106 protein-coding genes and 2 pseudogenes (1 of these 108 only partly in view) are annotated in these 112,554 nt (G+C 71.8%); 55 read left to right on the top strand and 53 right to left on the bottom strand.

The window, feature by feature from the left end; translation table 11 throughout:
* The 3 genes in view from AB0J66_RS18140 to AB0J66_RS18130 are tightly spaced (at most 18 nt apart) and all read right to left on the bottom strand, a layout consistent with a single transcriptional unit that may run on beyond the window.
* Positions 1-1,355: the 5' portion of a CHAT domain-containing protein gene (locus AB0J66_RS18140; protein ID WP_364661505.1), read on the bottom strand. 409 nt of this gene lie to the left of the window's left edge; only the first 1,355 of its 1,764 coding nucleotides appear in the window; the start codon lies at positions 1,353-1,355; the stop codon falls past the left edge of the window.
* A gap of 13 nt (positions 1,356-1,368) precedes the next feature.
* Positions 1,369-2,211 carry an adhesin gene (locus AB0J66_RS18135; RefSeq protein ID WP_364661502.1) on the bottom strand — a complete coding sequence of 281 codons (843 nt, stop codon included), beginning with the start codon at positions 2,209-2,211 and terminating at the stop codon, positions 1,369-1,371.
* An 18-nt stretch (positions 2,212-2,229) separates the two neighbouring features.
* Positions 2,230-3,270, bottom strand: a complete 1,041-nt coding sequence (locus AB0J66_RS18130) for a hypothetical protein (RefSeq protein WP_364661500.1) — start codon at positions 3,268-3,270, stop codon at positions 2,230-2,232.
* Between the two features lie 288 nt (positions 3,271-3,558).
* Here AB0J66_RS18130 and AB0J66_RS18125 point away from each other — a divergent pair, with 288 nt between their 5' ends.
* Positions 3,559-3,897 carry a hypothetical protein gene (locus AB0J66_RS18125; RefSeq protein WP_364661497.1) on the top strand — a complete coding sequence of 113 codons (339 nt, stop codon included), beginning with the start codon at positions 3,559-3,561 and terminating at the stop codon, positions 3,895-3,897.
* 1 nt (position 3,898) lies between these two features.
* Here AB0J66_RS18125 and AB0J66_RS18120 read toward each other — a convergent pair whose 3' ends face one another.
* The 3 genes from AB0J66_RS18120 to AB0J66_RS18110 all read right to left on the bottom strand — a co-directional run bounded on the left by AB0J66_RS18120 (position 3,899) and on the right by AB0J66_RS18110 (position 7,133).
* Complete coding sequence (locus AB0J66_RS18120) at positions 3,899-5,689, bottom strand: hypothetical protein (protein ID WP_364661494.1); 1,791 nt, start codon at positions 5,687-5,689, stop codon at positions 3,899-3,901.
* Positions 5,690-5,864: 175 nt separating this feature from the next.
* Positions 5,865-6,023 carry a hypothetical protein gene (locus AB0J66_RS18115; protein ID WP_364661492.1) on the bottom strand — a complete coding sequence of 53 codons (159 nt, stop codon included), beginning with the start codon at positions 6,021-6,023 and terminating at the stop codon, positions 5,865-5,867.
* A 186-nt stretch (positions 6,024-6,209) separates the two neighbouring features.
* Positions 6,210-7,133 carry an acyltransferase domain-containing protein gene (locus tag AB0J66_RS18110; RefSeq protein ID WP_364661489.1) on the bottom strand — a complete coding sequence of 308 codons (924 nt, stop codon included), beginning with the start codon at positions 7,131-7,133 and terminating at the stop codon, positions 6,210-6,212.
* A 24-nt stretch (positions 7,134-7,157) separates the two neighbouring features.
* Between AB0J66_RS18110 and AB0J66_RS18105 the strand changes: the two genes are divergently transcribed.
* Positions 7,158-8,066 carry a TIGR03619 family F420-dependent LLM class oxidoreductase gene (locus AB0J66_RS18105; protein ID WP_364661486.1) on the top strand — a complete coding sequence of 303 codons (909 nt, stop codon included), beginning with the start codon at positions 7,158-7,160 and terminating at the stop codon, positions 8,064-8,066.
* Between the two features lie 4 nt (positions 8,067-8,070).
* Here the strand turns inward: AB0J66_RS18105 and AB0J66_RS18100 are convergent, their stop codons facing one another.
* Both AB0J66_RS18100 and AB0J66_RS18095 read right to left on the bottom strand, forming a co-directional pair.
* Entirely contained in the window at positions 8,071-8,931 is an 861-nt protein-coding gene (locus AB0J66_RS18100; RefSeq protein WP_364661483.1) for an alpha/beta fold hydrolase, read from the bottom strand.
* Between the two features lie 218 nt (positions 8,932-9,149).
* Entirely contained in the window at positions 9,150-9,308 is a 159-nt protein-coding gene (locus tag AB0J66_RS18095) for a hypothetical protein (RefSeq protein WP_364661481.1), read from the bottom strand.
* Positions 9,309-9,412: 104 nt separating this feature from the next.
* Here AB0J66_RS18095 and AB0J66_RS18090 point away from each other — a divergent pair, with 104 nt between their 5' ends.
* The 3 genes from AB0J66_RS18090 to AB0J66_RS18080 all read left to right on the top strand — a co-directional run bounded on the left by AB0J66_RS18090 (position 9,413) and on the right by AB0J66_RS18080 (position 12,103).
* A complete protein-coding gene (locus AB0J66_RS18090) occupies positions 9,413-10,402 on the top strand; it encodes a LacI family DNA-binding transcriptional regulator (protein ID WP_364661478.1) in 990 nt (329 codons plus the stop codon).
* Positions 10,403-10,513: 111 nt separating this feature from the next.
* Positions 10,514-10,861 carry a YciI family protein gene (locus AB0J66_RS18085; RefSeq protein WP_364661476.1) on the top strand — a complete coding sequence of 116 codons (348 nt, stop codon included), beginning with the start codon at positions 10,514-10,516 and terminating at the stop codon, positions 10,859-10,861.
* A 3-nt stretch (positions 10,862-10,864) separates the two neighbouring features.
* A complete protein-coding gene (locus AB0J66_RS18080; RefSeq protein ID WP_364661473.1) occupies positions 10,865-12,103 on the top strand; it encodes an RNA polymerase sigma factor in 1,239 nt (412 codons plus the stop codon).
* An 8-nt stretch (positions 12,104-12,111) separates the two neighbouring features.
* On the opposite strand, the gene AB0J66_RS18075 is transcribed toward AB0J66_RS18080, so the two are convergent.
* Together AB0J66_RS18075 and AB0J66_RS18070 are read right to left on the bottom strand one after the other, a co-directional pair.
* Entirely contained in the window at positions 12,112-12,516 is a 405-nt protein-coding gene (locus AB0J66_RS18075; RefSeq protein WP_364661470.1) for a hypothetical protein, read from the bottom strand.
* Positions 12,517-12,866: 350 nt separating this feature from the next.
* Positions 12,867-13,727, bottom strand: coding sequence for a BadF/BadG/BcrA/BcrD ATPase family protein (locus AB0J66_RS18070; protein WP_364661468.1), 861 nt, complete (start codon positions 13,725-13,727; stop codon positions 12,867-12,869).
* A gap of 86 nt (positions 13,728-13,813) precedes the next feature.
* Between AB0J66_RS18070 and AB0J66_RS18065 the strand changes: the two genes are divergently transcribed.
* From AB0J66_RS18065 to AB0J66_RS18030, 8 genes are all read left to right on the top strand, one after another.
* On the top strand, positions 13,814-14,728 hold the full coding sequence (locus AB0J66_RS18065) for a MurR/RpiR family transcriptional regulator (RefSeq protein ID WP_364661466.1): 915 nt from the start codon (positions 13,814-13,816) through the stop codon (positions 14,726-14,728).
* A gap of 37 nt (positions 14,729-14,765) precedes the next feature.
* Entirely contained in the window at positions 14,766-16,088 is a 1,323-nt protein-coding gene (locus tag AB0J66_RS18060; RefSeq protein WP_364661463.1) for an extracellular solute-binding protein, read from the top strand.
* Positions 16,085-17,044 carry a sugar ABC transporter permease gene (locus AB0J66_RS18055; RefSeq protein ID WP_364661460.1) on the top strand — a complete coding sequence of 320 codons (960 nt, stop codon included), beginning with the start codon at positions 16,085-16,087 and terminating at the stop codon, positions 17,042-17,044. Before AB0J66_RS18060 ends, AB0J66_RS18055 begins: the two co-directional genes overlap by 4 nt.
* Positions 17,041-17,853 (top strand): carbohydrate ABC transporter permease, encoded by an 813-nt coding sequence (locus AB0J66_RS18050; protein WP_364661458.1) that lies wholly within the window; start codon positions 17,041-17,043, stop codon positions 17,851-17,853. Before AB0J66_RS18055 ends, AB0J66_RS18050 begins: the two co-directional genes overlap by 4 nt.
* Positions 17,854-17,856: 3 nt before the next feature.
* Positions 17,857-19,464 carry a beta-N-acetylhexosaminidase gene (locus AB0J66_RS18045; RefSeq protein WP_364661455.1) on the top strand — a complete coding sequence of 536 codons (1,608 nt, stop codon included), beginning with the start codon at positions 17,857-17,859 and terminating at the stop codon, positions 19,462-19,464.
* A 9-nt stretch (positions 19,465-19,473) separates the two neighbouring features.
* On the top strand, positions 19,474-20,658 hold the full coding sequence (locus AB0J66_RS18040; RefSeq protein WP_364661453.1) for a hypothetical protein: 1,185 nt from the start codon (positions 19,474-19,476) through the stop codon (positions 20,656-20,658).
* A gap of 167 nt (positions 20,659-20,825) precedes the next feature.
* The gene (locus AB0J66_RS18035) at positions 20,826-21,785 is read left to right on the top strand and encodes a nitronate monooxygenase (protein ID WP_364661451.1); all 960 of its coding nucleotides are present in this window, start codon (positions 20,826-20,828) and stop codon (positions 21,783-21,785) included.
* 223 nt (positions 21,786-22,008) lie between these two features.
* Positions 22,009-24,864 carry a tetratricopeptide repeat protein gene (locus AB0J66_RS18030; RefSeq protein WP_364661449.1) on the top strand — a complete coding sequence of 952 codons (2,856 nt, stop codon included), beginning with the start codon at positions 22,009-22,011 and terminating at the stop codon, positions 24,862-24,864.
* Here the strand turns inward: AB0J66_RS18030 and AB0J66_RS18025 are convergent.
* Positions 24,861-25,334, bottom strand: coding sequence for a hypothetical protein (locus AB0J66_RS18025; protein WP_364661447.1), 474 nt, complete (start codon positions 25,332-25,334; stop codon positions 24,861-24,863). The two genes, AB0J66_RS18030 and AB0J66_RS18025, sit on opposite strands and share 4 nt — an antisense overlap.
* Before the next feature lie 129 nt (positions 25,335-25,463).
* Here AB0J66_RS18025 and AB0J66_RS18020 point away from each other — a divergent pair, with 129 nt between their 5' ends.
* The 5 genes from AB0J66_RS18020 to AB0J66_RS18000 all read left to right on the top strand — a co-directional run bounded on the left by AB0J66_RS18020 (position 25,464) and on the right by AB0J66_RS18000 (position 31,863).
* The gene (locus tag AB0J66_RS18020; RefSeq protein ID WP_364661444.1) at positions 25,464-28,778 is read left to right on the top strand and encodes a TIR domain-containing protein; all 3,315 of its coding nucleotides are present in this window, start codon (positions 25,464-25,466) and stop codon (positions 28,776-28,778) included.
* Between the two features lie 95 nt (positions 28,779-28,873).
* Entirely contained in the window at positions 28,874-29,662 is a 789-nt protein-coding gene (locus tag AB0J66_RS18015) for an RNA polymerase sigma factor SigF (protein ID WP_364661441.1), read from the top strand.
* A 56-nt stretch (positions 29,663-29,718) separates the two neighbouring features.
* Complete coding sequence (locus AB0J66_RS18010; protein ID WP_364661439.1) at positions 29,719-30,837, top strand: endonuclease; 1,119 nt, start codon at positions 29,719-29,721, stop codon at positions 30,835-30,837.
* 165 nt (positions 30,838-31,002) lie between these two features.
* A complete protein-coding gene (locus AB0J66_RS18005; RefSeq protein ID WP_364661437.1) occupies positions 31,003-31,566 on the top strand; it encodes an STAS domain-containing protein in 564 nt (187 codons plus the stop codon).
* A 63-nt stretch (positions 31,567-31,629) separates the two neighbouring features.
* Positions 31,630-31,863, top strand: coding sequence for a sigma factor-like helix-turn-helix DNA-binding protein (locus AB0J66_RS18000; protein WP_364661435.1), 234 nt, complete (start codon positions 31,630-31,632; stop codon positions 31,861-31,863).
* On the opposite strand, the gene AB0J66_RS17995 is transcribed toward AB0J66_RS18000, so the two are convergent.
* From AB0J66_RS17995 to AB0J66_RS17955, 9 genes are all read right to left on the bottom strand, one after another.
* Complete coding sequence (locus AB0J66_RS17995) at positions 31,828-32,640, bottom strand: SAM-dependent methyltransferase (protein ID WP_364661433.1); 813 nt, start codon at positions 32,638-32,640, stop codon at positions 31,828-31,830. The two genes, AB0J66_RS18000 and AB0J66_RS17995, sit on opposite strands and share 36 nt — an antisense overlap.
* Before the next feature lie 17 nt (positions 32,641-32,657).
* Positions 32,658-33,527, bottom strand: a complete 870-nt coding sequence (locus AB0J66_RS17990; RefSeq protein WP_364661430.1) for a hypothetical protein — start codon at positions 33,525-33,527, stop codon at positions 32,658-32,660.
* Between the two features lie 380 nt (positions 33,528-33,907).
* Positions 33,908-34,504: a MarR family winged helix-turn-helix transcriptional regulator gene (locus tag AB0J66_RS17985; RefSeq protein WP_364661427.1), complete on the bottom strand. Its 597-nt coding sequence runs from the start codon at positions 34,502-34,504 to the stop codon at positions 33,908-33,910.
* Between the two features lie 21 nt (positions 34,505-34,525).
* Positions 34,526-35,074 carry a carboxymuconolactone decarboxylase family protein gene (locus AB0J66_RS17980; protein ID WP_364661424.1) on the bottom strand — a complete coding sequence of 183 codons (549 nt, stop codon included), beginning with the start codon at positions 35,072-35,074 and terminating at the stop codon, positions 34,526-34,528.
* Between the two features lie 86 nt (positions 35,075-35,160).
* Positions 35,161-35,583 (bottom strand): hypothetical protein, encoded by a 423-nt coding sequence (locus tag AB0J66_RS17975; protein ID WP_364661421.1) that lies wholly within the window; start codon positions 35,581-35,583, stop codon positions 35,161-35,163.
* A gap of 31 nt (positions 35,584-35,614) precedes the next feature.
* Entirely contained in the window at positions 35,615-36,505 is an 891-nt protein-coding gene (locus AB0J66_RS17970; RefSeq protein WP_364661418.1) for a UbiA prenyltransferase family protein, read from the bottom strand.
* 44 nt (positions 36,506-36,549) lie between these two features.
* Positions 36,550-37,245, bottom strand: a complete 696-nt coding sequence (locus tag AB0J66_RS17965) for a response regulator transcription factor (protein ID WP_364661416.1) — start codon at positions 37,243-37,245, stop codon at positions 36,550-36,552.
* Positions 37,242-38,336, bottom strand: coding sequence for a histidine kinase (locus tag AB0J66_RS17960; RefSeq protein WP_364661414.1), 1,095 nt, complete (start codon positions 38,334-38,336; stop codon positions 37,242-37,244). The genes AB0J66_RS17965 and AB0J66_RS17960 overlap by 4 nt, the downstream gene beginning before the upstream one ends.
* Complete coding sequence (locus AB0J66_RS17955; RefSeq protein WP_364661411.1) at positions 38,333-38,875, bottom strand: hypothetical protein; 543 nt, start codon at positions 38,873-38,875, stop codon at positions 38,333-38,335. Before AB0J66_RS17955 ends, AB0J66_RS17960 begins: the two co-directional genes overlap by 4 nt.
* A gap of 189 nt (positions 38,876-39,064) precedes the next feature.
* On the opposite strand from AB0J66_RS17955, the gene AB0J66_RS17950 reads away from it, so the two are divergent.
* Positions 39,065-40,000 carry a hypothetical protein gene (locus AB0J66_RS17950; RefSeq protein WP_364661408.1) on the top strand — a complete coding sequence of 312 codons (936 nt, stop codon included), beginning with the start codon at positions 39,065-39,067 and terminating at the stop codon, positions 39,998-40,000.
* A gap of 46 nt (positions 40,001-40,046) precedes the next feature.
* On the opposite strand, the gene AB0J66_RS17945 is transcribed toward AB0J66_RS17950, so the two are convergent.
* Together AB0J66_RS17945 and AB0J66_RS17940 are read right to left on the bottom strand one after the other, a co-directional pair.
* Positions 40,047-41,111 carry a magnesium and cobalt transport protein CorA gene (locus AB0J66_RS17945; RefSeq protein WP_364661406.1) on the bottom strand — a complete coding sequence of 355 codons (1,065 nt, stop codon included), beginning with the start codon at positions 41,109-41,111 and terminating at the stop codon, positions 40,047-40,049.
* Positions 41,112-41,120: 9 nt separating this feature from the next.
* Positions 41,121-41,969 (bottom strand): helix-turn-helix transcriptional regulator, encoded by an 849-nt coding sequence (locus AB0J66_RS17940; protein ID WP_364661403.1) that lies wholly within the window; start codon positions 41,967-41,969, stop codon positions 41,121-41,123.
* Positions 41,970-42,055: 86 nt separating this feature from the next.
* Here AB0J66_RS17940 and AB0J66_RS17935 point away from each other — a divergent pair, with 86 nt between their 5' ends.
* Positions 42,056-42,949 carry an SDR family oxidoreductase gene (locus AB0J66_RS17935; RefSeq protein WP_364661400.1) on the top strand — a complete coding sequence of 298 codons (894 nt, stop codon included), beginning with the start codon at positions 42,056-42,058 and terminating at the stop codon, positions 42,947-42,949.
* Here the strand turns inward: AB0J66_RS17935 and AB0J66_RS17930 are convergent.
* Positions 42,943-44,631: a long-chain-fatty-acid--CoA ligase gene (locus AB0J66_RS17930; protein WP_364661397.1), complete on the bottom strand. Its 1,689-nt coding sequence runs from the start codon at positions 44,629-44,631 to the stop codon at positions 42,943-42,945. The genes AB0J66_RS17935 and AB0J66_RS17930 overlap by 7 nt on opposite strands.
* Before the next feature lie 131 nt (positions 44,632-44,762).
* Between AB0J66_RS17930 and AB0J66_RS17925 the strand changes: the two genes are divergently transcribed.
* From AB0J66_RS17925 to AB0J66_RS17905, 5 genes are all read left to right on the top strand, one after another.
* Positions 44,763-46,127 (top strand): prolyl oligopeptidase family serine peptidase, encoded by a 1,365-nt coding sequence (locus tag AB0J66_RS17925; RefSeq protein ID WP_364661395.1) that lies wholly within the window; start codon positions 44,763-44,765, stop codon positions 46,125-46,127.
* Positions 46,128-46,397: 270 nt separating this feature from the next.
* Positions 46,398-47,972, top strand: coding sequence for an MFS transporter (locus AB0J66_RS17920; RefSeq protein ID WP_364661392.1), 1,575 nt, complete (start codon positions 46,398-46,400; stop codon positions 47,970-47,972).
* A gap of 22 nt (positions 47,973-47,994) precedes the next feature.
* Positions 47,995-49,212, top strand: a complete 1,218-nt coding sequence (locus AB0J66_RS17915; RefSeq protein WP_364661389.1) for a PTS fructose transporter subunit IIC — start codon at positions 47,995-47,997, stop codon at positions 49,210-49,212.
* Positions 49,213-49,828: 616 nt separating this feature from the next.
* Complete coding sequence (locus AB0J66_RS17910) at positions 49,829-50,332, top strand: RNA polymerase sigma factor (RefSeq protein ID WP_364661386.1); 504 nt, start codon at positions 49,829-49,831, stop codon at positions 50,330-50,332.
* Positions 50,333-50,357: 25 nt separating this feature from the next.
* Positions 50,358-50,954: a hypothetical protein gene (locus tag AB0J66_RS17905; protein WP_364661383.1), complete on the top strand. Its 597-nt coding sequence runs from the start codon at positions 50,358-50,360 to the stop codon at positions 50,952-50,954.
* A 47-nt stretch (positions 50,955-51,001) separates the two neighbouring features.
* On the opposite strand, the gene AB0J66_RS17900 is transcribed toward AB0J66_RS17905, so the two are convergent.
* The 3 genes from AB0J66_RS17900 to AB0J66_RS17890 form a co-directional block, all read right to left on the bottom strand.
* Positions 51,002-51,625: a hypothetical protein gene (locus AB0J66_RS17900; RefSeq protein WP_364661380.1), complete on the bottom strand. Its 624-nt coding sequence runs from the start codon at positions 51,623-51,625 to the stop codon at positions 51,002-51,004.
* A complete protein-coding gene (locus AB0J66_RS17895; RefSeq protein ID WP_364661377.1) occupies positions 51,625-52,125 on the bottom strand; it encodes a hypothetical protein in 501 nt (166 codons plus the stop codon). The genes AB0J66_RS17900 and AB0J66_RS17895 overlap by 1 nt, the downstream gene beginning before the upstream one ends.
* 215 nt (positions 52,126-52,340) lie before the next feature.
* Positions 52,341-52,877, bottom strand: a complete 537-nt coding sequence (locus AB0J66_RS17890; protein WP_364661374.1) for a GNAT family N-acetyltransferase — start codon at positions 52,875-52,877, stop codon at positions 52,341-52,343.
* Positions 52,878-52,912: 35 nt separating this feature from the next.
* On the opposite strand from AB0J66_RS17890, the gene AB0J66_RS17885 reads away from it, so the two are divergent.
* The 4 genes from AB0J66_RS17885 to AB0J66_RS17870 all read left to right on the top strand — a co-directional run bounded on the left by AB0J66_RS17885 (position 52,913) and on the right by AB0J66_RS17870 (position 55,180).
* Positions 52,913-54,190 (top strand): alpha-hydroxy-acid oxidizing protein, encoded by a 1,278-nt coding sequence (locus AB0J66_RS17885; RefSeq protein ID WP_364661371.1) that lies wholly within the window; start codon positions 52,913-52,915, stop codon positions 54,188-54,190.
* Between the two features lie 45 nt (positions 54,191-54,235).
* Positions 54,236-54,652, top strand: a complete 417-nt coding sequence (locus AB0J66_RS17880) for a hypothetical protein (protein ID WP_364661368.1) — start codon at positions 54,236-54,238, stop codon at positions 54,650-54,652.
* A 74-nt stretch (positions 54,653-54,726) separates the two neighbouring features.
* Positions 54,727-54,891 (top strand): hypothetical protein, encoded by a 165-nt coding sequence (locus AB0J66_RS17875; RefSeq protein ID WP_364661365.1) that lies wholly within the window; start codon positions 54,727-54,729, stop codon positions 54,889-54,891.
* A 37-nt stretch (positions 54,892-54,928) separates the two neighbouring features.
* Positions 54,929-55,180, top strand: a complete 252-nt coding sequence (locus AB0J66_RS17870) for a hypothetical protein (RefSeq protein ID WP_364661362.1) — start codon at positions 54,929-54,931, stop codon at positions 55,178-55,180.
* Positions 55,181-55,211: 31 nt separating this feature from the next.
* On the opposite strand, the gene AB0J66_RS17865 is transcribed toward AB0J66_RS17870, so the two are convergent.
* Together AB0J66_RS17865 and AB0J66_RS17860 are read right to left on the bottom strand one after the other, a co-directional pair.
* Positions 55,212-56,411 (bottom strand): DUF1501 domain-containing protein, encoded by a 1,200-nt coding sequence (locus AB0J66_RS17865; RefSeq protein ID WP_364661359.1) that lies wholly within the window; start codon positions 56,409-56,411, stop codon positions 55,212-55,214.
* Positions 56,412-56,432: 21 nt separating this feature from the next.
* Entirely contained in the window at positions 56,433-57,674 is a 1,242-nt protein-coding gene (locus AB0J66_RS17860) for a DUF1800 domain-containing protein (RefSeq protein ID WP_364661356.1), read from the bottom strand.
* A 193-nt stretch (positions 57,675-57,867) separates the two neighbouring features.
* Between AB0J66_RS17860 and AB0J66_RS17855 the strand changes: the two genes are divergently transcribed.
* Positions 57,868-59,454 (top strand): alpha/beta fold hydrolase, encoded by a 1,587-nt coding sequence (locus tag AB0J66_RS17855; protein ID WP_364661353.1) that lies wholly within the window; start codon positions 57,868-57,870, stop codon positions 59,452-59,454.
* A gap of 136 nt (positions 59,455-59,590) precedes the next feature.
* Here the strand turns inward: AB0J66_RS17855 and AB0J66_RS17850 are convergent, their stop codons facing one another.
* The 6 genes and pseudogenes from AB0J66_RS17850 to AB0J66_RS17825 form a co-directional block, all read right to left on the bottom strand.
* Positions 59,591-59,890: a hypothetical protein gene (locus AB0J66_RS17850; RefSeq protein ID WP_364661350.1), complete on the bottom strand. Its 300-nt coding sequence runs from the start codon at positions 59,888-59,890 to the stop codon at positions 59,591-59,593.
* Between the two features lie 491 nt (positions 59,891-60,381).
* The gene (locus AB0J66_RS17845) at positions 60,382-60,699 is read right to left on the bottom strand and encodes a MerR family transcriptional regulator (RefSeq protein WP_364661348.1); all 318 of its coding nucleotides are present in this window, start codon (positions 60,697-60,699) and stop codon (positions 60,382-60,384) included.
* Positions 60,700-61,219: 520 nt separating this feature from the next.
* The gene (locus AB0J66_RS17840) at positions 61,220-62,524 is read right to left on the bottom strand and encodes a lipase family protein (protein ID WP_364661345.1); all 1,305 of its coding nucleotides are present in this window, start codon (positions 62,522-62,524) and stop codon (positions 61,220-61,222) included.
* Between the two features lie 75 nt (positions 62,525-62,599).
* Positions 62,600-62,818 (bottom strand): hypothetical protein, encoded by a 219-nt coding sequence (locus tag AB0J66_RS17835; RefSeq protein ID WP_364662194.1) that lies wholly within the window; start codon positions 62,816-62,818, stop codon positions 62,600-62,602.
* A gap of 145 nt (positions 62,819-62,963) precedes the next feature.
* Positions 62,964-63,041, bottom strand: a pseudogene (locus AB0J66_RS17830) (hypothetical protein); the annotation flags it as partial.
* Entirely contained in the window at positions 63,017-63,211 is a 195-nt protein-coding gene (locus tag AB0J66_RS17825) for a hypothetical protein (RefSeq protein ID WP_364661343.1), read from the bottom strand. The pseudogene AB0J66_RS17830 and the gene AB0J66_RS17825, both read right to left, overlap by 25 nt.
* A 94-nt stretch (positions 63,212-63,305) precedes the next feature.
* On the opposite strand from AB0J66_RS17825, the gene AB0J66_RS17820 reads away from it, so the two are divergent.
* Positions 63,306-64,244, top strand: a complete 939-nt coding sequence (locus AB0J66_RS17820; RefSeq protein WP_364661340.1) for a hypothetical protein — start codon at positions 63,306-63,308, stop codon at positions 64,242-64,244.
* On the opposite strand, the gene AB0J66_RS17815 is transcribed toward AB0J66_RS17820, so the two are convergent.
* Positions 64,241-64,711, bottom strand: coding sequence for a MarR family transcriptional regulator (locus AB0J66_RS17815; protein ID WP_364661337.1), 471 nt, complete (start codon positions 64,709-64,711; stop codon positions 64,241-64,243). The two genes, AB0J66_RS17820 and AB0J66_RS17815, sit on opposite strands and share 4 nt — an antisense overlap.
* 85 nt (positions 64,712-64,796) lie before the next feature.
* Between AB0J66_RS17815 and AB0J66_RS17810 the strand changes: the two genes are divergently transcribed.
* The 3 genes from AB0J66_RS17810 to AB0J66_RS17800 all read left to right on the top strand — a co-directional run bounded on the left by AB0J66_RS17810 (position 64,797) and on the right by AB0J66_RS17800 (position 67,380).
* Positions 64,797-65,606 carry an alpha/beta hydrolase gene (locus AB0J66_RS17810; RefSeq protein ID WP_364661334.1) on the top strand — a complete coding sequence of 270 codons (810 nt, stop codon included), beginning with the start codon at positions 64,797-64,799 and terminating at the stop codon, positions 65,604-65,606.
* Between the two features lie 77 nt (positions 65,607-65,683).
* A complete protein-coding gene (locus tag AB0J66_RS17805) occupies positions 65,684-66,616 on the top strand; it encodes an ATP-binding cassette domain-containing protein (protein ID WP_364661331.1) in 933 nt (310 codons plus the stop codon).
* Complete coding sequence (locus tag AB0J66_RS17800; RefSeq protein ID WP_364661328.1) at positions 66,613-67,380, top strand: ABC transporter permease; 768 nt, start codon at positions 66,613-66,615, stop codon at positions 67,378-67,380. Before AB0J66_RS17805 ends, AB0J66_RS17800 begins: the two co-directional genes overlap by 4 nt.
* On the opposite strand, the gene AB0J66_RS17795 is transcribed toward AB0J66_RS17800, so the two are convergent.
* Positions 67,358-70,348: a BTAD domain-containing putative transcriptional regulator gene (locus AB0J66_RS17795; RefSeq protein ID WP_364661326.1), complete on the bottom strand. Its 2,991-nt coding sequence runs from the start codon at positions 70,346-70,348 to the stop codon at positions 67,358-67,360. The genes AB0J66_RS17800 and AB0J66_RS17795 overlap by 23 nt on opposite strands.
* Positions 70,349-70,425: 77 nt before the next feature.
* Between AB0J66_RS17795 and AB0J66_RS17790 the strand changes: the two genes are divergently transcribed.
* On the top strand, positions 70,426-71,742 hold the full coding sequence (locus AB0J66_RS17790) for an SDR family oxidoreductase (protein WP_364661323.1): 1,317 nt from the start codon (positions 70,426-70,428) through the stop codon (positions 71,740-71,742).
* Positions 71,743-73,221: 1,479 nt separating this feature from the next.
* Complete coding sequence (locus tag AB0J66_RS17785; RefSeq protein WP_364661321.1) at positions 73,222-74,784, top strand: serine/threonine-protein kinase; 1,563 nt, start codon at positions 73,222-73,224, stop codon at positions 74,782-74,784.
* Positions 74,785-74,848: 64 nt separating this feature from the next.
* Here the strand turns inward: AB0J66_RS17785 and AB0J66_RS17780 are convergent, their stop codons facing one another.
* Both AB0J66_RS17780 and AB0J66_RS17775 read right to left on the bottom strand, forming a co-directional pair.
* Positions 74,849-76,249 (bottom strand): choice-of-anchor P family protein, encoded by a 1,401-nt coding sequence (locus AB0J66_RS17780; protein WP_364661319.1) that lies wholly within the window; start codon positions 76,247-76,249, stop codon positions 74,849-74,851.
* 9 nt (positions 76,250-76,258) lie between these two features.
* A complete protein-coding gene (locus AB0J66_RS17775) occupies positions 76,259-76,879 on the bottom strand; it encodes a TenA family protein (protein ID WP_364661317.1) in 621 nt (206 codons plus the stop codon).
* 43 nt (positions 76,880-76,922) lie between these two features.
* Here AB0J66_RS17775 and AB0J66_RS17770 point away from each other — a divergent pair, with 43 nt between their 5' ends.
* Entirely contained in the window at positions 76,923-77,393 is a 471-nt protein-coding gene (locus AB0J66_RS17770) for a hypothetical protein (protein WP_364661314.1), read from the top strand.
* A gap of 48 nt (positions 77,394-77,441) precedes the next feature.
* Here AB0J66_RS17770 and lon read toward each other — a convergent pair whose 3' ends face one another.
* A complete protein-coding gene (gene lon, locus AB0J66_RS17765) occupies positions 77,442-79,694 on the bottom strand; it encodes an endopeptidase La (RefSeq protein WP_364662173.1) in 2,253 nt (750 codons plus the stop codon).
* A 108-nt stretch (positions 79,695-79,802) separates the two neighbouring features.
* Positions 79,803-80,648 (bottom strand): alpha/beta hydrolase, encoded by an 846-nt coding sequence (locus AB0J66_RS17760; protein WP_364662170.1) that lies wholly within the window; start codon positions 80,646-80,648, stop codon positions 79,803-79,805.
* A 57-nt stretch (positions 80,649-80,705) separates the two neighbouring features.
* Between AB0J66_RS17760 and AB0J66_RS17755 the strand changes: the two genes are divergently transcribed.
* The 3 genes from AB0J66_RS17755 to AB0J66_RS17745 all read left to right on the top strand — a co-directional run bounded on the left by AB0J66_RS17755 (position 80,706) and on the right by AB0J66_RS17745 (position 83,721).
* On the top strand, positions 80,706-81,767 hold the full coding sequence (locus tag AB0J66_RS17755) for an alpha/beta hydrolase (protein ID WP_364661311.1): 1,062 nt from the start codon (positions 80,706-80,708) through the stop codon (positions 81,765-81,767).
* Between the two features lie 96 nt (positions 81,768-81,863).
* Entirely contained in the window at positions 81,864-82,496 is a 633-nt protein-coding gene (locus AB0J66_RS17750) for a PilZ domain-containing protein (RefSeq protein WP_364661308.1), read from the top strand.
* Between the two features lie 295 nt (positions 82,497-82,791).
* Entirely contained in the window at positions 82,792-83,721 is a 930-nt protein-coding gene (locus AB0J66_RS17745; protein WP_364661305.1) for a hypothetical protein, read from the top strand.
* 89 nt (positions 83,722-83,810) lie between these two features.
* Here the strand turns inward: AB0J66_RS17745 and AB0J66_RS17740 are convergent, their stop codons facing one another.
* Positions 83,811-84,521 (bottom strand): SDR family oxidoreductase, encoded by a 711-nt coding sequence (locus AB0J66_RS17740; protein WP_364661302.1) that lies wholly within the window; start codon positions 84,519-84,521, stop codon positions 83,811-83,813.
* A 171-nt stretch (positions 84,522-84,692) separates the two neighbouring features.
* On the opposite strand from AB0J66_RS17740, the gene AB0J66_RS17735 reads away from it, so the two are divergent.
* The 3 genes from AB0J66_RS17735 (at position 84,693) to AB0J66_RS17725 (ending at position 88,554) form a co-directional block, all read left to right on the top strand.
* A complete protein-coding gene (locus AB0J66_RS17735; RefSeq protein ID WP_364661300.1) occupies positions 84,693-85,007 on the top strand; it encodes a hypothetical protein in 315 nt (104 codons plus the stop codon).
* A gap of 73 nt (positions 85,008-85,080) precedes the next feature.
* The gene (locus tag AB0J66_RS17730) at positions 85,081-87,351 is read left to right on the top strand and encodes an EAL domain-containing protein (RefSeq protein WP_364661297.1); all 2,271 of its coding nucleotides are present in this window, start codon (positions 85,081-85,083) and stop codon (positions 87,349-87,351) included.
* Positions 87,352-87,363: 12 nt separating this feature from the next.
* The gene (locus tag AB0J66_RS17725; protein WP_364661294.1) at positions 87,364-88,554 is read left to right on the top strand and encodes a PQQ-binding-like beta-propeller repeat protein; all 1,191 of its coding nucleotides are present in this window, start codon (positions 87,364-87,366) and stop codon (positions 88,552-88,554) included.
* On the opposite strand, the gene AB0J66_RS17720 is transcribed toward AB0J66_RS17725, so the two are convergent.
* A complete protein-coding gene (locus AB0J66_RS17720; protein ID WP_364661291.1) occupies positions 88,555-88,689 on the bottom strand; it encodes a hypothetical protein in 135 nt (44 codons plus the stop codon).
* Between AB0J66_RS17720 and AB0J66_RS17715 the strand changes: the two genes are divergently transcribed.
* Positions 88,682-89,233, top strand: coding sequence for a hypothetical protein (locus AB0J66_RS17715; protein WP_364661289.1), 552 nt, complete (start codon positions 88,682-88,684; stop codon positions 89,231-89,233). The genes AB0J66_RS17720 and AB0J66_RS17715 overlap by 8 nt on opposite strands.
* Positions 89,234-89,243: 10 nt before the next feature.
* Positions 89,244-89,702, top strand: a complete 459-nt coding sequence (locus AB0J66_RS17710; RefSeq protein WP_364661286.1) for a nuclear transport factor 2 family protein — start codon at positions 89,244-89,246, stop codon at positions 89,700-89,702.
* Here AB0J66_RS17710 and AB0J66_RS17705 read toward each other — a convergent pair.
* Positions 89,699-90,277, bottom strand: a complete 579-nt coding sequence (locus AB0J66_RS17705; protein WP_364661284.1) for a helix-turn-helix domain-containing protein — start codon at positions 90,275-90,277, stop codon at positions 89,699-89,701. The two genes, AB0J66_RS17710 and AB0J66_RS17705, sit on opposite strands and share 4 nt — an antisense overlap.
* Before the next feature lie 124 nt (positions 90,278-90,401).
* Between AB0J66_RS17705 and AB0J66_RS17700 the strand changes: the two genes are divergently transcribed.
* Both AB0J66_RS17700 and AB0J66_RS17695 read left to right on the top strand, forming a co-directional pair.
* Complete coding sequence (locus tag AB0J66_RS17700; protein ID WP_364661281.1) at positions 90,402-91,136, top strand: SDR family oxidoreductase; 735 nt, start codon at positions 90,402-90,404, stop codon at positions 91,134-91,136.
* A 24-nt stretch (positions 91,137-91,160) separates the two neighbouring features.
* Positions 91,161-91,766 (top strand): NAD(P)-binding domain-containing protein, encoded by a 606-nt coding sequence (locus tag AB0J66_RS17695; protein WP_364661279.1) that lies wholly within the window; start codon positions 91,161-91,163, stop codon positions 91,764-91,766.
* A 7-nt stretch (positions 91,767-91,773) separates the two neighbouring features.
* On the opposite strand, the gene AB0J66_RS17690 is transcribed toward AB0J66_RS17695, so the two are convergent.
* The 3 genes from AB0J66_RS17690 to AB0J66_RS17680 are packed head-to-tail and all read right to left on the bottom strand — an operon-like array spanning position 91,774 to position 93,755.
* Positions 91,774-92,283 carry a GNAT family N-acetyltransferase gene (locus tag AB0J66_RS17690; protein WP_364661276.1) on the bottom strand — a complete coding sequence of 170 codons (510 nt, stop codon included), beginning with the start codon at positions 92,281-92,283 and terminating at the stop codon, positions 91,774-91,776.
* A 50-nt stretch (positions 92,284-92,333) separates the two neighbouring features.
* The gene (locus tag AB0J66_RS17685) at positions 92,334-92,924 is read right to left on the bottom strand and encodes a hypothetical protein (RefSeq protein ID WP_364661273.1); all 591 of its coding nucleotides are present in this window, start codon (positions 92,922-92,924) and stop codon (positions 92,334-92,336) included.
* Positions 92,925-92,933: 9 nt separating this feature from the next.
* A complete protein-coding gene (locus tag AB0J66_RS17680; RefSeq protein ID WP_364661270.1) occupies positions 92,934-93,755 on the bottom strand; it encodes a hypothetical protein in 822 nt (273 codons plus the stop codon).
* A 249-nt stretch (positions 93,756-94,004) separates the two neighbouring features.
* On the opposite strand from AB0J66_RS17680, the gene AB0J66_RS17675 reads away from it, so the two are divergent.
* From AB0J66_RS17675 to AB0J66_RS17665, 3 genes are all read left to right on the top strand, one after another.
* Entirely contained in the window at positions 94,005-94,472 is a 468-nt protein-coding gene (locus AB0J66_RS17675) for a nitroreductase/quinone reductase family protein (protein ID WP_364661267.1), read from the top strand.
* Positions 94,473-94,552: 80 nt separating this feature from the next.
* Entirely contained in the window at positions 94,553-95,332 is a 780-nt protein-coding gene (locus tag AB0J66_RS17670) for an ATP-binding protein (protein WP_364661264.1), read from the top strand.
* Between the two features lie 161 nt (positions 95,333-95,493).
* Complete coding sequence (locus tag AB0J66_RS17665) at positions 95,494-96,366, top strand: pyridoxal-phosphate dependent enzyme (protein ID WP_364661261.1); 873 nt, start codon at positions 95,494-95,496, stop codon at positions 96,364-96,366.
* Between the two features lie 53 nt (positions 96,367-96,419).
* Here the strand turns inward: AB0J66_RS17665 and AB0J66_RS17660 are convergent, their stop codons facing one another.
* Both AB0J66_RS17660 and AB0J66_RS17655 read right to left on the bottom strand, forming a co-directional pair.
* Positions 96,420-98,339: a Xaa-Pro dipeptidyl-peptidase gene (locus AB0J66_RS17660; RefSeq protein ID WP_364661259.1), complete on the bottom strand. Its 1,920-nt coding sequence runs from the start codon at positions 98,337-98,339 to the stop codon at positions 96,420-96,422.
* Between the two features lie 37 nt (positions 98,340-98,376).
* Entirely contained in the window at positions 98,377-98,664 is a 288-nt protein-coding gene (locus tag AB0J66_RS17655) for a hypothetical protein (protein WP_364661256.1), read from the bottom strand.
* A 193-nt stretch (positions 98,665-98,857) separates the two neighbouring features.
* Here AB0J66_RS17655 and AB0J66_RS17650 point away from each other — a divergent pair, with 193 nt between their 5' ends.
* Positions 98,858-100,210 carry a UTP--glucose-1-phosphate uridylyltransferase gene (locus AB0J66_RS17650; protein ID WP_364661253.1) on the top strand — a complete coding sequence of 451 codons (1,353 nt, stop codon included), beginning with the start codon at positions 98,858-98,860 and terminating at the stop codon, positions 100,208-100,210.
* A 682-nt stretch (positions 100,211-100,892) separates the two neighbouring features.
* Here the strand turns inward: AB0J66_RS17650 and AB0J66_RS17645 are convergent.
* Together AB0J66_RS17645 and AB0J66_RS17640 are read right to left on the bottom strand one after the other, a co-directional pair.
* Positions 100,893-101,621, bottom strand: a complete 729-nt coding sequence (locus AB0J66_RS17645) for a lysozyme (protein ID WP_364661250.1) — start codon at positions 101,619-101,621, stop codon at positions 100,893-100,895.
* A gap of 94 nt (positions 101,622-101,715) precedes the next feature.
* Positions 101,716-104,568 carry a glycoside hydrolase N-terminal domain-containing protein gene (locus AB0J66_RS17640; protein WP_364661248.1) on the bottom strand — a complete coding sequence of 951 codons (2,853 nt, stop codon included), beginning with the start codon at positions 104,566-104,568 and terminating at the stop codon, positions 101,716-101,718.
* Positions 104,569-104,790: 222 nt separating this feature from the next.
* Between AB0J66_RS17640 and AB0J66_RS17635 the strand changes: the two genes are divergently transcribed.
* The gene (locus AB0J66_RS17635; protein ID WP_364661246.1) at positions 104,791-105,894 is read left to right on the top strand and encodes a ricin-type beta-trefoil lectin domain protein; all 1,104 of its coding nucleotides are present in this window, start codon (positions 104,791-104,793) and stop codon (positions 105,892-105,894) included.
* 7 nt (positions 105,895-105,901) lie between these two features.
* Here the strand turns inward: AB0J66_RS17635 and AB0J66_RS17630 are convergent, their stop codons facing one another.
* Complete coding sequence (locus AB0J66_RS17630; RefSeq protein ID WP_364662167.1) at positions 105,902-106,693, bottom strand: SAM-dependent methyltransferase; 792 nt, start codon at positions 106,691-106,693, stop codon at positions 105,902-105,904.
* A gap of 238 nt (positions 106,694-106,931) precedes the next feature.
* Here AB0J66_RS17630 and AB0J66_RS17625 point away from each other — a divergent pair.
* A pseudogene (locus AB0J66_RS17625) lies at positions 106,932-107,135 on the top strand (transposase); the annotation flags it as partial.
* A gap of 140 nt (positions 107,136-107,275) precedes the next feature.
* Here AB0J66_RS17625 and AB0J66_RS17620 read toward each other — a convergent pair.
* Both AB0J66_RS17620 and AB0J66_RS17615 read right to left on the bottom strand, forming a co-directional pair.
* Complete coding sequence (locus tag AB0J66_RS17620) at positions 107,276-109,045, bottom strand: ABC transporter ATP-binding protein (RefSeq protein WP_364661243.1); 1,770 nt, start codon at positions 109,043-109,045, stop codon at positions 107,276-107,278.
* Between the two features lie 20 nt (positions 109,046-109,065).
* Positions 109,066-110,943 carry an ABC transporter ATP-binding protein gene (locus AB0J66_RS17615; RefSeq protein WP_364661240.1) on the bottom strand — a complete coding sequence of 626 codons (1,878 nt, stop codon included), beginning with the start codon at positions 110,941-110,943 and terminating at the stop codon, positions 109,066-109,068.
* Between the two features lie 110 nt (positions 110,944-111,053).
* Here AB0J66_RS17615 and amcB point away from each other — a divergent pair, with 110 nt between their 5' ends.
* Positions 111,054-112,187, top strand: a complete 1,134-nt coding sequence (gene amcB, locus AB0J66_RS17610; RefSeq protein ID WP_364661237.1) for a cyclophane-forming radical SAM peptide maturase AmcB — start codon at positions 111,054-111,056, stop codon at positions 112,185-112,187.
* A 35-nt stretch (positions 112,188-112,222) separates the two neighbouring features.
* Positions 112,223-112,390: a hypothetical protein gene (locus AB0J66_RS17605; protein ID WP_364661234.1), complete on the top strand. Its 168-nt coding sequence runs from the start codon at positions 112,223-112,225 to the stop codon at positions 112,388-112,390.
* The last annotated feature ends 164 nt before the right edge of the window (positions 112,391-112,554 follow it).

Below are 112,554 nucleotides of genomic sequence, written 5' to 3'. Positions count from 1 at the left end.
TCGTCGATCGTGACGGCGTTGAGGGTCTCGATGTCGATCCGGTCCCGCTCGGCCGACAGCCGGATCGACTGGCGCAGCGTGCGGTCCTCCTCACCGGTGCGCAGCGGCTCGCTGCCGCGCGGATTGGCGCACGCGAGCAGGATGTTCAGCCGGGGCCCGTCCGCGCCGGCCGCCGGTGCCGGGGCGCTGTTGAAGGAGCCCGAGACGGTGCTGCGGGAGACGAAGACCGCGTTGTCGCCGGAGTTGTGGAAGACGTCGCCGTGCACCGAGACGAACACCGGGCGGGCGCCGGGCGCCGGCGCGGGTGGCAGACGCCAGGCCGAGACCGCCTCGTTCGCGTCCATCGTCTCGGCCAGCAGCCGCAGACCGGTCGGGACCTCGAGCCGGCCCAGGTAACGCCGGTCCCAGCGCGCGTTGTCGAGCGTCGTCACGTTGCGCCAGGCGGTCTCCCGCTCGTACGGCTCGGGCGCGACGACGACGTGCCCGCGGGCGCCGATCGCCGCCGCCACCCGGGTGACCAGGGCCTCCGGAAGCGGTTGGGGGGAGGCGAGGGTGATCCGGGTCCGGAAGACGCCCGTCCGGTACCGGCGCCAGGCATCGGTGAAGAGCTCGGAGGCGTACTGCGCGAACGGGTCGGCGGGCAGCTCGTAGCTCTGCTGCCGCAACGGGCTCAGCGCGGAGCGGCCCGGCACGGCGAGCCGGCCGTACCGGGTGGCCAGGTCGGCCAGCATGCCGACGAAGGCGGGGGACGGAGCGTACGGCTCCAGCCCCACCGTCAGCATGAACGGCTGCGGCAGGTCGGCGATGCTCTGCCACAGCGGCTCCCAGGTCGTCGTCCCGGCCGAGAAACCGGGCACGGCCAGGTAGTAGTGGACGCCCGCGTCGGGACGGACCGGGCGGCCCGGGTGGATCTGCTTGCGTACCTCGACCAGGCCCGACGGATGGGCCGGGAACGGATCCAACAGCTGCCGGAGGTCGGCGGCCGAGTCGACCGGGACGGCCCGCACATGCGCGGGCAGCGTGCTGAGCCGGTCCCGCAGCCGCAGCGCCGCGGCTATGGCGGCGTCCCGGGTCGGCGCCTGCACCCGGCCCAGCAGCACACATCGCAGTTTCTGGCCGGGCCGGTGCAGGTAGCGCAGCTCCAGCCGGGCCCCGGCGGTCGTGTCCCACTGCCCGGCGAGCCACCCCGCGTCGGCGATCGCCTCGTCGGACCGGTCCTGCTCGACCTCCCGGCCCCGGACCGGTTCCACCAGCAAGGCGACCCAGGAGCAGAAGCCGTACGGGCCGGGTGCGGTCAGCACACCGGCCGCCGGGTCCGCATCGGCCGGCGCCGGGGCCAGATCGCGGTCGAACATCGCCACCATCTCCTCAGACCGCCCGGTGAGCCGGCCCGCCCGGGGGAATCGCCGGAACCGATGCCGTGGCCGACATGGTCTCGATCGGGATGTCATACCCGAACGTGGTCATGATCGGTACCTCGATGCCGGCGACGGCGGCGTCCACCCCCTCGCGCACGGCCGAGTGCACGGCCTCGCGGGTAGCCCGGACGCGCTCGGTGCGCAGCATCTGGTTGATGATCCCGGTCCGCCCGAGCATCGAGCCGATCAGATCCTTGAAGAACTGCCCGATCAGCGAGTAGCCGCGGCGGTCGCGCCACATCGTCCAGCCGACGTAGAGCGAGGTGCCGAAGGCGAAAACGGAGATGTAGGCGACGTACGAGCGCTCCGTGATGATCAGCCGGTTGTTCACCGCCTCGGCCATCATGTCGCTGCGGATCCGGCGGGCCGACACACCGACCGGGATGCGGCGGCGGGCCAGCGACTGGTAGATCGCCGCGTAGGACGACTCGGCGGCCGGGGCCTTGCCGTCGATCAGCGTCTTCCACTCGGCGACCGGCTCCTGGATCTTGACCAGGAGCAGCACCACCCAGAACACCAGGAACGACAGGAGCGTGCCGACGCCGATCAGGCCCGAGAACACCGAGAGGTCGCCGGTCGTCGTCGTGTCACTCGACGCGCTGCCGACCAGGCTGAGCAGGAAGAGCAGGAAGAACACCGAATATGTCAGGCCGCCGGCGAGGGCGGCGAACAGCCACAGGCGCAAGAGCGCCCGGAACGACACGGACTCGTCCAGGGCGAGCTCCATGCCGGTGTATCGAAGAGTCTGTGTCCGGTACGCGATGTCCTCGTCGGCCGGGTGTGAATATGTCAAAGCTGCTGCTCCTAGTCTCTAGTAGCCGAGGGCGACGGCGATCGCGCCGTCGTCGCCCAATCCGGCGCGGCCGCTGAGGTCGATCGGCACGGTGCCGGTCTCGGTCCTCTGCGCCCCACCGAAATCGCTGTAGGTGATCGTGTAGTCGGCCGAGCCCGCGGTGCCGGTGGTGAACCGCACCGGAGCCTGCCCCTGGTCGTCCGCGGTGACCTGGATCTGCGGGTAGGCCGTGATGGTCCAGGTGGTGGTCTGGCTCCACGACATGGACGGCGCCTGCAGCGGGCACTGGGCCCCGTACGACGGGTTGACGCAGTTCGCGTCCAGGAACGAGTCGGCCGCCTTCTGCACACCGTCCCGCACGCCCGGCGCGAGGTCGAGCCGTGTGAGGTCGATCTCGGCCGCGACGCCCTGGGTTCCGGTGCTGTAGGTCGCGGCCCGTTCGGCCCCCGCGAAGATCACGTTGCCGCTGGTGGCCGCCCGGTACAGGCCGGGGAACGCGAAGGTGGTGCCGGCCGCGGTCGCCGGGTCGACCGTGACGCCGTTCACCGTGACGTCGAGCCCGTTCGGCAGCGCCACGGTCAGGCGCACGAAAGGCTGTTCCAGGCGGTACGGGGTCTCGTCGTCCCCGGTCTCGACGACCGCGAAGTTCTGCTCGACCGCCTGATCGCCGACCCGGTAACTGGCCGTCACCACCGTGTACCGGCTGTCGCCCGCATACGGCTCCGAGGCGGTCACCTCGACGTCGCCCGGCCGGTTGCCGCTGTCGGCCAGGGCGGCGGGAACCAGCAGCGGCATGCCGTCGAGCGAGAACATCCGGTCGGTGTCGACCAGCGCCAGCGCGGCCTCCGTGTCACCCGCACCCAGGTGGTCGAAGTAGTCCTCCACGGTCCCGGCCGGGCTGGGATCCGGCCAGACCACCACCAGGGCCACCGCGGCGAGCACCACGGCCGCGCCCGCGGCGGCCAGGCGCCGGCCCTTCCGGCTCAGCCGCGGCCCCGGTGCGACCGCGGCCGGCTCGAACCGGTGCGCGACCGGCGGCCCGGCTGGAACCGGCGCCACGGGGGCCGGGCCTCGCTCCGCTCCGCTCAGCGGCGAGCCGCAGTACGAGCAGATCCCCGAGCCGCCGGAGCCGACCTGCCCGCACCGCCGGCACAGCGTCGGCGCACCCCTCGTCGATCCGTACATCTCCCCACCGCTCCTCGCCTCACGCCGTCGATGACTCCTGACGGACAGCTCAGGGGCAGGGCCGGTCCCAGGCGATCGACGGGGCAGAACGTGCGCCCGAGCGCTGGTAGTCTCCGGCGGTTCCGCCTACGGGGGCGGCGTGACGACTGATGTGAGGCATCTGTGGGACTACTCATCCACCTGTTGATCCTGCCGTTCCGGCGGCCGCTGGCGGCGATCGTCATCGGTCTCGCCATTCTGGGCGGCGTCTACGCGTACGACTGGGACAGCGCCCCGTCCTGCGGCGGCTCCACGATGGAGCAGGGTGACGTCTGCCGGCGGCTCTCCGACACGGACGGCACCTACGACAAGACGTACGACGAAGCCGGCTCCGAGAAGCGCAACGCCCCGTACATCTGGGCCTCTCTGGGTGGTGTCCTGGTCCTCGGTGGCGCCGTGAGCTGGCCCATCCGCCGGCGGCGGGCCGCTGCCCGGGCCGACGCGGCCGCCGCGGCGGTGTGAGTCAGCCGAGCCGGTAGAGGAAGTGGCCGTCGATCTCTTCGCGGGTGATGCCGAGGCCGTCGACCGGGCGGTTGGGCAGGCCCTCCCACGGGGTGCCGCCCAGCCATTCGGGCAGGACGACGACCGACTTGATGCCGGCGGCCCGCAGGGCGGCGATGCTCGCCGAGTCGGGGAAGCTCATGCTGATCGAGCGGATCCGCTCCTGGTTGGCCGGGGTGAAGGTGACCACGCCGTTGGGGACGCGCGGGAAGCCGTTCGTGGTCCACAGCATGATGGACATCTCGAGGCTGCCGCCGCTGGGCAGGACCAGGATCGGTTCGCGTGCGGCGGCCATCGCGGCCGGGTAGCGCAGCACCTCGGGGTGCGGGGTCTTGTTGACCCCCTCGACGACGACCATCGCGAGCGGGATCAGCAGGGCCAGCCGTAACGCGACGAACTTGCCACGGGCCAGGACGCCGGACCGCCAGGGCGCGGCGGTCCGGACCTGGGCGACGAAGGCGCTGACCGCCCCGGCGGCCAGGATGGCCAGCAGCAACGACGACCACAGGGTGAGCCGCCCCGGGGTACGCAGGGCGGCCCAGCCGGGCAGGTGCTTGGAGAGGGTCAGATAGCCCGGGTCGCCGTGGCCGGGCAGGGTCGCGCCGAGCGCCAGCAGCACCGCCACGACGACGCCGAGGGTCAGCAGGACCCGGTGGCGGATCCGGAAGACCGAGACGAACACCCCCACCGTGGCCAGGGCGATCAGGGCCACGCCGGCCAGCAGCGTCATCTCCGGTGGCCACAGCAGGTCGGCGCGGGCGCCCGCGTGGCGGGCGCCCCACAGCCAGGACGACTCGGGGGCCACGAAGAAGCCCCGCCACGGCGGCGAGTACATCTCGGTCCAGTTCAGCCCGCGGTCGGCCTGCGGATGCAGCTCGACGACGCGGGAGTAGGCGAGACCCATGTAGACCGTGACCGCGCCGAAGCACACGCCGCCGATCAGATCGGCGGCCAGCAGCTTACGTCCGTACGGCGGCCGGCCCCTCCGCCACCAGGCCCAGCCGAAGCAGGCCGCGACCACCAGACAGACCGCGACCATCACGTACGCGAAGGCGAGCCCGATGGCCAGCCCCAGGGTGATCTGCCAGGCCGCGACCAGCCAGCCGGCCAGCGCCCACCACGGGTTGTGCCGTTCCGGTCGGTGGCCGTTCCGCAGCGACCAGCCGTGCCCGCGGGCGATCATGGCCAGGCTGAGCGCGATCCCGCCGGTGGAGATGACGTTCAGGTGTCCCGCATGCGCGAGCCGCCACGGCGCGTACGCCCAGGCCACCCCGGCCACCAGGGCGCCGAGCGGATGCGCGCCCAGCTGCCGGGTCAGGGCGTACGCTCCGGCGAAGGCTAGCGCGTGCAGCAGGACGTACAAGATGTTGTAGCGGAGGACGGCGTCCTCCATACCCGAGCCGATCATGCCGAGCGGCGCGTAGCCGAGCACGGTGTCGGTGAAGGCCAGCGAGTAGTTGTCCGGGAAGAACGTGTTCGAGTCCCACAAGTGCCAGGGATCGGTCAGCAGCGCGTGCCCGCCCCAGGCGATCTGCCAGGCGAACAGGGCCGGATCGCCGATGTCGCCGGGCACCGTGTGCCGCGGATCGCGCAGCGTCGGCCAGGTCAGCGCCGCGGCCAGCGCGAGCCCGCCGAGCGCGACGAGAACCCACTCGAGGCGAGGCCGGCGCCGCTTCACCGCCGCCGGTTCCTGGTCGTTCTCACCAGCCGCCTGCTCGCCGCGGACGGCCGCGGTGGCCCCGATTCCGCTCACCAAAGCCCCCGGTTCTCATGGGTCGACGCCACGCATTGTTGCATATCGATGCCGCTCCGTCGCCGACGGATGGCGTGCGGACAGAGCCTCGCCCAAGTCGCTGCGGTAGTAGAGGACGCTGCGGCCGTAGCGGGTGCGGTTCAGCAGGCCGGCCCGCTCCAGGACCCGGCGGTGCTCATTCGACCGCGGACGGGGTGACGCCCCGGCGGAGGGCCAGCTCGGTGGAGGAGGCCGGCTCGCCGAGCTCGGTCAGCAGGGCGGCGCGGGGCGGGCCGAGCAGGTCGGTGACGGCGGCCTGTACGAGGTGGGGGTGCCGCTGTGGGTGGCCGGGCACACCAGCGCGCCCGCCGTGCTCGTGTCGCCGCTGCTGCTGATCAACACGGCGGTCGTCATCGCCCTGCAGATCCGGGTCAGCCGCGGAACCGGAGACGTCCGCGGCGCCGGCCGGGCCATGGTCCGGGCGGGCTGGCTGATGGCCGGCGCGTGCGTCTTGTGGGCGCCGCGATCGCCGGGATCGCTGTCAGAGCGGGAAGTGGCCGCGCCGCCACCGCCAATGGTGGCCGGCTTTCCAGTGGTCGATGACGGCGCGCTGGAGGACGGTGCGGCGCGGCAGCTGATCGAGCGGCGTGCTCAAGTCGCGGAAGACGAAGCGGCGCACTTCGACGTCGGCGTCCAGGCCCACCGGGTCCTCGTACGGCTCCAGCTCGAATCGCCACTGGAAGCGGATGATGTTGGAGTCGGCGGGCAGGTAGTCGCGCAGTTGCGGGTCGAGCAGCCACGAGCCGCAGGAGAACGTCGTGTAGCGCTCGCCGGGGAAGTGGCGCGGGAAGAACGCGCGGGCCTCGTCGAGGGAGGCCGACACGGCCGACGGGGTCAGCGGGCCCGCCTCGGGGATGTGCGGGCCGATGCTCGTGTCGCCGCGCTGGTGCTGCAGGCGGCCGAGCTCGTAGAGGCCGCCGCGGCTGTGCAGGGTCAGCCAGGCCTGCATGACGGGCCAGCCCTCGCCGCGCATCCGCCGGTCCACCGCGAGGTTGCGGCCCAGGTCGGCCAGCGTCGCCCAGGACACCGCGTCGCTGATCCCGTGGTCGCGGTGATAACCCCGGACAACTTCGATCAAGGCCAGGTACGCATACACGTACAGCCGGCCGCTTTCTCCCGTCAGCTCGGGGCCGGGCGACAGCCATTCATAGCCGCCGAGATCGGCCCGGACCAGCGCCGTCACCCGGTCGAGAAGCCAGCGCCGCTCGGGTGTCCACTCAGGAGACGGCCAGCCGGCCAGGATGTCGGCGGCGGCGTCCGGCCGCACCGCGAGACGTTCGAGGAGCGCGGGCGCCGCGGCCCGGCTGGGCAGCGGCGCCGGTGGCCGGTCCCCCGCGAGCCGGTGCACACGCTCGATCTCGGCGACGGGCACCCCGAGCCGGTGGGCGGTCTCAGCTGAATCCACGGTGTCGACCGTAAAGTGATGGGCGTGGATCTGGGAATCGCACTGCCGACATCAGGACCCCTGGCCTCCAAGCAGAACATCGTCCGGGTGGCCCAGGAGGCGGAACGCCTCGGCTACGCGGCACTGTGGACGTACGAGCGTCTGCTGCGCCCGCTGGCCCCGCTGCTGCCCGGCCCGGACGGGGCGCTCGAGCGCCTCCCCGAGGACTACCGCCTCACCTACGACCCGATCGAGACGCTCAGCTTCGTGGCCGGGCTGACCGAGCGGATCAAGCTGGGCACCAGCATCGTGGACGCGTTGTTCCACCCGCCGGTGGTGCTGGCCCGCCGGTTCGCCACGCTCGACCAGTTCAGCGAGGGCCGGGTGATCGCCGGGCTCGGTCAGGGCTGGATGCCGCAGGAGTTCGCCACCGCCAACGTCCCGCTCAAGCGCCGCGGCGCCGGGCTGGACGAGATCGTGGCCGCGATGCGGGCCTGCTGGGGCCCCGACCCGGTGGAATATCAGGGCCGCTTCTATCAGATCGAGGCGTCCGAGGTGAATCCCAAACCGGTGCAGGCCCACGTGCCGATCATCATCGGCGCCGCCAGCGAGGCCGGGCAGGCGCGGGCAGCGCGGATAGCCGACGGCGTCAATCCGAACGCCTTCTCGCACGACCAGCTGGTCGCGGCCGCCCACGGCTTCCGGGCCGCCGCGCGCGAGAACGGCCGCGACGCCGACGCGCTGACCGTGACAGCCCGGGCCAACGTGCCGATCACGGTCGACCCGCTCGGCGACGACCGCCCGTTCCTCGGTGGCTCGCCCCGCGAGATCGCCGGTGACCTCGCCCGCCTCGACGGCGCGGGCATCGACCATGTGCTCTTCTACAACCTGGCGCCGGAGGGCATCGACAGCCACCTGCGCCTGATCGCCGAGCTCAAGGAGCTGGCCGGCTGACGGCTCAGAGGGGGATCAGGTCGGCCAGCTGCTCCGGCAGGCCGGGTGAGAAGTAGACGTGGCCCATGCCCGGGACCAGCCGCAGCTGGGCGCCCGGGATGGCCGCCACGAGCGCCTCGGCGTGCTCCGGGGTGTAGATCGGGTCCTGGTCGCCGTAGACGACCACGGTCGGGGCGGTGATGGCCGACAGTGGGGCGAACCGGTCCGGGGTCATCCGCTGGCCCGCTTCCTGGTGATGAGCCGCCGCGGAGGGGTCGACGGCTCGCGCCCAGCAGCGCTCGAGCACCGTCCGGGCCTCAGCTTCGTCGAAGGGCAGGACGTCGCCGTTCATGACCCGGAAGAGCGCCATGTCGGACTCCACACCGGGCGTGAGGTCCTCCGAGTCCTCGAGATAGCGCAGGAAGCGCTTGGCCGGCGGCGGCAGGGAACCGGGGTCGGTCGCCTCGCCCCGCCACAGCGGGCCCGGGTCGTAGCCCATCGGCGTGCTGGAGAACAGGGTCAGCGTCCGCACCCGGGCCGGCTCGTGCACGGCCAGCCACTGCCCGATCATGCCGCCCATCGAGGCGCCGGCGATGTGCGCCGACGGCAGGTCATAGGCATCAAGCACGGCGACGGCATCGGCCGCCATCTCGGCCAGGCCGTACGGATGCCGGTCGTAGTCGACGACGCTCGAGAGCCCGGTGTCCCGGTGGTCGTAGCGGATCACCTGCGCGCCCCGCTCGAGAAGGCGGCCGACCATAGCGTCGGGCCAGGTGAAGCCCTGCGCGGCCGACCCCGTGATCAGCAGGACGGCGGGCCGGCCGGGGTCTCCGCTCCGCTCGGTCCACAACCGCACCGGCCCGGCATCGACGAAGTTCTCGGTCATGGCCGGAGACCTTAGCCAACTCCCTCGACCGAAGCCCCCGATTTTTCACGGCCGCCCCGCCGCGCCCACAGCCCGCCGCTGATCGCCCGCCACCAGCCGCCCCGCTGCGCCCGCCCCGGCGCGCTGCGCCCGCCACCAGCCGCCCCGCGCCGCTGTGCCCGCCACCAGCCGCCCCGCGCCGCGCCGCTGTGCCCGCCGCCGGTCGTCCCGCTGCAGGGCTAGCGATCATCCGGGCCCGCGCGCCGGAAGACCCGGCGCATCACCGATCGCACCCGTCCCCGACGCTCGCCCGGCCGCCGCACCGCCGCTCCCGGCAGGGCGGAATGGCTGGTCCGCCGGGTTTCCTCGACGCTCAGCACCAACGCCGCGAAGTCCATGACGCCTCCCCACTCGCTCCGTTAACGGTCACGTGACCGTTAACGGTATTGTTGGACCCGTGATGGCATGCGGTCAAGGCGGAGCCGATTACGATGCGGGGATCGTGGAAGATGAAGCGCGGAGGCGGCCGACCCTGCGAGACGTGGCCCGGCTGGCCGGCGTCTCGCACCAGACCGTGTCCCGAGCCATCAACGACAAGGGCGAGATCGACCCGGAGACCCGCCGCCGGGTCCTCGACGCCGCCCGGCAGCTGCGCTACCGCCCGTCCCGCTTCGCCCGCGGCCTGGTCCGCCCCGGCGCCACCACCGTTGGCCTGGTCGTCTCGGACGTGGTCAACCCGTTCTTCCCCGAGCTGATCGCCGGCGTGATCGAGGCCGCCGAGCAGGCCGGCTGGCAGGTCGTGATCAGCAGCAGCCAGGACGACGCGGGCCGCGAGCCGGCCCTGCTGCGCTCGCTGTCGAGCCAGGTCGACGTCGTGATCGGCTACTTCTGCGGCACCGACGAGGCCATCGCCGAGGCGACCGGCGACATCCCCCTCGTCATGGTCAACCGCCGCACCCGCAACCCGGCCTGGGCCGTGGTCGACGTCGACAGCGCCACGGGCGTACGGGCCCTGGTGCGTCACCTGGCCGCCCAGGGTCACCACCGCCTCGGCATGATCGACTGCCCGGACGCGAACGAGCCCGGCCGCCGCGAGGCCTTCCTGGCCGAGGCCGCGAGCCAGGGTCTGACCGTCCCCACCGGGGCGGTCGTGGCCGCCGACCAGTCGATGGCCGGCGGCGAGGCCGGCCTGACCCGCCTGCACGCCGAGCATCCCGGCCTGACCGCCGTCTTCGCCTTCAACGACCTGGTGGCCCTCGGCGCCCACCGCGCCGCCCGGCGCCTGGGCTGGGCCGTCCCCCGGCCGCTGGCCCTGGCCGGCTTCGACGGGCTGACCCTGGGCGAGCTGCTCGACCCCGCCCTGACCACCGTCCAGCTCGACAAGCGCCGCCTCGGCGAGCTCGCCGTGGCCCAGGCCCGCCGCCTCCTGCAGGGCGAGAAGCCCGACCCGGTGATCCTCGAGACCACCCTGCTGGTCCGCGACTCGGCCTGAGCGCCCGGAGCTGGTAGAAAATTTTCGGCAGGAGCTGTCGATAACGCCGGGTCCGTTCGTCGTCACGGTGGAAGCGGCCGATCGGCGGCCACCCGACGCGAGGAGACCATCATGCGTTACCTGTTGCTGATCTACACCGAGGAGACCACCGCCGCGCCCGACCCGGCCGAGGCCGAGAAGGTGATGAACGACTACTGGGCCTACACCAGCGCGGTCAAGGAGGCCGGGATCAATCAGGGCAGTGAGGCCTTGCAGGACAGCACAACGGCCACCACCGTCCGGGTCAAGGACGGCGAGCGGGTGGTCACCGACGGGCCGTTCGCCGAGACCCGAGAGGTGCTGGGCGGCTACTACCTGATCGACGTGCCCGACCTGGACGCGGCGATCGACTGGGCGGCGAAGTGCCCGGGCGCCCAGCACGGATCGGTCGAGGTCCGGCCGATCATGGAGTTCTCCTAGCCGATGAGTGCGGCGGCCGACTCGGTCGAGGCGGTCTTCCGGGAGGAGTGGGGACGCCTGCTGGCCACCCTCGTCCGTACCCTCGGCGACCTCGACCTGGCCGAGGAGGTCGCGGCCGACGCGGTCGCCGCTGCCCTGCAGCGGTGGCCGCGCGACGGGGTGCCGAACCGCCCGGCGGCGTGGCTGCTGACCACGGCCCGCCACCGGGCGGTCGACCTGCTGCGCCGCGACAAGGTGCTCGCGGCCAAGCTGGCCCTGCTGCAGGTGGAGGCGGACCGCTACGAGCCGCCACCGCCGGATCCTGAGTTCTATCCCGACGACCGGTTGAGCCTCTTCTTCACCTGCTGCCACCCGGCCCTGACCCTGGAGGCCCAGACCGCCCTCACCCTCAACTGCCTGGGCGGCCTGGCCACGGCCGAGGTCGCGCGCGCCTTCCTCACCCCGGCCGCCACCATGGCCCAGCGTCTGGTCCGCGCCAAACGCAAGATCCGCGACGCCCGCATCCCGTTCCGCGTCCCGCGGCCGGCCGAACTGCCGTTACGGCTACCGGCGGTGCTGCGGGTGATCTATCTGATCTTCACCGAGGGGTACGCGGCCACGACCGGCCCGGCGCTGACGCGCCCTTCACTGGCCGACGAGGCGGTCCGCCTGGCCCGGATCCTGCACCGCCTCATGCCGCACGAGCGCGAGGTGGCCGGCCTGCTCGCCCTGATGCTGCTCGTGGACGCCCGCCGCGCCGCCCGCATCGACCTCCGCGGCGACCTGGTGCTACTGGAGGACCAGGACCGCTCCCGCTGGGACCCCACCAAGATCGAGGAGGGCCGCCACCTCGTGGTCACCGCCCTGACCGGCGCCCCACCCGGCCCGTACGCCCTGCAGGCCGCCATCGCCGCCCTCCACGACGAGGCCGCCACCGTGGCCACCACCGATTGGCCCCAGATCGTGGCCCTTTACGATGTCCTGCGCACAATCGCCCCGTCACCGCTGGTCGACCTCAACCGCGCGGTGGCCGTCTCAATGGTCGACGGCCCCGCCGCCGGCCTGTCCTTATTGGACGCCTTGATCGCGGACCGCCGCCTGGCCGGCTATCACCTGCTGCCCGCCGCCCGAGCCGACCTGCTCCGCCGGCTGGGCCGCACCGCGGAAGCCGCCGCCGCCTACCGACAGGCCCTGGATCTGGTCGGCAACGGCCCCGAACGAGCTTTCCTGACCCGCCGCCTGCACGAGCTCACCACCGGCTGACCAGCATCTCAGGAACGCAGCTCCGCCAACGTCGCCCCGGCAACGATGCGCCCGATGTTCTCCTCATGGTCCCGATCAGCCAGCCGCCGCGCCAGCTCATCCAGGTCGTCCAAATCGCCGAACCTCGCCCGCAGAGCCGCGCGCATCAGGTCGAAGTGCCCCTTGTCCAGGCTCTCGCGGGCGATCTCACGGCCGAACTCCGATTGCGCCAGAACGTTGTTGTTCATGCCTCTCCTTCGCAACTCTTCGAGAACCTGACCAGCCAAAGAACCTCCCTCGAGCATAACCAGCTCGATCTGGACCAGTTGTTCCTCGACCTTGCTGTTGGCCGCGATCTGATCGGCGACCCGCTCGGCAAGATCGTCCGGCGGGGTCGGTGACCACAGCGCGAGCGGCGCCAAGGGACTGGCCACTCGGAGTCCGCGGTGCGCTTGAGCTGGACTTCGACGTGATAGATGTCCGTGGGCGCCCCGTCACTGTGCCGAACCAGGAACACCTTGTCGCACTGGCGGCTGCGTTGCCGCGGTTGCTCGGTCGGCCCGTCCTGAATCACCGGCTGGCCGTCGAGCCGCGCGCCGCACAACAGGTGCAGCGCGTCCCGGGGATGGGCCTCCAGCAGTGCCTCGTAAATGCCGTCGAAGTCGCGGGGTGGCGAGGCGACGTCGGCGGGCGGGCTGTCGGTCACTGGTCCTTCTTCCGCTTGGCATCGGCGTGACCGGAACAGCCTCCCGTACGCACGACTAGCAGTCAAGGGGCAGGTTGTCTAACGCCTACTGATAGAGCGCGCGGCGAGGCGGGCGGCGCCGGCGGCGGGGTCGTAGCCGGTGCTGGGCTGCAGGCCGCGGGCGCGCAGGATTTGCAGGACGCCGTCGCGGACGGGGGTGTCGCCGACGAGCAGGCCGCCGCTCAGGACGACGGGGCCTGGGGCACCCAGGTCGTCGAGGGTGGCGATCAGGTGGCGGACGGCTTCGGTGACTATGGCGGTCGCATGGGGGTCGCCGGCGCGGGCGGCGGCGCAGACCAGTGGGGCCAGGGCGCCGATGTCGTCCCAGGGCAGGGCCTGGGCCCAGTAGACCATCTCGTCGGCCGTGGTCACGCCGGCGCGGGCCGCGATGATGGCGGCGAAAGGACTGGACCAGGCGCGTACGGCCGTACGGACCGCCCGGAGGCCGAGCCAGCGGCCGGAGCCCTCGTCGCCGAGGAGCCAGCCCAGCCCGTCCGAGGTGCGCTCCACGGTGTCCGCCCGTACGGCAGCGGCGATCGCGCCCGTGCCGGCAATCAGGACCACGCCGAACGGCGCCGGGGAGCCGGCGGCGAAAGCCGTCACCACGTCGCCGACGACTTTGACGCCGCCGGTCACGCCGAGGGCGGCCAGCGCGGGAGCGAACTGGCCGGCGGTGGCGGGCCCGGCTATCCCGAGGGTCGCGGCGGCCACCGACGCGGCCGGATGGGGGCCCAGGGCCTGGCGTACGGCGGTGGCCACGGCCGCCGCGGCACAGTCGGGGCCGGCGGTCAGCGGGTTGCCGGGGCCGGCCTGGCCGCGGCCCAGCACGACGCCGTCGGCCGTCGCGACCACGGCGCGCGACGAGGTGCCGCCCGCATCGACGCCGATCACCAAATTCATGGAGCTGATCGAAGCACAGACAAAAGTTGTTGACTAGTTCACTCTTCGGTCGTAATTTTCATCAACAACAGCGGACGATGAAAAGGATGACCGACGTGACCGGTGAAAGCGGCGGGCTGCTCGGCCGACTGCGGATCGAGGGGCCCGGCATGGCCGAGGCGCTGGCGCGGATCGCCGAGACCATTCTGGCCGATCCCGAGGCCGCGGCCAATGCGAGCATCGTCGATTTGGCCGAGCGCTCCGGCACCTCGACCGCGACGGTCACCCGGTTCAGCCGCACGCTGGGCTTCAAGGGCTATGCGAATCTGCGCGTGGCCATCGCCACCGAGACCGGCCGGGCCGAACAGGCCCGGTGGGAGACCGACATCAGCGGCGACATCGCCCCGAGCGACCCGCTGACCGACGTCCTGGGGGTCGTCACCGCCGCCGACACCCGCGCCATCCACGACACCGCGGCCGCGCTCGACATGGCCGCCATCGACCGGGTCGCGGCCGCCATCGCCGGGGCCCGGCGGGTCGAGCTGTTCGGTCTGGGCAGCAGCGGCACCTCGGCGCGGGAGATGGCGTTCCGCCTCGAGCGCATCCGGGTGCCGGTGTGGCACCGGCTCGACAGTCACACCGCGCTGACCAACGCTGCCCTTCTGCTCCCGGGCGATGTGGCGATCGGGCTGTCCCATTCGGGGCGCACCCGGGAGGTCATCGAGACGCTGGCCGAGGCGGCCGATCACGGCGCGCTGACCGTCGCGGTCACCAGTTACAGCCGGTCGCCGCTGGCCGAGGTGGCCGACGTCGTCTTCACCACGGCGGTCCAGGAGACCACGTTCCGCCTGGCCGCGCTGTCGGCGCTGCACTCCCAGCTGCTCGTGCTCGACATGATCTACGTGGCCGTCGCCCAGCGCACGTACGAGCGTACGGCCGAAGCCCTTGAACTGACGGTCCGCGCGGTGGACGCCCACCGGCTTCCGGAGAAGAACCCCACTCGCAAGAGAAAACCCCAATAAGACAGCGAAACTCCCCCTTTGAACGAGGAGTAACTCCGTGCTGCCCAAAAAAGCGATGATCCTGACGACCGCCGCCGTTCTCGCCCTCAGCGCCTGCTCCAGCGATGGCAACGGCGCCGGCGGTGACCAAGGCCAGCCGGGCGCCGTGCCGACCGCCCGGGGCGAGGGCAAGACCCTCACGGTCTGGGTGATGGACGGCGACTACACCCCCGAGACCCTCGACGCCATCAACGCGAAGTTCACCGAGGCCACCGGGGCCAAGGTCGACCTGCAGGTCCAGCAGTGGGACGGCATCACCACGAAGATCAGCACGGCGCTCTCCACCGCCGGCACGCCGGACGTGCTCGACCTCGGCAACACTCAGGTGCCCGGCTTCGCGGCCAACGGTGGCCTGCTCGACCTGACGAAGTACAAGGCCGACCTGCAGCAGGGCCGTACGTGGCTGGCCGGCCTGGCGGAGCCGGCCACTGTGGACGGCGCGCTCTACGCCGTGCCCGGTTTCGCCGGCGCCCGCGCGGTCATCTACAACAAGAAGACCTGGGCCGCGGCCGGCGTCACGGCCGCGCCGACCTCGTACACCGAGCTCACCGCCGCCCTCGACAAGATCAAGGCGAAGAACCCGGCGGCCGACTTCTCCCCGTTCTACCTGCCCGGTCAGTACTGGTACGCCGGTCTGCAGTTCCTCTGGGACGCGGGCGGCGACATCGCGACCGGCCAGGGCGACACCTGGACCGGCGGCTTCGCCACCCCGGAGGGCCAAAAAGGGCTGACCGACTTCAAGACCTTCCAGAACGCGTACTCCACCGCCGCCTCGCGCACCCTGGACACCCTGCAGCCGGATCAGACGCAGCTGTTCGCCGACGGCAAGACCGCATCGATCCTGGCCACCAGCGGCTCGATCGGCCTGATCCAGAAGGCGAATCCGAAGATCACGACGGCCGACATCGGCACCTTCCCGATGCCCGGCGTCTCGGGCAAGAACCAGCCGGTGATGCTCGGCGGCTCCGACTGGGGCATCGCCACCAAGAGCGACGCCCAGGATCTCGCGCTGCAGTGGACGAAGATCGCGGCGTCCCCGGAGATGCAGGACAAGTGGGTGTTCGGCAAGGACGGCTGGATCCCGAACAGCAAGGAGGGCATCGAGGCGGCCCAGGCCAGCCTGGACGAGCAGCAGAAGGGCTTCTTCACCGCCGCCCTGAGTTCCAAGGCCACCCCGGCCGCGGCCCAGTGGCCGACCCTGGAGGGCGACAAGAGCGTCAACCAGCTGTTCTCCTCGGTCGCCTCCGGCGCCAAGACCCCCGAGGCGGCCGGCAAGGACTTCGACGCCCACCTCGGCGAGACTCTCGCCGGCGGTAAGTGACCACCGTGATCGCGGCCGGCGCCCCGCCGGCCGCTCCGGCCCCTCCCGAGCCCGGAAAGCGCCGCCAAAAAAGAGAGAGGGCCCCGCTTCTCCTGCTCAGTCCGGCCGGGCTGGTCCTCGCCCTGGTCACGCTGGCCCCGATCGGCTTCCTGGTCTATACGTCGTTCACCGACTACAACCAGCGGTCGCTGTTCACCGGCGCGTACAACTCGGTCGGCCTGGGCAACTACAGCGACCTGCTGAGCAGTGGCGCCTTCTGGGTGTCGCTGCTGCGCACGGTGCTGTTCACGGCGGCGATGGTCGCGGGCAGTGTGCTCATCGGCATGGGCGTCTCGCACCTTTTGACCCGCCTGGAAAAAGGCTGGCGCTACACGGTGACGGTGGTGCTCATCGTGGCCTGGGCCATGCCCAACGTGGCCTCGTCGCTGGTCTGGAACTGGCTCTTCCAGCCCGGCTACGGCGTGGTCAACTGGGGCCTCGACCAGCTGCGCATCTTCGGCGACACCACGAGCCTGGACTGGGCGCAGGATCCCGCGAGAGCGTACGTGGTGATCTGGCTCTTGATCGTCTGGCAGGCGGTGCCGTTCATCGCGCTGACTTTGAACGCGGCCGAGACGCAGGTGCCGCGGGAGTACCTCGAGGCGGCGCGGATGGACGGCGCGAGCGAGCTGAGCATCTACCGGATCATCACGCTCAACCACCTGAAGCCGACGCTGTTGCTGGTGATGATCCTGTCGATCATCTGGGACTACAACGTCTTCAACCAGATCTGGCTGATCTCGCGCGGCGGGCCGGGCGACTCCACATCGACGCTGGGCGTCTACACCTACAAGACCGCGTTCGTCGGCTTCCACATCGGGCAGGGCGCGGCCATCTCGGTCGTCACCACACTGCTGCTGCTCGGGCTGACCGCGGTCTACATTCGCAACCTTCTCAAATCGGGCGAGGACCTATGAGGAAAGCGAATCTCCTTGCGGCGATCTTCTGCCTGATATGGGCGTTCCCGGTCTACTGGATGGTCAACACGGCCTTCAAGCCGCGCCCGGAAGTGATGACGCCGACGCCGCACTTCATCCCGCAGCACCCGACCCTCGACAACTTCGTGAAAGCGGTGACCCAGGAGCAGTTCCTGACCAATCTGCGCAACAGCGTCATCGTGGTCGTGGCGACCGTCGTGGTCTCGATCGTGCTGGGCATCTTCGCCGCCGCCGCGCTGTCGCGGTTCCGGTTCAAAGGCCGGCGGATCATCATGGTGGTCATCCTGGCCGTGCAGATGCTGCCGGGCACGGCCCTGCTGATCCCGATGTTCGTCATGTTCAACCAGCTCGACCTGCTCGGCACGTACGCGGCACTGGTGCTGGCCTATGTGGCAACGGTTCTGCCGTTCTCGATCTGGGTGATGCGCGGCTTCTTCGTCACCATCCCGGCCGAGATCGAGGAGGCGGCCCGGATGGACGGCGCCAGCACCTGGCGGGTGCTCACCAGCGTGCTGTTCCCGCTGGTCGCCCCGGGCGTCATCTCGACCGGCATCTTCTCGTTCATCGCGGCCTGGAACGACTACCTGTTCGCCTACACCTTCATGCAGGACCAGAGCCGCTACACCCTGCCGGTCTGGCTGGCCTCGTTCACCAACCCGTACACCGGCACCGACTTCGGCGGCCAGATGGCGGCCTCCGTGCTGTTCTCGATCCCCGTCATCGTCTTCTTCCTGATCATCCAGCGCAATCTGGTGGCCGGTATGTCCGCCGGCGCCGTGAAGGGCTAGACCTTGCTGATCCCCGCTCCACTCTCGTACGTCCCCGGCGAGGGCGAGTTCGTCCTCGACCGGAGCACCACCTTGTCCGCTCCGTCCGAGCTGACCGACGTCCTCGTGTGGCTCCAGGAGGCGCTGCGGCCGGCCACCGGGTTGCCACTGCGCGAGGGGGCGCACGGCACGATCGAGCTGTCGCTAGTTGATCTCGCGGCGGAGGAATTTCGGCTCGAGGTCACCCCGGCCGGCGTCAAGATCGAAGGCGGTCGGCCGGCCGGAGTGTTCTACGGATGCCAGGCCCTGCTGCAGCTGCTACCGCCAGCGATCTTCCGGCGGGCGGCAGTCGCCGCCACAGACTGGACGATCCCGGCGGTACGCGTCCACGACGCACCCCGCTTCGCCTGGCGTGGCGCGATGCTCGACGTGGCCCGGCACTTCATGCCCAAGCACGACGTGCTCCGCTTCATCGACCTCATGGCCGCCCACCGGCTCAACACGCTGCACTGGCACCTGACCGACGACCAGGGCTGGCGCCTGGAGATCAAGCGCTACCCCCGGCTCACCGAGACCGGCGCGTGGCGGCGGGAGAGCCAGGTCGGGGCCGCTCCCGGCGCCCCCGGGGACGGCCGCCCGCACGGCGGCTTCTACACCCAGGAGGACGTACGCGAGATCGTCGCCTACGCCGCCCGGCGGTTCATCACCGTCGTGCCCGAGATCGAGTCACCCGGGCACGTTCAGGCCGCGCTCGCGGCGTACAGCCACTTGGGGGTGACCGGCGAACAGCTGGAGGTCTGGACCCGCTGGGGCATCAACCAGAACGTCCTGAACGTCGAGGAGTCCACGGTGGACTTCTTCCGGGGCATGCTCGACGAGGTGCTCGAGCTGTTCCCGTCGCGCCACATCGGCGTGGGCGGCGACGAATGCCCGAAGGACCAGTGGCGGGCCGACCCGCGTATCCAGGAACGCATGGCCGAGCTCGGCATCGACACCGAGGAGGGCCTGCAGTCATGGTGGATCGGCCGCCTGGACGCACACCTCACCGCCGCCGGCCGTCGCCTCTTCGGCTGGGACGAGATCCTCGAGGGCGACCTCTCCCCCGGCGCCACCATCGCCTCCTGGCGCGGCCTGACCGGGGCCACCGCCGCCGCCAAGCGCGGCTACGACGTGGTCGCCTGCCCGGACGACCTGGCCTACCTCGACTACCGCCAGTCCGAGCGGCCGGACGAGCCGATCCCGGTCTCCATCCCGCTGACCCTGCGCGACGTCTACGCCCTCGACCCGGTGCCGCCCGGCCTGACCCCGGACGAGGCCCGGCATGTGCTCGGCGGCCAGGCCAACATCTGGACCGAGCACGCCGACTCTCCCCGCACGGTCGACTACCTGGTCTTCCCGCGGCTCTGCGCCATCGCCGAAGCCCTGTGGGGCCCGCCCGAGCGCGACTTCGACGACTTCGAACGCCGGCTACGGCACCACCTGTTGCGCCTGGACGCGCTCGGCGTCGAGTACCGCCGGGCCGACGGCCCCCTCCCCTGGCAGCGGCGGCCCGGCGTGCCCGGCCGCCCCGACACCCGCGAACAACGCGCCGCGCACATCGCCCGACTGGTCGCCACCATCAGCGTCTCCTGAGGAGGCCCCGTGCCCTTCAACCCCGGCCGCCGCAACGTCCTGCTCGGTGCCTCGGGCACCCTCACCGCCGTCCTGACCGGCGCCCTGCTGCCCGCACCGGCCACGGCGTCGTCGTCGTGGACCGCGGGCGCCACCCCGGCATCGATCGGCGCGGCGTTCTCCTTCCTCAACAGCACCTTCGACGGCTCTCACCTGCCGCGTAGCTACAGCGGCGGCTTCCTGTCGGACTTCGTGTCGTCCTTCGCCTACGACGACGCGCTCGTGATCATGGCTTGGCTGGCCCGGGGCGACGTCCGGCGCGCTGTCGCCCTGGGTGACATGCTGCTGTACACGCAGCAGCGCGACCCGATCGGTGACGGGCGCACCCGGGCCTCGTACCAGCCCGGGACCTTCGAGATCGGCTCGGCGGCCGCCTTCACCGGCAACCAGGCCTGGGTGGGCATGGCCCTGGCCCAGCTGTACGCCCGGACGAGGCGTTCCCGCTTCCTGGCGGGGGCGTTGCGCGAGGCCCAGTGGATCCAGGACAAGACGTGGGACGGCACGCGCGCCCCGTACGGCTACACCGGCGGCCGCACCGCCGACGACCAGCCGAACATGTTCAAGGCGACCGAGCACAACATCGACGTCGGCGCCTTCTTCACCATGCTGGCCCAGCTGACCGGCCGCCGGGTGTGGCGCGCCCGGGCTCAGGCCGCGTTCGCGTTCGTGGCGGCCATGCAGGACCACCGCGACGGCCACGTGTGGACCGGCACCGACCCCGACGGCACCACCACCAACCGCGTCCCCATTCCGGAGGACGTGCAGACCTGGGCCCGCCTGGCCACCGGGGACCGGCGGTACGACCGCTCGGTGACCTGGGTGCTGGACAAGCTGGCGGCCTTCGACGCCACCGTCTACGGCGTCAGCTACAGCGATACCGACACCAGCAAGGTGTGGCTGGAGGGCACCGCCCACACGGCGCTGGCCCTGCAGGCCCGCCAGGCCCGCGGCGACACCCTGCTCAACAAGAAGCTGTTGTGGAACATCGGCCGAGCCCAGGCCAACACTCCCCACGGCGACGGCCGCGGCATCCCGGCCGCCTCCAGCGACGGCCTCGACACCGGCTTCGGCGACGTCTACTACGCCAGCCTCCACACCGGCGCCACCGCCTGGTACTTGCTGGCCGCCCTGGGCCGCAACCCGTTCCAGCTATAGCGTCTCGACGAACAGGACCCGGCGGTGTCCACGACGCGGTGATCCCGCCCGCACCCGGCGGGGCCGAGCACCAGCAGAGCGCCCGTCAGACCCTCAACGAGCACTGCCGCCCGGCCCGCTCGACCGGCTGACCACAGGTCAGGCGGTGCGTGGTCCAATCGGGAGCTATGGCGATGAGGACGGCCTTCACCGAGATGTTCGGGCTGCGGCACCCGATTGCGCTGGCTCCGATGGGCGGGACGGCGGGCGGCGCGCTCGCGGGGGCGGTCGGCCGGGGCGGCGGGCTGGGTCTGCTCGGGTCGGGGGACGGCGACCCCGGGTGGCTGGCCCGGGAGGTCGCCGTCCTGGAGCCGGCCGCCCACGACGCGTGGGGCATCGGGTTTCTGACCTGGGCGGTCGACTCGCGCGCGGTGGGACGGGCGCTCGAGTACGGCCCGCGGGCGGTGATGTTTTCGTTCGGCGACCCCACGCCGTACGCCGAGTTGGTCCGCCGGGCCGGCGCCGCCCTCATCCTGCAGGTGACCGATCTCGAGGAGGCGCGCCGGGCGGTCGACCTGGGAGCCGACGTGATCGTCGCCCAGGGCACCGAGGCCGGCGGGCACGGGGCTCGGCGGGGCCGGTCCACGCTGCCGTTCGTGCCGGTCGTGGTGGACCTGGCCGGGCCGGTGCCGGTGCTGGCCGCCGGTGGCATCGCCGACGGTCGCGGTGTGGCCGCCGCCCTGGCCCTCGGCGCGGCCGGCGCCCTGGTCGGCACCCGTTTCCAGGCGACCACGGAAAGCCTGGCCGATCCGGGCATCGTCAAGGCGATCGTCGACGGCCGCGCGGAGGACACCGAGCGCAGCCGCCTGCTCGACGTGGTCCGCGGCTCCCGGTGGCCCGCCGCCTACACCGCCCGCACCCTCGGGCACCCGCATCTGGACCGCTGGCGCGGCCGGGAGGCCGAGGCCGCCACCGACCCGCGGGCCCGGCAGGACTACGAGGACGATCTGGCCCGTGGCGTGATCCCGCCCCTGCCCGTGTGGGCCGGCGAGTCCGTCGACCTCATCCTCGACCTGCCCTCGGCGGCCGATCTCGTCGCCACCCTGGCCGCACAGGCCGAAAGGTCGTTGAAGGGGCCTCTGCGCTGAGCCAAGGCCGAGTCGCTGGTCAAGCCAGGCAAGTCCCACGAGCCGCAGGGCAGGTCGCCCGTCCCGTCCCGATTCCCCCGTACGCTCGCGCGCCGTCGGGCCAGGGCGGGCGACCTGCTCGCCTGCGACGTCGTCAATGCTCGCGTTCGCACCTTGTACGAAGCGTGCGACACTGGGCGCGTTCCTTGTGGATATCTTGAATCCCCTGGTAAGCGGAGGTCAGTTGACGGCGGAGTTCGGGGTGCTGGGCGCGGTCGAGGCCCGGGCCGGCGGTCAGCCGATCGAGCTGGGGCACGCGCGGCAGCGCAGCGTTCTGGCCGTCCTGCTGGTCGAGGCCGGGCGCCCGGTCACGGTGGACCAGCTGATCGACCGGGTCTGGGGCGAGCGTCCGCCGCAGCGGGCCGCCGGGTCGCTCTACAGCTACCTGTCGCGGCTGCGCGCGGTGGTGGCGGGCATCGAGCGTCAACCCGGTGGGTACGCGGTGACGGCCGACCCGCTCACCGTCGACCTGCACCGGTTCCGGTGGCTGGTCGCGCGGGGGCGGGCCGCGGAGTCCGACCGGGCCGGGGCCGAGCTGATCGCGCAGGGGCTCGGCCTGTGGCGTGGCGAGCCGTTCGCCGGGCTGGACACCCCGTGGCTGTCGACGACCCGGGAGCTGCTGCTCGGGGAGCGGTTCGCGGCCGAGCTGGACCATCACGACGTGCTGCTGCGGCTGGCCCGGCACGGTGAGCTGCTGCCGCGGCTGACCGCCGCCGTGGCCGAGCATCCGCTCGACGAGCGCCTGGCCGAGCAGTTCATGCTGGCCCTGTACCGGTCCGGGCGGCAGGCGGACGCCGACGAGCAGTACCGGCGGATCCGCGCCCGGCTCGCCGACGAGCTGGGCAGCGACCCCGGCGCGGGCCTGCGCCGCCTGCACGAGCGCATCCTCGCCGCCGACCCGGCGCTCACCCCCACCGCAGCCAGCCCGATCCCACCCACCGTGGCGGCAGCCAAAGCGGCGGCGTCAGCAAAACCGGCCCAGCTCCCGGCCGACGTCCGCGCCTTCACCGGGCGTACGGCCGAACTGGCCGCCCTGGACCGGTCCCTGGCCGACGGCGACGAGCCACCGCTGACCGTCATGCTGCTCTCCGGCACCGCCGGGGTGGGCAAGTCGGCCCTTGCCGTCCGGTGGGCGCACCGGGTCCGGGAGGCCTTCCCCGACGGCCAGCTGTACGTCAATCTGCGCGGCTACGACACCGAACAGCCGGTCGCCGTCGGGGACGCGCTGGCCGGGTTCCTGACCGCGCTCGGCGTGCGCGGCCCGGAGATCCCGCCCGGCGTCGAGGAACGGGCCGGGCGGTACCGCTCGGAGCTGACCGGCCGCCGGATGCTCGTGCTGCTCGACAACGCGTCCTCGGTCGAGCAGGTCCGCCCGCTGCTGCCCGGCTCCGGGTCGTGCCTGGTGCTGGTGACCAGCCGGGACGCGCTGCCGGGCATGGTCGCCCTGCACGGCGCCGAGCGCATCAACCTGGATCTGCTGCCGCCGGCCGACGCCGTGGGCCTGCTGCGCCGCCTGATCGGCGCCCGCGTGGACCGGGAGCCCGAGGTGGCCGAGAGGCTGGCCGCCGCCTGCGCCCGGCTGCCGCTGGCCCTGCGGATCGCCGCCGAGCTGGCGGCGACGCGGACCGATGTCTCCCTGGCCGATCTGGTCGGCGAGCTCAGCGACCACCGCATGCGGCTGGATCTGCTCGACGCGGGCGATCCGCGGGCCGAGGTCCGCGCGGTGTTCTCCTGGTCGTACCAGAACCTGCCGGCCGACGCGGCCCGGATGTTCCGCCTGCTCGGCCTGCACCCGGGTGAGAGCGTGCACGTGGACGCGGTGGCCGCGCTGACCGGCGCCGAGCCGGCCGAGGCCCGGCGGCTGCTGGGCGTGCTGGTGCGGGCCAGCCTGGTCCACATCGGCCGGGGCGGGCGGTACGGCCTGCACGACCTGCTGCGGGCGTACGCGGCCGAGCTCGCCACCGCCACCGACCCGGCCCCGGAGCGTGAGGCCGCGCTGACCCGCCTCTTCGACCACTACCTGGCCGGTTCCGTGGCCGCCATGACCACCCTCTATCCGGACACGGACGCCGCCGGTGACCCCGAGGCGGCCCGGAGCTGGATCGAGGCGGAACGGCCCAACCTGGCCGCGTCCTGCACATATGCCGCCGCGCACGGCCGCTACCGGTTCGCCGTCGACCTCGCCGGGACGCTGTTCCGCTACCTCGACGCGGGTGGGCCGGTGGCCGAGGCGGTCACCGTCACCGCGTCGGCGGTGTCGGCCGCGCTCGCCCTGGGCGACCGGCCGGCTCAGGCCCGGGCGCTGTCCGATCTGGGACGGCTGCACCGGCGGCAGGGGCGGTTGGGGGCGGCGGCCGATACGTACCGCCAAGCCCTGGATCTTTATGCCGAGCTCGGTGAGCCGGCGGCCGAGGCGGTGGCGCTGCGCAACCTGGGCAGCGTGCACTGGCGCCGGGGCGACTATCCGCAGGCGGCCGACCACTTCGAGCGGGCCTGGTCGCTCTATCAGCAGCTGGGCGACGACGCCGGGCAGGCCGACGCGTCGGTCCGGCTGGCCCTGGTCGACGCCCGGCTCGGCGACGAGGAACAGGCGACCAAGCGGCTGCGCGCGGCCCTCGACCTCGTCACGCGGCTCGGGGACAGGTTCAGCGAGGCGTACGTCCTCTCGCTGCTGGCCCGGCTCTCCGGCGACCCGGACGAGCTGGCGACGGCCGCCGCCCACCTGGAGCGGAGCCTGGCCACGGCCCGCTCGGCGGGCGACCGTACGGCCGAGTCCTATGTGCTCACCGATCTGGCCGCGGTCCGGTCCCGGCAGGGCCGGCAGGACGAGGCAGCCGGCCACCTCCGCCAGGCCGTGCTGCTGCACCGGCGGATCGGGGACCGGGCCAGCGAGGCCGAGGCGCTCAACGACCTGGGCCAGGTCCTGCGGGCGACGGGCGACGCGGCCGGGGCCCGCACCCAGCACGAGCAGGCCCTGATGCTGGCCCGGGAGATCGGCGACCGGTACGAGGAGGGACGCGCCCGCGACGGCCTGGCCTAGTCGCGGATCACGCCTTCGATCCACAGCACCGTGACCGGACGGCCCTGGGCCCGGGCGTAGGTGACGACGTCGGCCGTGCCGCCCACGCCGCGGGCCGGTAGGCCGTCCCACACGGCGAACAGATGGTCGCACCGGTCGACCAGGGCCTGACCGGCGGCCAGGTACGCCTGCTCGCTCGGCTCCGGGAACGGCAGCGTGACCACCTTGGCCGCGGCCCGGCGCAGATCCTCGAACCGGGCCCGGCTCTCGTCGGCCAGCAGCGAGGAGGCGAAGCCCTCGCACGGCACGACCGCCTCCAGGGTGCCCCCGGCCGCCAGCACGTGGGCGGCGAACAGCTGGTCGGCGCCGTCGGCGAGGTTGGACACCCCGTACGGGACGGAGCCGGCGGGCAGCACCTCGCGCCAGTGCCGCACCGCGCACTCGGCGATGCGGGGCGGGAGGACCCGATGACCTGTGACGCCGAACCGCACATCGACCTCCGTGCCGGGGCTCGCCAAGTCGGCGATGACTCAGACGATACGATCTCCCGCCTTTGCTCGTGGGGGTGGTGCCAGGCACAATCGGTCGCCGCACCATGCGCCGACCGCGGGGGACCTGCCATGAGTTTCGATGGGTTTATCTCATACAGCCATTCCGGCGACGGACGGCTGGCCCCCGCTGTCCAGCGTGGTCTGCACCGCCTGGCCAAGCCGTGGCACCGCCGCCGGGCCCTGTGGATCTTCCGGGACCAGACCGGTCTGGCCGTGACCCCGGGCCTGTGGTCGTCCATCCAGACCGCCCTCGACGGCTCCGAGCATTTCGTGCTGCTCGCCTCGCCCGAGGCCGCGCAGTCGCCCTGGGTCAACCGGGAGATCGAGCACTGGATCGCCACCAAGTCGGCCTCCCGGATCCTGCCGGTGGTGACCGACGGCGAGTGGGCCTGGGATTCCGGCGGCGGCGACTTCACCGAAGGCTCGACGGCCGTGCCGCCGGCCCTGCGCGGTGTCTTCGACGAGGAGCCGTTCTTCCTCGACCTGCGGTGGGCCCGCGGCGCCGAGCACCTGAGCCTGCGGCACTCCCGCTTCCGCGACGCGATCGCCCAGCTCGCGGCCCCGATGCACGGGATCAGCAAGGACGAGCTGGAGGGCGAGGACGTGCGCCAGCACCGCCGGACCCGGCGGCTGCTGTCGGGGGCGACGGTGACTTTGGCCCTGCTGGCCGTCCTGGCCACGGTCTCGGGGCTTTCGGCGGTACGCAACGGCGAGCGGGCCAAAGCGGCGGCGGCCGAGGCGTTGCGTCAGCAGCAACTGGCCGGCGACCAGCGTTACATCGCGGCCCAGTCGGCGGCCGAGGCCAAGCGGCAGCAGGAGTTGGCCCGGCAGCAGCAGAGCCGGGCGGCGCAGGCCACGGCGGCGGCCGAGCAGTCCGAGCGGATGGCCCAGGAGCAGCAGGAGCTGGCCGATCAGGCCACGGCCGTGGCCCGGCGCCAGCGGCAGCTGGCCGACCAGGCGGCCGTCCGGACGGAGCAGCAGCAGGCGCTGGCGGCCAAGGCAGCCGAGCTGGCCGACCAGCTCCAGCAGGAGGCGCAGGGCCTGAAGGAAGAGGCCCGCAAGCAGGCGCGGATCGCCGAGGAGCAGCACCGGCTGGCCCGTGAGGCGGCCGCGGAGGCCAAGGCCCAGCAGGCCAAAGCCGAACAGCAGCAGCGCATCTCGGTCAGCCGGCGGCTGATGAACGAGGCCGTGACCACGGTCGGCGACGATCCGCGGACGGCGCTCATGCTGGGCGCCGCGGCCCAGTCACTGACTCCCGACGCGGCGACCCGCCGCCAGCTCAGCGGCGTGGTCACGGCGACGAACTACGCCGGCGTGATGAGCGACGTGACGACCTCCGCCTACGGGCCGGACGGCGTGCTGGCCACCGTCGGCCGGGACGGCCGGGTCGTGCTGTGGAAGGTGACCGACCCGCGCCGGCCGGCCCGGATCGCCACCCTGGCCGACCGGGCCGCGTCCGCCAGCGCCCTGACCTTCAGCACGAACGGGCAGACCCTGGCCTTCGTGACCACCCAGAACCGGGCGGTGCTGTGGAACGTGGCCCAGCGGTCCAAGCCGGTCCGGCTGGCCACCCTGCCGACCGACCGCACGGTCACCGCCTTCGCCTTCAGCGCCGACGCCAAGCTGTTCGTCACCGGTGACTCGGCCGGCGGCACGGTGGTGTGGGACACGGCCGACCGGGCCAAGCCGGTCAAGCTGGCCACCCCGACCAACCAGGACACGTACCCGGTGCTGCACCTGGCGCTGAGCCCGAACGGGCGGATGCTGATCGTGGACAAGGCCCGGTTCACCCCGGTCTTCGACCTCAGCGAGCCGGCCGATCCGCAATCACTCGACGTCTTCCTCGGCTTCGGCGCGGCGCCGATGGCGTTCAGCCCGGACGGCTCCACGCTGGCCGTCGCCACCACCGGCGGGCTCGACCTGTGGGACATGCGCAACCGGATGCCGCAGAAGCGGACCTCGCCGCCGATCGTGGCCGAGGGTGTCCCGCCGGCCGTGCCCGCGGATGATCCGTCGGACGAGGAGGGCCCGCAGCCGCCGGAGATGCCCGAGCTGCCGCCCGAGGACGACGAGCCGTTCGACGTGCTGACCGGCCTGACCGGGGAGGTCACCGCCCTGGCCTACAGCGCCGACGGCGGGCTGCTGGCCGCCGGTGACCAGAGCGGAACCGCGATCACCTGGGACCGCCGGGCGACGGCCAGCCCGGGCGCCCTCGGCTCCGTGCGGGCCCACGGCCCGATCAGCGCCCTGTCCTTCGCTCCCCGGAACGCGACGCTGGCCACCACCGACGGCACCGCGACGGCGACCCTGTGGAGCGTGCCGGCCCCCGGCGCCCCGGCCGCGCTGGCCACCCTCGCCGTCCCGGGCGGGAACACCCGCGCCACGGTCTTCGGGCCGGACGGGCGGACCCTGGTCGCGGCCGGCGCCAACGGCGTGGCCAGCACGTGGAACACCGCCGATCCCAGCCGTCCCGTCCGCGGGGCCGACCGCACCCTGCGCGGGGAGGCGGTCCGGGCGGTGGCGTTCGGCCCCGACGGCCGTACGGCGGCGACCGTGTCCGACGAGTCCGGCGCCCTGCGGGTGGGCAGCACGACCCTCACCACCTTCCCCGACGAGGTCCGGGGCACCAACGCGATGGCGTTCAGCCCCGACGGGCGCACCCTGGCCGCCGTCGCCGACGCCACCACCCTGACGCTGTGGGACCTCACCAACCGGGCCCGACCGGCCCTGCGGGCCACCGTCAAGGGCAGCTTCGGCACGGCCGTGGCGTTCAGCCCCGACGGGCGCGCCCTGGTCACCGCGGGCGACCGGGACCCCGCCCTCACGATGTGGAACGTGGCCGGTCCGGCCGCCCCGGCCCGGCTCGCCACCCTGACCGGCCACAGCGACAGCGTGGAGTCGATCGCCTTCACCCCCGACGGCCGCACCCTGGCCAGCGGCGGCCTCGACCGCACCACGCTGCTGTGGGACGTGACCGACCGGGCCCGCCCGCAGCGGCTGGCGACCCTGACCGCGCCGGGCCGGTGGGTCCGCTCGGTGGCCTTCAGCGCCGACGGCCGCACCCTGGCCATCGGCGAGGCGGGCTACACGGCGACGCTGTGGGACGCCGCCATCCCGGCCGCGCCGATCCGGCTGGCCACGATCCGTACCTCCTCGGGGGCCGAGGTGCGGGACGTGGCGTTCGCCCGGGACGGCCGCACCCTGGCGGTCACCAGCCAGGCGGCCGGCGTCAAGGCGACCGTCACGCTGTGGGGTTACGGCAAGCTGAACAGTCTGCGGGCCGATCCGGCCCGATCCGCCTGCGCGGTCACCGGCCGCGGCCTGTCCACCAGCGAGTGGGCCCGTTTCGTGCCGGAGCTTCGCTACCGGAGGACTTGCCCCTGATCTGCGACACCTAGTCCTTTCGGTTGGCGCTGGGCCGACCGAAAGGATAAGTTGGTCCACGGCGGCGGGGACCGCTCGTTTCACAGGAGTACCTGATGAAGGTTTCGGCCATCTCAGCGCACCGTTCCAACCTTGATCTCGATCGCGACCAAGCCGGCGATCTGGTCGCCGCCTTCGCGGCGGCCGAGGCCGGCGACCCGGCGCGGGCCCGCCTGCGCGGACGGGTGATCGAGGCTTGGCTTCCTCTCGCCCAGCACCTGGCGCGCCGCTACGCCGGGCGCGGCGAGCCCACCGACGACCTGGTCCAGGTCGCCATGGTCGGCCTGATCAAGGCCGTCGACCGGTACGACGCCGATCACGGCGTCGATTTCGCCGCCTTTGCCATCCCGACCATCCTGGGCGAGCTCAAGCGCCACTTCCGGGACAAGGCGTGGGCCATCCGGGTCCCGCGCCGGCTCCAGGAGCTGCGGATGGCCATCACCGCGGCCAACAACGAGCTGAGCCACACCCTCGGCCGGGCCCCGACGGTGGCCGACATCGCCGCCCACCTGCAGGTCACCGAGGAGGACGTGCTCGAAGGCCTGGAGGGTGCCCGCGCCTACAGCACCACCAGCCTCTCCTCCCCCGTCGGGGAGGACGACGGGCAGGAGCTCTCCGACACCCTCGGCGCCGAGGACCACGGCTTCGAGCTGGCCGAGCTGCACATCGCCCTCGGCCCGGCGCTGGCCACCCTCGACGAGCGGGAGCAGACGATTCTGTCGCTGCGCTTCTACGGCAACCGCACCCAGACCGAGATAGCCGAGACGATCGGCGTCTCCCAGATGCACGTCTCCCGGCTGCTGGCCCGGGCCCTGGCCAAGCTGCGGGTGCTGATGGACGCCTGACTTATGACGAAGTCGGTATGACCGCTGGGCGGTCATACCTTTCTAGGCTGATCGGCATGCGCCGATCTCCGCTGGTCCTTGTCGCGCTGCTCGCCCTCGGCCTCACCCTGCTGAGGGCGCCCGGCACGGTGTCGGCCGCCGCCACCATGACGGTCGCCCAGGCGATCAGCAGCCAGAGCGGCACCGGCACGGTGGCCGGTTACGTGGTCGGCGAGCCGACGGCCACCTCGACCGTACGCACCAGCGGCTTCACCGGTGACACGGCGCTCGCCCTGGCCGACAGCAGCGGCGAGACCAACACCGCCGACATGCTGTACGTGCAGATCACCGCCTCCTACCGTGCCGCGTTCGGGCTGCTGAGCAATCCGGGGCTGATGCGGACCCGGATCACCGTCACCGGGTCGCTGGCCGCCTACTTCGCGCATCCGGGCCTGAAGTCGCCGACCGCGATGACCAAGGGCACGACGACCCCGCCCACCGGAGGAACTGATAGCTATTACGCGGCCGCGGCGGGCAAATCCGGTGAGGCGCTGAAGACCTCGCTGCACACGATCATCTCGAGCGGCGTGACCAAGTTGTCTTACGACGCCGTGTGGAACGCCCTCAAGGTCACCGACCAGGACCCGGCCAACTCGGCCAACGTGATCCTGCTCTACTCGGGCGTCAGCCGGTCCAAGACGCTCAACGGCGGCAACGCCGGCAACTGGAACCGCGAACACGTCTGGGCCAAGTCGCACGGCGACTTCGGCACCGCCACCGGCCCCGGCACCGACCTGCACCACCTGCGCCCGGAGGACGTCGCGGTCAACAGCCTGCGCGACAACAAGGACTTCGACACCGGCGGCACCGCGGCCGGCGGCGCTCCGGGCAACTACACCGACGCCGACTCGTGGGAGCCCCGCAACGCGGTCAAGGGCGACGTGGCCCGCATGATCTTCTACATGGCCGTGCGCTACGAGGGCGACGACTCGTGGCCCGACCTCGAGGTGGACAACGCCACCAGCGGCGGCAGCGCCCCGCGGATCGGCAAGCTCTCGGCCCTGATCCAGTGGAACGCCCAGGACCCGCCGGACGCCGCCGAGCGCAACCGCAACCAGATCATCTACGCCACGTACCAGCACAACCGCAACCCATTCATCGACCATCCGGAATGGGTTGCCTCGATCTTCGGCTGAAGGGCAAGAACTTTACTGGCCGGCGGGCCGGCCGTCGAGAAGGTTGACGCTTTCCGGCGCACTCAGCCAGAAGAATCGCTTTGTCATCGAATCGTCAAAGTTTCGGGGCACGGTTGCTAAGCCGTCCGGCGACCGTGGAGGTTGTCGATCGTCCCGGAGGTTCCGATGACCGTGGTCCCAGTGGGTGTCCGTGTCGCCCTTCTCATCTGCGACCAGTGCGGCGCCGAGGAGACGGCCGCCGAGACCTCGTACGACGGTGACCTGGTCTGGTCCCTGGTGTCCGGGCGCGGCTGGAGCGGCTCGGCCTTCCCGACCGGGCCGCATCACTGCCCACGCTGCGGCGCCGGCACCCCGGCCACGCCCGAGCCCGTGGCCCGGGAGCGCACCCACGGCGCCTCGTACCACCTGCGCGCACACGGCGACACGGCCGTGGTCACCCCGCTGACCGACCTCGACGGCGACCTCGCCGAGAGCCTGCGCGACGATCTGATGGCGGCCGTCGCCACCCACCCGCACGTGGTGGTCGACCTGCACGCCGTGGCCGTCCTCGACTCCACCGCGCTGGGGCTGCTCGTGCGGGCCCGCCAGGTGGCCCGGCAGCACGGCGCGACCTTCGACCTGGTGGCGCCGTCCCGCTTCGTACAGACCGTGCTGCACACCATGCGGCTGGAGGGCGCCTTCCGCGTCTTCCCGGACCAGCCGGCCGCACTGGAGGCCCTGCGTCTGTGACGGCTTGACTACGCCGCAGGTGCGCACTGGAGTTCGGCCCCGCCGGTGACCAAAGTACCGGGCATGTCGACCACACCCGCCGACGCGATCGCGGCCCAGCGCCCCGCCATCGAACTCATGCTGCTCGACCTCTCGGCCGCCCACCGCGAGATCCTCCTCGCCACCCACTTCGCGCATCGCACGACCACCGAGGCCGCCGAGCGCCTCGGCCTCCCCCCGGCCGAGGTCAAGGCCCGCCTCTACTACGCGATGCGCGAGCTGTCATACATGCTCTGCGCCGCCTCCGCCCGGCGCTGACCCGGCCACCCCGCCGAACTCGTCCACCGCGGCGCTGCCCTCGTCGACCGCGCCCGGCCGCCACTGCGAACACGACACCACACCGGGTTCGAGCAGGGTCCAACCGGCGAAGAAGCGGACGATCTCGTCCGGCGAGCGCAAGGTGATCTTCGGCTTGCCGAACTTGTTCCAGTGGCGCACGCTCTCGTCGCTCGTCTCGCCGTAGACCGCGTTGGTGGCGTGGTTGACCACCAGATAGCTGCCCGGGGCCAGGGCCTCCTTGAGCCGGTCGACGATGGCATAGGCCGCCTCGGTGTCGGCCACGTGGTGCAGCACGCCCATCAGCATCAGGGCCACCGGCCGGCTGAGGTCCAGCGTCTGCGCCGCCTCACGAAGGATGGTCTCCGGGTCGGCCAGGTCGGCCTCGGAGTAGCTGGTGGCGCCCTCGGGCGTACTGGTCAGCAGCTCGCGGGCGTGCACCAGGACCAGCGGGTCGTTGTCGACGTAGGCGATCCGCGACGACGGGGCCACCCGCTGCGCCACCTGGTGGGTGTTGTCGGCGGTCGGCAGGCCGGTGCCGATGTCCAGGAACTGCCGGATGCCCCTGTCGCCGGCCAGGTGGGTGACGGCGCGGCGCAGGAAGGCGCGGTCGGCCCGGGCCTGGTCGACGATGCTGGGCAGCATCTGGGCCACCTGGGCGCCGACCTGCCGGTCGGCCTCGAAGTTGTCGGTGCCACCGAGCCAGTAGTTCCACACCCGCGCCGAGTGTGGCGTCGTGGGGTCCAATTCGGCCGTCATGCATCGACCGTAATCCATCAGTTGAGGTTCGCGCCGTCCGCCAGGGCCAGCAGGGCGGGCCGGGTCCGGGTGGTGCTGACGGCCACGAGGCCGCCGGCGACGTCGATGGGGCGGGCGGCGTCGGCCGCCAGCCAGGCCTGCCACTGCACGCTGCCGTCCAGGTCGACCGCGATGGCGGTGCCGTCGGCCGAGGAGGCGACCAGGCGGCCCTCGTCGGAGAAGGCGAGGGCACCGGGGCGGCGCGGGCCGATCCGGAAGTCGCAGACGTGCTCGAAGGCAGCGTTGACGCAGGCCACCCGGCCGTCGGTCCCGCCGACGGCCAGCAGGGTGCCCGACCAGGCGCAGGCGCTGACCGGGCCGGCCGACACCTGGATCCACTCCCCCGGCGCGCGCCGCGGATGCCAGATCCGGGCCCAGCCGCTGTCGGTGACCGCGACGACCTCCTCGCCCAGGTGGTGGGCGGCCACCACCAGGCGGCCGCCGGTCACGTCGGCCTGACCGACGCGGGCCCCGGTGTTGACGTCCCACACCGAGGTGAGGCCGCGGCCGGCCATGCTGAAGACCCAGCGGCCGCCGCCGACCCAGCCGACGTGCCGGGGCCGCGCCGGCAGCGCCATCCAGTGCGCGACCCGGCTCGACTGGCGGCCGTTCTCCGGCAGCCACCACACCGCGGCCGTGCCGTCGGACGACGTCGTGGCCAGGATGTCGGCCGTGGCCGGGTTCCAGGCGGCGGCGACGATGCCCCGGCCCTGGCGGAGCCGGCCGGCCCGTGCCGGGGCCACCGGATCCGTGGTGTCCCACACGATCAGCTCGCCGTTGGGCGCGCTGACCGCCAGCCGGCGGGCGTCGGAGCGAAACGCCATCGCCTCGTAGGGGGAAGCTTTCACTTCACTGATGTCCTTGTCCGCTCAATTCGACGGCGCATCGCGGAAGGGGCGGGATGCCACACGGTGGCGGCCGCGTGGCATCCCGCCGACCGTGCGGCATCGCCGGAAATCGGCGATCGCCAAACGCATGAGGCGCGGGGGTGGACACACCGGGGAGTACGCGCCTTTCGGGTAATTCAAGGCGCGGGTGTGGTGAAAAGAAACGTCACTGCTCCATGGCCTCCGACCAGGCCATCAAGTCAATTAGACAATAAAGTTATCAGTTCCTCGGGCATCGTGAGCCGCCGCCACGGCAATGGGCTCGAACGAGGTGCAGGGATATCTTGTTATATCGATGCATCGAGTGCAAGCCACCCGGAAAACAATTGCTCGAAAGGGCGCTAAGCCGCCTCGTGGTCGGGACAGGTGACCCGCAGCTCGGCGTCGCCGAACGGCGCGTCGACGAAGTTGCAGTGGTGCGGCCGGCCGGTGCCGGGATGCGCCCGCGGCACGAAGAACCGGCAGGTCAGGCACATCCGGGAGACCGGGATGGCGCGGCGCTCCTGCAGCTCACGCATCAGCGTCGTGGTGCCGCGGAGCATGGCCGCGAAGTCGTCCGGCGACAGCGCCGACACGGCGCCGGTCAGCGTTTCCGACTGGGCCCGGAGCCGGTCGGCCTCCTCGAGACCGACCGGCGTCAGGCCGAGCAGCAGAGCCCGGGCGTCACCCGGATCGCGGGTCGCCGCCACCAGCTCTTTCTTCTTCAGCACCTTCACCGCGTCGGAGACGGTGGGCGGCGTCGACGCGAGGGCGGCCACGATCTCGCCCTGGCGAACCGGGGTCGCCTGGCCGTGCAGGAAGGTGACGATGTCGGCTTGCAGCGGGGACAGGTTGTGCGGCCCGGCGTTGCGCCAGGCCTCCATGCGCACGGCCTGACCGAGCCGGGCCAAGCCGATCAGCAGCTGGCTGGGCGGCGGCGGCCCGGGAACCTCCGGCATCACTTCACTCTAGGCCTCGCCTCAGTCGCGCAGCCGCACACCCTCGACGGCCGGGAAGTCGAGCGTGGTCTGCCCGACCGAGTTGAAGTAGTTGGTGAACGTGTTGAGCGCGACCGCGGCCACGATCTCGCCGATCTCACCGTCGCCGTAGCCGGCCGCCCGGACCTTCTCGAGGTCGGCGTCGGTGACGAAGCCCTTGCTGGCGATGACCGCCTTGGCGAAGGTCAGCGCCGCCTCCACCTTCGGGTCGGACGCCTGCCCGCTGCGCCCGGCGACCAGGTCGTCCTGGGACAGCCCGGCCCGGGCCCCGAGCACGGTGTGCGCGGCCAGGCAGTAGCCGCACTCGTTCTCGACGGCGGCGACCAGCGCGATCTGCTCCTGCACCCGGGCCGGCAGCCGGCCCTTGGCCAGGGCGCCGCTGAACTGCAGGTAGGCGTCGAGCACGGCCGGCGAGTTGGCCATCGCCCGCATCATGTTCGGCGTGCTGCCCAGGGCCCGCTCGACCCGGCCGAGCAACGTACGGGCCTGACCCTCGGCGGCAGCGGGGTCGACGGTGGCGATGCGAGACATGAGATTTTCCTTCCCTCGGACTATCTGTTGGCACTGCCAACTATATAGATTCGGCGAGGTCGCGCAAGGTGTCGAGAAGCACTCGACTAGCGGCGCGGTCCGAGGAATACGTCGGCGGCGCCGTTGGTGTCGCCGGGCACGAGGTCGGTCGCACGCGAGCCGAACGCGACCCACCGCGCGTCGCCGGTCATCGTCGGAGCGAAGCTGTCACCGTTGCCGGCGCCGACCCGGGTGGTGACTCCGGATCGCAGGTCGCGCACATACGCGTCCATGACGCCGGCCGGGCCCGCGGAGGACTGGAAGCCCACATACCGGCCGTCGTCACTGACCGCCGCGCCGAAGCTGCCCTGGTCGGTGAGATGGTGAGCCTGCGCGTCCGAACTGGCGACGTTGACCCGGCCGATCGCGCCGGCGTCGCCACCGCGACCGCCATGCCCACGACTGTCACGACTGCCGCTGTTCGCATCCCGCCCATCTTCGTTCCCCTGTCGGCCGATTGGGCTGCTCACGCTAGCGTCAGGGAGCAATCACTGAGGGCAATCACGCTATTCCGCCGATATAGGCCAGCGCGAATCCGGCCGTCGGGATCCCGAAGAGCAGCGAGACGACGGCCAGCCTGGTGATGGTCGGGCGTCGGGTCAGGGCCGCGTACGCGACCAGCAGCACCGGCGCCATGACGAGCTGCGGCGCCAGCGTCGAGCGTGGCACCACCAGATCGAGCGCCGCGCACAGGAGCGAGAGCGCCAAAGCCAGACCCCAGAGGCCAATACCGAGGCGGTACGCGGAGAGCGCGCCGAAGCGTACGGCGAACGTGGTGTCCCCGGCCGCGGTGTCGGCCGCCAGGTCGGTGACGGTCGTCGGCACGTACAGCGCGGCCGCGAACAGCACCCCGATCACCGCCACCGGCCACGGGAACAGCCACGGATCACGGGTGATCGACCATCCGGCGGCCGGCGCCACGAGCCCCACCACGAGCGCGTTGACCGCCACGTCCCAGCCCGGCCGCGTCTTGAGCCGCAGCGGCGGCACGCTGTAGACCCAGCCGAGCAGCAGCACCCCGCCCACCCCGGCCACGAACAACGGCCCGACCAGGAACGCGGCCCCGGCCGAGGCGAGCGCGGCCCCGCGGTACCAGACCCGCAGCCGCCGGGCCGACACCGCCCCGGTCACCAGCGGCGAGGTCGCCTTGCGCGGGTTGGCACGATCGCTGCGCAGATCCTCCAGGTCGTTCTGGGCCAGCACGGCGCCCCAGACCAGCGGCCCGAGCACAAGCAGGGCCACCACAGCCCGGCCCGCGTCGGCCCGCTCCGGCAGCCAGGCGTGCTCGGCGAGCACCGTGCCAAGATAGGCCGGCACCCACGAGACCGGCCAGAACCACGGCCGGGACACCGCGACGAGCACCGCCGCGGGCCGCTCCGACAAGCTCGTCATGCTGGCATCGTCGACCCGGCGTCCTGTGGCCCGGCTGAGGAGACTCAGTCCGGCGGGCCCGGCGCGATCAGGCGGTGCTGGTACGCGGTGACGACCGCCTGCGTGCGGCCGTGCACCCCGAGCTTCATGATGATGCGGCTCACGTGGGTGCGTACGGTGGCCTGTGACAGGAACAGGCGGGCCGCGATCTCGCCGTTCTCGTAGCCGAAGGCCATGTTCTTCAGGATCTCCTGCTCCCGCGGGGTGAGCCGGTCGAGCACGCTGGGCGCGGGCGGGCCCGGGTCGGCCGGTGCCGCCGTGGCGGCGGCGATCACGCCACCGGTCACCGCCGGGTGCAGATAGTGGCCGCCGGCGGCGATCTCCCGGATCCCCTCGGCCAGGCACCCGGCCGAGCCGTTGCGGATGCCGTGCTTGACCAGATATCCGGAGGCGCCCGCCCGCAGCGCCCCGGCCACGGTCTCGTCCTGGTGAAAGGTGGTCAGCACGAGGACCCGCGGCCGGTACGGGTCGTTCGGGAGCAGGTCGGCGCCGGTCAGCGCCCGGGTCGCGGCCACACCGTCCATGACCGACATGTGCAGGTCCATCAGGACGACGTCGGGCCGGTGGCGGCGGGCCAGGTCGATCGCCTCGCGACCGTTGCCGGCCTCGGCCACGACCTCGATGTCGGCCTCCCCCAGCAGCAGACCCGTGACGCCGGTCCGGACGAGGGGGTCGTCGTCGACGACCAGCAGCGTGATCATGGCGCCACTCCGGCCGGCTCCTTGTCGTACCTCGCCAGGGGCAGCCGCGCGGAGACGAGAAAACCTTCCTTGACCGTACGGGCGTGGAAGTCGCCCCCGACCGTCGTGACCCGTTCGCGCAGCCCGGTGAGGCCGTAGCCGCCGCCCCGGCGGGGCCGGGAGCCGGCGCCCCGGTTCTCGACCGTGATCGTCAGGTCGGTGTCGCCCCAGTCCAGGCGCAGCGTCACGGGCGTACCCGGCCCGGCGTGTTTGAGAGCGTTGGTGAGCGCCTCCTGCACGACCCGGTAGGCGGCCAGGCTGGCACTGTCGTCGAGCCGGCCCGGCTCGCCGTCGACCACGGTCTTCGGGACCAGCCCATTGTCACGGGCCCAGTCCAGCAGGGCGCCGATGTTCTCCAGGCCGGGCTGCCGGTCGAGCCGGGGCCTGTCGTCCCCGCCGGCCGAGCGCAGCAGGCCGAGCATGCGGTGCATCTCGTCCATGGCCCGGGCCCCGCTACTCTCGATGCTCGACAGCGCCCGCGCCGCCCGGTCCGGGTCGGCCGCGAGTACGGCCTGGGCCCCGGCCGCCTGCACGACGATCCCGCTGAGCGCGTGCGAGACGATGTCGTGCAGCTCCCGGGCGATGCGCAGACGTTCGGCCCGCAGCGCGGCCGCGGCCGCCTCGGCCCGCAGGGTGACGTTGCGGCGCCCCAGCGCCCAGGCCCCGCCGGCGAACAAGGCGACGGCCAGGAACCCGAAGAGCGCGCTGCGTGGTGGCGCCTTCCAGAACTCCAGTTGGGCGAAGAGGGCGGCCGTGGTCAGCAGCAGCCCGCACACCGACACCCGGACCGGGCGGGCCGCGGCCACCGCGTACAGGGCGACCAGCAGGCCGGCCAGCAGACGGGAATGCCAGACGTTGGCCACCACGACCGACCATCCGAGGTGGAGGGCGAAGACGGCGACCGGGTGGCTCGAGCGGGCGTACAGGAGCGCGCAGATCGCGGCCGAGATCAGCGGGACGGCCAACGACCGCCGCCCGTCCTCGCTGAGCCACAGGCCCAGATCGGCCAGCCAGGCCAGGATCGGCACCAGCGGCCGTACGGACGCTCTCATCGCTCGGCCCGCCCCACGGCGTACGCGAGAAGCTCGACCCATTTGGGCCTCTTCCGCCTCCGTTGTGCGCTGTCCATCGTGTCCACCGGGCGGCTGAACACGTACGGGTACGGGCCCGGTTCGGCCCGGTCCCGGCCGAACCATTCCTCGTCCGGCGCCCGGCACCGGCTCAGCAGCTGCCCGGCGAGCTCGGCCGCGTCGTCGTCGAACGGATCACCGGCGGCGGGTGACCACGGCGGCTCGCCGGCGATCGACCAGTCGGTCAGGTCGGCCTCCATCGCGAGATACGTTTCTCCCCGCGGGCTGCGCAGCTGGAGGGTCCGGACCACCGGCACGTCGAGCAGCGCCGCCGAGCCGGGCCCGGGCGGGCCGGCCACCAGCCGCATCGGGGCCGAGGGGTCGACCGGGGCCGCGGCCAGCAGCGCCAGTCCGGGTTCGACGAGGGCGCCGCGGGTGATCCCGCCGGCCGGCCGGCCGCCCGTTCCGCCTTCGGGATGGATCGAGGCGATGAGTGGATAGTCAGATTTGTCGGTTTTCATGATGGCATTGTCGCCGCAATCGGGCGCGGCCGGGTCGATCCCATGACGTAGTCGGCCGTTCGGCCAATACAGCAACTGACGTACGGCTGAACTCCGTTCTTACGCAGCTGGGCCGATGCCCGGACGGGCCGCGGCAGCTGATCCTGTGGGTGTCCGGAATTACGGATATCTGAGCAAAGGAGAACGGAAATGTCTGTCACATCATCGGCCCGGCTCACCGGCACCCGCACGGTGACCGTCGGCGTCCACGAGGACGACCACGTCACCCCCGAGGAGACCCGCAAGCGGTTCCCGGCGGCCAAGGTCGGCCGCGTGTTCATCCCGCCGCTGAAGCACGGGGCGCCGCCGGAGAAGGTGTACGACAAGATCCTCAACGTGACGAAGCCCTGGCGCGGCGGCGGCGTGTACGTGTCCTACAAGCCCTCGCCCCGCGCGGTCGCCAACGGTCAGTGGACCAAGGTCCACCACGACATCGGCCTGTGGCTCGAACGGAACCCCTGGGTCAAGATCATCGTCCATCACGAGCCGGAGGGCGGCGACCACGCGCTCGAGGGCCCGGTCTTCCGGGACATGTTCACCCGGGCCCGCAACGAGATCAAGGACGGCTGGGCCGGGGCGACCGTGGCCTACTGCGCCATGGCCTACCAGTGGCGGTCGTCCCGCAACCCGCGCTGGGCCGGCGACGCGGCGCGGAACCCCGGCGCCTGGAAGGAGGTCGTCGCCGACGAGTACCTGTGTGACGTCTACTCCGGACAGAACGGCCGCAACGGCGCCTTCGACGCCGACATCGCGCTGGGCGACCACCCCGGCTGGACCAACTGGTTCGACGAGATCGTCCGCCCGCACCTGGAGAACGACGAGGAGGTGGTCTACGGCCTCGGCGAGCGCGGCTTCATGGACGACGAGAACCGGGTCCGGGCCACCACCATGAACAAGGAATCGGACTGGCTCGACCGGGCCTTCGACCGGTACGCGGCCACCCGTCGTGCCGTCGACCTCCCACCGAGCGTCTACCTGGGCTGGAACAGCATCGGCACCGAGACGGAACGCGACTGGCTCTGGGACGACGACGCCGTCGAAGCCATGCGCAACCTGACCACCCGCTACGCCAAACACGTCTACTGAACACCGGAGGTGGCCCCCGCCCGGCGCGGGAGGCCACCTTTTCGGGTCAGAGCCAGCCGGCGCGGCGCAGCAAGCGGTAGAGGGCGGTCGAGCCGGCCAGCATGACGGCCATGACGGTGGGGTAGCCGTAACGCCAGTCCAGCTCGGGCATGTGGGCGAAGTTCATGCCGTAGATGCCGGCGATCGCGGTCGGGAGGGCGGCGATGGCGGCCCAGGAGGCGATCTTGCGCATGTCGTTGTTCTGGTCGACCGTCAGCTGGGTCAGGCGGGCCTGCAGCAGCGCGTTGAGCACGTCGTCGAAGGCGACGACCTGCTCGGCGGCCGCCAGGTGGTGGTCGGCCACGTCGCTGAAGTAGCGGCGGATCTCCTTGGGCAGATCGCTCGAGGTCTTGCTGACCAGGGCGGCCAGCGGGCGCTGGAGCGGCAGCACGGCCGCCTTGAACTTCATCAGCTGGCGTTTGAGCTGGTAGATCTGCTCGACCGTGACCGGGGTGCGGGAGTCGAAGACGGCCGCCTCGGTCAGGTCGAGGTCGGTCTGGAAGGCGGCCGCGATGTCGACGTAGCCGTCGACCAGCCGGTCGAGGATCGCGTGGACCACCGACCACGGGCCCAGGGCCAGGGTGGCCGGGTCGGCGCTGAGGTCGGCCCGCAGCGAGCTCAGCTCCATGACCGTGCCCTGCCGGACGGTGATGACGAAGTGGGGGCCGGCGAAAAGGCGTACGAACCCGGTGTTGACGATCTCGCTGGTGGCGGTGATCCGCTCGTGCTCCAGATATTGGGCGGCCCGCACGACCAGGAACACCACGTCCTCGTACCGCTCGATCTTGACTCGTTGCTCGCGGTGCAGGATGTCCTCGACGGCGAGCGGGTGCAGCCCGAAGACGCCGGCCACGCGGGTGAGGGCGGCCTCGGTGGGCTCGTGCAGCCCGAGCCAGACGAAGGCGCCCTCGCGGGCCCGGGCCTGTTCGTAGAGGCGCGGCAGGTCGGCCGCCGAGCCCGGGCTCTCCACGGCCACCCCGTCGACGAACAGGCTGCAGCCCACGATCGCGGTGTGGTCGGCCCGCCGCCGGCCGACCGGCCGGGGCGGCTGCCAACTGCGCCGGGTGTCCACGGCGTGAGCCTACGTCGCGGCCATCACGAAGCCACCCGTGGCCGGGAGAAGCTGCAGTTTCTCGTAGCTTTCGGAACCGGGCACGGCCGTGTAGACGAGCAGATAATGCGACTGCACAGGGTCGACCAGATGCTGGCAGGCGAGCTCGATCAGCCCCAGCTCGGGATGGATGAAGCGTTTGCCGTCGTCGAGCTCGAGACCGATCTCGTGCTCGGCCCACAGCGCGGCGAACTCGGCGCTCTCGGCCAGCAGCCGGTCGGCCAGGCGGGCGGCCCGGGAGCCGGGGCCGCGCAGCGTGGCCATCTGCCGGGCCCCGGACGCGAAGACCCGCCCCAGCCGGTCGTGGTCGTCCGGGTGGTAGAGGGCCCGGGTCGCGGGGTCGGTGAACCAGCGGTACGCGACGCTGCGGGCCGGGCCGGTGTAGCGGGTCAGGTCGCCGGTGAGGGCCACGGCGAGCGGGGTCTGCCGGAGCGTCTCGCCGAGCTCGGTGGCGATCTCGGCCGGGCTGTCGGTCAGCCGGTCGAAGATGCGCAGCAGGCCGGGGCTGATGTGCTCGCTGGTCGAGCCGCGCGTGGGCGGGTTGTGCCCGGCCAGCCGGAACAGGTGGTCGCGCTCGTCGAGGGACAGGTGCAGGCCCTGGGCGATCGAGCCGATCATCCGTTCGGACGGGTACGGCCCGCGTTCCCGCTCGAGCCGGCTGTAGTAGTCGACCGAGATGTGGCAGACGGCGGCGACCTCCTCGCGGCGCAGCCCACCGGTGCGGCGGCGCTGGTGACCCCGGGGCAGGCCGACGTCCTCGGGTTGCAGGGCCTCACGGCGGCGGCGCAGGAACGCGGCCAGCCCGGCTCGATCGATCATGTCTGCGTTTCTACCGTGTCCGCCGGGCCGTAACCACGGATTGTCAGGCCGTGGCTGGCCCGCCGGACACGGCCCAGGCTGGGACCATGACTCAGATCGCAGTAGTGACCGGCGCCAGCGACGGCGTCGGCTTGTCCCTGGCCACCCGCCTCGCCGGCGAGGGGTTCGAGGTCGTCCTGCCGGTCCGCAACCTCGGCAAGGGCGAGGCGGCGGCCGTACGGATCCGGCAGCAGCACCCACAAGCAGTGGTGTCGTTGCGCGAGCTGGACCTGTCGTCGCTGGCCTCGGTGGCCGCGCTCGGCGCCACGCTGAGCGGCGAGGGCCGCCCGATCCACCTGCTGGTCAACAACGCCGGCGTGATGACCCCGCCCGCCCGGCAGGTCACCGCGGACGGCTTCGAGCTGCAGTTCGGGACCAACCACCTGGGCCACTTCGCCCTCGTGGCGCATCTGCTGCCCCTGCTGCGGGCCGGCCGGGCCCGGATCACGTCGCAGCTCAGCGTGGCGGCCAACCACAACGACATCAACTGGGACGACCTGAACTGGGAACGCTCGTACGACGGGATGCGCGCCTACAGCCAGTCGAAGATCGCGCTCGGCCTGTTCGCGCTGGAGCTCGACCGGCGCAGCCGGGCCGAGGGCTGGGGCATCACTAGCAACGTCTGCCACCCCGGCGTCGCCGCCACCAACCTGCTGCAGGCCCGCCCCGAGGTCGGCCGCCCCCGCCCCACGGCCGGCGGCCGCCTCGTCCGCGCCCTCGGCCGCCGCGGCATCCTGGTCGGCACCCCCGAGACCGCGATGCTGCCCGCCCTCTACGCCACCACCTCCCCCGACGCCCAGGGCGGCCGCTTCTACGGCCCCGGCGGCTTCCAGCACCTCTCCGGCCCCCCGGCCGAACAGCCCCTCTACTCCCGCCTGCGCAGCGAGCAGGACGCCGCCCGCATCTGGCGCGCCTCCGAAGATCTCACCGGCCCTTACTGACGGCCGGCCAGCTCGTCGCGGACCTGGCGGCGCAGGACCTTGCCGATCTGGCTGCGGGGCAGCTCGTCGACGACCTCGAGGCGGCGGGGGGCCTTGTAGCCCGACAGCCGCTCGCGGGCCCAGCGCAGCGTCGCGTCCCGGTCCAGCGAGGCGCCTTCGGCGGCCACGACCACGGCGACGACTTCCTCACCCGTACGCTCCGACGGGAGCCCGACCACGGCGGCGTCGGCGATGTCGGGGTGCTCGCGGAGCACGTCCTCGACCTCGGACGGGTAGACGTTGAAGCCGCCCGTGATGATCAGCTCCTTGACCCTGTCCACGATGGACAGGAAGCCGTCCTCGCTCATCACCGCGATGTCGCGCGTGCGGATCCACCCGCCCGGCAGCAGGACGGCCTCGGTCTCCTCGGGCAGGTTCCAGTAACCGGAGAACACCTGTGGCCCGCGCACGAGCAGCTCCCCCGGCTCGCCGGCCGGCACGTCCCGGGTGGGGTCGTCCCGGTCGGCCAGGCGGACGTGGGTCGACGGGTAGGGCACGCCGATCGAGCCGGCCCGGCGCCGCTGCGACATCGGGTTGCCCACGGTGATCGGCGAGGTCTCGGTCATGCCGTACCCCTCGATCAGCAGCCCGCCGGTCAGCGCCTCCCACCTCTCGACGGTCTCCGGCGGCAACGGCATGGCGCCGCTGAACGAGAACCGGATCGAGGTCAGGTGTATGCCGCGCTCGCGGGCCGCCCGGGCCAGCCGGTCGTACATCGGCGGCACGCCCGGGAAGAACGTCGGCGGGCGCCGCTTCACCGCGTCCAGGACCAGGTCCACGTCGAAGCGGGGCAGCAGCACGATCGTGGCCGCGATCCGGACGGCGGTGGTCAGACACAAGGTCAGGCCGTACGCGTGGAAGAGCGGCAGCACCGCGTAGAAGGTCTCACCGCCGTCGCGCAGCCCGGGCACCCAGACCCGGCTCTGCTCGGCGTTCGCCACGAGGTTCCGGTGGCTGAGCACGGCCCCCTTGGGCGTTCCGCTGGTGCCGCCCGTGTATTGCAGCAGCGCGGTGTCCTCGACTCCGGGCCCGGGCACGGAGGAGGCGATCGGCGCCGCGTCGGCCACCAGCGCCTCCCACAGGATCGTGCCGCCCGGCAGCGTCCCGCGCATCTCGTCGCGCATCTTGCGGGCCGCCGGCACCGGCAGCTTGAGCAGGAGCCGCTTGACCAACGGCAGGGCGGCGGTCAGGTCGACCGCGATGATGGTGGTGATCGAGGTGCGCTCGGCCGTGGCGGCCACCGTCGAGGCGGCCTTCTCCCAGCAGATCGCGACCGTGGCCCCGTGGTCGGCCAGCTGGTGGGCCAGCTCGTCCGCGGTGTAGAGCGGGTTGTGCTCGACGACGACCGCACCCAGGCGCAGCACCGCGTAGAAGGCGACCACGTGCTGCGGGCAGTTGGGCAGGATCAGCGCCACCCGGTCGCCCGGCTGGACGCCGGTGCTCCGCAGCGCCTCGGCGGCCCGGGCGACCTGCTCCCCGAGCTCGGCGTAGGTGGTGGTGGCCCCGAGGAAGTCGAGCGCGACCCGGTCCGGGAAGCGGGCCACGGCCCCGTCCAGGTTGGCGGTCAGCGCCCGCTCGGGCTCGTCGATGTCGGCCGGCACACCCTCGGGATAAGCCGCCAACCAGGGCCGTTCGTCGGTCATTGGGGGCCTCCTACCTACGGTTGCGTAACCAACCGAAGGCTACCCGGCCCTCCTCCCGCAAGATCATCGGAAGCCGGTGTCTTGACAGGCGTCGATGGGCGGCGTGAAGTGTGTTACCGGGAGGTAACGCCATGCTGTTCCGCCGCGCCGCCGTCGTCCTCGCCCTACTGATCCCGCTGGCCGGGGCGCCCGAAGCAGCCCGGGCCGCGGTCTGCACGGCGCCCACGCCGAGCACGACCCAGCCCGGCTACCTGGTGGCCGACCCGGACTGCGACGTCGACGGCACGCCGTTCACCGCGCTCCCCGGGGCCCGCGTGCACACCGGCGTCGTGGCCGGCGCGGCGTACCGGATCGAAGTGCCCCGGCGCTGGAACGGCGGGCTGGTCGTCTTCGCGCACGGCTACCGCGGCACCGGCACCACCGTCTACGTCGACGATCCGGGGCTGCGCCGGCACTACGTGGACCGCGGCTACGCGTGGGCGGCCTCCAGCTATGCCACCAACGGCTACGACGTCGGCCAGGGCGTGCGCGACTCGGTCGCCCTCATCGACGTGTTCCGGCGCGTCACCGGGGCCCGGGCCCGGCAGGTCATCATGTCCGGAGCCTCGATGGGCGGGCACGTCACCGCGGTGGCGATCGAGGAGCACCCGCGGTCGTTCGCCGGCGCGATGCCGTACTGCGGGGTGCTCGGTGACACCGAGCTGTTCGACTACTTCCTGGACGCGAACGTCACCGCGGCCGCGCTGACCGGCGTGGACATCGAGTTCCCGCTGCAGCCGGACGCCGGCTACCAGGAGCGCTGGCGGGCCCAGGCCAAGACCATAGTGGCCGGGCTCAAGGGCACCCCGGCCGGCGCCACCTGGTCGAACGTGCTGGAGCGGCGCAGCGGCGGCGAGCGCCCCGGCTTCGACAGCGCGTTCGCCTACTGGAACGCCGCGCCCTCCCTGCCGCCGCTGAACGACCTGCCGTTCCTGTTCGGCCTCTACCCCGGTCTGCAGGGCGGGACCGCGGGCATCGCGCCCGGCAACGTCACCGACAACCGGCACACGTTCTACCGCAGCACCGACCGCCTGTGGCCGACCGCCGAGGAGCGGCGCCTCAACCGCGACGTCCTGCGCGTACGCCGTACGGCATCAGCCGATCCTCACCTGTCCGGCGTCCCGCGCGTCGACGGCCGCCCGCCGGTCCCCGTGCTCTCGCTGCACGACATCGGCGACCTGTTCGTGCCCTTCTCCATGGAGCAGGTGTACGCGGCGGAGGCCGCGCACAACCGCAAGTCCCACCTCTTCGTCTCGCGGGCCATCCGCGGCGTCGGCCACTGCGACTTCACCCAGGCCGAGCTGACCGAGGGCTTCGACGACCTGACCACGTGGCTACGCACCGGCCACCGCCCGGCCGGCGACGCCATCCTCGACCGCCGCGCGGTCGCCGCGCCCACCTTCGGCTGCCGCTTCACCCGCGGCACCCATGTGGGCTTCGTCGCCCCGCCCTGCTAGGCAGCCCCGCAAAGGCCCTGGTCACGCCCGTGTCATGCACGTCACGGGCGGGATCGGTTGGCGGTCGGACGTGGCGGCCTCAGTGTGGACAGGGTGTTCGGGGGCGTGCCGCCCCTGATCACCGGAGCGGAACGCACCCCATGTCGCGTGCGTAGCTCCCAGCCGCACACAGGTGTGCCGGCCCGATTCCCGCAAGCCGCTGCCGGCTGCCACGTGCCGTCGTGTCCGTGGCCGAGCCGCCCGCAATCCCCGTTCCGGAAGGTCTGTGCCGTGAAGGCTGCCGCTGTGCCGCGCCCTGCGCCGGGCACCTCGCCACCGTCGCCGCGCCGGGTGCTCGGCGCCACGTTCCTCCTGTTCGCCCTGATCGGCGCCATCTTCGGCAGCTGGGCGGCCCGGGTGCCGGACATCAGCGACCAGGTCGGCGCCACCCACTCCGCGCTGGGGGTGGCGCTGTTCTGCATCTCGGCCGGCGCCCTGGCCGGCATGCAGTTCACCGGCGCGATCTGCGCCCGGTGGGGCGCGGGCCGGGTCAGCGCGGCCGGCGCGGTGGCCGCCAGTGCCGCCGTCGCCCTGCCCGGCCCGGCCTCGTCGCTGATGTCACTCTGCGCGGCCCTGCTCGTCTTCGGTGCGGCCACCGGCCTGGCCAACGTCGCCGCGAACAGCCTCGGCGTCCAGGTCCAGCAGGCCCTCGAACGCCCGGTGATGTCCACCCTGCACGCCGGCTTCAGCCTGGGCGGCCTGGTGGGCGCCCTCGGCGGCGGCCTGGCCTCGACGTTCGCCCCACCCCGCTGGCACCTGCTGGCCGTCGCCCTGCTCGGCCTGGCCCTCACCGCGGCCGTCACCCCCGCCCTGACCACCTTCAGCCCACCGTCGCCGTCGCCGTCGCCATCGCCATCGCCGTCGCCATCGCCATCGCCATCGCCATCGCCATCGCCCGGGCCATCGGCGGCATCGCCGACCGGGGCGCCTGCACCGTCGCCCATCAGGCCGGCCTCAGAGCCGCGCGGCAAGGCGCCTTCGTCGCGGGCGGCGCTCGTCATCGTCCTGCTCGGAGCGGTCGCCGGGTGCACCGCCTTCGTGGAGGGTGCGCTGACCGACTGGGCCTCGCTCCACCTGCGCGAGGACCTGCACGCCACGCCGACCGTGGCGGGTGCCGCCTACGCCGCGTTCTCGTTGGCCATGGCGGGCGCCCGGCTCCGCGGCCGGCACCTGATCGTCCGCTACGGCGACACCGTCGTCCTCACGGCCGGCGCCCTGCTGGCCGCCGCGGGCATGCTCACGGCGGCGGTCACTTCCTCGGCGTACGTCGCCCTGGGGGGTTTTGTCCTGGTGGGTCCGGGCCTGGCCAACGTCTTCCCGCTGGCCATCGCCAAGGCCGGCCTGCTGCAGGGCGCGCGCGGCGTCGCCCGCGCCTCGACCGTCGGCTACACCGGCCTGCTCGGCGGCCCGCCCATCATCGGCCTGCTGGCGGCCGGTTGGGGCCTGCCGGCCGCGCTGCTGACGGTAGCCGCGCCGGCCCTGCTCGCCGCGGCCCTGGCCCTGGTCGTCGACCATCGCCTGGACGGCGCCGGCTCGGTCGCCTCGGTGCTCCGGTCCCGGCTACACCCCTTGACCGTACGCGTCAGCGCCGCCGCCCGAAGCCACGGCAGCTCCCTGCACCTGCTGCTCGACCAGCACCACATGCCTTCCCGCGCCCCACTCGACCCGGACCCCACGCCGTCCCGTAGGCCGCTCCACATGCCGTCCCACGAGCCTTTCGGCCCGGACCACATCCCAGCCGGCGGACGAGCCGCGGCCGTCACGCCGAGCCGGCCCCATCCCGGCCTGGAATTCCTGATCGTCTGACCCCCACCTGGGAGCCCTTCTCATGTTCACGTTCGACTTGCGGCGCGCGGTACTGATCGGCGTCAGCTACATGATCCCGTTCGTGGTGGTCGGCGGTCTCCTCCAGGCCCTCGGCCTCCTGCTCGGCGGCCACGATCTGCCCCACGACCCGGCCGCCACCCTCACCGGCATGCCCGCCTCCCCCACCTCGACCGCCGGAGTTCTCCACACCCTCGGCACGGTCGCCTTCTCCTTGCTGGCCCCGGTCCTGGCCGGCGCCATCGCCTACGCCCTGGCCGGCCGTCCCGGCATCATGCCCGGCGTCACCGCCGGCCTGGCCGCAACCGTGATCGGCGCCGGCTTCCTCGGCGGCCTGGTCGGCGGCATCCTGGCCGGCGTCACCGCCCACCGGCTGACCCGCCTACCCCGCCCCGACTGGCTCCGCGAGACAGCGTCCTTCCTGCTCGTTCCCCTGGCCGCCACCCTGATCAGCGGCGGCGCCATGCTGGCCCTGATCGGCCCCGCGATCGCCGCCGCCACCGCCCGCCTGGACACGTGGCTGACCGGCCTCAACGGCGCCTCCACCATCCTGCTGGGCGCCCTCCTCGGCCTCATGATCGCCGCCGACCTAGGCGGCCCCCTGAACAAAGTCGCCTACACCTTCGCGGCCGCCGGCCTCACCACGGCCAGCCCCAGCCTCACCACGGCCTCAAGCCTCGCCACCGCCCCCAGCCTCGTCGCCACCCCGGCCGATCCCGCCATCACTGTGGCCGATCCCGGCGGCGGGGCACCCATGGCGATCATGGCAGCGGTCATGGCCGCCGGAATGGCGGCCCCGCTGGCCTGCTGGCTGGCCACTGTGGTCCGGCCGTCCGCCTTCACCGCCGCCGAGCGCCGCGACGGCAAGGCCGCCGGCGTTCTGGGCGCGCTGTTCATCACCGAGGGCGCGATCCCGTTCGCCTCCGTCCGCCCCTTGGCGGTGCTCCCCAGCCTCATGCTCGGCGGCGCGGTAGCCGGCGCCGGCACCATGGCCCTGCACGCCACCTTGACCGCTCCCCACGGCGGCGTCCTCGCCCTGTTCGGCGCCGGCCACCCACTTGGCTTCCTGGCGTCCCTCACCCTCGGCACCGCCGTTTCCGCCGGCGGCCTCCTGCTCACCCGCCCGCGAACCCAGCCCAGCCGCAAAACGCAACCCACCCAGCCCGCCGCCGCGCCCCTCGATTCCCACCGCCCGAGCGAACCCACCGCCCTCAGCCGATAGGACGCGCCCGCCGACCTCCGCCACCCTGCCCACCTTCGCCCACCCGCCGATTACGCAGCCCCACCCACCGGATCTCCCCCAGCCCCACCGCCGGTTGACCCCGCCCCACTCATCCGGTCTCCCACAACCCGCCCTCCGGCTTCCCCCAACCCCACCGGCCCGTTCACCCTCAACCCCAGCCATCCGGTCCCCCACAACCCCCACCGTCCGGCTTTCCTCAGCCCCAGGCACCTGGTCTCCCGAAAACCCGCCCCCGGCGCACCTCAGCCCCACCCACCCGGTCCCCCCATGACCCCGCTCCCGGGGCACCTGAGCCCCACCCACCCGGTGTCCCCCATGACCCCGCTCCCGGGGCACCTGAGCCCCACCCTCCGGCTTCCCCGACCCCCACCCACCCGGTCGCCCACAACCCCGCCCTCCGGTCCACCTCAGCCCGCCCACCCAGGTCCGCTCAGCGCGGCCCGTCGGAGCACCCCAGCCGGATGCGGCGTCGAGGGCGGCGTTCGGGGGCTCGCGGCAGGGCCGGCGTCCTCGGCTCGGTCAAAGGCGGAAAAATTCTGGCGGCGGGCGTAAGGATCGGGGGTCCGGCCGACATGAACAGGCCGAGGAGGGACCGATGGGTAACGATCCACCTGAGCAGAGATTCACCGACCTGTACCGGGCGAGCCATGGGCGGGTCCTGCGGTTCGTCGCGCGCCGGGTCGGGGAGGACGCCGAGGCGGAGGATCTGACCGCGGAGGTCTTCCAGATCGCGTGGGGCAAGACCGCCCAGGGTGAGGTGCTGACGCCGGCCTGGCTGTTCGTGACGGCCCGGCACGTGCTGAGCAACCATCACCGGTCGGTGCAGCGGGGCGACTCCGCCTACCGGAAGTTCGCCGTCGGGTCGGGCGGTGAGCCGGCCGCGGCGGCCGCCGAGCTGGTGGGCGAGGTGCTGGAGCAGCTGCCGGCGGCGCAGCGGGACGTCCTGGTCTTCCGCTACTGGGACGACCTGAACGCGGGCGAGATCGCCGCGCTCACCGGCCTGTCGGCGTCGGCCGTCTGGGTGCGGTTGCACCGGGCCCGGCAGGCGTTCAAACGGTCCTTCAAAGCCATCACGGAGGTCGGCCATGCCAAGCGTTAAGCGACTGATGCAGGAGGCGAATCCGGTGCCCAACGACCGTGTCGAGAGCCGGGAGCGAGCCGAGACCCGGCTGGCCGAGCTGCTGGGCGGGCGGGCCGGGACGGCGGCGCCCGTGCGTACGCGCGTACCGCGCCGGGCCTTGATCTGGGGGTTGACCGCGGCCGTGGCCGTCGTCGGGGCGGGTGTCGTGGGCGCGGTGGTGCTGCGCGACTCGGCGCCGCCGCCCTCGACGTCGGATCAGCCGTTCTACGCCTCCACGGCCGAGCTGGAGGAGAGCGCCGAGGCGATCGTGCTGGCCACCGTCGGGGCGACCCGGACGGTGACGCGGGACGGCATCACCGAGACGGTGGCCACGGTCGCGGTGAGCCGGGTGGCCAAGGGCAGCCCCACGCCGGGCTCGTCGATCGAGGTGGCCTACTCGTCGTCCGGCCCGGAGCAGGCGAGCGGCATCCGTGACGGCGGCGAGTACGTGCTGCTCCTGCAGGCCCGCGACGCCACGACGTGGAACCTGGTCAACACCACCCAGGGCTACTACACCGTCTCGGGGGACAAGCTCACCCCCACGGCCGACAACACGGTCGCGCTCAGCGCCGCCGTGACGTCCTCGCTGGGGGTGTCCTGAGCGCGTCGCCGGCCGGGCGGTCCCGTACGCCCGGCCGGCGACGTCGATCACTTCTGCGCCGCGACCTCGGCCTTGATGTCCTTGGTCGTCTCGTTGTCCAGCGGCGCGTCCTCGGCGACCGCTTCGAGCGGCTCGGCGCCGTTCGCCTCGTACAGCGCCTGCTCGGGGTTGAGCAGGTCGAACGGCTTGCCGTCGCCGTGGTCGGCCAGCAGCAGGACGAACTCGGAGCCGTCGCTGGGCAGGATCGTGGTGTCCTCGTCGGTGTAGGTGACCCCGTCCAGGGTGCCGCCGACCTGGCTCACCTCGATCTGCTCACCGACCTTGACCTCGCCTTTGAGCACCTCGGTGACCTTGAGCGTGGAGACGGTCACCGCGACCGCGGCGTCCTGCCGCCACTGGGCGATCTCGTCGGCCGGCACCCCGGCCTGCGGGTTGAGCTCGGGGTCGGTCTCGGTCGACGTCTCCGGGTAGAGCCACTCGGCCCGCGACGTGAGCGCCGTGCCCCGGACGATCACGTCGGCGGTGCCGATGATCTGTTCGGCGTTGTCGTAGACCGGGTAGTCGAAGGAGTATTCGACGTTCTTCGAGGCTTCCGTTGCCGACTGCGCGGAGCACCCTGACAGCACGGCGAAAACAATCGCCCCCGCGGCGATTCCACCTTTCCGGCGCATCAGTAGATCCTCTCCACTTCGGCGATGTCGTACGCGGTCGGCAATTGCGACGTGGTGCGATTTCGGCTGTGCTTCATCAATGACGCCTGGGTGGTGTTCGGATTGTCGGCCAAGCTCAGAGAATGGCCGATCTCGTGGGTCACCGTACTGGTGATCCATTTGGTGTAATTGGACCCGGCGGCGGCCTGCAGCGTCCGCGAGTTGACCTTGATGCTGAACGTGCGGTTGATCCCGCGAACCCCGTGCGGGCTGTACTGGCCGTACCAGCTCTGCGAGTACGAGCCGGCCGTGGCATCGGCAGCGGCCGATGTGCTGCGGCCGATATGGCTGCTCACACGCTGGTTCCATCGGATGTTGCCGGTGTCGTAGAACTCCACCCAGGTGGAGTTGATGCCGTGCGTCTTGTAGTTGAACGTCCGGCTGGGCATGCCACCGCTGTAGTAGGTGGCCTGCGCCGGCACCCCCGTGGCGGCGATCAGCCCGGTCACCGCGAGCGGCACGAAAAGCAGCCTTCTCAGTCTCACGAATTTCCTCCCCGTTGGACGTTTCTGGGCACCACAAAGCCAAGAGCCTTTGATTTCTTTCCGCGCCGGATCCAGGGCGCGGCCAACCGACCGACGACAATCGGTCACTCTCGGCGATCGTCTACAACGGATCGTAGGGGATCATTGCGGCCGCGACATTCCCGCAAGCTGTGTCGTGGATCACAATGAGTTTAAATAAACGAAGCGGAAAACTCTTTGCGGAAAACCGCTAATTCACACGGGACGGCCAGCAGCGGCGCCAGATCGGGATAGTCCGCGGCGAGCGACTCGACGCCGGCCGGGCGGTACCCGATGCGCGTGTACCAGGCGCGCAGGAACTCCTTGACCGGATGCTCGCCCCCGATCGGCACGAGCAGCTCCAGCTGCATCGCCGCGGCGCCGGCCGACCGGGCGTGCTCCTCGGCGAAACGGACCAGCTCGCGGCCCACCCCACGGCCGCGTTCCCGGGGATCGGCGGCCAGCATGCCCAGCCGGCCGAGGGCGGGTTCGAGCATCTGAACCCGTACGGCCCCGAGAATTCGACCCTCCCGGCGGGCCACCGCCAGCCGGCCCCGCGCCGCCAGCTCGGCGATCTCCGCCGGCGACGTGCGCGGGGTGCCCGCCCGCCACAGGCCCTTCTCCCCCTCGGCGTACGCCTCGTTGACGATCTCGGCGAGGCGGCCGGTGGTCGCGGCATCGGGGCGCGAGGGCAGGATCGCGATCTCCATGTGCCCATCATCGCGCCGCGGGTTAGCGTGCAGCCATGTCCACCACCCCCGGCGCCGGGCTGACCCGGCTGAACACGATCTACCGCGCGGGCGTGCTCGGGCGCCGGCCGCGCGTGCCCACCGACTTCGCCGAGCTCGAGCGGCGGGCCCGGCGGGCCAGCAGCGCGGTGGCCTGGGCGTACGTTGCGGGCGGGGCCGGCGAGGGACGGACCATGCGCCGCAACCGGGCGGCGTTCGACCGCTGGGCGATCGTCCCCCGGATGGCCTCCGGCGCCGTGGAACGTGACCTCTCGGTCGAGCTGCTCGGGCGCCGTCACCCCACGCCGGTGCTGCTGGCGCCGGTCGGCGCGGGTGCGCTGATGGGCGCCGACAGCGATCTGCACATCGCCCGGGCCGCGGCCGCGACCGGCACCACGTACATCCTCTCCAATCAGGGCTGCAACCCGATGGAGGAGTGCGCGGCCGCGATGGGTGACGCCTCGCGCTGGTTCCAGCTCTACTGGAGCAAGGACGAGGGCCTGGTGGACAGCCTGATCGGGCGGGCCGAGGCGGCCGGGGCGGGCGCGCTGGTGGTCACGCTCGACACCACCGTGCTCGGCTGGCGGCCGCAGGATCTCAACCTGGGGTCGCTGCCGTTCAGCCGGGGCGTGGGCATCGCGCAGTACGTCTCCGACCCGCGCTTCCGGCAGATCGTGACCGACCGGCTGGGTCGCCCGCCGGCCCGCCCGCAGGTCACCCTGGGCGCGATCCGCACCCTGCTGGCCATGTCGCGCAACCATCCCGGGCGGCTGGTGGGCAACCTGCGCTCCCCGGTCCCGCGGGCGGCCGTCGAGACGTTCCTCGACATCTACTCCAACCCCGGCCTGAGCTGGGATCACCTGGCCACGCTGCGCGAGCGCACCCGTCTGCCGATCGTCCTCAAGGGCCTGCTGCACCCGGACGACGCCCGCTGCGCCCTCGACCTGGGCACCGACGCGATCGTGGTCTCCAACCACGGCGGCCGCCAGGTCGACAACGCCGTCGCCTCCCTCGATGCCCTGGTCACCATCCGCGACGCGGTCGGCCCCGAGCCCACCCTGCTGTTCGACAGCGGCCTGCGCACCGGCGCCGACATCTTCACCGCCCTCGCCCTCGGCGCCGACGCCGTGCTGCTCGGCCGTCCCTACATGTACGGCCTGGCCCTCGATGGCCGGCGCGGCGTCGAGGACGTCATCCGCAACGTGATCGCGGAGCTCGACCTGACGATGGCCCTGGCCGGAACGCCGGACGTCGCCGCGATCACCCGGGACCTGGTGGTGGCCGCCGGCCGGTAGGTTGGCGCGCATGTGGGCCTCGCCGGGCAGTCTGCGGACGTACGGATGTGGGGCCCGACGGCCGCGGACCCCTGGCCCGGCGCCGGGCGCGTGGCCTCCGCCGATCTCGGTGGGCCCGGCACCATCACCATCTGGGACGTGGCCGCCGCCGAGCCGCTCTTCCCACCGGCGCCGACCACCGACGACGGCGGCCTCGGCGCGTTCGGCCGGCTGGGCGACCGGCTGGTCGCGGCGCACGGTGTGGACACGAGCCGGAACGAGGAGATCTGGCCCGAGGCGGAGGCCGACATCTACCTACGCGACCTCACCACCGGCGAGCTGCTCACCCACCACCGCCCCGACGCCGGCTACAACCAACAGCTCCTCTTCACCCGGCTCCGGGGCCGCGACGTGGTCCTGGTCGCCGCGGACGGCGCCGAGGGCGGCACCGTCCGGATCTGGGAGATCGTGCCAACTTCCTGACCGATCGAGGACCGAACCCCTCCGATCATCGGGCGGGACCTATACCGTGCGCGGAAACGAACGGGGGAACAGCCATGAAGACCTCCATCCGCCGCACTCTCAGCGCGCTGGCCGTGACCGGGGCACTCGTCGTGACCACCGGCGGCCTCGGCGCCGCCGCGGCCGCGCTCAACGCCAAGCCGCTCCGCGCCGAGATCGCCCCGACCCAGGTCGTCGCCAAGCCGCTGCGAGCCGAGTGACGCCGCTCTCATCGGGCCGGTTCGTATGATGGCCCGCATGACTGATCAAGCCACACCCGAGCAGCTGCGCCAGGAGCTGCAGGACATCGACGCCGAGCTGGCCGAGCTACGCCGGGTCGCCGCCGACGCGCAGGGCCGCCGCGGTGAGGACGGCGACAACTCCGAGGGCTTCCAGGAGCCGGAGGACATCGCCACCGAGCTGACCGGCCTCAACGAGACCGAGGCCGTCATCGACGTGCTGCTGGAGCGCCGCGAGCGCGTCGAGGCCAAGCTCAAGGCCCTGGGCTGACCGACTCCCGGGCGCGGCTCAGCGGCCCGGCTCAGCGCAGCACGCCGCCGAGCCGGCCGGGCCAGTCGTTGAGCGTGCGGCCGGGGTCGGCGCCGAGCACCTGGGCCAGCAGGGTCGCGTAGACGTCGCGGAAGTCCACGGTGAACTTCAGGTCGCCGTCGTCGAGGTCGGTCAGGCTGGGCGGCTCGCCGTGCAGGCCGCCGCGGACGCCGTCGCCCAGCAGGAACACGTCGGAGGCGGTGCCGTGGTCGGTGCCGTCGGAGGCGTTGGCGTGCACCCGCCGGCCGAACTCGGAGTAGACCGCCACCACGACGCCGCGCCCGGCCATCCGCTCGGCGAACGCGGCCAGCGGCTTGTCGAGCTTGGCCAGCTGCGCCCGCTGGGTGTCCTTGCCGTCGGCGTGCAGGTCGAAGCCGCCCAGCGAGACCGAGTAGACCCGGGTCGCCGCGCCCGCCTCGATGCACTTGGCGACCAGCGCCAGTTGCTGGTCCAGCGGTGGCGCGGCGCCGCCGGTGGCCGTGGCGGGCGCGTCGTCGTCGGTGTCCTCGTCCGCGCCCTCGCCGATCTGCTTCATCAGGTCCTGCACGCGCATCAGGTCGGCGAAGCAGGCGGCGGCCCGGGCCTGGGCGGGTGACTCGCCCGGCGCGGCCAGCCCGAGCTTGGACAAAGGGAACGCGCCCGGCAGAGTCAGGGAGCCGCCCGGCACGGTGGCCCCGGCCGAGGTGGCGCCGGCCAGCAGCGGCGGCAGCACCGGCTCGAACGACACGGCCAGGCGGGGATCACCGCCGGCCGTGTCCAGCCAGCGGCCGAGCCAGCCGGTGGTGCCGGGGCGGTCCGGCTGGGCGCTCTGCCAGATGTCCATCGACTGGAAGTGGCTGCGGTTGGGTTTCGGGTAGCCGACGCCGCGCACGACCGCCAGCTTCCCGTCCCGGTAGAGCTGGTGGAACCCGGGCATCCCGGGGTTGAGCGCGAAGCCGTCGTCCAGCTTCAGCAGCTCCTCCGGCGGGTACGTCAGGTCGCCCCGGGCGGCCGCGTAGGCCGGGTCCTCGTACGGGATGAGGGTGTTGAGCCCGTCGTTGCCGCCGTACAGGGTGACCAGGACCAGCGTGCCGGCGTCCGGGTCACGGTCGCCGGCAGTGGCGAGCAGATCGTGCAGCCCGAAGGCGGTCAGGGCGGCGCCGCCGGTGACGCCGCTGGCGACCAGGAATCGGCGCCGGGTGATGGTGTCCATGTCGCACTCCCGTGAGGAAAGTCAGTGAACGGCGTATTCGGGACTGGCCAGGCCGAGCGCGAGCAGGCGGCTCGGATCCTTGACGTCGCGCAGCGCGGCGAGCGTACGGTCGGTCCAGGTGTCCACGACCAGCATCGTGGCCAGGGCCTCCAGGCGGTCGGGGCCGGTCAGCCGGTCCACCGCGGCCGGGGCCAGCGCGGCCAGCCGCTGCCCGGCCCGCAGCCGGGCCAGGGCCGACGACGTGGTCAGCCAGGCCGCGCCGGCCGGCCAGCCGCCGACCGAGGGCGGCGCGAAAAGCACCTGCCCCAGCCCGCGGAGCAGCCCCGGCTCCACCTGGCCGGCCGGCACCGCGAGCTGGCGGGCCGCCCCGATCAGCCACTCGACCGGTTGTTTGACCAGCGTGCCGGCGGTGGTCGCGAACTCCGGGGCCCGGGCCATCGCGCCGATCAGCGCGGTGGTGGACCGTCCGGCGGCCGCGACCGCGGGCGGCGGGGCCGTCGCGCCGGCGTAGCGGGCCCACAGCCGCCCGGCCAGGAAGGGCACGTGGGCCGGGTGCCGGACCAGGGCGTCGGCGAACGAGTCGACGTCGAACGAGCCGGTCCGGCCGAGCAGGGTGACGGGGCGGTCGTCGTGCCGCTTCGGCATCAGGCGCGCGGCCCCGGTGGCCCGGTCGACCTGCCAGCCGGTCAGCACCCGGGCCGCCGCCTTGACGTCGGCCTCGGTGTAGGCGCCCACCCCGAGGGTGAACAGCTCCATGACCTCGCGGGCGAGGTTCTCGTTGGGCGCCTTCCGGGTGTTCTTCTGCCCGTCCAGCCAGATGATCAATGCCGGGTCGCGCAGCATCGCCCGGACCAGCGGGCCGCTGTCTGTCCACCCGTACCGCCGGAAGGTCGCCTGTTGCCCCAGCATCAGCTGGGCCGAGCGCACCTTGCGGACGCTGGTGGCCCAGTGCCCGTGCCAGAAGAAGGTCAGCTTCTCGGCCGCGCCGCCGGTGGTCATCCGCGCCAGCCACCAGCGGACGGCCTCGGCGACCTGATCGCGCTGCTGCCGGCGGGCCTTCTGCCGAGCCTCCGGGGTGGCGCCGGCGCCGAGAGCAGCAGCCGGGTCCGGGCCGAGATCGGGCAGCGGGCCCGGGGGTGGCGGGCGCAGCAGCGAGGCCAAGGTCGCTTCGTAGCCGGCCTTCTCCGCGGCGTCGACCTCTTTCGTGGTCGGCCCGAAGGTCAGCCGGCGGAGCAGGTGGGACACCTGACGACGGTCGGTCATGCCGGCGACGCTAGGCGTCCGTTGTAAGCGTCCGGTAAGGGTCGCGTCCGGCCCGTGTCAACGTCGCCCCAGCCACCGATGATCAGGGGGTAACTCCACCGCAACGGCCAGTCACATTTGTATGCCTGGATTACTAGGCTGCGTCCCGGCGCTGCTTCACCGAGGAGCGCCGGGACGGACCGAAAGGCATGGGATGAGAAGAATCCTGGCGGCCGCCGTCGCCTCTGCGGCCGGGCTGGTGATCAGCGCTAGCGTCCTCACGCCCGCGCACGCACAGAGCGCCACCACACCCGCACCCAGCACGATCTCCTGGGGACCGTGCGCCAGCGCGAGCCTGCAGCAGCGGAAGGCCGAATGCGGCCTGCTGACCGTGCCGCTGGACTACGCACGGCCGAACGGCAGAAAGATCAAGATCGCCGTCTCGCGGATCAAGCACAAGACGACGGCGGCCAAGTATCAGGGCGTGATGCTGGTCAACCCGGGCGGGCCGGGTGGCTCCGGCCTGACCCTGTCGGTGCTGGGTGAGTACGTGCCCGGGGGCGCCGGCGACGCGTACGACTGGATCGGCTTCGACCCGCGCGGCGTCGGCTCCAGCCGGCCCGCGCTGACCTGCAATTCCGAGTACACCGGCTACAACCGGCCCTATTACGTGCCGGTCACCCGGTCGCTGGAGAAGGCCTGGCTGGCCAAGACCGAGGGGTACGCCGAGGCGTGCGACGCGGCCGGCGGCCCGCTGCTCGACCACCTCAAGACCACCGACTCCGTGGCCGACATGGAGAGCATCCGCAGGGCGCTCGGGGCCAAGCAGATCAACTACTACGGCTTCTCGTACGGCACGTATCTGGGCCAGGTCTACGCGACGCTGCACCCGGACAAGGTGCGGCGGATGGTCTTCGACGGCAACGTCGACCCGCGCCGGGTCTGGTACGACGCCAACCTGGACCAGGACGTGCAGTTCGACAAGAACATGGACGTCTACTTCGCCTGGGTCGCCAAGTACGACGCGGTCTACCACCTGGGCGCCAGCGCCAAGGTCGTGAAGGCGAAGTACTACGCCATCCAGCAGCAGCTCCGCCGGGCACCGGCCGCCGGCAAGATCGGCCCGAGCGAGTGGAACGACATCTTCGTCTCGGCCGGCTATTACGTGTTCGGGTGGACCGACGTCGCCGAGGCGTTCAGCGCGTGGGCCAACAACAAGGACCCCAAGGGCCTTCTCGACCTGTACGGGGTCCCGGGCGGCCCGGGCGCGGACAACAGTTACGCGGTGTACCTGGCCGTGCAGTGCACCGACGCGCAGTGGCCCCGCGACTGGACCAAGTGGCGGCGGGACAACTGGCGGCTGCACGCCCGGTACCCGTTCATCACCTGGAACAACGCCTGGTTCAACGCCCCCTGCCGGGACTGGGGCGCGAAGGCCGGCAAGCCGGTCCGGGTGGACGGCCGTAAGGCGCCCGCGATCCTGCTGATCAGCGAGACCAAGGACGCCGCCACGCCGTACACGGGCAGCCTCGAAGTACGGCAGCGCTTCCCGCGCTCGGTCCTCGTCGAAGGCGTCGGCGGCACCACCCACGCCGGCTCCCTCAACGGTGTCGCCTGCGTCGACGACACCGTCGCCGCCTACCTGGCCACCGGCGCGCTGCCGAGCCGCCTGCCCGGCACCCGCTCCGACAAGAAGTGCGCCCCGGTGCCCCCGCCGAACCCGACGGCCGACACCGCCCGCGCCCTCTCCACGGGCAGCGCCACCACCCGCGCCGATCTGCAGAAGCTGATCGGCCGCTGACCCTCCGGCCCGCGGGCCTCTCCACGGGGAGGGGCCCGCACCGGTGACCTCACCACAGCTTGTTCCTGGAGCCGGCGCCCCGCACCTTGAGCCGGCACCGCCCTATGCCGGCCCGCATCCTGGAGCCGGCCGCGAGTCAGCGGACAGGAAGGTTGACCCGGCGGCCCATCCCGACGCGCGGGGCGTCGGTGGTGGTGACCATGGCGAAGGCGCCCGCGGGCACGCCGGCCCGGGTGGCCACGCGGGAGGCCGCGGCGAGCAGCTTCCGCTCGTTCCCGCCGGTGATGAAGAAGACGTAGGCGTCGCCGAATTCCTCGCCGTCCTCCGACTCCTCGATCCCGAGCTCGTCCTCCAGATCGATCATGAAGTCACCGACGTCGTCGATCCACTCGTCGTCCGCGGTAACCGGAAAGTGAATCTCCACCTGCAAAGCCATAGCCCCAATGATCCAGCACCCTTCCCGCCATCCGCGCGGAGGGCGACCCGGCGCGAGAGAGGCCCGGGGGCGGAGGCGGGGAGGTTGGGAGGGCGAGCGCGGGAGGTCAGGAGGGCGGGCGTGGGGGTGGGCGCGCGATGGCGGGCGCGGGGTGGGGCGCGGGAAGGCCAAGCGTGGGGCGCGGGAAGGCCGGGCGCGAGGCGCAGAAGGGGCCGGGCGCGAGGCGCAGAAGGGGCCGGGCGCGAGGCGCAGGAAGGGGCCGGGCGCGAGACGCAGGAAGGGGCCGGGCGCGAGACGCAGGAAGGGGCCGGGCGCGAGACGCAGGAAGGGGCCGGGCGCGAGGCGCAGGAAGGGGCCGGGCGCGAGGCGCAGGAAGGGGCCGGGCGAGTCGGCGGGCTACGGGCGCTGACGGAATCGCCGGACAGCGCGTGGGGGGCGCGGTCCGGCGATGGAGGGGGAAAGAGCGCCCGGGACGGCCGGGCGAAGTCGGGTCAGGCGTCGGCTTCCTGCTGGCGTTTGTACTGCTCGTTCTGCCGGAGGGCCTCCTCGAGCTGGTCCTCCAGCACGATGATCCGGCAGGCCGCCTCCAGGGCCGTGCCCTGCTCGACCATCTCGCGAGCGCGGGCGGCCAGGCGCAGCTGGTAGCGGGAGTAGCGGCGGTGGCCGCCGGCCGAGCGGAACGGGGTGATCAGTTTGGCCTCGTCGAGCCGGCGCAGGAAGTCCTGCGAGGCGCCGGTGATCTCCGCAGCGCGGCCCATCGTGTAGGCCGGGTAATCCTCGTCGCCGAACATATCGTCGGATAGGGCCATATACCTTCCTTCAGAACGAGGGCCCCGGCGCTGTGTGCGCCGGGGCCCAGGGTTGCGGGTAAAACACCATCTACTGCTTCGTATGCGCACCACTGAGGTGCGAGGATCGCTTAAGCGTGACCGGAGACCACCTCTCGTTCGATGGAAACTGCGGCAACCGCCCAAGACCCGGAAAAGCGTCCTGGCGGCGATCCAACGGTGTTCAGCCCTCCCTTTCCTCTGCTTGCATCCGTGCTGTCTTGCTGTCTTGCCGCTCGCCGGTGTCGAAGCCCCACTCACCTGCTTGGCCCCGAACACGTGCGACGAGGCCTCGACCTGGAATTACGTCGAGGTCTTGCCTGCGACGCGCCAACCTCGCGCGCGTGCCGAGCGAGCCCTTCCCATGAGTCCAGGCCCTGCGTAACGCTCGGTCACTCGTCGGCGTCTTTCTTGATCTCGCCTGTCAACACCAGGAACGTTAGCCGACCCGGCCAAGAAAATCTAGTCCGAGGCACCCAGATTTTCTCGGCGTGTCGGCGAGCTACGGCTGCAGGGGCAGGATCGCGCAGGTGGAGGCGGCCGGGCGGCCCGCGAGCCGGTCGGTGAGCCAGTCAATGGCCGGGCCCTGGTCGGTCAGCAGCGGGCCGAAGTGGTTCAGCAGCGGGCTGGCGGTCCAGGCCAGGATCACCGGTGCGTAGACGACGCGGCCACCGAGGCGGCACCAATCGGCGGCCATCGTGCGGGCCTGGGCGTGCGGCACGAGGTTGTCGTACAGCCCGGTGGCGACCCGGACCACCCCGGTCGGCTTGCTGGTCCCGATCCGCTGCCGCTCGATGAAGGCCCGCAGGACGGGCTCGGCCGCGGTGATGCCGGCCAGGGATTCGCCGTTGGCCGTCCACGACGAGCTCCTGCGCCCGGCGTAACCGAAGATCGCGTCGCCCACGCACATGGTGGACAGGGACTTCAGCGCGGCCCGGCCGGCGTCGCTCAGGTACTTGTCGACCAGCGGCCGCAGGTCCGGTTCGGACTGGAGGAAACCGTTGACCGACCAGCCCAGCGCGCCCACGAGCTCGCTGCCGTCGATCGCGGTGGTGACGACGGCCAGATCGGCCGGCGGGGCGCCGGCATAGGTCGCGCTGAGGCGGACGTCCGGCGCGTACGACGCCTGGAGCTCGGCCGCCGACGCGACCGCACCCCCACCCTGGCTGTAGCCGTAGAGACCCACGAGCGAGGCCGCGGTGACCGACGTGCCGGGCAGCGCCTTGGCCGCGCGGGCCGCGTCCAGCACCGCGTGCCCCTCGTCGACCCGATTGACGTACGTGTGCAGCCGATCGGTCGTGCCCAGCCCCAGGTAGTCGGTCTGCACGACCGCGATGCCCTGGGCCAGCAGGCGGTACATGGCCAGCACCTCGTACCCGATCGACACCGTTGTCTGGCCCTGCTCCGAGCCCAGGATCAGCCCCTTCTGCAGGGCGAGCGAGGTCGAGCACTGGTCGCCCTGACCCATGGTGCCGGGGGCGAGCACCACCAGCGGCCGCGGCCCCGAGCCGCGCCAGGCCGCCGCGGGTTCGAGGTAGGCGCCGGTGACGGCGATGGCCTGGCCGTCCGAGTCGGTGGACTTGTACATGATCCGCGTCGCCCGGCCCGGCAGGGTGCCGGTGATGCCGGGCAGGGAGAGCGCCAGCGGGAGGGGTTCGGTGCGGACCAGCGCACCGTTGTCCGCCGGCAGCGTGGCCGGCGGGGTGTAGAAGGCGGGGATGGTGACGGCGGCCTCGGCCGGGACCGCGGCGACGCCGACGGCTCCCAGGGCGACCAGCACGGCGGCGAGATGAGTACGGATGGGCATGTCCGGCCTCCACAGGGCTTAGTTACCGGAAGGTAACCAGGGCACCCGAGACAAACCAGAAGCCGAAATTCTCACTTAGGCGGGCACGTCCAGGCCGGCCACGCGGACTACTACGCCGTCCTCGATGCGCACCTTCAACGCGGCCGGCTCCCGCCGGTCGGCCCACGTCTCGAACGCCTCCTCCACGATCGGGCAGGTGGCCTCGTGGGTCGTGGCGTCGAAGCACCGCTCCGGCCGCGGATCGTCGAAGTGCGGCGCGAAGTGCTCGGCGTCGGGCGACAGCGGGATCGACACGAGGGTCTGGCTGCCCTCGGCGGTGCGTCTTCCCCCGGCCGTACGGATGATCGCGCTCCCCAGGACGATCGCGTGCTCGATGTCGTGGATGCAACAGCACGTTGCGCGGCTTGAGATTCCGGTGCACCACCTCGGCCCCGTGGATCGCGGCCAGCGCGGTGGCCACCCCGACGGCGACGCTGTGCAGGGCGCCCGCGGTCAACGGCCCGCTCTCCCGGACCACCTCGGCCAGGCCGGGCCCGTCGACATACTCCAGTGCTCCGGATCCGCGTCGAGCACCTCGGCCGTGCAGAACGGCGGCGCCTGCCGGGCCCGGTTCACCTCGCTCCGGAAGCGGCCCCGGAACTCCTCGTCGAACGCGAACCCGGTCCGGATCACGATAGCGGCGGCCATCGGAACGATGACTGAACCCCGGCGTCGAACCGAAGCGTGGGTGCGGGCCGTATTGCTGCATGACGCCGTTCGTGGCCGAAGCGAGGAGACACCGATGGATGACAGTTCTTCTTTGCTTTCCGGCCCCGCCGGCTACGCCTTCCGGGAGGAGCCGGCCGCCGAGCCTCCCTCCGCTCCCACCGCCGCGGGCCCCTCCGCCGCCGGGGCCGCCCCCACCGCCGCAACCCCCTCCGTCGCAGCCGATCCGTCCGCCACGTGGGCCGCCCCGGCCGATGATGAGCTGCCGACCGAGGAGTTTCCGGTGGTTCCGCCCCTGCGGCCCGGCGTTCCCCGTCGCTCGCGGTCGCGGGCGGCGGCCCTGATCGGGGCGGCGGTCCTCGTCGGGGGCGCCCTCGTCACGTACGGCCTGGTCTCGAATCGGGCGGAGCCGGCAAAGGTGGCGGCCCCGCCCGGGCCGGCGGCCGCGCCTCCCGGAGCACCCGGGCCGGCCTTCGACGCGGGCACGGTCGACCTGGCCGGGGACGTGGGTGAGCTGAACCTCTCGCTCGGGCGGACGGCCGACGGCCCGGTTCAGGCCAGCGCCTCGGCCGGCGCCGTCTCGGTGCGGGGCACGGCCGTACGCGTCGCCTCCGACCCGGCCGATCCGGCCCGGCTCGACGTGCTGCTCGACGAGCGGATCGCCTGGACGATCCACATGAACGGCGGCGCCCGGCGGGCGACGTTCGTGCTCACCGGCGGCACGGTGCGGGGGATCGACCTGTCCGGTGGCGCCGAGACCGTGTCGCTGACGCTGCCACGGGTCGAGCGGGCGCTGCCGATCCGGATGTCCGGCGGCGTTCGGGAGTGGAGCATCCGCACCGAGGGCGAGGTCCCGGTCCGGGTGCGGGTGCAGTCGGGCGCGGGCGAGGTCAGCCTCTACGGCAACAGGGAGCACGGCATCGCCCCGGACACGACCCTCACCGCCGGCGCCGGCTCCGGCCTGGATGTCACCGCCGCCGCCGGCTTCGGCACCCTCGCCGTCAGCGCGCCCTAGCCGAGGTCGCGGGCCATCCAGCCCGGTGTGTCGAAGCGGACGGGCGCGGCCCCGATCAGCGTGGCCAGGTGCTTCTCGACCGTCTCGAGCTCGGCCGCGCCGATCCGGTCGGCCCACCGTGCCCGCAGCTCGTCGAAGATGCCCTCACCGACCCGCATCACTTCGAAGCCGAGCTCGGTGACCTGGAGCCGCTTGCGGCGGGCGTCGCGCGGGTCGGGCTCGACACTGACGTACGCCCGCTCCTGCAGCACCCCGATGGTGCGGGCGGCCGACTGCTTGGTGATGGAGAGCCGCCGGCCCAGCTCGGAGGCGCTGTCGGCCCCGTCGGCGATGGCCCGCAGCGCGAAGTCGTGGATCGGGCGCACGTCCTCGTAGCCGCGCGCGGCCAGCTCGGCGATCGCGTCGTCCACCAGCGTGCGGAAGCCGGCGATGAGCAGCAGGGCGAGGTCGGCACCGGAGCGGGACATGCGCCACACGTTACGACAACCCCTGGACGAAAGACAGTCTGGGTGTCTATCTTTTCGACACCTAGACTGTCGAATTGGAGCTGACATGGACTTCACCCACCACCGAGCGGGCGATCTGCACTACGTCGCCGCCGGCGACCACGGCGACCCGATCCTGCTCGTGCACGGCTTCCCCGAGACCTGGTGGACGTTCCACCGGCTCATCCCGCTGCTGGCCGGGCACCACCGGGTCTTCGCCGTCGACCTGCCCGGCTTCGGCGACTCGGCCCACGGCCCCGGCGCGTACGACAGCACCTCGGCCGCCGAAAGCCTGCACCGGCTCGTCGGCCACCTGGGGTTGGGCCCCGTGCACCTGGTCGGGCAGGACATCAGCGGGGCCACCGTGTTCCGCCTGGCCACCGGCCACCCCGAGGACGTCCGCAGCCTGACCACGATCGAGATGGGGCTGCCCGGCTTCGGTCTCGAGGCGCTGGCCGACGTCACCCACGGCGGCGCCTGGTACATCGGGGTCCTGGCCACCCCGGGCGTCCCCGAGATGCTGCTGCCCGGTCACGAACGGGAATTCCTGCGGTCCGTGTTCGCCACCGCCACCGAGGATCTCGACGAGTTCGTGCGCACCTACTCCCGTACGGACGCCTGGCGGGGCGCCGCCGGCCTCTACCGCTCGATGCTGCGCGAGGGCGACGAGATCCGCGCCCTGGCCCACTCCCCCGGCCTGGCCGTCCCCGTGCTCGCCATCGGCGCGGCCGGCGGCCCCTTCACCGCCACCACGATGTCCCAGGCCGGCGCCACCGAGCTCACGTCGGTCCAGCTGGACGGGGTCGGCCACTACGCCGCCCTGGAGGCCCCGGAGCAGGTGGCCCAGGCGCTCCTGGAGTTCCTGACACCGCGGTGAAGCCGTACGGACACCGGCGCCGCGCACGCTTCCCGGCGGGACGCGGCCATCCCGGTCGCGGCGAGGAAGGGACGGGTATGACCGGCGTACCGGCGATCGAGGTGAGCGGGCTGCGCAAGTCGTTCGCGGGCACCGTGGTCCTCGACGGCATCGACTTCGACGTGGCCGAGGGCACCACGTTCTCCCTGCTCGGGCCGAACGGGGCGGGCAAGACGACCACCGTGCAGATCTTGTCGACGTTGATCGGCGGCGACGGCGGCCGGGTCCGGGTGGCCGGGCACGACCTCGCCGCCGATCCGGCGGCGGTCCGGGCCGCGATCGGGGTGACCGGGCAGTTCTCGGCCGTCGACGATCTGCTCACCGGCGCCGAGAACCTTCAGCTCATGGCCGACCTGCACCATCTCGGCGGGGCGGCCGGCCGACGGCGGGTGGCCGAGATGCTCGGCCGTTTCGGTCTCGGGAGCGCGGCCGGCCGGCTCGCCTCGACCTATTCCGGCGGCATGCGGCGCCGGCTCGATCTGGCCATGACCCTGATCGGCGACCCTCGGGTGATCTTCCTGGACGAGCCGACCACGGGGCTCGACCCGCGCAGCCGGCACGAGATGTGGCAGACCATCCGCGAGCTGGTCGCCGGCGGCGTCACCATCTTCCTGACCACGCAGTACCTGGAGGAGGCGGACGAGCTGGCCGACCGGGTCGCCGTGCTCGACAACGGCCGGATCGTCGCCGCCGGCACCACGGCCGAGCTCAAGCGGGGCCTGTCCGGCGGTCACGTGCTCCTGCGGTTCGCCGACGGGACCCGCCTCGACGTGGCGGCGCGCGCGCTCGGCGAAGCCGCCCGCGACGACGAGGCGCTCACCCTGCGGGTGCCGGGTGACGGCAGCGTCGCCGCCCTGCGCGGGCTGCTGGACCGGCTGGACCGGGCCGGGGCCGAGGTCGAGGAGCTGTCGGTGCACACGCCCAACCTGGACGACGTGTTCTTCGCGCTGACGAAGGAGGCCGTCCGATGAGTGACACCCTGACGATGGTGCGACGGAATCTGCGGCACACCCGGCGCAACCCGGGCGCGGTCGTCATGACCCTCGCCCTGCCGCTGATCCTGCTCCTGCTCTTCGTCGGCGTGTTCGGCGGCGCGCTGAACGCCGGATTCGCGCAGACCACGACCGGCGGCGACTACGTGGACTATCTGCTGCCGGGGATCCTGCTGATGACGGCCGGCTACGGGGCCACGACCACGGCGCTCGCGGTCAACCGGGATGTCACGACGGGCATCATGGCCCGATTCCGGACCATGGCGATCTCGCGGGCGTCGGTGCTGACCGGGCACGTGGCCGGTTCCACGATCCGTACGCTGACCGGCACGGCCCTGGTCGTCGCGGTCGCCGTCGCTCTGGGCTTCCGGTCGTCGGCCGGCCCGCTCGGCTGGCTGGCCGCGGCCGGCCTGCTGACGCTGCTCACCCTCGCCCTGACCTGGCTCGCCGTGGCGGCCGGGCTGGCCGCCCGCACCGCCGAGGGCGTCGCGCCGTTCACCCTGGTCGTGCAGCTGCTGCCGTTCCTCAGCAGCGCCTTCGTCCCACCGGAGACCATGTCGGCCCCGGTGCGCTGGTTCGTCTCCCACGAGCCGTTCACACCGATCATCAACACACTGCGCGATCTGCTGCTGGGCGCGCCCGTCGGCTCCGGCGCGGTGGTCGCCGTCGCCTGGTGCGGCGTTCTGGCCGCGGCCGGTTACCTGTGGGCCCGGACGTTGTTCAAGCGCGATCCGATCCGATGAGGGCCAGGGCCGCCGCCCGCAACTCGTCCGGCCCACAGTCGGCGTACACCGCGCGGTCGGCCGGCGGGGCGGCGGCCCGGATCCATTCCGGAGAGACGTCGGGCTGGAAGCCGCGGAGCACGCCGAAGCGCTCGGCCAGCGCGATCGTCCGGGCGCCCCGGGCCGGGCGGCCATCGGCGAGGTCGACCAGCCCGAGGGCCAGCAGCAGCGTGCCGCACACCGGGAACTCCGACACCGGCACGGTGCGCACCGCGGCCGACACCAGGCCGGGCAGGAGGTCGGCGACGGTGCGTACGAGGTCGACCCGTCCGTGGCGGGTGTGCGTGATGACGGCGACCGCCTCCACCTCGTACCGCCAGAACCCCGCGCCGGGCGGCGCCCCCGCGACGGCCTCCCGCCACAGACGCAGCCCGCCCTCGACGTCGCCGCGGCCCAGCGCGATGCCGGCCCGGGCGCACAGCCGGAAGCGCTCCAGCTCGATCCAGTCGTCCCCGCCGCCCGGCGCCGCCTCGGCCAGCCCGCGTTCCGCCTCGTCGTACGCGCCCCGCTGGACGTCGGCCAGGATCAGCGCCCACCGGCCCCGGGCGGCGACCGACCAGCCGAGCTTCCCCGTGACCGACAGAGCCGCGCTCAAGTGCTCGTACGCGGGCTCACCCGGATCGACCTGAAGGCACAGCTCGCCCACCCGGCCATGGGCCAGCGCCCGCAGCAGCAGCGAGTCGTCGTCGAGGGAGGCGAGCATCCGGCGGGCCGCGCGCAGGGCGCCCGGCCGGTCGTTGCGGTCTTCGAAGGCGTAGCTGAGCACATAGTTGGCCAGGGCGGCGACCAGAGGATCGGCGCTGTCGGCGAGCGGGGCGGCGTCCGGCGAGCCCAGGACGACGTGGAGCGCCCCGACCGGCGTGCCCGGCGCGGGTTCCGGCAGCCGGCGGAGGGCGGCCAGGGCCCGCAGCGGGCTGAGCCCGGGCATGATGAACCCGACGAGCGCGTCCAGCACCGCCGCCGTGCGGGTGGCCTCCACGAGCTCGGGCCCGGGCCGGAAGTGCGACAGCAGCCAGGAGGTGTCCTGGGCCAGCACGGCCAGGCGGCTGAAGTTCGACTCGGTGATCCACAGCGCGCCCAGCAGCGCCGTCATCGACACGACGGTGGCGCCGTCGGCCCGCTCCAACCCGTACCGCAGGGCCTGCACCAGGTTGTCCTGCTCGGCCCGGATCACCGCCAGGTCGGGCATCCCGGCCGCCGGATCCACCGGCCGGCGCGCCGCGTAATCCCGCGCCCAGGCCAGGAAGCGATCCGTCTCGGGCGCGCCGGCGCGGCGGGCCGCACAGAACTCCCGGACCGTCTCGAGCATCCGGAACCGGGTGCCGGCCGGCGTGTCGGCCACCTGCACCAGCGACTGGTCCACGAGCTGCTCGACGACCGCGTCGTCACCGAGCACATGCCGGGCCGCCTCGGCCGTGAACCCACCGGCGAACACCGACAGCCGCCGCATCGCCTCCTGCTCGTCCGCCTCGAGCAGATGCCAGCTCCAGTCGATGACGGCGGCCAGGGTGCGGTGCCGGCGCGGGGCGTCCCGGGCCCGGCCGCGCAGCAGCGCGAAGCGGTCGTCGAGGCGTTCGGCCACCTCGGTCACGGACATCGTCTGGACCCGGGCCGCGGCCAGCTCCGCCGCCAGCGGAAGCCCGTCGAGCCGCTCGCACAGCCGGCGCACCGCCTCGGCCGGCAGGCCGGCATCGGGCCGGATCGCCCGCGCCCGCCGGCCGAACAGCTCGGTCAGCGCCGCCAGGTCCAGCTCGGGCAGCCAGTAGAGCGCCTCCGACGACAGCCGCAGCGGCGCCCGGCTCGTGGCGAGCACCCGGAGCTGCCCGCTGGCCGAGATCAGCGCCTGCACCAGGTCGGCCACCCCGTCCACCACGTGCTCGCAGTTGTCCAGCACGAGCAGGGCGGGCCCGGGCTCCAGGGCCTCGGTGATGCCACCCAGGAGACCGAGCCGGCCGGCCGCCTCCCGCACGCCGAGCACCGAGCCCACCTCGCCCGCCACATCGCCACCGGCCGTGACCCCGGCGAGCTCGACGACGTGCACGAGCCGCTGCCCGGCTCCGCGCGCCACCGCGTGCGCCAGCCGCGTCTTGCCCAGCCCACCCGCGCCGACCACCGAAACCACCCTCGACCACTCCAGCAGGGCGGTCACCGCCGCGACGTCGGCCGCCCGGCCCAGCAGCTCGTTCGGCTCCTGCCGGACCCCGCGGCGCACCGGCGGCTCGTCGCTGAGCAGCAGCGCCCGGTGCACCTCGCGCAGCGCTATCCCCGGGTCACGGCCCAACTGCGACTTCAACCCCCGGCGGTACGCGTCGTAGCGCGCCAACGCCGCGGCCGCGCCCGCCGTCGCCGCCTCGCACCGCAGCAGCTCGCCGAGCACCTCCTCGTCCCCGGGCGCCCAGCCGGCCACGGTGAGCAGCGGCTCGACCGCCTCGGCGGCCCGCCCGAGCCGTGAGAGAGCCAGGCCCCGGCCCCGCATCAACGCCCGGTACGCCGGCACCCGCGCCGCCCGCAGCGCCGACAACGGATCGTCCTTGCCCCCGTCCCAGCCCGCCGCATCCCCGCACAACGCCAGCCCGGCCTCGGCGTGCCGCAGCGCCTCGGCCGGCTTCCCCCGGCCGCACTCAGATGCGTGCCACAGCACCGCAGCCGCATCGACCTGCTCCGCCGCCAGCGCCAACCGGTAGCCGCCCGGTGTGCTGACGATGACGCCCGCCCCGAGGCGCGCCCGCAGTCGCGACACCAGCAGCTGCAACGCCTTCACCGGATGCTCGGGCCGCTCCTCCGGCCACAACGCCTCGACCAGCCGCCCGGTGCTGACACCGCTGCGCAGCTCCCCGGCCAGCAGCGCCAGCACTGCCCGGGGCAGGGGGCCGGCGACTTCCCGCCCGCGAAAAGCCACGCGCGTCAGCAGGACCAGCTCGACGGTCACGCCCCGACTTTAGTGCTCCACTCCTATGCGCCGGATCGCCGTGCTTAGCCGCCCGTGATGCGGGTAGACGCTCTGCCATGCGCAAACCGGTGTCCGATCAGGTCGTGGTGATCACGGGGGCGTCCAGCGGCATCGGCCGGGCCACCGCGCTCGCCTTCGCCGCTCGCGGGGCCCGGGTGGTCTGCGCGGCCCGCACCACGCAGGCCCTCGACTCGCTGGTCGAGCAGATCACCGCGGCCGGCGGGACGGCCGTCGCGGTGCCGACCGACGTGGCCGACCCCGAGGCCGTCACCGCCCTCGCGAAAGCCGCCGAGCAGCGGTTCGGCCGCATCGACACCTGGGTCAACAACGCCGCCGTCGGCATCTGGGGCCGCGTCGAGGACATCAGCGGCCCCGAGTTCGAGCGGGTCATGAGGGTCAACTTCCTGGGCCAGCTGTACGGGATCAAAGCAGCCCTGCCCGCGCTGCGCCGAGCCGGCGGCGGCACGGTCATCGGGGTCGTCTCGGCCGAAGGTGTCCGCAGCGTGCCGTTGCAGGCGCCCTACACCGCGAGCAAGTTCGCGGTGCGCGCCCTGCACGACAGCCTGCGCAGCGAACTCGCCCAGGAGGGCGCGCCGATCACAGTGACCACCATCCTGCCCGCGTCGATCAACACGCCGTTCTTCGAGCACGCCCGCAGCAAGCTGGGCAGCATGGCCAAGCCACCCCCGCCGGTCTACGCCCCCGAGCTGGTCGCCGACACCATCGTCTACGCCGCCGAACACCCGCGCCGCGAGATCTCGGTCGGCGGGGCGGCCGCCGCCTTCGGCCTGGCCCAGCGCCTGGCTCCGGCCCTGACCGACGCCGTGCTGGGCGTCCGGCGTCTCGGCCGCGGCACGCAGCAGACCCCCCGCCCCGACACCCGGACCGACAACGTGGACACCCCCGCCGGCGACCCCGGCCGCCTCCACGGCGCCCACCCCGGCCTGGTCCTCAAGCACAGCCCGTACACCACCTGGCTCGGCCGACGCCGCCGCCCCGGCGAACTCCTCCTCCCACCAAGCCTCGCCGCGGACCGCCCCACTCCCCGCCGCCTGGTCACCGCCGCCGTCGCCCGCACCGCCTGGGCCGGCACCCTGCTGCTCGCCGCACGCACCGTCCTGCGCCCACCCGCCCCGCGCGGCGCCCCCACCGCAGCCCGAATCCTCGCCGCCCGCCACCTGCTCCAGGCCGCCACCACCGCTGCCCGCCCCACCCCGGCGATCACCGCCACCGGCCTCCTGATCGACACCCTCCACGCCACCACCGACCTGGCCGCAGCCACCCTCGCCCCGTCGTGGCGCCGCATCGCCCTCATCGACGCCACCGCCACCGCCGCCCTCGCCGCCTTGACCCGCCACCTCCACCGCCGCTAGCCAGCGCGCCCCATTCCCCCTCTGCCACACACCGCTCAAGACACGGCATCCCGACCGGCAAACGGCGCGCCACCCGCCGCTTCCACTCGCTTCAGCGAGGCCCTACTTCACCCGTCGCCCCCATCCGCTCCAGCGCGAGCCCGACCTCCGCCACGCCAACCGGCCCAGAATCAAGCCCGCGGCCAAACGCCGGCGCACGCCGATATCAGCCAGAGACGGACTGCCTGCGACACCAGCACAACCCCGATCCGTCCCAGGACGAGGCGACGCGGATCGACCGCCTGGATGGACCGGTCCAGCGGAGAAGTCCCGCTCGACGGAGTAGTCCCGCGCGGCGCAGTGGTCCCGCGCAGCGGGATGGGCCCGTGCGGCGCAGTGGACGCGCGCGGTGGGATGGGCCCGAGCGGTGAAATCCCACCCGGTGGAGTGGACCGGCGCGGCGCGATGGGCCCGGGCGGCCGGATGGGCCCCCGCGGCGGGATGAGCCAGTGCGGGCGGATGGGCCCCCGCGGCGGGATGAGCCAGTGCGGCCCGATGAGCCCGCACGGCCCGATGAGCCCGCACGGCCGAATGAGCCCGCACCGCCGAAAGGGCCGCCCGGTGGAGTGGACCCCCAGGCGCGGTGGGATGGGGCCGGCTCGGTGGATGGACCCCCAGGCGCGGTGGGATGGGCCAGCGCGGTGGATGGACCCCCGCGGCCGGACGAGCCAGCGCGGGCGGATGAGCCAGGGCGGGCGGATGGGCCAGCGGTGGAGTCTCGCGCCGTGGAATGGACCCGCGCGGCCGGATGAGCTAGCCCGGCGGGGCGGGCCGCACGGCCGGTGGGCCGCCCGGTGGAGTGGACCCCGAGGCGCGGTGGGATGGGCCCGGACGGCGGGATATGCCCGCACAACCGGATCGGCCCGCACGGCGGGATCCCGCGCGGTGGGATCCCGCGCGGTGGGATCCCGCGCGGTGGAGTGGGCCCGGACGGCGGGATGGGCCCGCACGGCCGGATAGCCCGCACGGCCGGATAGCCCGCACGGCCGGATGGGCCCGCCCGGTGGAACGGGCCCGCCCTGTGGGATGAGCCCGCCCGGTGCAGTGGACCCGCACGGCCGGATGGGCCTCCTTGGTGGAGCGGACCCGCGGCGGGATGGGCCTGCACAGCGAGGAAGACCAGCCGGGCGCAGTGGGTCCGCGCGGCGGGATGAGCTGGGGCTAGTCGGGCTGGCGTATCGGGCTGCCATGGCCCACCCGTTGACAGCCTGCGCCAATAATCACCGGCTGTGGCAGAGCGGCGACCGGGTTGCGACAACGTAGCGTGCGATTTCGCTGCCCCGCGTGGTGGGCTCGCCGGCCGACGACTTTCGACGCCCACTAAACGTCACAAATGGGGCTGAGGAGATGCCGCCGGGCCAGAGTGGATCTTCGGTGGGGGGATTACTTGCAAGAGATCAAGTGTTTCGGGCGTGGGCTGGGCGGGCATCGGCGATCTTCGTGGAGACTGGGCAGCTCGTCGGTGGGCGGTATCGGCTGCGGGAGCGGCTGGGCCGGGGCGGCATGTCGGTGGTCTGGCGCGCCTCGGACGAGGTGCTGGGCCGCGACGTGGCCGTGAAGGTGCTTGCCGCCCAGCTGGCCGCCGACGCGGAGGTGCTGCGCCGGCTGCGGGACGAGGCGCGGGCCGCGGCCGGGCTGCGGCATCCGAACGTCGTCGAGGTGTACGACTACGGCGAGAGCGCGAGCCGGCCGTACGTCGTCATGGAATTGGTCGACGGCCGGTCGCTGGCCGATCTGGTGGCCGGCGGGCCGCTGCCGTGGAAGCCGGCGGTGGTGATCGGCGCCCAGGTGGCGGCCGCGCTGGCCGCCGCGCACGCCCGGGGTGTGGTGCACCGCGACGTGAAGCCGGCCAACGTCATGGTCACCGCGGCCGGGGCCAAGCTCGTCGACTTCGGCATCTCGGCCACGGTCGGGGCGGTCGACGGTCAGGACGGCCGGGTCCTGGGCACGCCCGCCTACCTTGCGCCGGAACGCATCGCCGGCGGGCCGGTGCGCCCCGCCTCCGACGTGTACGCCCTCGGCCTGTTGCTCTACCTGGTGCTGGCCGGCCGAGCGCCGTGGCCCGCCTCGACCGTGACCCAGATGCTGCGGGCCCATGTGTACGCCGAACCGGATCCGCTGCCACCCGTACCGGGTATGCCCGCTGTAGTGTCCCGGCTGGTCCGCCGCTGCCTGGCCAAGGGCCCGGGCGATCGGCCGAGCGCGGCCGAGGTGGCCGACCGGCTCGGTGAGCTGGCCGGCCTGCCCCCGGCCAAGCTGCTGCACGTCCCGGAGACGGCCGAGATCGGCACCTCGCTGGCCGCGGGCCCGACCGTGGCCCAGCGGCGGCGTCCGGTTCTGCCCGCCGGCCACCGCCGCGTGGTGGTCGGCGCCCTGGCCGCCCTCGGCCTGGTCGCCGGCGGCTGGGCTGTCCACGCGGCCGGCGATGGCCCGGCGGGCTCGGCCACTGCGGCCGCCGCGACCCCGCCGCCCTCGGCCTCCCCGGCTCCGGCCCGGCCGGCGGCCGCCAAGCCGGCCTGCACCGTCCGCTATGCCCTGCGCGGTACGTCCACCGGCCGCGCCGCAGCCAATGTGACCATCCGCAACACGGGCCGGGTGGCCGTTCCCGCGTGGCAGCTCACATTCGCCCTGCCGGCCGACCAGCGACTGCTCAAGGGTTGGTCGGGCACGTGGAAGCAGAACGGCCGTACCGTCTCCGCGGTAGGCGGCGCCCTGCCACCCGGTGCCACCACCGCCACCGGCTTCTCCGCCGCCTACGGCGAGGTGGCCGCCCTGCCCGTGACGTTCCGCCTGAACGGCACCACGTGCCTGGCCGAAATGTCCGTCCAGGCCGCCCCCGTCACCCGCGCCGCGGCCCCCGCCCCGCCTCCGGCCGCGGGCCCCGCCGCAGCCCCGGCCGCAGGTCCCGCCGCGAAGCAGGCCCCACCGGCCAAGGCAAAGCCCAAAAAGGACAAGCTCAAGTCCGACGGCGATGAGGACGAGGACTCGGACGAGGACGAATAACCCGCCCACCTGGCCGGGCAGACAGCCCGTCCGAGCTTCCCGCGGCCCGGAGCTTCCGCGGCGGTCAGCTGGCGGGGCAGGCGGATCCGACGGCCGTGAGGCTGGTCGCGGCGTGGCCGATGATGGCCTCCAGGGAGCCGAAGCGCAGGTGGATGGCGTTGACGGACAGGCCGTTGGCCAGCGGGATCTGCTCGTTGAGGACGAGGCTGCCGCCGGGCAGGGGCAGGGTCGTGTTGGGGGCCGGGTTGGCCGGGACGGAGATGCCGTTGACCTTGGTGGATTTCAGGGTGGCCGTGCCGGTGGTGGTGACCTGGCCGTTCGCGGTCTGGGTGGCGGTCGTGGTCACGGTGATGCCCTGGGTGGTGATGTTCTGGGCCTTCAGGACGGTGGCGGTGGCGGTCGCCGTGCGCAGGCCGTTCTGGGCGATGGCGCCGGTGGCGCGGCTGCTGCCGGCGCCGGCGGGCGCGGTGGTGGAGACGGTGCCGGCGGTGGCCGTACAGGTCAGGTCGGCTTTGCCGGTGGCGGCGCCGGGAACGGCCCGGGTGACGTACGCGTGAGCGTCGAACTGCAGCACCGCCGGGGCTGCCGTGTACGAGATCGTCACCGAGGCCGGGGCGCTGGTCAGATTCGGCCCGGTGCCACCGGCCGGGACCAGCGAGGAGCCGCCGCCTCCGCCGCCGGCCGCGGTCGGCCACCAGCCGTCGACGAAACCGGTTGGGGTGCCCGATCCGCCGCCGTACAGCCCGCCGCCGCCACCACCGCTGCTGAGGTCGCTCTGGTAGCCGTCGGCGCCGCGCCCCAGCATCCCGTTGCTGTAACCCGATCCGCCCGCGCTCTGCGTTCCCGCCTGGCCGCCCTTCACCTGCTGCTCGGATGACGTGATGAGCGGCCGGCCGTCCGCCCCGGCGTCGCCGCCTTCACTGTTGCCGGATTCGTCGGAGACACCCGCTCCTCCGCCGCCCGCAGCCACGATCAGCCGCGAGGCGAGCCCGGTGGTGGCCGGGTTGCCGCCACCGCTGACGGTGCGGACGTCGGAGGCGCCGCCGCCCGCACCCGACGCGTGTCCGACACCGGCCCCGCCGCCGTTGAAGGTCCCGCTCCCCAAGCCGTTCGGGGCGGTGGCGGTCTCGAGATACTGGCCGACCTCGACGTAAAGGGTGGTGCCGGCGGTGAGCCCGCTCAGGGTTCCGGCGACCGTGGCTCCCCGGCCGCCGGTCAGACCGTTGCTGTTCTTCCCACCGGCCGCGCCGGTCGCGGTGACCTGCACCGACTGCACACCGGCCGGAACTGTGAAGGTCTGCTCGCTCCCGGTGTACCCATAGGTGCAGGTCACCGTCGAGCCCGACTGCGCGCACCCGGCCGGCAACGCCGCCCGGGCGCTCCCGGGGCCGACGGCGGAGGCGGTCGTTCCGATCAGGACTGCCACTCCGAGGCGCAACACCGGCCGTACCCAAGTCATAGTCATATGGGCAATTTATCGTTTTTGACCGATTTGCTGATGCGGTGCGGCGAAGAACGCATGCTCATGGGTGGCCGAGATCCGGAATGCCTCATGCATTGCCGTTCTCGTCAGATCGTCGGCGTGCGCCGCCGCTCGCGTCACGATGACCCGCGCCTCTTCGGTGGCTTGCGCGAACATCTCATCGGCGTACGTGTCGAGCCAGGAGCGATAGGGATGCCCCGCGTGCGACAGCGGATGCAGACGGCTCCCGACATCGTGGTAGAGCCAGAAGCACGGCAGCAGCGCCGCGATCAGGACGCGATAGTCGCCCTGAGCCGACAGGTGATCGAGATAGGCGATCGTGACGGCGGCCGGTTCCGCCTCCCTGACGCCCCAGCTCTCGTGCAACTGTCGCTCCCCGGCGATCGCCCGCTGGGCACTCGCGGCCCAGAAAGCCTGCTCGTCGACGGCCGGGGCGAGTCGGGCCGCGCCGGCCACCACCCGCGCGTAGCCACGAAGGTAGAGCGCGTCCTGTTCCAGGTACCAGACGAAGGCGCCGGAATCGAGGGTGCCGTCGCCCAGACCCCGTACGAACGGAAGCTCGTCGATCCGGACCCGAAGGTCCCCGATGTCTTCCCACCACTGGCTGATCACCCCGCCACGCTCCCACAGGGCGCCGGGGGCCTACCGTGGTCGGGTGAAGGTTCCCCGCGTGCGCACCGAGGCCGGTCAGCTGGTCACCCTGGAGTTCCTCCCCGAGCAGGTGGAGGTGCACGAGACGGCGCCGGGGCGGCAGCGGGCGGCCAAGACGGGTGTGGGCGGGCTCATTCTGGCGGCCGGGCTGGCGATGGTCGCCGTCAACGCGGAGGATCGCGGGCCGGGGTGGCTGGGGCCGGTGCTCTGGATCGCCTGCGGCGTGGTCTTCGCGGGCGCGGCGCTCGGCGGGCTGGCCTGGTGGCTGGTCATGGCGGCGCGGGACCGGCGGCGGGGGCCGGCCGCGACGATCAGCGCTCCCGACGTGAGCAGCGCGCAGAGCAAGACCGACAACGGCGAGATCACCGTGTCGCTGCAGATGACCGACGGCAACGACCGTACGTTCGCCGCCGTCGGCCACAGCGGGGCCCTGCTGGCGACCCAGTTCGGTCGGCTCCTGTCAGCCACCCCATAGAGAACCGCCTCCTCCTCGTGAAGGCAACCGAGGAGGAGGCGGCTGGTCCTACAGCGCTGACACCATGCCCGAGGAGACGGGCTCCAGGGCCGTGTTCAGGATCTCGCGGACGTCGGAGACGATGTGGACCGTCAGCGCGGCCAGCACGTCGGCCGGGACGTCGTCGAGGTCGGGCTCGTTGCGCTGCGGCAGGTAGACCTCGGTGAGGCCGGCCCGCTGGGCGGCGAGCAGCTTCTGCTTCACCCCGCCGATCGGCAGCACCCGGCCGGTCAGCGACACCTCGCCGGTCATCCCGACCTCGGCCCGCACGTTGCGGCCGAGCAGCAGCGAGACCAGCGCCGTGGTCATGGTGACACCGGCCGACGGCCCGTCCTTGGGCACCGCACCCGCCGGCACGTGCAGGTGGATCGGGTGGTCAAGCTGCTCCGGGGAGATGCCGAGCTCCTCGGCGTGGGCCCGCACGTAGGAGAGGGCGATCTGGGCCGACTCCTTCATCACGTCGCCGAGCTGGCCGGTGACCGACAGCCCGCCCTTGTCGCCGGGCAGCAGCGACGCCTCGATGTAGAGCACGTCACCGCCCATGCCGGTCACGGCCAGGCCGGTGGAGACGCCGGGGACGGCGGTCCGCTCGGCCGACTCCGGCGTGAACCGGGGCCGTCCGATCAGGTCCTTGAGGCCGGCCGCGTCGACCGTGGCGGGCAGGTCCCCCAGCGCGGCCTTGCGGAACGCCTTGGCGAGCAGGCGCTCCATGGACCGTACGCCCGCCTCCCGGGTGTAGTTGGCGGCGATCTCCCGCAGGGCGTTCTCGGTGACCGTCACCTCACCCTCGGACAGGGCCGCCCGCTCGAGCTGGCGGGGCACCAGGAAGTCGCGGGCGATGGCCACCTTGTCGCTCTCGGTGTAGCCGTCGATCGAGATGAGCTCCATCCGGTCGAACAGCGCCTGCGGGATCGTGTCGAGCACGTTGGCCGTCGCGATGAACAGCACATCCGACAGGTCGAGGTCCAGGTCGAGGTAGTGGTCGCGGAACGTGTGGTTCTGCGCCGGGTCGAGCACCTCGAGCAGGGCCGCCGCCGGGTCGCCGCGGTAGTCGCTGCCGACCTTGTCGACCTCGTCGAGCAGGACGACCGGGTTCATCGAGCCGGACTCGCGGATGGCGCGGACGATGCGCCCGGGCAGCGCCCCGACGTACGTACGGCGGTGGCCGCGGATCTCCGCCTCGTCCCGGACGCCACCCAGGGCGACCCGGACGAACTTGCGGCCCAGGGTGCGCGCGACCGACTCGCCGAGCGAGGTCTTGCCGACTCCGGGCGGGCCGGCCAGCAGGATCACCGCGCCGGAGCCGCGGCCGCCGACGACCGACAGCCCGCGGGACTCGCGGCGGGCGCGCACGCCGAGGTATTCGACGATGCGCTCCTTGACCTCGTCCAGGCCGTGGTGGTCGGCGTCGAGCACGGCCCGGGCCGCGGTGAGGTCGGTGTTGTCGTCCGTGCGGACGTTCCAGGGCAGGTCGAGCACGGTGTCGAGCCAGGTCCGGATCCAGCCCGCCTCGGGGTTCTGGTCGCCGGCCCGCTCCAGCTTGCCGACCTCGCGCAGGGCGGCCTCGCGGACCGCGTCGGGCAGGTCGGCGCCCTCGACCCGGGCCCGGTAGTCGTCCTTGCCGTCGGGCTCGTCCTCGCCGAGCTCCTTGCGGATCGCCTTGAGCTGCTCGCGCAGCAGGTACTCGCGGTTGCGCTTCTCGACCGACTCGCGGACGTCGCTCTCGATCTTGTCGCTGACCTCGGACTCGGCCAGGAAGTCGGTGGTCCACTCGATCAGCAGCCGCAGCCGCTTCTCGACGTCGGGCGTCTCGAGCAGCTCGCGCTTGCGGTCGTTGGACAGGTACGGCGCCCAGCCGGCCGTGTCGGCCAGGTCGCCGGGGTCGTCGATGGCGCTGACCGAGTCGATGACCTGCCACGCCTCGCGGCGCTGCAGGACCGACACGACCAGCTGCTTGTACTCCGCGGCGAGCTCACGGGCGTGCTCGCTCGGCGCGGCGGTCGCGACCGGCTCGGCCTCGACCCACAGGGCCGCGCCGGGTCCGGTCACGCCGCTGCCGATGCGGGCGCGGGCGCCGGTGCGCAGGACCGCGGCCGGCACGCCGCCGCGGGCCTTGCCGACCCGTTCGAGGCTCGCCACGACGCCGTGCGACGCGTAGCGGTCCTCGAGGCGGGGGGCGATGAGCAGCTCGGAGCCGGCCGACGTGCGGGCCGCGTCGACGGCGGCCTGGGCGGCCTCGTCGAGTTCGACCGGTACGACCATGCCCGGGAGCAGAACGATGTCGTCAAGGAACAACACGGGGAGTCGCTTGGTGGTCACCCGGTACCTCCGAAAGGTTGAGTATGTGGCGCTCAACCTCGGCCGGGCCGATCATCTTCCGGCGTTCGCTGCCAGCGAAAACAGCCGGTCGGCGACCAGACCGGCGGCGTGCGGGTCGAAGAGGATCGAGTAGTGGTTGACCTCCGGCACGAACTCGACAGGGAAGTTCAGACCGGTGAGCTGGCTCTCGGCGTACATCCCCTGGTCCTCGTTCTGAAGGCCCCTCTGGGCCCACAGGAGCCGGGCAGGAACGGCCAGGTGGTGTACGGCGTCGACGGTCACCCGGTCGATCAGCGTGTCGGTCGCGTCGGCCCGCACCGCCTCCAGGGAACACGACGAACGGGTGCCGGCCAGGTCGCGCTTGACGTACGCCTCGACGGCCGGCGACCACCCGTCGCGCAGACCCGGATGGGCCCGGAAGAAGTCGAGGTACGCCTGTTCGTCGGCGAACGTCATGCCCAGCCGGGCGATGGCCGGCCCGATCACGGCCTGCAGCACCTCGTCCACGTCGGCGTTCGGCGGCACCGGCAGGGCCACACCCCCGTCGATCAGCAGCACCCCACTGACCCGCTCGGGATACATCACCGCCGTCGCCGCCACCACGAACCCGCCCATGGAATGCCCGGCCAGCACGACCCGGTCCACCCCGAGGTGGTCGGCCACGGCGATCAGGTCGGCCGCGTGGGCGGCCATGCCGTACGGGCCGGGAAGCTGGTTGCTGCGCGCCCGGCCCCGCAGATCCGGGGCGACCAGCTGGACCCGCGCTTTGTCGGCCACCGGCGCGAAAGTCAGCGCGTTGGCGGTGATGCCGTGCGCGGCGATGACGACCGGGCCGTCGCCCGGCCACCGGCACACCCGCAGGGAACCACCGGACACCGGGACATCGAATTCCTCCATCACCTGGCGGATCTTAGACGGGTTCCCCGCCCGGCCGGGCTGTGTGATGATCGGCCGATGGAGACCCGTGATCTTCGCGTGCAGGCCCGCGGCATCGGCCAGAACGTCCTCGTCGGTGGCCCGGCGGACGGCACGCCGGTGCTCCTCGTGCACGGCAACTGCTCGTCCGCCGAGTTCTGGGCGCCGCTGATCCGGCGCCTGCCCGACGGCATCCGGGTGGTCGCGCCCGACCTGCGCGGGTACGGCCGCAGCGACACCGCCCCGGTCGACGCCACCCACGGCCTGCGCGACTTCGCCGACGACGTGGCCGCCCTGCTCGACGACCGCACCCTCTTCCCGCAGGAAGGGCCGGTCGCGGTGGCCGCGCACTCGATGGGCTGCGGCGTGGTCATGCAACTGCTCGCCGACCACCCCGGGCGGTTCTCCTCGGTGCTGCTGGAGGCGCCGCTGAGTCCGTACGGCTTCGGCGGCACCCGCGACCTGGACGGCACCCCGACCACAGCCGACTTCGCCGGCACCGGCGGCGGCACCGCCAACCCCGACTTCGTGGCCCGCATCCAGGCCGGCGACCGCACCGCCGACGCCCCCACCAGCCCGCTGTCCGTGCTCCGCTCGGCCTACGTGGCCGACCCGGCCTCGCTCGGCGCCTTCCCCGGTGACGAGGAGCTGCTGCTCGACACGGTGCTGAGCACGGCCATCGGCGAGGACAACTACCCCGGTGACGCCAAACCGGTGGCGAGCTGGCCCGGCGTCGGCCCGGGCGACCGCGGCGTGCTCAACACGATGGCCCCCAACCACTTCAACGTGGCTTCCTCCCTGGTCGCCGCACCGGCCAAACCGCCGATCGTGTGGGTCCGCGGCGACAAGGACGCCATCGTCTCCGACACTTCCCTGTTCGACCTGGCCTACCTGGGTTCGCTCGGGGCCGTACCGGGCTGGCCGGGCGCCGACGCCTGCCCGCCGCAGCCGATGGTCGGCCAGACCCGCGCGGTGTTGCAGCGGTACGCCGACGCCGGCGGCAGCTTCCGCGAGGTCGTCTACGCCGGCTGCGGCCACTCCCCGCACGTCGAGCGCCCCGAAGAGGTGACCACGGAGCTGCTGCGCCTCATTGGTTTTTAGGGGCCACACCTCATTTGCAACCGAAAAGCTCAGGTCCCGGCACCCGGCGCCGATCCTGCTGCTCGACCGGATGTCCCCCAGCACGAGGTGTTCCCCATGATCGCGTCGGTCTCCCCCACCACCGAACTGCCCGCCGTCGGCACGTCGATGTTCCTCGCCCTGAGCGAAGGCGTGAGCGTCCGATCCCGCCTGGAGTCGGTCGACGGCGCCACCTTCACGATCGCCGCCCCGCTCGAGGTCGCCGACGCGGCCACGCCCGTCGAGCAGTTCGAGATCTTCTGGGCGCTGCCGCGCACCCGCGTCGTGCTCCCCAGCCGCCTGGTCGCCGTCTCCGACGAGGCCCCGTACCGCTGGACCCTGGCCCCCGCCGGCGTCCCCCACCAGAGCAACCGCCGCGAGTACGTCCGCGGCGGCGGCGCCGTAGCCGTACACCTCACCAGCGACGACCACCGCCTCGAAGGCGCCCTCCTCGACATCAGCGAGGGCGGCCTCCGCTGCTGGATCGACGAGCCGACCGCCCTCACCCCCGGCGACCACCTGCGGGCCTTCGTCACCCTCCCCGGCGGCCGCGAACTCACCCTCGACGGCACGATCCTCACGGTCCGCGACGCCCCCCACGGCGACCTCGGCCAGCACATCGTCCTCACCTTCACCGCCGAGGAGCAGACCGCCCAGCTGATCCGCTCCTACGTCATGGCCTGGGAGATCAGCGAACGCCAGATGCGCTGATGCCTGCCCGGGAGCGACCCCCGGACCCCACGGTGTCTTGGTCGCGCTCCGAGCGCGGCCGCCGGGTGTGGCCCGGTCGGGCTCGGCCTGACGGCCAGGATCAAGCAACGCCGCGTACGGCGTAACCGCCGGCGCGGCGCTGCATCGCCGGCCTTTGCCTCCGCCTCTGACCGCCGCACGCAGGTTTCCCCGCGCACATCACCGCGCGGGCATGCGACAACCAGTCTCTTGACTACTGGTCGCACGCACGGGAAGCTGTTGCCTTCACGCCGACACGGGCGCAGAAGGAGGAGCAGTGACCGACAGTGCGCCGTCCGATGTCGCGTCTCCCCCGACGGGGAAGGTCCGCGATTTCGACGGTTTGTACAAGGCTTTACTGGAAGCCCATCCGCGGGACGCGCTGCAGCTGTTGGGTGACGCGCGGATCGACGGCCGGGAGGTGATCCTCGACGGGCCGACCGAGCAGCCGCGGCAACGCAGCCGCCAGTGCGACAAGGTTTTCCTGGTTCCGCCCGGCGACGACGGGGGGCCGACGGACATCTTCCATTACGAGATCCAGCTTGAGCGCACTGAGAACTTTCAGGAGCGGATGGTCTCCTACTGGGCGTCCGTGGCGGCAAAATACCGCCGCGCGGACCACCGCATCCACCAGATTGTGCTCTGGCCACTGGGCGGAGGCTATCCGGTCCCGTTCGAGCGGGATCAGATCCGGCTCGACTATCGCTCGGTCGACGTGCCCGACGATCTGGACCCGAACACGCTACTGGCGAGCCCGCTGGCGCCGCTCGCGCTGTGGTCTCAGAAGCCACCACCGGATCTGGTAGAACGGGTCGTCGATCGGATCGCCGAAACCACGGCGATGGAGGAACAGCTTGTGCAGATCGAGCTGGGTATGCTTCGGGAAGGTTCCCTGGCGGCCCAGGTTCTCGACGAGTTGCGAAGGAGAGGCATGAACGACGTTCTCGAACAATCGAAGTCAGGCCGTGAGATCGCTCGCAAGAATCTGGAGCAGGGCCTGGAGCAAGGTCTGGAGCAAGGTCTGGAGAAAGGCCGAGAGCAGGGTCTGGAACAGGGCCACGTCGACAGCATGCGTGAGATCTTGCGGGCGAGGTTCGGCACTTTCGCCGGCCTGGACGACCTCGCCGAGCGACTGGCCAACCACGATAACGCCGGCAACATCGCTCGCATCGTCGCTGGCGCGACGTTGGCGGAGCTGCGTTCCTGAGCTGGCGGATCGCCCGTCGGCCGACGGCGTCAGCCTGCGCGCGGCCCCAGACCGATTGGTTGGGTGGGGCGCGCGCCGGGCGGGGCCGATCAGCCGAAAAGGGCGGCCTGGATGTCGGCGTAGAACAGGGCCGGGTCGCCTGAGAGGGACGCCTTGACGTTGGCGGTGGGGCGGTCGGCGATCACCTCGAGCTTGCCGGCCTCCAAGCCGTCCAGGGCCTGGGTGACCACCTCGATGGGCGCCAGCTTGGGAATGTCGTAGCCGGCCATCATGTCGGTGTCGGCGATGGCCAGGGCCAGCGCGGTGACCTGGGTCTTCTGGTCGGCGAGCTCGAGCCGGATGCCATTGGTGAGCGACCACTCCGCGGCCTTGGAAGCGGCGTAGCCGTTGCTCGAGGGGGCGAAGGCGTACCAGCTCAGCGCCGAGATGACGTTGAGGATGGCGCCGCCGGCCAGCTTCGGGGCGAAGGCGCGGGTGACGTTGAGGGTGCCCCAGAAGTTGGTCTCGAACTCGCGGCGGATGTTCTCCGTGGAGGCGCCGAGCAGCGGGGCGTTCGTGGAGATGCCGGCGTTGTTCACGAGGATGTCGAGCTCGCCCACCTTAGCCGCCACGGCGTCGATGGACGCCTGGTCGGTGATGTCCAACCGCAGAGGTACGACGCCCGGAACGTCGATGCTCTCGGGGCGGCGCGCGGTGGCGTAGACGGTGGTGGCGCCGCGAGCGAGGAGAGCCTCGGCGAACGCCTTGCCAAGGCCACGGTTGGCGCCGGTTACGAGAGCTTTTGTGCCGTTGATCTGCATACCCTCACGCTAAAACCTCACGTTGACGTCAGGGGCAAGTCCTGGGACGGAGGTCACTGACGCGGCGCACGATCGGTGGCGCCGAACAAGTGACAACCAGTCTCTTGACTACTGGTCTCGCGCCCAGGACACTGTCCCTCAACGTCGATGTTCGACGCAGAAGGACGAACAGTGACTGACAGCGCACCTCGACCGCCGCTTTCGGTTCCCACCTTCGAAGAACGCTGCAAGCTTCTCGAGCAGACAGCATGGGGCCGCGAGTGGGCCCGTAAGAACTATGAGCAGGGCTATCAGCAGGGCTATCAGCAGGGCTATCAGCAGGGCCTAGAAGAAAGCCGCGTCATAGTAATGACGACGCTATTGAGGCGTAGGTACGGCGATCTCAGCGATCTGGACAGGCTCGCCCTGCGGTTGGTCAGGCGTGACCACCACGGAAACATCAAACGGATCGCCGATGGGACGACCCTGGCGGAGCTGCGCTCCTGAGGGCGAAGGCCGCTCCCGGGTCGCAACCGCGGGTTCGGTTCAGGGTTGGTGAGGGGCTGCCGATCGGGCCGGTATGGGAGAACTTCGGGCGCGGGGCGGCCGGCTGCTGACGGTGGCGGTGTGGGGGTCCGGGGCCCTGCTCGGGGTGATCTTCGTTCAGTACGTGACGGGCTGGGGCAGCGACTTTCAGGCGCGCCTGGTCAATGATCTGGTCTACATGCCGGTGACGCTGTTGACGGCGTTGCTGGGGCTACAGGTGGTGCGCAAGGGCAACCTGGAGCGGCGCGAGCGCCGGGCCTGGATCATGCTGGAGGCGGCGTTCGGGGGGCAGCTTCTGGCCCACACGGCTTCGCTGGTGCAGTATTACGTGCCCGCGCTGAGTGGTTATCCGGCGCTGTCCGACTACGTCTATCTGGTGGCGATCCTGTGCATGGTCGCCGGGCTGTTGATGCTGCCGGACATTCGGGGCCGGGCCGAGCGGGTCAAGCTCGTGATCGACTCGTCGATCGTGGTGGCCGGGGCGTGCATGGCGCTCTGGTATCTGGAGATCGGGCCGTTGTTGCGTACGCCCGGGGCCGACCCTGTCGTCATCGCCTTCTCGACCGCCGTGCCGGTTCTCGACCTGCTGCTGGTCTTCGCTCTGATCGTCCTGCTTCTGCGGCGCCCGGCGGCCGGGGCCGCGGTGGGCCTGCTCGGCGGGTCCATGGCGCTGAAAGTGGTCGCCGACAGCACTTACACGATCGCCTACGTTCAGTTCGGGGTCTTCTTCCGCCCCGGCACCTGGCCTTACCTGCTCTGGGCAGCCGGTACATTCCTGACGCTGCTGGCCGTCCACCGCCGGCTGAAGCAGGACGGCCCGGTGGCCGACGGGCGCCAGAGCCGCGGCCGGCTCACCTGGCTTCCGTACGTCGGTGTCGTCCTTGCCTATGGCCTTTTGGCGTTCGTCGCCCGCGGGGAGTCGCTGTACCCCCTGGGCGGCATGATCGTGGGCTCGGTCGTGCTGACGTCGCTGGTCATCGCCCGGCAGATGTTCGCCCAGCGGGAGAACCGGCGGCTGGCCGTCACCGACTCGCTGACCGGGCTGGCCAACCGGGCCCTGATCGCCGAGCGTCTGGCCGAGCTGACCGGGCAGCCGCTGCGTGAGGGCCGGCATGACGCAGTCCTGCTGATCGACCTCGACCGGTTCAAGCCGATCAACGACGCGTACGGCCACGAGGCCGGTGACGCCGTGCTCAAGGCGGTGGCGACGGCGCTGCGTACGGTCGTCCGGTCCGGTGACACCGCCGGGCGGCTCGGTGGTGACGAGTTCGCTGTCGTGCTGCGTGGGGTGCCGAGCCGGGCCGCCGTCGAGGGTGTCGCGCAGCGGCTGGTCGACGCGCTGCGCACCCCGGTGATCTTCGGTGAGCTGGTGCTCGCCGTGGAGACCAGCATCGGCGTCGCGTTCCGGGACGAGACCACGACCGACGCCGAACGGCTGATCGGGCACGCGGACATCGCCATGTACGCGGCGAAGCGTTCCGGCCGTGGGCACTTCCGCGTCTACACGCCGGAGCTGGACACCCGGGCCCGCGACGCCGAGCTGCGCCGGGCGGTCGAGAACGACGAGTTCGTCGTGCACTTCCAGCCGGTGGTCGACCTCACCGGCGGAGACCGGATGGCCGTCGAGGCGCTGGTGCGCTGGAACCACCCGACCCGCGGCCTGCTCATGCCGGGCGCGTTCATCGAGCTAGCCGAGGAGACCGGCGCGGTCGTCCCGATCGGCGAGTGGGTGCTGCGGGACGCGTGCCGGCAGGCCGCCGGGTGGCAGGCCGACGACCCGTACGGCGAGGCGGTGTGGCTGAGTGTCAACCTCTCCGCGCGCCAGGTCACCCAGACCGATCTGGTCGAGACGATCCGCGGCATCCTGGAGGAGACCGGGTTCCCGGCCGACCGTCTGGTGCTGGAGCTGACCGAGAGCGTGGTCCTGCAGCCCGACGAGCAGACCGTGGCCCGGCTGAGCGCGCTGCGCGAGATGGGCATCGGCATCTCGGTCGATGACTTCGGTACGGGGTTCGCGGCCATCAGCTACCTGCGGACCCTCCCGGTCAGCATCCTGAAGATCGACCGCTCGTTCGTCACCGGCATCGACACCGATCCCGACGCGTACGCGGTGGCCGAGGCCGTGGTCCGGCTGGCCCAGGCGTTCCGGCTGCACGTGGTGGCCGAGGGCATCGAGACCGCCGAGCAGGCCCGCTGCCTGGTCGAGATGGGCTGCGGCTACGGCCAGGGCTACCACTTCGCCCGCCCGATGGCGGGGCCCGCCATGGCCGAGATGCTGATGTCGCGGCGGCGGGTGCCGAGCTAAGTTTCTGAGGCGATGACCCTGATCGACCTCGGTGACGCCGCGGCGGCCCCACCGGTTGCCGCCCCGGTGAACTGGTCCCGGCTGCGCCGGCTGATGCTGGCCGCTCTGACCGTGGCCGGCCTGCTGGCGACGGCGGCCTCCGGGCCGGCCGCGGCCCATCCGCTGCGGGCGACGGCGCTGCCCGCGGGCGACACCCTGGCCTTGGACGGCCGTACGGCTTATCTGACCGGCCCGTCCGAGGTGAGCGCGTACGACCTGGGCACCGGCCGGCGGCGATGGCAGGTCCCGGCCGCAGCCGCCGACGGTGGTGTGCGACCGGCCGGCGACGTGGTGCTGGCGCCGGGCCCGGTCGCGCTCGACGCGGCGACCGGCGCCCCGCTGTGGCGGTCGTCCGGCGACGCCCGGCCGTCGGCGGCGAGCGGGGACGTGCTGCTGGCCGAGCGGGATCAGCTGCGCCTGGTCGGGCTGCGCGACGGTCACGAGCGGTGGCGCCGGGCGGTCTCCCCGGTCGACCAGTGGACCACGGTCACCGAGGGTGGCCGGCCGTCGGTGATCGTCACGGTGAGCGCGCTGGGCGACGCCACGGCCTACCGGTACGCCGACGGCGTCGTGCTGCACCGCGAGCGGATCCCCTGGAACGGCGTCTACCGCGCATACCTGGCCACGGCCGGCCCCTACCTGGTCGTGGTGCGGACCGCGTCGGCCCAGACGGTCGCCACGGTCTACCGCGCGGCGGATCTGCGACCGCTCTGGCGGTCCGGCGAGCTGATCGGCTCGGTCACCGATTGTGGTGGGCTGATCTGCCTGGCGGGTGTACGCGGTGTGACCGCCCACGATGCGGGGACCGGCCAGGAGATCTGGCAGCGGGACGACATGACGTACGTGGCGGATGTGGGCGACGGGCGCCTGCTGCTGTCGTCCGCGGCCTCCACCGTCCTGGCCGACGCCGCCACCGGCCGCACCGTCGGCCGGCCCTTCGCCGGGCGGCCGTCGGTGGTCACCGGCCCGGCCGGCTCGCTGCTCCTGCTGCGCGAGACCGGAACGCCGGCCGGCCGGACCACGGTGACCCGGCTCGACCTGTCCACCGGCGGGCAGGCCGGGCTCGGCACGATCGAGCGCACCGCGGGCCAGGTGTGCCGGGGCACGCCCGGCTACCTGCTCTGCCCGCGCGGGGACGAGCTGTCGGTCACCGCGATCGGCTGATCAGACGCGATATGTCGACACGGTGGTCTGCAGTTCGGCGGCCGTCCGGGCCAGCTCGGCCGGGGTCGGCTGGGTGTCCGTGGCCCCGGAGGTGACGTGCTGGGCCGCCTCGGCCACCCCGGCGATCGTGCCCACGATCGTCGACGACCCCTCCGCGGCCTGGCCCACGCTGCGGGCGATCTCGGCCGTGGTCGCCGTCTGCTCCTCCACCGCCGCCGCGATGGTGGCGTTGAGCGCCAGCAGGTTCGTCTGCTCGGCGATCGGTGGCCTGCTCGTCGGCGGCCGAGGCCACGCTGACGTCGGCCAGCGCCGTCAGCTGGGTGCGGACCTCCGGTTGGGCGGTGGCCGGGTCACCGTCCCGGGCGGCCTGGATCTTCCGCCGGTTGCCGGCGGCGGCCAGCGGCAGGACCCGGTCCTGCAGTGTCGACAGGTACGTGGTCCAGGCCTGCCGGAACGAGGCCGGCGCGCTCGCGGCGTCGGCCGGCAACGGGAAGGCCTGCTCGGCGTCGGCGTACTGCTCGACTTCGCCTCGCGCTTCGGTCAGGGCGGCCTCGGCGGTCGTACGGCCGTCAGCGTCCGCGGCGAGCAGATAGTTGTCGGCGGCGAGCCACGTGCGGTTGACCGGGCGCGGAGCCGAATGCCGAGTCAGCGGGCTCGGCTGAGCGGCCCGGAGCAGTAACGTCCCAGGCATGACCGAGAAGCCGCCCTTTCCGCCCTTCACGCTCGAGACCGCCCGGCAGAAGGTGCAGGCCGCCGAGGACGCCTGGAACACGCGCGACCCGGAGAAGGTGTCGCTGGCCTACACCGAGGATTCGGTGTGGCGCAACCGCGACACCTTTCTCACCGGTCGCGAGGCGATCGTGCGATTCCTGAGCGACAAATGGGAACGCGAACTCGATTACGCGCTGCGCAAGAACCTCTGGGCGTTCACCGAGGCCCGCATCGCCGTCCGTTTCCAGTACGAGTCCCACGACGCCGCCGGGCAATGGTGGCGCAGCTACGGCAACGAGCTGTGGGAGTTCAACGAGTCCGGCCTCATGCGCCGCCGCGAGGCCAGCATCAACGACGTCGCCATCGACGAGAGCGAGCGCCGCATCTTCGGCCCCCGCCCGGACACCGAACGCGACCAGGACTTCCCGCTGTACTAACGGTTTGCCGGCGCCGGGATCGCCTTGTCGATGAGGACGGCCGCGATGGCGGCGGCGGTCGCGAGAGTGTCGGTGCCGAGGACCCGGCTGCGGGCCGAGGCGCCGTCCAGCAGCAACGCCAATTGTTCGCCGAGCTGTTCGGGATCGTCGGCGCCGGCCTCCCGGGCAGCCTCGGTGAGCCGCGCGGCGAAAGCTTTCTTGTAGTCGCGGGCGAGGACACGCGCCGCGTGGTCCGGGTCCTGAATCTCCACGGCCGCCGCGATGAACGGGCACAGCGGCGAGTGGATGTCGAACACGGCGAACAGTTTCTCGCGCGGCGGGAGATCGGCCCGATCGAACACCTCGGGCAGGACGTCCGGATCGAACCGGCGCAGGTTCTCCGCGATCAGCTCGTCCTTGCCCGCGAAGTGCTGGTAGAGCGTGCGCTTGGACACCTCGGCGACCGTACAGAGCTGGTCCAGCCCGGTGCTGTTGATGCCCTGCTCGCGGAACAGCTGCTGCGACGCGGTGAGGATGCGCTCCCGCGCGCCCCGGCCCCGGCGCAGACCTCGCGGCCCCTTCTCCAACTCCGTCACCGGCCGAGCATAGCTCAGTGGGTACGGATCGGTGTACATAGCTTGCGCTACCCACGACCGACCGATACGTTAAGCACACAGCTCGGTGTACATAGCACCGGCGCGGCAACGCATTGGGGTCATCGTGGGAAAGCTCGAAGGCAAGGTCGCAGTGATCACCGGCGCGACGAGTGGCATGGCGCTCGCCGGCGCCCAGCTGTTCGCCGACGAAGGAGCCCACGTCTTCATCACCGGCCGGCGCGAGGACGAGCTGGCCGAGGCCGTCAAACTGATCGGCCGCAACGTGACCGGCGTCCGGGCCGACTCGGCCGACCTCGACGACCTGGACCGTCTGTTCGAGACGGTCCGGCGGGAGAAGGGCGCCATCGACGTGCTGTGGGCGAGCGCCGGGACGGGCGAGCAGGGCCGGCTCGGCGACATCACCGAGAAGCAGTTCGACGCCGCCTTCGCGCTGAACGCGCGCGGCACGCTGTTCACGGTCCAGAAGGCGCTGCCGCTGTTCAATGACGGCGGCTCGATCTTCATGACCGGGTCGAACGCCTCCCTCCGGGGCTACCCCGATTGGAGCGTGTACGCGGCCAGCAAGGCTGTCCTGCCCGCGTACGCCCGGGTGTGGGTGTCCGAACTGAGGGACCGGAAGATCCGGGTCAACGTGCTGACCCCCGGCCAGGTCGCCACGCCGATCCTCGAGGAGGTGATGGACGCGGAGACGAAGGCGCAGTTCGAAGCCGTCATCCCCCGCCGGTCGATGGGCCGCCCCGAGGAGATCGCCTCGGTCGCGTTGTTCCTCGCCTCGGACGACTCCAGCTACGTCAACGGCATGGAGTTGGTCGCCGACGGCGGCACCACGGTCATCTGAGCGGACCCCGAAGGAGCACACGACATGACAACCATCAGCATCATCGGCTCAGGCAACATGGCCGCCACCATCGCGACCCGTGCGGTGAAACACGGCCACACCGTCGAAGTCATGAGCCGCGACACCGCCAAAGCGCAGTCGCTGGCCGACCGGATCGGCGCCTCCGCCGGCGCCTTCGGCGCCAGACCGGCGGGTGACATCGTCATCGTGGCCGTTCTCCACGCCGCAGCAGTGGAGGTGGTCGAACACTACGGCGATGCGCTGGCCGGCAAGATCCTCATCGACATCACCAACCCGTTCAACGCCGACGCCAGCGGGCTCGTCACCACGCCGGGCCACTCGATCTCCCAGCAGATCGCCGCGGCCGCCCCGGCGGGAACCCACGTCGTGAAGGCCGTCAACACGATTTTCCGTGGCGTCCTGGCCCGGGACGAGCCCTTGGACGCGTTCTTCGCCGGCGACGGCGTCGAGGCCAAGGCCGGCGTGGCGGCCTTTCTGAAGAGCTTGGGCCTGCGGCCCCTCGACGCCGGGGGGCTCGACATGACCTATGCCCTCGAATGGGCCGGCATTCTCCTGGTCGGCCTGGCCCGCAACGGCGCCGGCTTCGACGTCGCTCTGGGGGCCGGCTGACCTGTGCTCAGAGAGGGTGGACGTAAAGGCGAAGGGTGGCCGGGGTTCCGTCGGGCTCCTTGTCCGTGCTGGACGTGAAGTCGTGGAGGTACGTGAAGCCGCTCTTCTCGGCGACCCGCACCGAAGCAAGGTTGCCGGGTTCGATGCGGAGGGCGGCGCGCGTACCGATCCGCTCGCGGCGGATGTAGACGCACATGAGACGAACGGCCTCGACGGCGACGCCGCGCCCGCGGGCCCACGGGTGGACGGCGTAGCTGATGTTGACGTCGCCCGCTGCGAGCCCGTCTCCGACGTCGGGGTCGCAGTCGACGTATCCGGCCAGACGGCCCTCCAGGAACACCCCGAAGCCCCGCTTGCCCCGCCCGTCCCGGGCATTCTCGGCCAGCCGGCCGAAGTGGGCCGTCGTCGTCTCGGCGGTGCCGTAGCCGCCGGTCAGCCAGCGAACCGTGAGCTCGTCCTCGCCCGCGTTGTGCGCCTCGACATCCCCATGGGTCAGCGCGCGCAGCGTGATCCTCATTGCCGGACCCTAATGGAGCGGGGCCGGGCGACCAGCCCGGCCCCGAAGGGTCACAGGGGCTGGAGGTAGCGGTTCACCTTCCAGTCGGCGACGTTGGTGCCGTGGGTGATTCCGGCGTTCACGGCGTTGCGGAAGTGGAAGCCGACCAGGACGCGGGAGGTTCCATTCTCGGCCTTGGCCTGGCTGAAGGACCTGTACTGGCGCAGTACGGGCGCCTTGTCGGCGCAGGTCCGGCCGGCCGGCAGGGTGTAGCTGCAGGCGCTGGAGCGGACGCGGTCGGTGCCGAAGAAGCGCTGGAGGACCTGCGCCGCGGCGCCGCTTGCCCGCCGCGACCGGCCGCGTGTGGATCGTGCGCGCGTAGCTCGGCGTTTGTCTGCGCTGCGCGGCCTGCTCGGTGAACGTGCCGGGCGACGCGGTGACCGCGTAGGCGTTCTGGCTGCTGATGTTGTCCGATAGGCCGCGTTGCCGCCGAAGCCGATGACCGCCGGGTTGTAGGTGTACATGAATGCGGCCCGGCCGCGGGTATCAGGAGCGCTGAGGGTCGCCGAGATCAGCGTCAGGCCCGCCCGGGCCGGGGCGACCACGGCGGCCAGCGCCGTGATCACCCCGCACGTGACGGCCGTCCCTTCTCTCAGGGACATGGAGCTCCTTCAGTAGCCGTACCGGCTCTTGAGATGCCGCCACCAGTCGCGGAACATCCAGGCGTCGAACTCGGTGATCTGGGCGGCGCTGCCGGCCTTCATGAGGAAGCCGCCGACGCCGGTCGGGGTCCAGTCGTAGAAGTCGTCCAGGCCCCAGGTATGGCCGATCTCGTGCAGCAGGATGTGCATGTTGGTGGCGTTGAGGTTGTTCATGAAGTACTCGCGGCCGACCCGCTGACCCCAGTCGCCGCCGGCGCCGCCCCCGAAGCCGTCGGTCAGCCACAGCGACTGGTCGTAGTGCCGGAGGTAGCCGCCGGGACAGTTCGGATACTGGCCGTTCTGGTTGAAGAAGCGCCCGCACGGCACCGAGCACTGCGGCGCGTTCTCCCGGATGTCGTTGACGTAGATGTCCACCGAGGAGTCGGTCCACTGCAACTGCGAGCGGTTCCGCACGGCCCAGCCGACCACCCGGGCCGGCACTTCGGCGTACGGCCACGCGTTGTGCCCGACCAACTCGTCCATCCACTTCTTGTGCTGCCGGGCCAGGGCCGCGTGGATCTGGTCGCGCTGGGCGACGGTCACCGTGGCGGAGGAATCCCACCGTACGCAGTAGTTGATGTACCCGCGGTTGGCCATGACCTGGTCCCAGCCGTAGTTGCCGAACGCGTACAGGTTGCCGTTGTTGTAGGTCTGCTCCTGGTGTTGCCAGACCTGGTTGAGCGGGGTGACCAGGTTGGCCGGCGGGCTCCAGGTGGCGGGGGCGGCCTGGGCCGCGGCCGGCACCATGACGACCGCCAGGAGCGCGGCGACCACTGCTTTGACAAGTCTCACGAAACCTCCCATAGATCTATCATCATCTATGTGCTGTCCCACGATGGCAGTCACCCTGCCCTACGAAAACGTTTTCGACAAGAGATCTCCTGTGCTCCGTCAGATGGTGCGATCGCGCTGGTAGCATCGCCGCGACGACAGCGGCGGGCGGCCGAAAGGCAGCGCAGTGGGCGACGACGATCCGAGGCGGTGACGCCCGCTGACCGACATGAATGCGCGCCTCTCCCGGCGTACCGCTGTAAATGCAGCATGTGGCGAAGGTTTTGGCGCACGGCCGGCACGCTGCCCTTCTTCACCCCGGTGGCGCGCCGCCTGGTCCGCGTGGACCGGTGGCTCGGCCGGCGGACACGGGGCCGGGTCGTGGCCCTGGGCATGGCGCCGGGCCTCGTGCTGACCACGACCGGGCGCAAGAGCGGCCTGCCGCGCAGCAGCCCCCTGCTCTACCTGCGCGACGGCGACGACCTGGCGATCATCGGCTCGAACTGGGGCGGCCCCACCGAGCCGCAATGGGTGGGCAACCTGCTCGCCGACCCCCGGGCCCACGTCACCGTCGACGGCGAGGAGCTTCCGGTCACCGCGGCCGAGACGACCGGCGCCGAGTACGACCGTCTGTGGCAGCTCATCGTCACCCAGTGGCCCGGCTACCAGGCGTACGTCCGGAAGGCCGCAGGCCGCCCGATCCGCATCTTCCGGCTCGCCGTCACAAGACACCCGTAACCCGACGGCGCGAGCGTCGTTGCTCCGACATGAGCCTTCCGAAAAGGCCCAGTCGGCACGGCAGAAGCGGTCACGGACAGGTGGCCGTTCGCGCGGACATCGACACCGACACCATCGCCGTGGCCGTGCGAGGCTGGTGGGACCGGCCGTTCGGTCTCGACGTGCACCAAGCCCTGAACAAATGCATGAGCGAGCACCCGGCCGCGCTCATCCTCGACCTGCGGGGCGTGACCGATCCGCGCGCGGTCAGCGTCCCCGCGTGGCTGACCACCCGCCGCGTGGGCCGGGCCATGCGCCCACCCGTACAGGTGCTGACCTGCCCGGACGCCGACAGCGAGCTGGCCACCCGGCTCCACCGACTGGCCGATCCCCGCGCCCCCTGGGTGCTCGAGACGCCGGAGCAGGCCGAGGCGGTCGCGGTCGCCAGCCGGCCACCACCGGGCCGGCGCTATCGGGTGCGGTTGAGCCCCCAGCCGTACGCCTCCTCGGCCGCCCGCGACGTGATCTCCGAGGCCTGCGCCGCCTGGCACCTGGACAACCTGCTGCACCGGGCCCGGCTGGTCGTCTCCGAGCTCGTCGCCAACGCGGCCGAACACGCGCGCACGCCCATCACCGTCCTGATCTCCCGCCGCGGCGAGGGTCTGCACATAGTCGTGGCCGACGGTGATCCGCGCCTGCCCGTCTTCCCCGACCCGCCGTCCCCGCCGATGCCGGCCGCGTTCACGCCCGCCACGCGGGGCCGCGTAACCGTGAGCGGCCTCCGCCTGGTCGAATGCGCGGCCACCGTCTACGGCGCCCTCCCCGCCGCCACCGGCAAGATCGTCTGGGCCACCCTGTACCCGTGGGCCCGCCGCCGCTGACCGCCTCGGCCGCCCACCACCCGCCCGGTCCTCCCAGCCTGGCTCAGCGCCTCCACCCACCGCCGGGCGCAACTGCTTCGGCCCAGCCGGCCCGGTCCGGCCCTGTCACCAAGCCCTCCGCCCCAACCCGGCCCGCCGGGGCCAGCCGTAGCATGCCGTGCATGGCTGAACCACTCCCCTTGGGCGCGTTCCCGACCCCGCTCGAAGACGCCCCGCGCCTCGCCGCCGAGCTGGGCCTCGACCGGCTGTGGATCAAGCGGGACGACCTGATCGGGCTCGGCGGCGGTGGCAACAAGGCCCGCAAGCTGCGCTACACGGGTGCGGAGGCGCTGGCCGCCGGCGCCACCACGCTGATCACCACCGGCGCCGCGCAGTCCAACCACGCCCGCGCCACCGCCGGGGTGGCCGCCCGGCTCGGCCTCGGCTGCGTCCTGGTGCTCAGGGGCCACGCGCCCGGCCGCGAAGGCGGAAACCTGCTGCTGGAACGCCTCACCGGCGCCGAGATCGTCTGGTCCGGCGAGCGCCCGCCGGACGAGGTCGCGGCCGAGCAGGCCGAGCGCCGGGCGGGCTCGTTCCTGGTCCCGTTCGGCGGCTCGTCCCGCACCTCAGCCCGCGCTTATGCCGAGTGCGCGCGCGAGTTGACGGCCCAGACCGATTTCGATCACGTGGTTGTGGCGGTCGGGTCCGGCGGCACCATGGCCGGCCTGGTCGCCGGCCTGGGCGCCGGCCGCGTCCTCGGCATCGACACGGGCGCGGTCAAGGACCCCGAGGCGGCCGTACGCGCCCTGCTCGCCGACGACCCCGGCCCGCTGGCCATCGATCACCGTCAGATCGGCCCCGGCTACGACACGGTGACCGACCCGGTCCGGGCCGCCCTGAGGCTGGCCGCCCGGACCGAGGGCCTCTTCCTGGATCCGATCTACACCGGCCGCGCCCTGGCCGGCCTGGCCGCGAGCCGTCTCACCGGCCGCGTCGTCTTCCTGCACAGCGGCGGCCTGCCGGGCCTGTTCGGCGCCCCGGAGGGCACGGTCTGACCCCCGTCGCGGAAGCCCAGGCGGCTGGGTCCTCCGCGACTGAGCCGCCTGCGTCAGGGTACGAGCGGGTCGAAGCGGGGCTTGGCGAACGTGCTCGGCGCGGGCGCCGTCGACACCGGCGGGGCGGTGGCGCCGGCCTTGGGCAGCTTGCCCACCAGCGGCAGGTTGAGCGCGCTGCCCCGCAGGTCGAGCCGGACGGTCGCGCCGGTCGACTGCGGGGTCGTGTACTCGTTGTCGCTGGCCTGCACGATCAGCCCGAGCACATGGCCGGCGGCCACGCGCTGGTCGGTCGCCTGCATCGGGACGGTGACCATGTACCAGCGATCCGGCCGCAGCGGCGTCACGAAGCGCAACGACACGTGGTGGGCCGCGTCCTGCCAGCCTCGGGTCAGGATGGCGTGGTCATCGGTGATCAGGCTGGGCGCCGTGTCGCGGTAGCAGGCGTCGTCGGCCGCGGTGGCCGCACCCCAGCACGACTCGGTCGCCAGCGTGGTGATGCCCTCGCCGCGACCGAGGTAGTTGACCCGGGTCGCCGTGCCGTAGTCGACGAGCCGGGCGGTGAGCTCGGTCGTCGGCTTGTCCACCCGGACCCGCAGGGTCACCGACGGGGTGCCGGAGACGCGAACCTCCCGGGTCAGCGGCGCCGACAGGAAGGCGACCCGGCCCGCCACGGCGGTGTTCGGGTTCGCCACGGCCGTTTCCTCAGCCAGGTTGGGATCGTCAGTCCACGTACGGACCGCGCTGCCAGATCGGCCACCCAGCGTGCCCGTCGTCCCATCGCCGTCACCCAACGTGATTCTCTGAGTCCCACCGGCCGGCCAGCTGCGCGAGGGAACCCACGTGCCGGGCGCCGTCTCGATCGACACCGCCGGCTCGCGGTCGATCCCGTTGCGCAGGCCCTGCAGATAGCGGTCGAACCACCGGTGCAGCGTGTCCACCCACTCGGCCCGTCTCAGGTCGAACGGGTCGACGTGGCCGGCCTGGGAAAGCCACATCTTCTTAGGTGTCCGCAGACGCGTCCACCACTCAGCGAATTGGTCGGTCGTCACGTTGGTGTCGTTCAGCCCGTGCGCGATGAACACGCTGGCGTGCACCTTGCGCGCGTCCGGCCGGAAGTCCCGCTCGGCCCAGTACGCGTTGTAGTTGCCGGTCGCGTCGTCGCTGCCCTGATCGAGCCGGGCCAGCGTGGCCGCGCAGGCCTCGGCCGGCCGGCCGTTCACATAGCTGTGCAGGTACTCGGGGTAGTCCTCCACGCGCAGCACACCGTTGTAGCGCTGGTAGTCGTACCAGCTGGAGATGGCCGAGATCGGCACGATCGTCTCGAGGCCCTCGACACCGGTCGCGGCCACCCCGTTGGCCACCGACCCGTCCCACGACTTGCCGATCATCCCGGTCCGGCCGTTGGTCCAGCGCGTGGCCACGGCGGGGGTGCCGTCGGCGTACGTGGCCCGGCCGCGCCCGTTCAGCCAGTCGACCACGGCCTTGGCGCTGAGCACCTCCTCGCGCCCGCCGACGTCCATGCAGCCGGTGGAGCGGCCGGTCCCGGCCAGGTCGGCCGCGACGAAGGCGTACCCCCGGGGCACGAAGTAGTTGTCGTAGTAGAGCGGCTGCTTGGTTATGGTGCCGCTCGCGTCGTACTGCTTGCGCTCGCTCTCGTTGCCGCGCCCGCAGCAGGAGTAGTACGGCGAGGCCTCGAGGATGACCGGCACCTTCAGGTGCCGATCGGCGGTCTCGCGCGGCCGTACGATGTCGACGGCGACCCGGTCGGGCACCCCGTCCTCGTCGTTGTCCAGCGGCGTCTGCACCCAGACGCTCTCGCGGACGGCGTTCTCGTAGGAGTAGACCGGCACGGTTTCGCCGCCCCCGACGTGCGGCGCCCCGGCGGCCGTGGCCGGCGCCGCGGAGACGGCCATGGTGGCGCCGATCCCCGCGACGACGGCCAGGACGAGCCTTCGCTTCCAAGTTCCGGACATCGATGAATCGTAAGGCATCGATGCCTTCGGAAGACCGCTAGTCGCGGCCCAGGCTGCGGCTTCCGGCCTTGGCCAGCCCGCGGCTGATCATGTATCCGATGGTGAGCAGGGTGATGTAGAGCCACGCCTTGTCGGCCGCGAAGATGTCGCCGCCGTTCTCGCCCGGGACGTCACCGGTCACCTTGGCCGCGATCAGGACGCCGACGACGGACAGTACGTAGACCGCGAGCTCAGTGGTCTTGAAGGAGGGCTTGGTCTCGTCGCCGTGCACGTGGCGGCGGCCGAGGTCGACATCGCCCGCCGGGGAATGGGTCATGCTGGCCATGGGTAACTCCGTTTCGTCGTCGGCACTCACGCCGTCGTGCCGTTGACCAGCGAATACCCCGGATCGTTTCGTCACCTACTCACGCGTTCGGGTGGTTTGAGGGGGATTCCGGGGTGTGCCCGGTCCGGCGGTCACCGGCGGCGGACGATACGTTCGGCCCGCACGCATCCACACGCACCACGGAGGATCAGACATGGAAGCGCCCGCTTACGTCCAGGCGACGCTCGCGAAGGCGGAGAAGGACGGCGCCCACCCGGCCGAGCTGGCCGCGCTGCGGCGGCGTCTCGAGCAGCTGGACGAGCCGCGGGCCGGCCTGCTCCCGGGTGACACCCTGGAGCCGCTGCGCGACGTCCCCGGGCTCGACGACCTGCCCGAGCCCTCGGACGAGCAGGCCCGCCAGATCCTCGACCGCCTGGTCGTGGTCAAGCTCAACGGCGGCCTCGGCACCAGCATGGGCCTGACCGGGCCGAAGTCGCTGCTCGAGGTCAAGCCCGGCCGCAGCTTCCTCGACATCATCGCCACCCAGGTCGTGGCCGTCCGGGACCGTTACCGCGCCCGGCTGCCGCTGCTGCTGATGAACTCGGTGGCCACCCGCCCGCCGTCGCTGGCCGCCCTGGACCAGTACGACGACGTCCAGGACTTCCTGCAGGGCCGCGAACCCAAGCTGCGCGCCGAGGACCGCTTCCCGGTCGAGTGGCCGGCCGACCCCGAGCTCGAGTGGTGCCCGCCCGGCCACGGCGACCTCTACACCGCGCTGGCCGCCTCCGGCACCCTCGACAAGCTGCTGGACGCCGGCGTGCACTGGGCCTTCGTGTCGAACTCGGACAACCTCGGCGCCACCGTCGACGTCCGCATCGCGGCCTGGCTCGAGGCCGAGCAGATCCCGTTCGCCATGGAGGTCGTCCGCGGCACCCCGGCCGACCGCAAGGGCGGCCACCTGGCCCGGCTCGGCGACCGGGTCGTGGTCCGCGAGACCGCGCAGGTGCCCGAGGGCGACACCTCGTTCACCGACGTCGAGCGCTGGCGCTACTACAACACCAACAACCTGTGGATCGACCTGCGGGCGCTCAAGGCCCTGCAGGCCGACGACCCGGCCGCCCCGGCCCTCCCCCTGATCGTCAACCACAAGACCGTCGACCCCAAGGACCCGGGCAGTACGCCCGTCATCCAGCTCGAAACGGCCATGGGCGCCGCCATCGGCTCCATCGCGGGCGCCCGCCCGGTGCTGGTCCCCCGCACCCGGTTCGCGCCGGTCAAGACCACCGACGACCTGCTGGTGGTCCGCTCGGACGCGTACGACCTGACCCCTGAGGGCCACATGGTCCCCACCTTCGAAGCCCCGGGCCCGGTCGTCACCCTCGACAAGGACCACTACCGCCTGGTCCCCGACTTCGAGAAGCGCTTCCCCCACGGCGCCCCGTCGCTCCGCCACACCACCCGCCTGAAAATCGACGGCGACGTCACCTTCGGCGCCGACATCACCATCGAAGGCGACGTCCACCTGACCGGCCCGTCGCACATCGCGGACGGGGAGACCCTGCACTGACCCCGTAGCGTCCCGGCAATCTCCACGCCATGCCGCGCCCGGACGCCGCGGACCTCCGGGTGCTCGGCGAGCTGACCACCATGCTCGCCGAGCCCCACACCCCGGCCCCGTGGACGACCCAACTGCGCCGAAGCCTGTTCGCAGCCGCCGTCCGAGGCTCCAATGCCATCGAGAACATCCGGATCAGCGCCTCGGACGCCCGGGCCCTCGTGGAGAACGCCGCCCGCCAGGAGACACTGCAGGCGGTCGCCGGTTACCGCGACGCGATGCTGTACGTGCAACAGACACCGTCGATGGCCTTCTTCGACTACCCGGAGACGCTCCTCAGTCCGGTACTTCGAGGCCCTGCGCACCACTCAAGGTGGTCGCCACCAGCCGGAACGCGACGCCCACTCCTGGCTCAAATTCGTCCTCACCGCCCATCACTGCCAGGCCCAACGCGTGTGCCGACACCACGACTGGACCGCACGGCTGTGGACCGGCCTGGCCCGCTTAGCCGAGGAACGTGGGCTAGCCGAACGCACCGTCTCCGCCCTCTACGCCGCCGCCATCGGCGAGCTGCGCCGCACGACCGGGCAACGCCACCACCCGCGTCTACCTTCTGGCCGGCCCCGCCTCCGACATCGCGGATGCGGCCGCCGCCGCGGTGCGCGGCCCGGGCCGCGACCCCTACGCGTAGAACTCAGCATCCGCCGTTGCAGGCCAGCGCGCGGAGCCGGTCGAGGGCCCCGTGCCACTGGTTCGAGTCCCCGGCGAAGGGGCCGCTGCTCGAGTACTGCCAGAAGGACCAGGTGGGCGCCCCCGCCGGCAGGACGCCGGGAGCGCTTGCGTACCGGGCCAGCCACAGCGGCGAGTTCGCCCAGAAGCCCGAGTAGTCGCCGGTGCACCGCTGCCACCAGTCCGTCGTGGTGTAGATGACCGCCCAGCGGCCCGTGCGGGCGTGGTAGCGGTTCAGGAACGCGGCGATCCAGTTGCGCATGTCCGTGGCGTTCAGCCCGTAGCAGGTGTCCGAGCCGGCATACGGGTTGTACTCGATGTCGAGCGCGCCGGGCAGGGTTCTGCCGTCGGCCGACCAGCCGCCGCCCCGCGCGGCGAAGAAGTCGGCCTGGGCCGCGCCGCTCGACCGGTTCGGGAGGGCGAAGTGGTACGCCCCGCGGATCATGCCGACGTTGTAGGAGCCGTTGTACTGCTGCGCGAAGTAGGGGTTCACGTAGGAGCCGCCCTCGGTCGCCTTGACGTAGGCGAACCTCGAGCCGGCGTTCCACTGCGCCGGCCAGTTCACGTTGCCCTGGTGGCTGGCCACGTCCTGGCCGTAGGTGACGGTGGCGGCGGCGGCCGGCGCCGCCACGGTCAGGCTCGCGCCGATGCAGATAACGGTGAGAACGCTGGCGAGTCGAGATCGAGCTGTCACGGAACGAACCTCCACGCTGGGCTGAGCATTCATTGCAACCGCGACTGTGGATCGGCAAAAAGCAGAAACGTGACAGCCCGGGGGTGACCCCCGATCAGGCGTTCTGGAGGCGCTGGAGCTGGAAACGCTGGTTGGCGCCGGTCCCGGGCGTCCATTGGGAGATGCGCGCGCCGTCGGCGGTGGACGCCTGCCACACGTCCATGGCCAGCCCGCTCGCCCGGTTGATCAGCCGGACCACCCCGCTGCCCTGGTCGTCGACCCGCCACTGCTGCCCGGTGGCGTTGGTGTCGGGTTGCTGGGTGATGTCCGCGCCCGTGCCGGCGCCGGCTACCTGCAGCACCAGGCCGCTGTGCCGGGCCCGGATCCGGTAGTAGCCGCTGTCGGCGGCCAGGAAGTCGAACTGCTGGTTGGCGGCGCTACCGGGCGCCCACTGGATCAGCTGGGCGCCGGCGGCGGCCGACGCCCCGTTGATGTCGGCCGCCTTCCCGCTGTGCTGGGCGACCAGCCGGTAGTACACGCCGGTCTCGACCGGTCCCGACTCCGACCGCACGGCCGACGCCCGGTAGGTGTGGCCGGCCTGCCCGGTGAACTCGACCAGGTCGGATTCGAGGCGTGTCGGCTGCACCGCGGTGCCGCTGGTCTCGTCGCGCATCTCGAAGGTGCCGTTGAAGACCCGGCTGCGGATCCGGACCGGGCCGGCGCGGTCCGGCCGGACGGCGAGCTCGGTGGCGGTGGTGCTCCAGGCAGCCTCGACCGTGTAGCCGCCCCGGCCGCGCAGACCGGTGACGCTGCCGGCCGGCCAGGCCGGCGGCAGCGCGGGCAGCACGTGCAGCTCGCCGTTGTGGCTGTGCAGCAGCATCTCGGCGATCCCGGAGGTGGCGCCGAAGTTGCCGTCGATCTGGAACGGCGGGTGCAGGTCGAACATGTTGGGGGCGAGCCGGTCCGTCCGCACCAGATCCCGCAGGAGCTTGTGGGCGCGCCCGCCGTCCTCCAGCCGCGCCCAGAAATTGATCTTCCAGGCGAGGGACCAGCCGGTGCCGTCGTCGCCGCGCAGCTCGAGCGTCTGCCGGGCGGCCTGGTAGAGCTGGGGTGTGCCGCGCCGGGTGATCTGGTTGCTCGGGTGCAGGCCGTACAGGTGGGAGACGTGGCGGTGGGTGCGTTCGGTCTCCACCCAGTCGGCCAGCCATTCCTGGATGTTGCCGCGTGAGCCCACCTTCATCGGCGCCAGCCGGTCCCGGGCCGCGAGCACCTGGGTGCGGAAGCCGGCGTCCACGCCGAGGGTCTCGCCGGCCCGGGCGACACCGGTGAACAGGTCGCGCAGGATCTGGTTGTCCATGGTCGGCCCGGCGCACACGCTGGCGTTGGAGTGATGGGGCAGCTCCGGCGAGTTGGACGGGTTGGTCACCAGGTAGCCGAGCGCCGGGTGGGTCACCAACGAGTCGAGGAAGAACTGCGCGGCGCCCTTCATCGCGGAGTAGTTGGCCCGCAGGAACTCGACGTCGCCGGTGAACAGGTAGTGGTCCCAGATCATCGTGGCCAGCCAGGCGCCGCCGGTCTGCCACATGCCCCACAGGGCGCCGTCGACGACCGACGTGCCGCGCCAGGCGTCGGTGTTGTGGTGGGTCACCCAGCCGCCGGCGCCGTACTGCACGCTCGCGGTGCGGGCTCCGGTCACCGTCAGGTCCTTGATCATGTCGAAGACCGGCAGGTGACACTCGGCAAGGTTGGTGGTGTCGGCCGGCCAGTAGTTCATCGGCAGGTTCGCGTTGATGGTGTATTTGGAGTCCCAGGACGGGGCCATTTCCTGGTTCCAGATGCCTTGCAGGTTCGCCGGCTGGGTGCCCGGCCGGGAGGAGGCGATCAGCAGGTACCGGCCGTACTGGAAGAGCAGGGCGGCGAACTGCGGGTCGTTCTGCGAGGCGTGCTGCGCGATCCGTACGTCAGTGGTTTGATCGGCCGCCGAGGTGCGGCCCAGGTCGATCGTGACCCGGTTGAACAGCGCCTGGTGGTCGGTCACGTGCCGGGCGCGGAGCTGGTCGACGGCGACGGTACGGGCGGCGGCGAGGTGCCGCCGCGCGATGCCCTGGTAGTCGCCGTTGACCGTGCGGAAGTTGACGTAGCTGGAGCCGATCGACACCAGCACGGTGACGCTGGTGGCCCCGGAGACCCGCAGCGTGCCGCCCGAGCTGCTGACCGTGCCCCCGGTGACGCTCGCGCCGGCCAGCGCGAGGAACCGGACCGACCCGGCGATGCCCTCCATGGAGCCGGAGATGCCGTCGAGGCCGATCGTCGCCGAGTCGGGACTGGACACGGTGGTGCGCTGCGGGCTGTCGAACGTGGCGCTGAAGGTGATCGCGCTGGCCCGGTCGGCCGTGAGCCGGACCACGATCACCTGGTCGGGCGCGCTGGCGAACACCTCCCGCTGGAACCGCACGCCGCCCAGCACGTAGGAGGTGGTCACCGTGGCGGTGGTCAGATCCAGTGTCCGCGTGTACTGCGACGCTCCGCTCGCGCTGCCGAAGGCCAGGCGGAGGTTGCCGACCGGCTGGTAGGCCAGCTGGCCGACCGGATTGCCGAGCATCGTCTGGTTGATCAGGTCCTGGGCCGGGACCCACTGGTCGGCGAAGACCCGCCGGCGGATCTCCGCGAGGTTGGCCGCGCCCTGCGTGTTGGCCGAGTCGTACGGGCCGCCGGCCCACACGGTGTCCTCGTTGAGCTGGAGCCGTTCGGTGTCGACGTTGCCGAACACCATGGCGCCGAGGCGCCCGTTGCCGATCGGCAGCGCCCGCAGCCAGTCCGTTCCGGCGGGCTCGTCGTAGCGCAGCGCCAGGTCGCCGGCGGCGGCCACGGCGGCCCGGGCGGGCGCGGCCCCTCCGGTCGGCAGCAACGCGGCTCCGGCCCCGGCCACTCCGGCGGCGAGAAGTTTCCGCCGTGTGATGTCAGTCATGTGGTGCCTCCCCGGACGCGCTACGGATCAGTGAGCGACAACAAAGGGCACGGTAAGCACGTAATGGCGGCATAACATCTTTTCCGGCACGGGATTTAGCAGCCTTGATGGAAAGCGTCAAAGGCGAGGAAAACATTGCCGTCCTTGAATGTTTACCCGCATTCTGACAACGTTCCTCCAACACGCTGTTAACGTTCACTTCCTCTGCCGACAGGAGCACTCGTGCACAGAAGAAGGTGGATCCCCGCCGCCGCCCTCGCCCTGGGACTCGCGCTGACCGGCGCGGCCGCCCCCACCGCCGCGGCCGCCGCCGCCGAGTCGAACGGAGGGGTCCGGGTCATGCCGCTGGGCGACTCCATCACCGAGGGAACCCAGGTCCCCGGTGGATATCGCATCGGGCTCTGGCAGCGGCTGGCCGGCGCCGGTTACCGGGTCGACTTCGTCGGCACCCAGTCCAACGGCCCGGCCGCCCTCGGCGACCACGACCACCAGGGTCATCCGGGCTGGCGGATCGACCAGATCGACGCCAACATCACCCGCTGGCTGCAGGCCGCGAATCCCCGTACGGTGCTGCTGCACATCGGCACCAACGACATCCTGCAGAACTACAACGTCGCGTCCGCGCCGAGCCGGCTCTCCACCCTCATCGACCACATCACCGCGACGGCCCCGGCCGCGGACGTGTTCGTGGCCACGCTGATCCCGCTCGCCTCGTCCGGTCAGGAGGCGGCCGCCCGCAGCTTCAACGCCGCCCTCCCGGGCATCGTGCAGAGCAAGGTGAACAGCGGCCGGCGGGTCCACCTGGTCGACATGCACGCCGCGCTGACCACGGCCGACCTTATCGACGGCGTCCATCCCACCGCCGGCGGCTACGACAAGATGGCCGCCGTCTGGTTCGCCGCGCTGCGCTCGGTCCCCGGCACCATCGGCGACGCCACCGGCACCCCCGCCGACGGCGCCCTGGTCGGCGCCGGTTCCGGGCGGTGCCTGGACGTGCCCGGCGGCAACAGCGCCAACGGCACCCAGCCGGTCATCTGGGACTGCAACGGCGCCGCCAACCAGCGGTGGACCACCTCCGGACAGACCCTGCAGGCGCTGGGCAAGTGTCTCGACTCACCGACCGGCGCCACGCCCGGCGCCAAGGCGCAGATCTGGGACTGCTCCGGGGCGGCCAACCAGCGCTGGAACCGCAACGCCAACGGAACCATCAGCAACGTCGCGTCCGGGCTGTGCCTGGACGTCAGGGCCAACGCCACCGCCGCCGGCAGCCTGGTCCAGTTGTGGACCTGCACCGCCGCCGCCAACCAGGTCTGGAACAGCCGATGACCGCCGTTCAGGGCTTACGGGCGACGGCGCCCCAGATGCTGATCCGGCTGGGATCGGTGGTGTCGGCCTGCTCCTCGGGCCGCCACCGGCTGATCAGTTCGATGCCCGGCTCGACCAGCTCCAGACCCTCGAAGAAGGCGGCGAAGGCGTCCCGGTCCCGCGGCCAGATGTCACTGATCCCGGCATCGAGCAGCTGCTGATAGCGGGCTTGCTCCTCGGGCGGCATGAAATCCAGTGTGAAGTGCGTGGCCGCCAGGTAGCTGCCGGACGGAAGCGCGTCGACCAGGGTGCGCACGACATCGTGGGCCTGCCCGCGGCCGGGCCGGATGAAGTGCAGCACAGCGATCAGCATCAGCGCCACCGGCCGGGAGAAGTCCAGCGCCTGCCGCTCCCGCGCGGCGTCCAGGATGACCCGGGGCGCCCGCAGGTCGGCCTCGATGTAGTCGGTGGCGCCTTCCCGGCTGCTGGTCAGCAGCGCCCGTGCGTGCGACATGACGAGCGGGTCGTTGTCGACGTAAAGCACCCGGGTGGCCGGGGCCGCCCGCTGAGCCACCTCGTGCGTGTTGTCCGCCGTCGGGAGGCCGGTGCCGATGTCCAGGAACTGCCGGATGCCGGCCTCACCGGCCAGGAAGCCGGTCATGCGGCGCAGCACGGCCCGGTTGGCGCGAATCCCCGCCCGCATGCCGGGAAACCGGGCCTCGATCGCATCGGCCGACTCCCGGTCGGCCGCGAAGTTGTCCTTGCCGCCCAGCCAGTAGTCGTACCGCCGAGCCGGATGCGCCACCGACGAGTCGACCATGGGCGGCACGGATTCGGACCGGGTCACAGCGTCTCCCGTCGACGTCGCAGAACGGCTCCCCGCACTGTAACGGTTACCGCCGTACAAAGTGGACCCGCCACCACCACCGCAGACATTTCGCAAGGCCGCGACGAGCCGCTGACCGGCTTACTGGAGTGACGAAAAGTCCGATCAGCTGCAGCCAAAGCCTGCCGGACGCCCGGGCGCTCGTCGATAACGCCGTCCGCTGCATCTCGATCCCGGTGTCGGGGTCAGGACCGCCGCCCGGATCCTGCTCGAAGTCGGCGGCATAGCCGCGTTCCCCACCCCCCGGGTATCTCGCCGCTCGGGCACCAGCATCCGCGGCGAGCACCCCTCCAAGGGCGGTAACAAACACTTCCAACGAGCGCTCTTCCTGTCCGCCTTCGCAGCCCTGTCCGACCCGCTCAGCCGCGCCTCCTACCACCCGCGTCTACCTCCCGGCCGGCCCGCCTCCAACATCGCGGAGGCTGTCGCCGCCGCGGTGCGGGGCCCGGACCGGGACCCTTACGCGTAAGATCCTCACACCGGCGAGAACAGCCGTCGACGTCAAGGTTTAGGTCGTCAAGTCGTACGGTATCCGCCCGCTTGCAACGCATACAGTTCGGCGTAGTGACCTTTCACAGCCATGAGCTGCTGATGGGTGCCCTGTTCGATGACCTTCCCGTCGACCAACACAACGATGTTGTCGGCCATCGCCACAGTCGAGAACCGGTGAGTCACAACGATAGTCACCCCGCCCTGGCCGACTGTTTTTCTCGCCGCGTTGGCATACCGTCCAAACAGGGCGTGCTCGGCGGCCGCGTCGAGAGCTGCCGTCGGCTCGTCGAGCACCAGCAGCGCCGGAGAGGGCCGCCGCAGGGCCCGGGCAAGGGCTATCCGCTGCCATTGGCCGCCGGAGAGGCCGATTCCATCCGGCCATGACTCGCCCAGCTGCGTCGCCGGGCCTCGGGGCAGCACGGTCATCAGGTCGGCGGACGATGCCTCGTCCAAGGCCGCTCGCAAGGCTTCGTCGTCGGTGATCACAGCGCCCGACAGATCACCGATCCCGATCGCTTCCCCTGCGAGCAATTCGAACCGGACATGGTCCTGGAACGCACCTGAGGCACGTAACCGCCATTCGGCCATGGACAACTTCGTCAGGTCCACACCATCGATGCGGACGTGGCCCGCGATCGGTGAACGCATCCCGGTTAGCAGGCCCACCAACGTCGACTTCCCTGCGCCGTTGTCGCCCACGATGGCGGTCACCGAACCTGCGGGAAAGCGGAGCGACACGTCGATCAATGCCGCCTGTTCGCTGCCGGGATAGCGATAGGTCACCCTCTCCAGGGATATCCCGTCGCTTAGCAGGTCCGGTACCGCTCCGACCCCGACCGCACCTTGTGCCGCTTCGCTGTGGGTTACGAGTGTCCGGTAGCGACTTACCGTCCGCAACGTGCGAGCGAACATCTGGGAACCCCACTGGAAAGAGCTGACCGAGTCGCGGAGCTGACCCACAACAGCAAACGCGGCCGCAATCTGGCCCGCAGAGACGCGCCCAGCCAGAGCGTCGTGGACCATCCATGCGAGCAGAGCGACTGACGCCATGAGGTAGCCGCCTGTGAAGACAGTCGCCATCCACGAGCGTTTGACAGCCGCCTCAGTGTAGGGGCGCCGCCATCGGATCGTCGCAGCGCCGATGAGCCCCAGCATGAATTGACGCGCACCGAAGATCCTGACCTCGCCGGAGCCGACTGGAGATGCGCAGATGTCGCCGAGCTTGATGCTCTGACGGCCGGCGGCCGCGCCCGACTCCTCGGCACGCTTCTCCCAGCGAATTGCCGCGCGAACAGCCAATGTCGCCGGCACGGCCACAACAACGAGCAGCAAAAGGCGGGGATCGACCGCGGCAGCGATGGTCAGCGTCGTTACCGCGCCGATCACGGCATACGCGGAGTTGATCAGTGAGTTGTAGGCCCAACCGAGGACACCCATGCGCTCACGCAGTGCCTGCATATGGTCCTGCAGGCGCGGATCGTCAAGATGTTCGACGGTGACCAGTTCGCCGCTCATGGTGGCAACCTGAACGTCGAAGTAATGACCCATCTTCTCGTTGAGATCCAGGCGGGCCTGCGTGCCGAGGGATCCGAGTAGAAAGCCGCGGCCACGGGCCACCGCGGCCCCCGCGACCCCCGCTACTAGGTACCGGGCGTCGCCGGTGGCGACACCGGTAACGGACAATCCAATGAACAAGGGCAGAAGGAAGTCGAGGATCTGCCCGAGCGCTCCCGCCAGGACCAGTAGGGTCGACGAACGGCTCAGGCGCCAGGATGTGCGCAGGATCAACCCCACGGACTGCAAGTGATATGGCATCAGTCGTCGCTTCCCATCGGCTCGTGGGTAAATCGCGACGCTTGCAGCGCGAACAGCTCCGCGTAGCGGCCGCCGATCGCCAGCAGCTCTTCATGGGTCCCGTCCTCGACAATGACCCCCGAATCCAGCACAACTATCCGGTCAACATGTCTCACGCTGGAAAGCCGATGGCTGACCAGAATCGTCGTGACGCCTCGAGTCACGGCCAGGATGCGACGGAAAATTTGTGCCTCGCTGCGGACATCCAGCGCGGCGGTCGGCTCGTCCAGCACCAGGAGCCCGGCTCCGGCCTGGACCGCGGCCAAGGAGCGAGCGATGGCGATACGCTGCCACTCGCCGCCGGACAGATCGGTCCCTCCCAGGCTGGGATCGAGGATCGTCTCCCACACACCGTCGAGACGATGCAGCACGGCGTCACCGGCCGCCTCTGTCAAGGCCTCGGCGGCAAGCGAGTCAACGGCGCTTGCCGGCAGGCGTGCAGCGGCAAGCGGGGCGATGGCCACGTTGTCCCGCAACGTCAGCGGATACCTGACGAAGTCCTGGAAGACGACCGCCACCCGGCGACGAATGTCGTCGTCCACGCCAGGGTCGGCTTCACCGATTGTGATAGAGCCTTTGTCGACTCGATACAGCCCGCACAGCAGCTTGACGAGCGTGGACTTCCCGGCGCCGTTCAGCCCGACGATCGCCACGGACTGGGCGGCGGGGATGTCGAGGTTGAGATGCTCGAACACCGGCTTGGCGGACCGGGGATACGCGAAGCGGGCATCGGCGACGCTAATCGGCAATGGCCCCGCTGAGCCTTGACCATCCACGTCGGCCGAAGCCGGCCGCGTGGCCTCGCCCAACCGAGCGGAAAGACCGTGCTCATGGCGCAACTGCCGGAGCTCCCACTCGTAGGACCGGGCCCGTTTTGACTGCACGTTGTTGTCTCCCTGCGCTCCCAGGCCTTGCATCCGGGCGATCCCTTGAAGGACCGTCACGAAAGTGACCACCGACGCGGACCCTGTCCACGCCGCTCGACCCAGAGCGACGAGTACGCAGGTCAGCATGACCAGAGACAACGAGGCCACGATGATGGAGCGGCGCCACGCAGGCTGGCGACGCGTCAGAGTGCCGGCCTGCGCCTGGGCCCAGGCCGACCGGTAGCGGCCGACAAGCCACTGGGTCAATCCGAAGACCCGGACCTCCTTGCCCGCGGAGGCAGCAAGCGGGAGCCCGCGCAGGTAGTTCGCCCGCCGGCGGTCCGGACCGCCCCCCTCCATCACATCGGCAACGACGACGTTCAGATACGCCGTCCAGGCTGTAGCGGTGGCACGATACGCGATCAGCGCCAGAACCGCCGCCCACCAAGACCACCCGCCAACGGCGATGAAGCCGGCGACACCGACAGACGCTGAACCGACGCCGGACCAGACGGCAGACATGACGTTGAGCCCGAATTGACTTCGCACGTGCCCGGAGATCTCGTCGAGTCGCATCACGGTGTGGTCGTCCTCGAGATGACCGATGCCGTGCGGAGAAAGGGCGATGTCAGCGAGGAGGAGCGCCTGCTGCTCGGTGAACTTAGCCTGGATCGTAGCGGTGCTGGTCTCCTGCCACGTAGTCACCAGCGGCTCAGCGATCAGACAGCCGGCCGCAATCGCCAACCATTCCCATACCGTGCTCTGACGACTGGTCACGGCGCCGACTACATGGGCAACCGCGATGATCAGGCCCCACGCTGCGGCACCACGCCCAACCCCGAGAAGTCCCGAAAGCATCGTGTAACGCGGTGAGGCCGACCAGACCATCCGCCAAAAATGCAGCTCAGAGCTTGTTCGCCCGTTGATGAATTTCCACAGACAACCAAGTCGGACGATGGAGGTGTTCGGCACCAGACGACCGTACCTCATATATAACGGTGTTGACTATCGTCTATCGTTCATGGAAGAGTCTGACTTGTCGGCCCGATCGGGTAACAAGCCGGACGCCAATAAGGACGACGATGGATATCAGCACGGACCGCGGATTCTACGAACGGTACGTAAGTCCAAGCTTCGCTCAAATCTTCCTCCAGCCCACGACGTATTGTCCAGCAAACTGCACCTACTGCTACCTGCCTGGACGCGATGCGCGTAATTCGATGAAGTTGGAAGTAGCCGACGCTGTCGCCGCCAGCATTCTGGACCAGAACGCCGATCATTCGGTCAATGTCGTATGGCACGGCGGCGAGCCACTCGCCCTTCCCGTGCCAGAGTTCATCCGCCGCCTGGAGTCCTTCGAGGCCCTGCGCAGAGCCGGGCGGGTTCGCCACACCGTTCAGACCAACGGTATGCTGATCAACGAAGCCTGGTGCGACGTCTTCCTCGAATACGGCTTCAACGTCGGCATCAGTATCGACGGACCACGAGAGGCAAATCTCAACCGCGTCAACTGGGCCGGCCGGCCGTTTTTCGACCATATCTTGCGCGGCATCGAGACACTCAAGAAGCGCGAGGTCAAGTTCTCGGCCATCTGTGTAGTCACCCCAGAGACCGTCGGGCGTCCAAACCAACTTCTCGACTTCTTCGACAGCCTTGGCGCTTCTCATGTCGGTTTCAATGTCGAAGAGATCGAGGGGCAGAACATCGCCCGGCCGGACGTCGACGAGTCAGCAGTCGCGGGATTCTGGGATGCGGTTGTGAGGCACCAACGCCGGGGAACCGGCGTCCGAGTTCGTGAAATTCAACGACTCGTCGATTACCTTACCCTAGCGCGTAACGGCAAAAAGCAACTCTGGCTTGATACACCGAACGACCCGGGACCGGCTGTCTCGTGGGACGGCCGAGTCGTTCTCATGTCGCCTGAACTCATGGGCACGAGGGCTCCGCATTACGACGACTTCATCGTGGGTAATATTTTGGACGAGTCCCTGCCATCGATGCTCGCCCGCGCCCATGAAGTGAAGTACGTATCCGAGTTCATGCACGGGTTGGCAGAATGTGAGACCACCTGTTCCTTCTGGGACATGTGCCGCGGGGCTCAGGCATCCAACCGGTACGCCGAGCGATCCCATTTCGCCGTTACCGAGACAGCGCACTGCCGCAATACCCGCCAAGCGCCGATCCATTCTATGGCTGCCGCGTTCGATATCCGATAGATCACACCGACACGGAGGTCCCTATGAAATCAATCGTGACTCTGACACGTCATGAGCCAATTCGCACCGGCCTGCGCCCGAGCAACACCCTGGTGGCGCTCGAGGCCAGCACCGACGAATCGTTCATGACCTTCCTGAAGATGGCGGCGATCCCGGAAGAGAGCATCTGCCTGCGCAAGGGCCTCAACGACAACGTCGAGTAATCGACCGTAGCCGCCGGTAACAGACATGAATGCGGCAGACTGAAACGTCTCACCGGCGCTGTCGTGTCCCGGCCGAGTCGACGGGCAGGACGTCGTGCACGGCCGCGGTGCCGGCCCGGGCATAGAGGGCCGGGTTGACGAAGCCGAGGGCATGACCGGCGACC

This window comes from Actinoplanes sp. NPDC049598 (assembly GCF_040675435.1).
Lineage (GTDB): Bacteria > Actinomycetota > Actinomycetes > Mycobacteriales > Micromonosporaceae > Actinoplanes.
Note: the sequence above shows the minus strand (reverse complement) of the source record. Positions and strands in the feature narration are given on the sequence as shown.

What these genes read in the sequence shown, in the direction of transcription:
- amcB (WP_364661237.1), top strand. Translation starts at nt 111,054, where the DNA reads ATGGATATCAGCACGGACCGCGGATTCTACGAACGGTACGTAAGTCCA.
- AB0J66_RS17855 (WP_364661353.1), top strand. Translation starts at nt 57,868, where the DNA reads ATGAGAAGAATCCTGGCGGCCGCCGTCGCCTCTGCGGCCGGGCTGGTG.
- AB0J66_RS18095 (WP_364661481.1), bottom strand. Translation starts at nt 9,308, where the DNA reads ATGGACTTCGCGGCGTTGGTGCTGAGCGTCGAGGAAACCCGGCGGACC.
- AB0J66_RS18100 (WP_364661483.1), bottom strand. Translation starts at nt 8,931, where the DNA reads ATGACCGAGAACTTCGTCGATGCCGGGCCGGTGCGGTTGTGGACCGAG.
- AB0J66_RS17790 (WP_364661323.1), top strand. Translation starts at nt 70,426, where the DNA reads ATGCGCAAACCGGTGTCCGATCAGGTCGTGGTGATCACGGGGGCGTCC.
- AB0J66_RS17815 (WP_364661337.1), bottom strand. Translation starts at nt 64,711, where the DNA reads ATGTCCCGCTCCGGTGCCGACCTCGCCCTGCTGCTCATCGCCGGCTTC.
- AB0J66_RS17840 (WP_364661345.1), bottom strand. Translation starts at nt 62,524, where the DNA reads ATGCCCATCCGTACTCATCTCGCCGCCGTGCTGGTCGCCCTGGGAGCC.
- AB0J66_RS17915 (WP_364661389.1), top strand. Translation starts at nt 47,995, where the DNA reads ATGTTCACGTTCGACTTGCGGCGCGCGGTACTGATCGGCGTCAGCTAC.
- AB0J66_RS17865 (WP_364661359.1), bottom strand. Translation starts at nt 56,411, where the DNA reads ATGGACACCATCACCCGGCGCCGATTCCTGGTCGCCAGCGGCGTCACC.
- AB0J66_RS17655 (WP_364661256.1), bottom strand. Translation starts at nt 98,664, where the DNA reads ATGGCCAGCATGACCCATTCCCCGGCGGGCGATGTCGACCTCGGCCGC.
- lon (WP_364662173.1), bottom strand. Translation starts at nt 79,694, where the DNA reads ATGGTCGTACCGGTCGAACTCGACGAGGCCGCCCAGGCCGCCGTCGAC.
- AB0J66_RS17960 (WP_364661414.1), bottom strand. Translation starts at nt 38,336, where the DNA reads ATGAGAGCGTCCGTACGGCCGCTGGTGCCGATCCTGGCCTGGCTGGCC.
- AB0J66_RS18070 (WP_364661468.1), bottom strand. Translation starts at nt 13,727, where the DNA reads ATGAATTTGGTGATCGGCGTCGATGCGGGCGGCACCTCGTCGCGCGCC.
- AB0J66_RS17725 (WP_364661294.1), top strand. Translation starts at nt 87,364, where the DNA reads ATGACCCTGATCGACCTCGGTGACGCCGCGGCGGCCCCACCGGTTGCC.
- AB0J66_RS17650 (WP_364661253.1), top strand. Translation starts at nt 98,858, where the DNA reads ATGGAAGCGCCCGCTTACGTCCAGGCGACGCTCGCGAAGGCGGAGAAG.
- AB0J66_RS17630 (WP_364662167.1), bottom strand. Translation starts at nt 106,693, where the DNA reads ATGGTCGACTCGTCGGTGGCGCATCCGGCTCGGCGGTACGACTACTGG.
- AB0J66_RS17690 (WP_364661276.1), bottom strand. Translation starts at nt 92,283, where the DNA reads ATGAGGATCACGCTGCGCGCGCTGACCCATGGGGATGTCGAGGCGCAC.
- AB0J66_RS17900 (WP_364661380.1), bottom strand. Translation starts at nt 51,625, where the DNA reads ATGCGCCGGAAAGGTGGAATCGCCGCGGGGGCGATTGTTTTCGCCGTG.
- AB0J66_RS17940 (WP_364661403.1), bottom strand. Translation starts at nt 41,969, where the DNA reads ATGATCGATCGAGCCGGGCTGGCCGCGTTCCTGCGCCGCCGCCGTGAG.
- AB0J66_RS18080 (WP_364661473.1), top strand. Translation starts at nt 10,865, where the DNA reads ATGAGTGCGGCGGCCGACTCGGTCGAGGCGGTCTTCCGGGAGGAGTGG.
- AB0J66_RS18065 (WP_364661466.1), top strand. Translation starts at nt 13,814, where the DNA reads ATGACCGACGTGACCGGTGAAAGCGGCGGGCTGCTCGGCCGACTGCGG.
- AB0J66_RS17710 (WP_364661286.1), top strand. Translation starts at nt 89,244, where the DNA reads ATGACCGAGAAGCCGCCCTTTCCGCCCTTCACGCTCGAGACCGCCCGG.
- AB0J66_RS17845 (WP_364661348.1), bottom strand. Translation starts at nt 60,699, where the DNA reads ATGGCCCTATCCGACGATATGTTCGGCGACGAGGATTACCCGGCCTAC.
- AB0J66_RS17880 (WP_364661368.1), top strand. Translation starts at nt 54,236, where the DNA reads ATGTGGGGCCCGACGGCCGCGGACCCCTGGCCCGGCGCCGGGCGCGTG.
- AB0J66_RS17760 (WP_364662170.1), bottom strand. Translation starts at nt 80,648, where the DNA reads ATGGAGGAATTCGATGTCCCGGTGTCCGGTGGTTCCCTGCGGGTGTGC.
- AB0J66_RS17860 (WP_364661356.1), bottom strand. Translation starts at nt 57,674, where the DNA reads ATGACCGACCGTCGTCAGGTGTCCCACCTGCTCCGCCGGCTGACCTTC.
- AB0J66_RS17885 (WP_364661371.1), top strand. Translation starts at nt 52,913, where the DNA reads ATGTCCACCACCCCCGGCGCCGGGCTGACCCGGCTGAACACGATCTAC.
- AB0J66_RS17805 (WP_364661331.1), top strand. Translation starts at nt 65,684, where the DNA reads ATGACCGGCGTACCGGCGATCGAGGTGAGCGGGCTGCGCAAGTCGTTC.
- AB0J66_RS18015 (WP_364661441.1), top strand. Translation starts at nt 28,874, where the DNA reads ATGAAGGTTTCGGCCATCTCAGCGCACCGTTCCAACCTTGATCTCGAT.
- AB0J66_RS17800 (WP_364661328.1), top strand. Translation starts at nt 66,613, where the DNA reads ATGAGTGACACCCTGACGATGGTGCGACGGAATCTGCGGCACACCCGG.
- AB0J66_RS17910 (WP_364661386.1), top strand. Translation starts at nt 49,829, where the DNA reads ATGGGTAACGATCCACCTGAGCAGAGATTCACCGACCTGTACCGGGCG.
- AB0J66_RS17870 (WP_364661362.1), top strand. Translation starts at nt 54,929, where the DNA reads ATGACTGATCAAGCCACACCCGAGCAGCTGCGCCAGGAGCTGCAGGAC.
- AB0J66_RS17995 (WP_364661433.1), bottom strand. Translation starts at nt 32,640, where the DNA reads ATGACGGCCGAATTGGACCCCACGACGCCACACTCGGCGCGGGTGTGG.
- AB0J66_RS18010 (WP_364661439.1), top strand. Translation starts at nt 29,719, where the DNA reads ATGCGCCGATCTCCGCTGGTCCTTGTCGCGCTGCTCGCCCTCGGCCTC.
- AB0J66_RS17890 (WP_364661374.1), bottom strand. Translation starts at nt 52,877, where the DNA reads ATGGAGATCGCGATCCTGCCCTCGCGCCCCGATGCCGCGACCACCGGC.
- AB0J66_RS17935 (WP_364661400.1), top strand. Translation starts at nt 42,056, where the DNA reads ATGACTCAGATCGCAGTAGTGACCGGCGCCAGCGACGGCGTCGGCTTG.
- AB0J66_RS17875 (WP_364661365.1), top strand. Translation starts at nt 54,727, where the DNA reads ATGAAGACCTCCATCCGCCGCACTCTCAGCGCGCTGGCCGTGACCGGG.
- AB0J66_RS17950 (WP_364661408.1), top strand. Translation starts at nt 39,065, where the DNA reads ATGTCTGTCACATCATCGGCCCGGCTCACCGGCACCCGCACGGTGACC.
- AB0J66_RS17665 (WP_364661261.1), top strand. Translation starts at nt 95,494, where the DNA reads ATGGCTGAACCACTCCCCTTGGGCGCGTTCCCGACCCCGCTCGAAGAC.
- AB0J66_RS17970 (WP_364661418.1), bottom strand. Translation starts at nt 36,505, where the DNA reads ATGACGAGCTTGTCGGAGCGGCCCGCGGCGGTGCTCGTCGCGGTGTCC.
- AB0J66_RS18050 (WP_364661458.1), top strand. Translation starts at nt 17,041, where the DNA reads ATGAGGAAAGCGAATCTCCTTGCGGCGATCTTCTGCCTGATATGGGCG.
- AB0J66_RS17660 (WP_364661259.1), bottom strand. Translation starts at nt 98,339, where the DNA reads ATGTCCGGAACTTGGAAGCGAAGGCTCGTCCTGGCCGTCGTCGCGGGG.
- AB0J66_RS17925 (WP_364661395.1), top strand. Translation starts at nt 44,763, where the DNA reads ATGCTGTTCCGCCGCGCCGCCGTCGTCCTCGCCCTACTGATCCCGCTG.
- AB0J66_RS17750 (WP_364661308.1), top strand. Translation starts at nt 81,864, where the DNA reads ATGATCGCGTCGGTCTCCCCCACCACCGAACTGCCCGCCGTCGGCACG.
- AB0J66_RS18020 (WP_364661444.1), top strand. Translation starts at nt 25,464, where the DNA reads ATGAGTTTCGATGGGTTTATCTCATACAGCCATTCCGGCGACGGACGG.
- AB0J66_RS17675 (WP_364661267.1), top strand. Translation starts at nt 94,005, where the DNA reads ATGTGGCGAAGGTTTTGGCGCACGGCCGGCACGCTGCCCTTCTTCACC.
- AB0J66_RS17780 (WP_364661319.1), bottom strand. Translation starts at nt 76,249, where the DNA reads ATGACTATGACTTGGGTACGGCCGGTGTTGCGCCTCGGAGTGGCAGTC.
- AB0J66_RS17965 (WP_364661416.1), bottom strand. Translation starts at nt 37,245, where the DNA reads ATGATCACGCTGCTGGTCGTCGACGACGACCCCCTCGTCCGGACCGGC.
- AB0J66_RS17825 (WP_364661343.1), bottom strand. Translation starts at nt 63,211, where the DNA reads ATGGCCGCCGCTATCGTGATCCGGACCGGGTTCGCGTTCGACGAGGAG.
- AB0J66_RS17730 (WP_364661297.1), top strand. Translation starts at nt 85,081, where the DNA reads ATGGGAGAACTTCGGGCGCGGGGCGGCCGGCTGCTGACGGTGGCGGTG.
- AB0J66_RS17930 (WP_364661397.1), bottom strand. Translation starts at nt 44,631, where the DNA reads ATGACCGACGAACGGCCCTGGTTGGCGGCTTATCCCGAGGGTGTGCCG.
- AB0J66_RS18000 (WP_364661435.1), top strand. Translation starts at nt 31,630, where the DNA reads ATGTCGACCACACCCGCCGACGCGATCGCGGCCCAGCGCCCCGCCATC.
- AB0J66_RS18085 (WP_364661476.1), top strand. Translation starts at nt 10,514, where the DNA reads ATGCGTTACCTGTTGCTGATCTACACCGAGGAGACCACCGCCGCGCCC.
- AB0J66_RS17685 (WP_364661273.1), bottom strand. Translation starts at nt 92,924, where the DNA reads ATGTCCCTGAGAGAAGGGACGGCCGTCACGTGCGGGGTGATCACGGCG.
- AB0J66_RS17850 (WP_364661350.1), bottom strand. Translation starts at nt 59,890, where the DNA reads ATGGCTTTGCAGGTGGAGATTCACTTTCCGGTTACCGCGGACGACGAG.
- AB0J66_RS17820 (WP_364661340.1), top strand. Translation starts at nt 63,306, where the DNA reads ATGGATGACAGTTCTTCTTTGCTTTCCGGCCCCGCCGGCTACGCCTTC.
- AB0J66_RS17810 (WP_364661334.1), top strand. Translation starts at nt 64,797, where the DNA reads ATGGACTTCACCCACCACCGAGCGGGCGATCTGCACTACGTCGCCGCC.
- AB0J66_RS17640 (WP_364661248.1), bottom strand. Translation starts at nt 104,568, where the DNA reads ATGACTGACATCACACGGCGGAAACTTCTCGCCGCCGGAGTGGCCGGG.
- AB0J66_RS17755 (WP_364661311.1), top strand. Translation starts at nt 80,706, where the DNA reads ATGGAGACCCGTGATCTTCGCGTGCAGGCCCGCGGCATCGGCCAGAAC.
- AB0J66_RS17985 (WP_364661427.1), bottom strand. Translation starts at nt 34,504, where the DNA reads ATGCCGGAGGTTCCCGGGCCGCCGCCGCCCAGCCAGCTGCTGATCGGC.
- AB0J66_RS17695 (WP_364661279.1), top strand. Translation starts at nt 91,161, where the DNA reads ATGACAACCATCAGCATCATCGGCTCAGGCAACATGGCCGCCACCATC.
- AB0J66_RS17740 (WP_364661302.1), bottom strand. Translation starts at nt 84,521, where the DNA reads ATGCAGATCAACGGCACAAAAGCTCTCGTAACCGGCGCCAACCGTGGC.
- AB0J66_RS17955 (WP_364661411.1), bottom strand. Translation starts at nt 38,875, where the DNA reads ATGAAAACCGACAAATCTGACTATCCACTCATCGCCTCGATCCATCCC.
- AB0J66_RS18035 (WP_364661451.1), top strand. Translation starts at nt 20,826, where the DNA reads ATGGCGATGAGGACGGCCTTCACCGAGATGTTCGGGCTGCGGCACCCG.
- AB0J66_RS17980 (WP_364661424.1), bottom strand. Translation starts at nt 35,074, where the DNA reads ATGTCTCGCATCGCCACCGTCGACCCCGCTGCCGCCGAGGGTCAGGCC.
- AB0J66_RS18005 (WP_364661437.1), top strand. Translation starts at nt 31,003, where the DNA reads ATGACCGTGGTCCCAGTGGGTGTCCGTGTCGCCCTTCTCATCTGCGAC.